We start from the raw sequence: 115,343 nt of genomic DNA, 5'->3' as shown, positions 1-115,343 counted from the left end.
CACGTTGGTTGGTAGTTGAAATTCCAGATCAGTTGTCCCGTTTAAGGATGATAAATCAAAAGTTTGTATCCCAGTAATAGAAGAGTCCAGACTACTCGCTTTTAGTATTGATGTTATCCTTGACTTCGTTTTCATTTTATAGTAGGTATTAGTGTAGTTTGTTTCACAAAGAGATAAAAAGGAAACGGAGAAACTTGCAGTTTTTTAAAAGATACAAGTTTTTTGCTTTTTATATCGTTTTAATAAGAGAAGACCATATAAGATTTTTGTTTCACAAAGATACATAGAGCAAATTCAGAGATTTGCTAAAAAACACAAAAAGAATTTCTTCAAACTTCGTCATTGTGAGTAACCAAGTAATTATGCTTAGAACATTTTGCATAAACGTATCAAATTATATGCTAAAGTAGGACCTGGCACAAATTCAGAAGGGACTAGAATAGCTACATTAATTCAGTACAAATAGCTATTCCATTTTTCTTGGTCTTGCTCGTTTGAATTAAAAGCTAAAAAGTAAAGAAGCCAAGATATAAAAGTAATTAAAGGTTTGTTAAATTAATAATAACACAAGTTAGCAAGAAGTAAAATGTATTTATATTTGTTATACTATCGCCATATAAATGTAGATAGTGTACTAAAGCAATGGAGCTATTTATTAATACAAATTAAATAATTATGACTATAAATTTTGAGATCATCGAGAAAGAAAAGATAGAAACTTTAAAATTTCCACATACTGAAGTCTTAGAAGACGATATGGCTATTAGCCAAAGAAAAAATGAATTAGAACGCGCTCTTTCCTTAGGGAATTTAGAACATTCAAAAATTCAAATTTTCTTTGAAGATGATTTGTCACAAAAAATGGTCGAAACCACAGTTTGGGCATTAACGGATGAAAGTGTTGTGTTAAAAAAAGGAGTAGGAATCCCAATTAATAGAATTTTAAAAATCGCCTAAAATTGAATCTCCTGCAAAGATGCCTCTGTAAAGGTTTTCTGCAACGTTTGTCATTTAGACAAAGCAGAAATCTTCGCATAAACGATATAGGAGTTCTTGTATCAAAAAGATAAACAGAGGCTGCATCGAGATGAGCTAAGAATTACAAAGAATTATTGCAAGGATTGAAGCAATAAAACTAAGAGTATTTTTTACAAACGTATCTAATTATATTCTAGAATAGGAGAGATTACAGAGTCAGGAGTTATTTATGAAGCTGGTAAAGCATCTATACAAGAACCTTACTAAAGGATTCTTGCATAGTGAATGATCTAATTTTTCTGCTTACTCATTTTTTCAATTTCAGGTAAATCTTTTTTATACTGATCTATGTCCCAAACAATATTCCAAAATTTAACATAATCAGACAAAGGATCTAGACCAACTTCTGCTCTTCTTTTATCTACATTGTCAGGATCTTCTAAAGGAAGTACATATTGAGTTTTTGTTACAGGATTTGTTCCTACTTGACTACCGTAAATTTGTTTTCTACCTTCTCTTAATGCAACTCTATCTTCTAACAATGCTAACGAATCAGAATTTGCATTTCCTTTTTTCACGGCTTCTCTCATCATTGGTAAATACCTTTGTTGGATTTTTAAATTTGAATGCTGAATTACAAGAAATACTGTTTGGTTTGCTTGTTGACCAACGACATCTTTCCCAGCCCAACCTTTTTCATCCAATATTTTTACGATTCTCTTTAAGTTCAAACTGTCTTTTAGAACCATAATTTTTCCTAAGCTATCCATTTCTTTCCCTTGGTAGCCGTATTTTTTTTGTGCAGAAAAATACTGATTTCTTATTTCTTGGTCTTCTTTTAATATCTCAAGTAATTCCTTTTGTAATGGCTTATCGTATTTTGCTTCCACTAATTCTGTCTTTTTTTGAAGATCTGAAATAATTTTGTTGAATTTTTTCTCATTTCGGACATTATCTAAATCAGAATCTGTGTTGATATGATTTAAATTATCGAATCCATTATTTATTGCGATTTCCAACCATTTTAATGAATTCTTTTTGTCATTTGCTAGCGATGCAGCGCAAGCTGCATTGTAAAAATTTTCTTTTAACTCAGGTTTAGTCTTAAATGCTTTTTCAAAAAAGGCTGTTGAGATTGTATAATTTTTCACTTCATATGAAGAATCTGCTTTTTTTATTAAATCGCCGTATTTCTGTCCGTAAGAAGTTAAAATCGTTGCAAATAATGCTAAAAAAGTTATTTTTTTCATGTTTTCTATTTGTTTTAAGACCGTAGTACGCAACTTGCATATAACATCAAATATATAATTCTTTTTTTATCTTTTTTTTTTCTTATTAATTACTCTTTTTGGTATTGAAGTGCAATTCACCTTATATGTAGCCCTGATAGCAACGGTATCCTTTATGTCCTCGTTCTTAAAACGAGGGTATAAAGATAAGGATAGCAGGAGGGATGGTGTTTTTAAAAGGACTACTTCTGCTCCTTAAAATCAGCATAAAAAAACACCAGCCTTTCGACTGGTGTTTTATACTACAAAAAAATATAACAAATAATAAATTATTCTACTAGCTCCGTTTGGTTTCTAAAAACCAATTCTCCGTTGAAAGCATCGAGCAGTATGATACTGTCCGTAGCGATTTTTCCAGCTAGAATTTCTTTAGAGAGGCTGTTTAATACGTCTCTTTGAATCACACGTTTCACTGGTCTGGCACCAAATTGCGGATCATAACCTTTCTCGGCTAGATACGCAATAGCATCAGGAGTAGCATCCATAGTGATTCCTTGCAGTGCAAGCATTTTAGTCACACTTTTAAGTTGCAAGCTAACAATTTTAGTGATATTAGCACTAGTCAATGGCGTAAACATCACGATTTCATCGATACGATTAATAAATTCTGGACGAACGGTTTGTTTCAATAAAACCAGAACTTCCGTTTTTGCGACCTCTGTGGCTTCTTCCATGCTGCCTTTTAAATTTTCAAATTTTTCCTGAATGATCTGGCTTCCCATATTAGAAGTCATGATGATAATGGTGTTTTTAAAATCGGCTAGACGTCCTTTATTGTCGGTTAATCGACCTTCATCTAGTACTTGTAACAAGATGTTAAACGTATCGGGATGTGCTTTTTCTATTTCATCTAATAATATTACAGAGTAGGGTTTTCTACGTACCGCCTCCGTTAACTGACCGCCTTCGTCATAGCCTACATATCCTGGAGGTGCACCCACTAAACGGCTCACACTATGGCGTTCCTGGTATTCACTCATATCGATACGGGTCATGGCATTTTCATCATCAAACAGGTATTCTGCTAATGCTTTTGCCAATTCGGTTTTACCAACACCAGTTGTTCCAAGGAATAAAAAGGTACCCACGGGTTTTTTCATGTCTTGTAATCCGGCACGGCTTCTACGTACGGCATCACTTACGGCTTCAATCGCTTCTTCCTGACCTACGACACGCTGGTGTAATTCTTGTTCCAGATGCAAGAGCTTTTCACGTTCTCCTTGTAGCATTTTCATCACTGGAATTCCAGTCCATTTAGCCACCACTTCGGCAATATCTTCGCGCGTCACTTCTTCTTTTATTAGAGAGCTTCCACCGGCCTGGTTTTCGACTAGTTCTTTTTGTAAAACATCGAGACGCTCTTGTGCTTCTTTAATTTTACCGTAACGAATTTCGGCTACTTTACCATAATCTCCTTCGCGCTCTGCTCTTTCGGCCTCGTATTTATAATCTTCAATTTCTGTTTTTATCGCTTGAATACTATCGACAACATCTTTCTCTGATTTCCATTTGGCATAAATTTCATTTCGCTCTTCTTTTAGATTGGCTAAATCCATTCCTAAAATCTTGAGTTTACTTTCGTCTTTTTCTCTCTTAATGGCTTCAATTTCGATTTCGAGCTGCATTACTTTTCTATCCAAAACATCTAGTTCTTCTGGTTTTGAATTGATTTCCATACGTATTTTTGAAGCGGCTTCATCCATTAAGTCAATGGCTTTGTCTGGAAGAAAACGGTTCGTAATGTAGCGTTGCGATAATTCGACAGCAGCGATAATTGCCTCATCTTTTATCTGTACTTTATGGTGTGTTTCATATTTCTCCTTGATACCACGCAGGATTGAAATCGCACTTTCAGTATCTGGTTCTTCGATAATTATTTTCTGGAAACGTCTTTCGAGCGCTTTGTCTTTTTCAAAATATTTTTGGTATTCATCCAATGTGGTTGCACCAATAGCGCGGAGTTCTCCACGTGCTAATGCTGGTTTTAAAATATTTGCCGCATCCATCGCACCTTCGCCACCTCCAGCGCCTACGAGTGTATGAATCTCGTCAATGAATAAAACAATATCTCCTTCGGCAGCGGTTACTTCTTTTACGACTGCTTTTAAACGTTCTTCAAATTCTCCCTTGTATTTAGCTCCTGCAATTAAGGCCCCCATATCTAGTGAGAATACGATTTTGTCTTTCAGGTTGTCTGGAACATCACCATCCACAATTCTATGTGCTAAACCTTCGGCAATAGCGGTTTTACCTACGCCGGGCTCTCCCACAAGCATCGGGTTGTTTTTAGTACGCCGGGTTAATATTTGCAATACTCTTCTAATCTCTTCGTCACGACCAATTACTGGATCTAATTTCCCTGCTTTGGCTAGTTCGTTAAGATTTTTAGCGTATTTATTTAATGAATTATACGTTTCTTCGGCAGAAGCCGAAGTCACTCTTTCTCCTTTTCGCAGTTCGTCAATCGCTGCTTTCAATCCTTTTTCGGTTACGCCTTGGTCTTTTAATATTTGGGCAACCTTACTTTTAGAATTAAAAATCGCAAGAATTAAATGTTCGATTGAAACGAATTCATCGTTCATTTTCTTGGCAATGCTCTCTGCTTCATTCAAAGAAGAATTTGCTGTTCTAGATAACATTACTTCGCCTCCTGTTACCTTAGGGAAACTCTGAATCGTGCTGTCTAAAATTTGGATAAATAGCGGCACATTTACATTTAACTTTTTCAAAATAAAAGGTGTCACATTTTCGTCCACTTCAAGCATGGATTTGAATAAATGTTCATTTTCTATTTGTTGTTGACCAAAGCCTTCAGCTAGCTGTTGTGAATGCTGGATAGCCTCCTGTGATTTAATAGTAAATTTATTTATGTTCATGGTTTTATATTTTTGGAGTTATTTTGGTAACTTTACAACTTGATAGTCAATTTATATTCCATTACAATAGTACAGACAAAATGGCGTTAAAAACATGATTTTTATCATATAACCAAGTCAAAATGACTTAATTACAGACAAAATATGAGTTTTTTTAAAAATATCTTTAGTAGTTCCTCAGAGGAACAAAATGATTCTAGACCTAAAATGAACTGGAATGCTTTAACTGATTTGGAGCAGCTTAATGAGATTATTTCTCTTTCTAATGAAAAGCCAGTCGTTATTTTCAAACACAGCACACGCTGTAGTATTAGTAGGATGGCTTTGAAGCAATTTGAAAATGAGTTTGATCTCTCAGATAAAGTTACACCTTATTTTTTAGATTTAATAGCATACCGCGATATTTCTAATGGAATAGCAAGTCGTTTTGGTGTTATGCATCAATCGCCTCAATTGCTTTTGATTAAGAACGGAAAATCAGTTTATGATGTTTCTCATAGCGATATTGATGCTGAAGCTTTAAAGGGTAAAGTATAGTTCTTAAAAAGAATAGAAAGTAAGCCGCGAATTCATTCCTTATTAATTTAAGTAGTGAATTCGTGGCTTTTTATTTTAAATACTTCTAAGAGTACACAAAGTAGAATTGAAAACCAATAAAAAAGCTCGCTTGAAATTTTCGAATATGTAGTTTGCTAGATTAAAACCGCAATGAATTACATCTGTTTTTTAATTTTAAAAACCCCTTTTTACAAGGTTTTCTTGTGGTTAGAGGTATTCCTCTGCTTCAATATGTTTTACTGCTATTTGTAATTGACTTTAAAAGACTGATTAAATCTTTAGAAGCAATAAATTATTCAAACGCATTAGTCTTCATTGTTTATTATACTAAAATTGGTGGTTACAAAAATCGTAAAAACAAGTTTTGCTAGTTTTTACACCGTTGGCAATTCTGGGTTCGATATAGTAATTTTATAAAAGATACCTTTTCAAATGAAATTTTAAGAAAAGTTATTTCCGTATCTTACATGCTGTTTAATTAATATAGAATCAAATACTTTATGATTGATCGTTTTTTAAAAGTTAGAGAAAATTCAGAACAGCTGTGTAAACCTTTGATTACCGAAGATTATTCGGTTCAAGCGAGTGAATTTGTATCTCCTCCAAAGTGGCATTTAGCACATACTACTTGGTTTTGGGAAGAATTTGTATTGACAAAATATGCTACAGCTTACACTGTATACGATGAGGATTTTTCGTTTTTGTTCAACAGTTACTATAATAATGTGGGTACGCGTGTTTTACGTCCTTCGAGAGGTTTGATGACGAGGCCCTCTGTTAACGAAGTTTATAAGTATAGAAAATATGTCACTGATGCTATGGTAGCATTTTTAAATACAAACCTAAATGAGGAAATCTTAGCTATTATTGAAATAGGTCTTAATCATGAGGAGCAGCATCAAGAATTATTAGTCTACGACATTAAATATATCTTAGGGAATCAACCCACATTTCCTGTATATGAAAATAGTTTTAAAACTAAAGCAGAAACGCAAGAAGAGAATTTCATCAAAATTAAAGCGGGACTCTACGAAATAGGACATCAAGAAAGTACTTTTTGTTTTGATAATGAATTAGGAAAACACAAAGTATATGTAGGTGATTTTGAAATTAGCAATAAACTAGTTGCAAATAGAGACTATTTAGAATTTGTTATGACTGGAGGATATCAAGATTTTAATTTTTGGCATGATGAAGGATGGAGCTGGGTAAACACAAATAAAATTGAAGCACCATTATATTGGTACAAAATAGATAATGAGTGGTGGAATTATACCTTGAACGGTTTAGATAAAGTGGCTCTTGATTTACCCGTAATGCATATTAGTTTCTATGAAGCGTTTGCATATAGCCAATGGAAAGGCTGCCGCTTGCCTACTGAATTTGAGTGGGAAATAGCGAGTGATCAATTGCAATGGGGACAACTCTGGGAATGGACAAATAGTGCCTACCTTGCTTATCCGGGGTTTAATAAATCTCCTGGAGCGTTAGGAGAATACAACGGCAAGTTCATGATTAATCAAATGATTCTTAGAGGTGGCTCAGTTGCAACTCCAGAAGGACACAGCCGAAAAACGTACCGTAATTTTTTTCACCCGAATATGCGTTGGCAATTCAACGGAATCAGATTAGCGAAATAATTTAAAACAAATAGTATGAAAGCAATATTTAATAAAACAGTTGTTGCTCAAAGTGACAACACAATAGTTGTAGAAGGAAATCATTATTTTCCTTTAGAAAGTATTCATAGGGATTACTTTACTGAAACGACTCATCATACCACTTGTCCATGGAAGGGAGAGGCTTCTTATTATACGCTGAAAGTAAATGATGAAATTAGTGAAAACGCAGCTTGGTTTTATAACAATCCAAAAGACGCGGCTAAGGAAATAAAGAATTACGTAGCATTTTGGAAAAATGTTTCGGTTGAAGAATAAGTTTCTAATTTAAAAATGCAGTTATGAAAAAGTTTGATTTTATAATAATTGGTAGTGGACAAGCAGGAATACCTTTGGCATTTAGCCTATCTAAAAAAGGTAAAGTAGCACTTATTGAAAAAAGTTTAGTAGGTGGAACTTGCGTTAATAATGGTTGTGTTCCTACAAAAGCTTATGTGGCTAGCGCACGCAGAATGTGGGATAGTATGCATGGTGAAGAAATGGGAATCGAAATCCCTGCTGGTGCAAAAGCTAATATTGAAAAAATTAAAGCCAGAAAAGATAATTTAGTAAATGGTTCCCGCGAAGGCATTGAAAAAAGTATTGCCGAAAACGATAATATCACACTTTATAGAGGTGAAGCACATTTTTTATCCAATTATGAAATTGCAGTTAACGAGGATAAAATCACAGCGAAACAAATTTTTATAAATGTAGGAGCAAGGGCAGCTATTCCTGAAGAATATGCGCATGTTGATTATTTAACCAACATTAATATTTTAGGTTTAACCAAATTACCGGAGCATTTATTGATTATTGGCGGAAGCTACATTGGGCTAGAATTCGGTCAAATGTTTAAGCGTTTTGGTAGTAAAGTAACCATCATTGAACGCGGCGATCGACTGATTAGTAGAGAAGATAAGAATGTAAGTGAAACGGTTGCCGAAATTATGCAATCTGAGGAGATTGAAATTAAATTTAATGCTAAAGAAATAAATTTATCTCAAGATACTAATGGAATTTCGGTGAAAATAAACGGAGAGGAAAAGGAAATTAAAGGCTCTCATGTTTTACTAGCGATTGGGCGTTCGCCAAATACAGATACGTTGCATTTAGAAAATACGACAATAGAATTTGATAAAAAGAAAGGTTATATTACTGTAGATGATTATTGCAAGACAAACGTAGAAGGTGTTTTTGCGGTAGGGGATTGCAACGGAAATGGCGGATTTACACATACTTCGTATAATGATTTCCAAATTGTAGAGAACTATATTCTAGGAGATAAAAAAAGAAAAATTAGTGATAGAATTACTACTTACGGATTGTTTATTGATCCGCCTTTAGGAAGAGTAGGAATGACAAAAGCTGAAGCTAAGAAGAAAGGTTTTGATATTTTAATTGCGCACAGACCAATGGATAAAGTAGCTCGTGCTAAAGAAAAAGGAGAAATAAAGGGATTTATGGAAGCGATCATTGATGCTAAAACAAATCAGTTTCTAGGAGCTTGCATTTTAGGTGTTGGAGGTGATGAAATTATAAGTGGAATCACCAATTTAATGTATGCAAAACAACCTTACACGGTTTTTAGAGATGCAGTTCACATTCATCCTACTGTGAGTGAATTAATTCCTACTATGTTAGAAAATTTAAAACCAATAACTAAAGAATAGCATTTTGATTACAAAACTATACGGTCATGTAAGGTCAAATAGCTTATTGTTTTATGGAGCATTGTTTGGCGTATTTTTCTTTTTTACTGGTTTACTAGCTCCTGAATTATTAAAGCAAGGACTAAATGAAGTAAACCAGAATTTATTATCGGTTTTTAGTACTTATTATTTATGGGTAGGCTTAATAACAGTGATTGCCGCTTTAGTTATTTTAGTTTTACCTTTACGAAAACAACGTTTAGGAAATGAAAAACCTGCCTATTCGTATTTTAGTTGGGTAGCCTTATTGTATAGCACGGGAATGGGTTCTGGACTATTATTGCGTGCAGTTCAAGAGCCTGTTTATTATTTTAGCAATGCTCCCATTGCAACCACTAATAATAAAATAACGGCTTTGCAATATACTTTTTTTCATTGGGGATTTACACCTTGGGCAATGTATAGCCTGTTTGGTTTAATTGTCGCTTATAATCTTTATGTGAAGAAAACTAACAATTTACTAGATGCCATTGTACCTTATACTAAAAGTAGAGGCAAAAAATATATAGCTACACTATTTATTGTTTTAATTACCATTACAGGTGTAATTGCTTCATTAGGATTAGGAACTGCGCAAGTGGTAAACGGCATCAATTATGCTTTTAAAGTTGATTATGGCAACAATTTTCTATTAGCGATGGTTATTCTTATTGGATCTATAGCTACCTATTCAGCGCTTACGGGTTTGAATAAAGCGATTAAATTCTTAGCCGACTTAGATTTTACTTTTTCAATACTTCTTATGTTGTTTATTGCTTTATTCTTAAATTTTAATACCTTTTTTTACCATACTGCGATAGCTTTTTATAATTATGTAATTCATTTTTTTGAAATGAGTTTGTCTATAGGAAATTACAAAACTTCCGAAAATTTCACGAAAGACTGGACAGTTTTTTATTGGGCTTTCTGGTTGGCTTGGGTTCCTTTTACTGGAATATTTATTGCTAGAATATCTAAAGGAAGAACAATAAAAGAGTTTTTAATTACAACAATTTTAATTCCGACATTAGCTACTGTTATTTGGTTTTCAGTCTTTGCTAATTCAGCTTTTGACATTGTTACCACTATAGATAAGGCGCAATTTAATAATGTTTTTACTTCATTATTTGTTTTTCTAGAATATTTTCCACTGCACAGTCTTACCTTTTTTATTGCGGGAATATTAGTGCTTATTTCAATTATAAACTCTGTTGATTCAGCCATTTTCGTGTTGGGAATGATTAGTGATAAAGGAAATGAAAACCCCTCAAAGAAACATAAACTAGTATGGGGATTTATAATTACAGGAACTGCACTTGGACTTACCGCCATTGGAACTAGTGAATTATTGAACGGAATAAGTAATTTATTAGTAATTATGGCCTTACCTTTTAGTTTTTTATATGGTTACATTATTTTTTTATTTTTTAAAGATATAATTGCAAAAAAACAAGTGCCTATTACATAAACAAGCCTTAAGTTAATGCTTAAGCATTTTGAATTTTAAACAATTTATATCCTAACAAGATGAAAGAGACAAAAACTTTTAAAAAAATAGACTCAGCTAATAGTATGATTAACCAACTTAAAAAAGATATTGATGAAGGATTAAGTAATTTAGAAAAATCATTGCCTTCAAAGTATTTTTATGATAAAACAGGAGATGCGCTCTTTGTAAAAATCATGCATTTACCGGAGTATTATGTCACAAGGTCAGAGCATGAAATTTTTAAAGAACAGAGTAATAAAATTATAACAGCTTTGCAGCTAAAACCGGATACCTACTTTGAGTTAATTGAGCTTGGTGCTGGAGATGGTTTAAAAACTAAAGAGCTTTTGAAAGAATTGAACCGCGAAAAATACAAGTTTGATTACATGCCAGTAGATATTTCACAAAATGCACTAGATAGTCTTGAAGCTGATTTAAATAACCAATTACCAAGCTTATCAATTACGAAAAAGCAGGGTGATTATTGTGAGGTATTAGAATCATTGAAAGAAAATCAACACCCAAAAGTGATTCTGTTTTTAGGATCTAATATAGGAAATATGTCTGACAAGGTTGCCACTGATTTTATTTCTAAGTTAAGCAATAATTTACAAGAAGGTGATAAATTGTTCTTAGGTGTCGATTTGATAAAACCAGCGTCAGTTGTACTTCCTGCTTACAACGATAATCAAGGGGTTACAGCTGCTTTTAATCTAAACTTACTGCATAGAATAAATAGGGAATTAGGAGCTGAATTTAAAGTGGATGCTTTTAAACATCTGCCAGAATACGATGAGAAGGACGGAATTGCCAAAAGTTATTTGGTTAGTCTCAAAGCGCAACAAGTTTACATAGCTGAACTTAATAAAACTTTTCATTTTAAAGAAGGAGAAAAGATATTGATGGAGATTTCCAGAAAGTATAATGATGAAATTCTAGACAAAATTTTGAGCAAAACCGACTTTGAAATTAAAGACAGAATTACTGATAGCAAGAATTATTTTGCGAATTATATTTTAGAGCGAAAATAAATAAAACAAATAACGCGTTGTAGTTAGCAATCTAGCAAATATAAAAAGATGTCTTTTTTATGGTTTTCCGTAAAGAAGGCATCTTTTTTAAGTTTAGTTTTGCTCTGATTTTAATTTTTATAAGTTAAATTTGTTTACTTGACGAAATAAATGAACAACCCTTTTTTTGAGCTTACCGCGGTCAAAAATCACCTGAGAAACTTACTGTTTTTCTGAAGTTCTAAATAACAAAAGCCATAAATTATGAGCATAAAGATTTTGCATACTGCTGATTGGCACATTGGAAAACAATTATTAAAAATCGATTTTGCAAAAGACATGGATCTTTTTTTTGATTGGTTAATTAATTGTATCCAAGAAAATGATATCAATGTTTTATTGATGTCGGGAGATTTATTTGATCAAGCAAATCCGTCACAAACCGCTATGACACAATATTATGGGTTTTTAAAACGATTGTTACCACTTAAATGCAAAGTAATCTTGACGGGTGGTAATCATGATTCCCCGCACGTTATTAATGCTCCTAAAGAGTTATTAGAAATTCTCGAGATAAAAGTAGTAGGAGGTATTCCTGAAAACATAGCCGATTTATTCGTAGAAGTTACTTTAGGTAATGAAAAAATGGTGGTGGCTGCTGTTCCTTTTTTACGGGATAAAGACATTAGGAATGCCGTACCAGGTGAATCATACACGGATAAAATAGAATTGATAAAAGACGGAATTGCAAATTACTTTGCTAATGTGAACCAACATTATAAAGCAAATTATGATAACGCTCCTTTTATTGTTATGGCTCATTTGTTTGCGCAAGGCGCTTCGGTTTCTGATAGTGAACGCGAAATACAAATAGGAAATCAGGCTGGAGTTGCATCAGCCGTTTTTGGAGAGGAACCACATTATGTTGCTTTAGGACACATACACAGACCACAAATGGTAGGTAAACCAAATATTCGCTACAGCGGCTCTCCAGTTGCATTGAGCTTTAGTGAAAAAAAAGACATTAAAGAAGTCGTTATACTGACTTTGGAAGACAATAAATTTACTATAAAATCACTACCAATTCCTAAATTTAGAAAGCTTTTAAGTATTAAAGGAACAGTTGAAGAAGTTATCAAAAAAATAGCTGATTATCAGTCAGATTCCATATTAACAGATCTCGCTGAAGTTAGTATTGAAGAAGACAATGAAAACATTGCGCACATTAAAGCATTAGAGGATTTGTTAACAGCAGAACCAGAAAACGGATTGCAAATTTTAAAAGGAAGTATCAAGTTTAAAACGGAAGTTGCAGGTACTTCAAAATTGCTTTCTAAAGGAGAAGATATAAAGGATTTTTCTGCGGTTCAATTATTCGAAAAAAGATTAGAACAAGACGATTCATTAGAAAATACAGATGAATTAATTAATGCTTTTAGAGAAATATTAGAGGGATTACAAACTTCTGAAATAACAGAATAATAGCTCACAACGACTACTTTACTATGAAAATTTGCAAGATAAAATTTAAGAACATACACGCTTTAAAAGGCGAACATACTATTGATTTTGAAAATGGTATTCTGGGAGAAGCAGGACTTTTTGTGATTACAGGCGCTACTGGTACTGGAAAATCAACTTTACTGGATGTGATCACTTTAGCATTGTATAATAAGATTCCAAGAATTGATAAAGCTATTTCAGAAAAAGTGATTGAGGACGAAGGGGTGATTTTAACCAAAAATGCTTTAGATTGTTATGCCGAAGTAGAATATGAAGTGAAAGGAGAGCGGTACTTGTCGTCATGGTCGATTCGTAGAACGAGAACTGGCTCTTTAGATAAACGAAAACAAGAATTAATAAACGGATCCACGGGTGCCATTTTAGTTTCTGGAGTACAAGAAGTAGTTAGTGAGAATGAACGTATTATTGGTCTGAATTACAATCAGTTTGTACAATCAATGATATTAGCTCAAGGGCAGTTTTCGAAATTACTTTTAGCAAAAAAAGACGACCGAAATGCATTGTTAGAAGAGATTACGGGTTCTTCTATTTATCGAAAAATTGGAAGGTCAGTTTTTCAAAGATTTCGTGGAGTGGAAGATGCTGTGAAGACGCAAAACATTAAAATGGGTGAAACGGTTTTGTTAACTGCCGAAGTGGTTAAAGAAATTCAAGAAGATATTTTAGTGCAAAAACCGTTGCTAGCAGTTAATGTAATCAAACAAGAAACCCTTGGAAAGAAAAAAGTAGTTAAGGAAAGTATTCTTAAAAATAGCAAATTAAAAGAAACGAATGAAATAGAATGGACTGCTTTTACAAAAGATAAAGCGACATTTTTACCTCAGGAAAACCAACTGAAAACGCATGATAGCGTCGTTATTTTTAAAGAGCAAATGCTTGCTGTGGCCGATGCCGAAAAAAAATTAGCTGAGTTATTAGAGCGAATTGCCGTAGGTACTACTAAACTTTCCGAACAAGAAAAAGGAAAAAGTGAGTTGGTTTTGTTAGCTAGTACATTAGTAAAAAAAGAAGTTAATGCTGAAAAATTTGAAGACGAAATAACGGACTTTAGAAATCGTGTTTTAGCATTACAAGAAGCCGAAAAAAACAGCTTATCTCAAGCCAAACAACAGTCGCAACGCATAGAAGATAAACGTAATGAACTTAATGGATACGGAATATCATTAACCATAAACGATACGTTATCAGATCAAATACAGTCCGAGTTAACTATAATTAATACCGAAATTACTCGAAAAGGAATTACTTCTGTTGATGCAGTTAGATCAAAAAAAGATGATTTGACACGACTGATGTTACCAGCGAATCAGTTAATTGGAGACAGAAAATTATTTGACGAAAAAAGTAAAGGAATAGGGGAGTTGCAACTTAAAATCAAGAAGCAACAAGAGGAAATAGAGGTGTTAATTGCTTCAGGGAAATTACAAAGTGAAACATTAGAAAGTTTGTTGCCAAAGTTCGAAAAGGCAAAAAAAGAACTTGATGACTGGAAACAACGCAAAAGTTTAGACGAACACCGCCATGAATTAAAAGACGGAAAAGCTTGTCCGTTGTGTGGTTCTGAAACACATCCATATGCGCAGGAGCTATCAGAAACTTTGGTGAATTCATTGGAAGAAAATTTTCAATCATTGACAAAGCAATTAGAAGATTTGAAAAAAGCATTGCTTGAAAATGAAGTAAAGCGTCGAAGTTTGCAGAAGATAACTGCAACTGAGACTGAAGCGATAGAAAATAGGATCGCGGAATTCAAAACTTTAGAAAACAAGATAACCGAATTGTGCAATCAGTTAAAATGGACTACCAAAGACAGTCTTGAAAAATGGCAGCAAGATGCGACTGATTTCCAACAAGAGTTAAAAGAGCTTGATAAACTTGAAAATTACATTAAAGCCAAGATTGTTTTTAATGAAATGCAACAATTATATAGTGATTATTCGGTTTTAAAACAGGGGTATAGTGAGGCTAGACAAGCGTTATTATTAGTTTATGACCGAAAAGACATCACTACAGAGGTTAGTAAAGTAAGCAACGATTTTAGCTCTTGTACTTCTACGATAAAGAGTTTGAAAGAGCAGTTAACCGACTTCCAAAAAAGTAAAACAGAAACAATAACTGAAAAAGAACGGTTGCTAGTAAGTCTTTTACCTGAACTTCAACAAAGAGGAATTGCTTCTTTAGAAGAATTAAAAGCAAAAATACTAGACGAAAGTACGGCTAGTCAGCTTCGTAAAAGTTTGCAGCTGTTAGTGGAGAATGAAATTCGTTTAGAGACCAATAAAAAAGCTATTGACAAATCATTAGAAGAAGAGAAAAAATTAGATGATGCGTCAATTACATTAGAAGAAATAACTATTTCGCTACCAAAAATAGTAGCCGAAATAGCGGTATTGAATAAACATATTTGGGATCAAGAAAACAAAATTGAAATTGATATTCAAAATAAAGAAAAGCTTAAAGAAAGTCAGAAAATATTAGATGGTTTACAAAAAGACTTGGCGCTTTGGAGTAAAATGAACTTATTAATTGGTGATGCTACGGGTAAGAAATTCTCAAATTTTGTTCAAGATTTAACCTTAAAGCAGTTATTAGAATATGGGAACCAGCGTTTAATAGGTTTTTCAGATCGTTATTTATTAGACACCACAAACGACTCTGATGGATTAAAAGTTATTGACACCTATATGGGAAACACAAAACGTTCTGTTAGCTCTTTGTCTGGTGGTGAAACGTTTAAATTGAGTTTAGCTCTCGCTTTTGGTTTATCTGATTTAGCAGCTCGTAATGTCTCAATTGAATCGCTATTTATAGATGAAGGTTTTGGCTCTTTAGACCCAGAATCTTTAGATCAAGCTATTAGCATTCTTGAAAATATGCAAAACGAGTCTAATAAATCCATCGGGATTATTTCTCACGTAGGAGAATTAAAAGACCGTATTGGAACCAAAATTAAGCTGGTTCGCACGGGAGCTGGCTATAGTACCATTGAAATTGAATAACTTTAGTGCTGTGAATGTTTTTTTGCAAAGACTCACAGAGTAAACACACGTTTTTACCAAGCATAAAAAAATAGTAGCAATCGCAAATTGAGTAGAAAGCACAAACGTTAAGCCGCTAATCATTAATTTTAGTACTGAATTCTTTGTTTTATATTTAAAAACTGTCACCAGAACCGCCACCGCTAAAACCACCGCCGCCAAACTCCATATTTGATTCGGTTGTAGTTTCCGGTTTTAAGCCCAGTTGTGAAGAAATTAATATTTCGGCATTCAAAAAAGCATTTGTTTTTGTAAAACGGTTAGGCTTAAAAGTGACTCCAGTTTCTTTGTTTTTTAGTTTTTTTATAGCAAAATAAGTAAATGCAAAAAGAAGTAATCCGCCAGTGGTTAAGACAATTTCAATAGGTAAAACAGCATAGTAAAAACGAATGGTATAAATAGAGAAACCAAAGGTTAAGAATCCAATCCATAGCATTATTCTTTCTTTTTTTAATAGAGAATAAACTAAATAGAACACGGGTACGACAAAGGTAAAACCATAAAAGAATAGTGCGAACGGAATATCACTATTTGGAGCAATGGCTGCACCAAGTAGTACAACTGAAAGTTCTCTTACTACAAGATAGTTTCCAGAAAGATAAAAGAGTATCAGGCTGAAACTATTCGCTAAAGAAATTCCTTTGTGATAAAAAGGGTTTGCTAATTTTGGTACTGTTGTTTTGGTTAAAAAATAGAGTGCTACAGCAAATAACATCATTATAAAAGGCAAAACCGTTTTTCCTGTATTACCCAATTCAAACATAGCGTATGTTAGCGTAGCGGTTAATGCGAAACAAAATAGTAGTGCCATGGAGAGATGCAAATAACGGAGATAACTCATTAAAGCGGTTAACGTTATAAATGAAGCAATTACTATTTCGTTTCCATCTGTGAAAAGCCCTATGGCTATTGCCAAAGTCAATTGGGATCCTAATATAAACGCATCATCTAAGCCATGACCGTAAAATTTTTGGCGGGTTAAAACTTCTGCCCCTACAAAACCAATAATAGCGGACAGAAATACAATAATTTTAAAATTTTCATCTAGTGCTTCAGCACTAATTAAAGTTAAGAAACCACAAATAGAAGAATATAAAAAAACACCTAATAAGAAAAACGCCGCTCTAATGAGTAGGTTATTATAACTTTTAGGGATTACTAGTTCTTTTTTGATGGCGTCATATTGGTTACTATCTACGAAGCCTGCTTCTTTTAAAGAATGTGCTTCTTCCACTAGAGCTAAGTTTTCTAATTCTACTTTATCGTATACTATCATCGGTGCTGTCTTTATTGAATTTTTTAATAAGGCGAATAAATAGAATTATAGAAATTATGAAATAAAAGGGTACAAAAAAGAAGAAAGAAATTAAAAACTCATCAATATTTAGAAGTGCTATGGCTTTGAATAAAATAATATTAACCCCAATATATGCATATACGATAGTGAAAACAAAAAGAGAAACAGATTTGACTTTATAGCTGGATGTGTAAAAATAATACAAGGCAGCAGCTAAAAACAGAAAGAATACAAACCAGTAGGGTTTAAATAAATTATTGATGCAGGAAATACTAATAAGGTGTAACCCAAAAGTCAAATACACTACGGTGAAATGTTTTTTTAATGCAATTTGGTTACTGTAAATGGACCAAAGAACAAGTATGATTCCCAAGGCAATCGCCGAATAACTTAGTGTATTCGTTTCGTAAAAATCATTATTAAGCAGTGATTGTGGACTAACCGATAAACCGACGTATGCAGCAAGACCAGTGATTGCTATGGATAAGATGCTTTTGTTATCAAAATAATAGGCACAAAAGAGTCCGATTACTGTGGGAATTAAAGTTGCTAACCCATAATGGGTGCCAAAAGCTGTGTATTGAAATTGCAAATAGCCTATAAAAATACAAGTCAAAAGAATAGCAGCAAGAATGAGGTAGTCAAAGATTGGGTTTTCAAAATTAGTTTCTCCTTTTTGAAATCCAGTGCTATTTTTAAAACTGAAGTAATAACAAATAACCGTTACTACTAATAATAAAGATAAAATAGCAATATGACCTATAGTATCAATATTTTGATAAATCAGAATCCCAATTCCTGTAGTAAAGGATAAAACGGACAGATATAGAAACAATTTTAACTCGGCATTTAGAGAAAAAATTTCCAAACTTCGATATGCTTTAACTTGCTTGAATTGAGTATCCGATATTAATTTTTTCTCAAAAAGGCCTTGGGTTGCTTTTTCTTCTGTGGGTATCATACTTCTAATTTAAAATGGCTACTATTCAAATATATGTATAATGTATTAGTTTCTTGTACTTACTTTAGTTTGTTCGAAAATAATTTAAAAGTTTTGTAAAAAAAAAATCCATTCTTAAAGAATGAATTTTTAAAATAGTTGTGAGACTAGTAGTTGTACTATTTTTAATATGCTTTGTTCATTTTATCCTTAATCTCTGCTAAACATAAATTATTTATGCTTCCTTCATGAGTATGTTTGGTCTCTTTTGGAGATTCATAAGTACCATTTTCTAACTGTTCGGCTACGGCTTTATAAGCATCTCTAAAAGGCATTCCAGCAACAACCATTTCGTTTAAAGTATCTACGGTAAACAAGTAATTGTATTTTTTATCAGACAAAATATTGTCTTTTACTTTGATATCTTTTATAGAGAAAATGGCAATATCCAAGCAGGCTTTCAGGTTTTGGATTGCTGGAAACAATCCTTCTTTCAATAACTGTAGATCTCTATGGTAGCCACTGGGAAGATTATTAGTAATTAAAGTGATTTCGTATGGCAAGGCTTGAATCTTGTTGCATTTTCCTCGAATTAATTCGAAAACATCAGGGTTTTTCTTGTGTGGCATAATGCTAGAACCTGTGGTAAGATGCGCTGGCAATGTAATGAAATCAAAATTCTGACTCATATATAAACACACATCCATAGAAAATTTAGATAGGGTAGCGGCAACACTACTCATGGCAAAAGCTAAAATTTTCTCTGATTTTCCACGGCTCATTTGGGCAGCTACTGCATTGTATTTCAAGGTTTCAAAACCTAATTCTTTTGTAGTAAACGTTCTGTCTATTGGGAACGAACTTCCGTAACCAGCAGCAGAACCCAGCGGATTTTGATCTACAATTTTTAATGCCGCATTCAACATTGTAATATCGTCAATTAAACTCTCGGCATAAGCAGAAAACCACATTCCGAAAGAAGATGGCATTGCGATTTGTAAATGCGTATATCCAGGTAACAATACGTTTTGGTACTTATCTGCTGATTCCATCATTAAATCAAACAAGGTTCTTACTTGTTCTTTTAAGACTTTAATTTCGTCTTTTAAATACAAATGCACGTCTACTAATACTTGATCGTTACGGGAACGGGCAGTATGAATTTTTTTACCGGCATCACCTAGTTTTACCGTTAACATATATTCGATTTTAGAATGCACGTCTTCAAAACTATCTTCGATTACAAAATTCCCTTTTTCTACATCAATAATAATTTTTTCCAAAGCCGTTACCAATGATTCGGTTTCCGCGTTTGTCAGTAAACCAATTTGGCCCAGCATTTTTGCATGAGCAATAGAGCCCAAAGCATCATATTTAGCTAGAACCAAATCCAAATCTCTGTCGTTACCAACAGTGAATTGTTCTATTTGTTTATCAGTAGGTATTCCTTTTTCCCAAAGTTTCATAGTATTGTTTTTTTGTTTCGTAGGGACAAGTCGCAACTTGTCTGTACTTATTATTTGTAGCCCCGATAGAAATGAAAATCCTTTTTATTTTGTCTTTAAAAATAAAAAGATTGCAATGAATAGCGGGAAATTGCTCCTAATCATTCTATTGTTTTAAAAAATCTCCCAGTATTTTAATATATAGTTTGATTCCTTCTTCGATTTCATTCACATATATAAATTCATCTGCGGAGTGGGACCGCAGCGTATCTCCAGGTCCTAATTTTAATGATTTACAGCTCAGAACGGATTGGTCAGAAAGGGTAGGAGAGCCATATGTTGTGCGTCCTAAAGCAATTCCGGCCTGCACTAATCCGTGCGATTCTGGAATAGAAGAGGAACTTAAATTCATAGAGCGTGGGCTAATCTCTGCGTTTACATTGTCTTTTACGATTTGTAAAATTTCGTGATTAGTATAGCAATCGTTGACACGAATATCGATAACCAAATCACATTCTGACGGTACCACGTTGTGTTGTTTTCCAGCACTGATCTGGGTAACGGTCATCTTTACAGGGCCTAATTGCTCTGATATTTTTTCGAATGTATAGTTTTTAAACCATTCCATCACTGGAATCGATTTGTAAATCGCATTATCGTCATTTTGATGTGCAGCGTGACTTGGCGTTCCTTTTACTTTCACATCTAAGACTAATAGACCTTTTTCGGCTATGGCCAATTGCATTAAAGTAGGTTCGCCCACGATAGCACATTCTAGTTCTGGTAAATGTTTCAGTACACTATTTAAGCCTTTTTTTCCGCTGCTTTCTTCTTCGGCAGAGCCAACAATTACAATGTTATAAGGTAAATTTTCCTTAGCATAAAAATGGACAAAGGTAGCGAGCAAAGAAACCAAGCAACCACCTGCATCATTAATGCCTAAACCAAATAATTTACCTTCTTTTACAAAAGCATTAAATGGATCGTTAGTATAGGCTTGATTGGGTCTTACCGTGTCGTGGTGTGAATTTAAAAGTAGGGTAGGTTTAGCGGCATCAAAATGCTTATTGTAGGCCCAAACATTATTGTTTTCTCTTTTGAAAGGGATATCGTTTGAATTGAACCAGTTTTCTAGTAGTATCGCAGTCTTATCTTCTTCACTTGAAAAGGAAGGAGTTTCGATTAGTGCTTCTAAAAGTGAAATGGCTTCTTGTGTAAGGATTTCGATGTTTTTCATTTATTGTGAATTTTTAACTCAGATTAAACAAATTAGCACAGATTAATTTGTGCTAATCTGCGAAATTTATGCTTAACATTTTATAGTTCTATTGTTGTGCAAATAGCATCATTGTTTTGCAACATGCTATGGTGACCAATTCGTATTTTTTGAACTCCTTTAGACAAGCTATTGAAGCAATTATCCAGTTTTGGAATCATCCCAGAATGAATGGCTTTTTCTTCTTTTAATTTCGAATATAAATCGGAATTCATATTTGCTATTACTGATGAATCATCTTCAGAATCGAATAAAACACCTGGTTTTTCAAAACAGTAATTCAAAGTAACGTCAAAGACTTCTGATAGGGCAATAGCTAGTTCACTAGCAATCGTATCAGCATTTGTATTTAATAACTGCCCATTTTTATCATGGGTAATCGCACAAAAAACAGGAACGATTCCGCTAGAAAGTAAAGTTTCTAATAGCGAAGTATTTACTGATGTTACATCGCCTACGAATCCGTAATCGATGGTGGGATGGTTTCTTTTATCAGATTGGATTAAATTTCCATCCGCTCCAGAAAAACCCATAGCATTAGTATTATGAGCTTGTAATTGTGCTACAATGTTTTTATTGATTTGACCAGCATAAATCATCACTACAACATCAAGCATGGGCGCGTCTGTAATGCGTCGTCCGTCAATCATTTGTGGAACTAAACCAATACTTTTTGCCATTTTAGTAGCTGATTTTCCGCCACCATGAACAAGTACTTTATAGCCTTCAATGTTTGAGAAATCAGTTAGAAACTGTTGTAGCTCTTTTGGATCATCAATTATGTTTCCTCCAATTTTGATTACGGTAACGGATTTTTTATTGTCCATTTTTTAATATTTTTTGCAATACTAATTGTGCTGCATAGGTTCTATTATTAGCCTGTTCAATAACAATTGAATTTTCACTATCTAACACTTCATCTGTAACAATCACATTACGTCTCACAGGTAAACAGTGCATGAACTTGGCATTATTAGTTAGTTTCATTTTATCTGCTGTTACTGTCCAATTTGGATCAGAATTAGTGATTTTTCCATAGTCACTATAACTGCTCCAGTTTTTAGTATAGATAAAATCGGCATTTTCAAATGCTTTATTCTGATCGTATTCAATCTTAGATCCTTTAGTGATTTCTGGATTTAGTTCGTAGCCTTCAGGGTGTGTGATGACAAATTCTGCATCTTGTAACTGCATCATTTCCACAAAGGAATTGGCTACAGCCTGAGGTAAAGCTTTAGGATGTGGAGCCCAAGATAAAACTACCTTTGGTCTGTGTTCTGTTTTAAACTCTTCCATGGTAATTGCATCAGCAAGGGATTGCAAAGGATGTCCTGTTGCACCTTCCATGTTCACTATAGGCACGGTAGCATATTTTAAAAATCCGGCCATTACAGTTTCGGCATTGTCTTTTTCTTTGTCTACCAATCCAGCAAAGGCTCTTATAGCGATGATGTCGCAATACTGAGACACCACTTCTGCAGCTTCCTTAATATGCTCTGAAGCGCCCTGATTCATGATAGCTCCATCTTCGAATTCTAGTGTCCAACCTTCATTGGTAAAATTCATAACCATGACATTCATTCCTAAATTTAAAGCAGCCTTTTGCGTACTCAAACGGGTTCTTAAACTTGGATTAAAAAACAACATTCCTAAAGTTTTGTTCTTTCCTAATTTTTTATTTTTAAGCGGCTTGTTCTTAATTTTAATTGCCGATTTCACCCATTCTGATAGGGAGTCTATGTTTTGTATTGATACGTAATTCATCTTTATGTAATTTTAGTAAATGGAATCTTATTTTGTATGGCATTCAAAATGAAATTATCATATAAACCATTCACAACCCAAGTCTCGATATTAGCTGCTTTTGCAATTGCTGCCGCTTCAATTTTAGATTGCATTCCACCCGTTCCTTGTGATGATTTAGTGTCACCTATTTCTTTGTCAAGCGATTGTAGGTCTGTAACTAAAGTAATAGTCTCAGGTTCTATATCATGGATAGATGATTTAGTGTAAATTCCATTTGTATTGGTTGCAATGATTAATATATCTACTTTTAATAGAACAGCTGCTAGTGCCGCTAATTTATCATTGTCACCAAATCGGATTTCATCGGTTGCAACGGTATCATTTTCATTAATAATAGGAATGTAATTATTCTCAACTAATATATTGATTGTATTGACAATATTTACTTTTGATTGGTCTTTTTCGAAATCAGAGTAGGATAGTAGGCACTGTGAAGTAAGTAATCCTAAATCACTAAAGTTTTCGTGAAAAATCCGCATTAAATGCGGTTGCCCAATAGAAGCCAATGCTTGTTTAACCACTATTTCCTTCCCTTTACTCTCTAGTTTTACAAACTGTTTTGCAGCAGCGATAGCGCCTGAACTCACAATGATAAACTCATATTCCTCGTTTAAAGCAGCTATTTGCATTCCGATATCTTCGATCTTTCCTCTCGAAATATGATTGGTTTCTCGGGTTAATGTATTTGTACCTATTTTTAGTAATATTCTTTTTTTAGCCATTGTATTTAACCACAAAGGGTTTTTTATGTGTTTACTTTTAACCGCAAAGGGCACAAAGAATTTTCCTTTTTTATCTATAAAAATATAAAGTTCGCAAAGCCGTATGTTTGTTATTCGTATTTAAAGTGTAATTTCTATTTTCTCAAACTAAATACTGAACACTGATTAACGCGAACTACCTAATTTGTCCTTCTCCGTAAATATACCATTTATTAGTAACTAGGTGTTGCAAACCTATTGGTCCTCTTTGGTGTAATTTATCTGTGCTAATGGCGAGTTCACCACCAAGACCCAATTGACCTCCATCAGTAAACCGTGTTGATGCATTTTGATACACTGCTGCTGTATCCACATTTTCCATGAATTCTTGTGCAACAGTATCATTTTTAGTGATTATTGAAGCCGAATGCCCGCCACAATATTTATTTATTTTTTCAATTGCTTCTTTATCAGAATTGGTTGTTCCAATTACGATTTTATAATCTAAGAATTCTTCGTGCCAAATCAAATCTGACTCAATTTGCGGAACATTAGTCGCTTTTGCAATACTTTCGTCTCCCAAAACTAAAACGTTTCTTTGTTGTAATTCGGTTATTACTTTTTGGGCGAAAGCCTCCCAGTTTTCCAGATTAGTGTCAATTAGAACTTTATCTAAGGCATTACAAACTGAAATGTTTGAGGTTTTCCCATTAATGATAATCGATAAAGCTTTATCTAAATCGGCTTCCTTGTTTACATATACAAAATTATTCCCTCTACCGCTTACAATTACTGGACAAGTAGCGTGTTTCTTAACGAAGTTAATCAGGTTTTCACCACCACGCGGAACTATTAAATCAACTTTCTGTGTTGGTTTTTCAAGAAAAGCTTGCGTTTCAGTACGGTCATAATTCAAATATTCGACCCAAGAAGTAGCAACTTCACTATCTGTTAAGGCTTGATGCCAAAGACTTACAATTTTTAAATTAGAAAGTAAAGACTCTTTTCCACCTTTCAGCAAAATTCTATTTCCTGATTTGAAAGCAATTCCGCCCGCTTCAACAGTAACATCCGGTCTGGATTCATAAATGATTAAAATTGTACCAAAGGCAGCTGTTTTATTGCTGATTTTTAATCCGTTATCATGTGTAAAATTAAAACGAACTTGCCCAACAGGATCGTCTTGACTTGTCAATTGTTGCAACGATAAAATCATTGCGTCAATCTTATTATCGTCAACAAGTAGACGTTTCTCCATAGCCAGATCATCACCAGAATAGTTAGCAAGATCTTGCTGGTTTGTGGTTTTTATAGTTGCTCTTTCTTGTTCAAGAAGGACAGCCATTCGACTTAAAACGGCATTTCTTTTTTCTATTGGTAATAAAGTTTTCATCGTTTTAAATTTCTTTTTGGATAAAAATGAAACATATAAGTCATATAAGTTTAAGAAGCTTAAATGACTTATTTGTTAAAAATATTATTTCAATTCTGCCAATGACTCTTTTAATGCAACGATAAATGTATCTATTGCTTCAGTTGTAATTGTCAGTGGAGGAAGAATTCTCAATAAATTTTTATTGTTGGCACCGCCAGTAAAGATGTGTTTCTCGATAATCATCTTTTTTCTCAATGCGCTAACATCAAAATCAAATTCGACTCCTAACATCAATCCTCTTCCTTTTACTTTGATGATTTCCGGTACTTGCTTGATGGCTTCAAAAAAGTAATTAGCAACGGTATTTGTATTATCTATTAATTTTTGATTTTCAATTACATCCAAAACTGCGATTCCGGCGGCACAGGCCAAGTGGCTTCCGCCAAAAGTTGTTCCTAATAGTCCGTAGCTTGCAGTAAATTTTGGAGAAATTAGTACACCACCAATAGGGAAACCGTTCCCCATACCTTTGGCAGTAGTAACAATATCAGGATTGATTCCGTGATGTTGAAAAGCGAAGAATTTCCCGCTTCTTCCGTATCCAGATTGTACTTCGTCTAAGATTAGAATAACATCGTGAGCTTTACATGCCTTTTCCAAAGCTTGAAAAAACGCAGTCGTTCCTTCGTCAAGTCCACCAACACCTTGAATTCCTTCGATGATTACGCAACAAATATCTCCTTTTTGTAATTCGGTTTCTACCAAATCAATATTGTTCAATGGTAAAAAAGTTACAGCTTGTTGTGCATTTAATGGAGCAACAATTTTCTTGTTATCTGTTGCTGCAACAGCTGCTGATGTTCTTCCGTGGAAAGAATTATTAAAAGCAATAACTCTAGATTTATTACTATGAAAAGAAGCTAGTTTTAAAGCATTTTCATTGGCTTCAGCCCCAGAGCTACATAAAAATAAGCTATAATCAGTCAAGCCAGAAGCTTTTCCTAGTTTATCAGCTAGCTCCACTTGCAGTGGATTCTGAATTGCATTCGAATAAAAGCTGATTTTATCTAATTGTGCTTTAACTTTAGCAACATAATCCGGTTGTGTATGTCCAATAGAAATTACTCCGTGACCAGAGTATAAGTCTAAATATTCAATTCCGTTGTCGTCTGTAATTGTGCAATCTAATGCTTTTACAGGAGTAATATTATATAATGGGTAAACGTCAAATAAGTTCATTTTGATTTTTTGTTTAATTGTTTAATCGCTTATTCGGTTAATCTATTAAACGATTCACCGATTAAACTTTTTTAGAATCCAGATGGTTTCAAATGCAATCCAGTCGTTTCATCAAGTCCAAACATTAAATTCATGTTTTGAACGGCTTGACCAGATGCACCTTTTACTAAATTATCAATTACTGAAGTTATAAGTATCCGGTTTCCTTTTTTCATTAAACTAATAATACATTTGTTCGTTTGTACTACTTGTTTCATATTGATATCAGTAGTGGTTACGGTTACAAACGGCTGATCTTTATAAAAAGCTTGATATTTGGCAAGCAAATCTTCTAAACTTTCTTCTACAGTAGTGTAAAGAGTTGCAAAAATTCCTCTGGAAAAATCTCCTCTGTTTGGTACGAAAATCAATTCGTTTGTATAATTAGCTTGCAGTTGGTTTACACTTTGGTTAATCTCACCTAAATGCTGATGGTCGAATGCTTTGTAATGTGACATATTATTCGATCTCCAGCTGAAATGTGTTGTTGCTGATGGGCTGACTCCTGCGCCTGTACTTCCCGTTGTAGCGTTGATGTGTACATCACTATTTAATAAGCCCTCAGCTGCAAGAGGTAATAAAGCCAATTGTATTGCAGTAGCAAAACAGCCTGGATTTGCGATATATTGTGCGTTTTTAATATTGGATTTATTCAATTCAGGCAAACCGTAAACAAAAGATTTCCCTTCAAATTGATTGTCTTTTGTCAATCTGAAATCATTCCCTAAATCGATGATTTTAGTATGGCTTGCAAATTGATTGTTTTCTAAAAAAGAAATCGATTTACCGTGGCCTAAACATAGAAAAACTACGTTAACATTAGGATTAACAGTATCTGTAAAGTTCATTTCGATATCGCCCATCAAATCATGGTGCGCTACTGATAATGGTTTTCCAGCATTGGTAGTGCTGTAAACAAAATCAAGCTTTGCATGAGGATGAAACATCAGAATTCTAATTAATTCTCCTGCTGTATATCCTGAACCGCCTATTATTCCAATATTAATCATAATCTTTTATTTTTTTATTAAACTAAAATCAATCTGTTTTAGTTTTATTAATCATTCTACAATAATGAATTCAACAGATACTAATTTTATTGAATTTATAGTTCCTAATGCTGGATTAAAAGCCGATTCAACATTAAAAACCTCTGTAAAGTTAGAATTTGCAGCAATTTCAATATAAGGGGGAACTCTTTTGATAGGAGTTAAAATTTGCCCATCATAATCCGAAGTTATTCTAGAAAAACCTTTCACAGCCATATTGTTAGGGTTACTATACTTTATTTCGTAATGAAAACGAGACGAATTATTACCTGTGTCAGGCGTAAATTCATATAATAATACTTCATAAGTAACATTTTTCAATGTTTCTTTTTCAGCGGTTTTGTCATCGTCACTAGTACATCCAAAAAACAGTAAAAACAATGGAAGCAATAAAAAAAACTTTATTTTCATAACTTTAATTTAAATTTTTAAATTCAATAAAATAAATCAACTTATAATTAGTCGTAAGTTTCATTGTTTACAGATGAAAATATGTTTTGGGCATTTCCAAGTATTTTGATAAATCCTTTTGCATCGTCTGATGTCCAAGCATTGTTCATTTCTCCATATTGACCAAAACCTGTATTCATTAAATCATTATCTGATTCAATTCCGTCAAGCGTAAAGTGATACGGTTTTAAAGAAACGATAACTTTTCCGTTTACTGTTTTCTGAGTATCTTCAAGGAAAGCTTCGATATTTCTCATTACAGGATCAAGAAATTGACCTTCATGAAACAACATTCCGTACCAGTTTCCTAGTTGCTCTTTCCAGTATTGTTGCCATTTACCAAGTGTGTGTTTCTCTAATAAATGATGTGCTTTTATAATAATTAGCGGAGCAGCAGCTTCAAAACCGACTCTTCCTTTAATTCCAATAATCGTATCACCCACATGTGTATCTCTACCAATAGCAAATGCGTTTGCTAATTTTTCAAGAATTACAATATTATCGATTGGTGATTTTTTGATATTATTAATCTCCACCAATTCTCCTTTTTCAAAGGTTAATGTCACTTTTTCTTCTCCTTCTTTTTGCAATTGTGAAGGATAAGCTTCGTTAGGAAGTGCTTGATTAGATGTTAAAGTTTCTTTTCCTCCAACGCTTGTTCCCCAAAGTCCTTTGTTGATAGAATATTGTGCTTTTTCCCAAGAATAGTGTACTCCATTTTTTGATAAATAATCTACTTCTTCTTGTCTTGATAATTTCAAGTCTCTGATAGGAGTGATGATTTCAATTTCGGGAGCAATAGTTTGGAAAATTAAATCAAAACGAATTTGGTCATTTCCAGCACCTGTACTTCCATGAGCGATAGCTTCTGCACCTACAGATTTTGCGTATTTAATTGCTTCAATAGCTTGAAAAACACGCTCGGCACTTACAGATAATGGGTACGTATTATTTTTTAAGACGTTTCCAAAAATTAAATACTTAACTGCTTTCTCATAATATCTGTCTACAATCGTTAGGTTAGCGTGTTTTGCGCTTCCTAATTCGTAGGCTCTTTCTTCAATCGCTTTTAATTCGGCATCATCAAAACCTCCAGTATTGATCAATATGGTGTGAACTTCATATCCTTTTTCGTTTTTTAAATACTTAAGGCAATATGAGGTATCTAAACCTCCACTATATGCTAATACAACTTTTTTCATTTTTTTGAGCTATTATGGGCTATTGGCTTAAGGCCTTTAGCAGATTATGTTTTTATTTTTATTCTAAATTAGTCTTCTAAGAAAAGGGCTTGTTTAATTTTTTTCAATCGATTCCAAATCCGGACATTGAATAGATGTTTCGGCGGAACTTTAGCTTTTTCTTTAGGGTCATAAAGCATCCCAGTACACAAACACATTTTATTCTCTTTACTCTTTAGGATTTCATAATTAGTGCAAGTTTGACATCCTTTCCAAAAACTTGGATCAGTTGTCAGTTCAGAAAAAGGTACAGGTTTGTACCCTAGTTCAGAATTGATTTTCATTACCGCAAGACCTGTTGTGATTCCGAATACTTTTGCGTTCGGATATTTTTTCAAAGAATAATCAAATACCTTCGATTTAATTTTTTTGGCCAAACCTAAATTTCTGTAATCGGGATGCACGATTAACCCGGAATGAGCAACATAGTTGCTGTCTTGCCAACTTTCGATATAACAAAAGCCTGCAAAAGTACCATTGTCTAAAGCGATAACGGCATCCTTATTTTCCATTTTTTTTAGGATATATTCAGGAGTTCTTTTTGCAATTCCCGTTCCTCTCAATAAGGCGGATGATTCTATAGTATCGCAAATTACTTGTGCGTACTTATAATGCTCTTCCTGGGCTATAATAATAGAGATATTCATTACAAGAGTTGAATTTTTGAGTTAAAAAATGATTTGTAAGTTGGTTTTAAAATACATTCTTTGTTTCCTTGAATAAAAAAACGAAAATACGAATTTATAGTCCAATTAGTTGAGCAACAATAGAATAATTTAAAGGGTATAATGAATTTGGAAGATATTACTCCAATGAAAAATAAATGTGATTTCAAAATGGTAAAATAATAAATGAATAGAAATATTTACAAAACAACTTTGGAAACTATACTAATAGCATCCGTACTTCGGGTGAAGTAGTAGGTTTGATTGTCCGAGAGATCGGATTAATATTTAAAATTGTATTATTCATTACTGCAAAAGTACACTATTTTCTATTACGTAAAACTAATTTTATGCTTTCTAACAAAATTTTAATGCTTTGTTGTATTTCAAAAAAAAACTCCTTGAGGAATTGGTCGCTAAAGGAGTTTGTAAATCGATTAATTTCTAAATGGATTTCTGCTAATTATGTTTTTAATTTTAGTTTTTAAATCTTCAGCAGTATCATAAATCATTTGCTCATTGGTTGGGAAAAGCAACCTGCTATTGTCAAAATACGAATAGTAATTATCATCTGAGGCACGTTTGTCTCCTTTGTATTTAGAGTAAATGTTTTCAAAGACATTTTCAGCGGTCAAAGGAAATGATTGTAAAAGGCGGTTGTCTTGGTAGCTAACATAATCAACTATGGCCGTAATTTGGCAAGATTTAAACTGTCTGAATTCATAAATGCGTACGGTCACATTTCTAAAGTTGTCGACCATGATTACTTTACCATCCTTGTCTAGTACTTCTTTTCCATTGTTGTCAAGTAGTTTCTTTGAACCGTCTTTTATTTTTCGCTCTTTTACAAATTCTTTCTGATTGATTTGTTCCGGTGAAATGTATATTTGATTGAAACGAATGAGCATTCCATAATCATAATTAATGCCTTTTTGTTTGTAGCTATGGTAAACTGTCCATTTGTCGTTTAATCCATAGGTGCTAAAGTCCAACAAATCATTTTGCAAACGAGCAGGGATGACCATATTGGTTTGGTTTATTGTTTCCACCATTACATAATCGGAGCCTTTAAAGAGTGCATCGTCCATTAGGCTCAAAACGTCTTTGTAATTAGGGTTTATCTGATTTAAATATCCTAAATCATCATGGGCTTTACGGAAATTCATTTTATTGTTTGTTAGTAACAACTTTTTTGAATTAGCATACAAATAGGCCGAAAGAGCATTTTTACTGTCTATAATTTGGTCATTATAATTTTCAAAAGGAAATATAGCATTTCTACCTTCTCTAATTAATCGTAAAGGGAGTATTGGTTTTATTTTCTCCTGACGATCGTTGAGTTGTAAATACGTATTGTACATTTTTTCCAATTGAATAGGATTTGCGTCTTTGGCTAATAAATTTATAGCATTCAAGTCGCGCTCCTTAGCTTTAGCGAAAGCTTCTTCGAGTAAATAGATGTAATCTTGTTTTCCTTTTTTGTCTTTATTGGTACGTAAGTTTGAAACCGCTTTATTTATAGCTGCATCATAATTCCCAGAACTTAATAAATTTCGCGTGCTCTTCACACCACAGGCAGCAAGTACAATAGTAAGAGAAAGTAGGAGTAAAGCTTTTTTCATATTTAGTAATTTTAAACAAATGTATTTTATATAAGTTATGATTTCAAAATTGATGTCATAAAAAAACCATCAAAGTAAGTTTGATGGTTTTATTAATGTGAATTAAAAGTAATTTATATTAAGGTCATTTGTTGCTGAAAACGAAATTAATGTCCGCCACCTTCGCTTTCAATGTGAGTAATACCTTGTTTTTTTAGTATTTTAGGACAATAAAAACCATAAAAGCCTAAATATGCAAAACCTAAAAGTGGTACAATGTAAGAGAAATGCGTCCATGAAATACCAAATATTCCGTTTGGACTTGTAAGATCGATATCGCAAATACTTCCTTGAATCAAAGGAATAACTCCTCCTCCAAGAATCATCATAATTAAGAAAGAAGATGCTTTTCCAGTATTTTTTCCTAATCCTGCGATAGCTAAATCGAAAATAGAAGGCCACATAATAGATAAGAATAATCCTCCAGAGATAAAGAAAAATTTAGCAATTTCAGTATCTGTACAAACGAGTCCTGCAAACATCATTACTAAACCAGAAATACCAAAAAGCATTAAAGTTTTCCCAGCATTTTTACCACCTACAAAACTTACGGCAATAAATAGCAATATCCAGATTGGGTAAATGTAAAATGAAGAAACGTCGTGTTGAGCAAAAAGATTAGCACCGATAATGACTCCAAATGCTAATGCGGGTACGATGAACTTAAGTGCTGTATTTACAAGGTTTGAAGTATTAAATACATTCACACCACCGTTCCAGCGACCAATCATTAAACTACCCCAATATAAAGCAATAAAAGGAGATATAGCATCCTCTAAGATTCGGCCAAACTCTGCAGTATGTAATAAGGCGGGTAAGTTACTAATTATAGTTACCTCTGTTCCAACGTAAATAAAAATAGCTAACATTCCTAAATATAATTGTGGGTAATCTAGGATTCTAAATGTATCAGTAGATTCTGCGATAATTGATTTTTCAATTTTTGCAGGATTTTCTATTTTAGAAAAATTCATAAAAATAGCTACCACAATAAAAGCAATACCTAAAATTATGAAAGGCAATTTTATATCTTCAAGAGAAAGAGTCGTTTTTTTATCGTTTCCCATTCCAAATAATGCAATTCCTAATAAAATAGCACCAATGGTAGTTCCAAATGAATTGATACCACCTGCCAAAGTCAAACGGTGTGCTCCAGTTGCTGGGCTACCCATTTTAATAGCTAAGGGATTAGCAACAATTTGCTGAATAGAAAAACCAAGTCCTACTGTAAATAAGGCGGTAAGAAAGAAAGGGAAACTTTCCATCGTTGCCGCAGGAATAAATAAAAACGAACCAAATGCTGATAGTAGTAAACCGGCAGAAAGTGTTTTTTTATATCCAAATTTTTGTAAAACATCAACTTTTACTGATATCAGGAAGAAAATTATTGATCCTACAAAGTATGCTACATAAAATGCCCAAGCTACTAGTTGAGATTCAACTTGTGATAATGTAAAAACCTTTTTGAAAACAGGGATTAATATGTCATTGGCAGAACCAACAAAACCCCAAAAGAAGAAGACGATTATTAATGAAATAAATTGCCCCCATTTAGTTTGTAAATTTTCTGAACTCATAATTTAAGGTTAGTTTTTTTAGATTATATCTTGTAGAACGGCAGTAAATATATTTGTTACGTTATCTAAAAAAAAACAATTTCGAATATTTCTTGTTAAAATTGTAGAATAATCACTTTTTGTTATAAAAGGATGATTTTTTTTTAATTTTTTGTCATTTTCACATCACATTGAATCAAGTTGTTTTTTAGAAAACAACTCAAATTAAGCGTTCATTAATTTAAAATCACGATATAATGATGTAAGTATAGATTTATCGGGGTTTAATTTTTTAATACCTTTATAAATCTGGAAAACGGAACAAAATTAGGATAGACTTAGAAATAGAATATTTGATTTTATAGTGATTTTGGTCTTGCGTTAAAATAGCTGTTGCTCCTTTAACGCTAGTAAATGGTTAAAAAAACGAAATTTTCAACTGATAAAAAGAATCTATGAAATATAGTATAATAGTATTGCTGGCTGTTTTTGTATCGAATGCCCAAATGAAAAAAGAACAGTTAGACCTTATGCCATGGCCACAGAATATAAATTTGACTGCAGGCACTTATACTTTAACAAAAAAGTTTAGAGTCAATATTACAGGAAACCCAGATTCTAGACTATTTACAGGAGCTACTAACTTTTTAAGACGATTAGATAGTAGAACTGGATTGTTTTTAGAACAAGCGTATGTCAATAAGAGGAATGAGTTTCCAGAAGCAGAATTACAGATACACTGCGACCGAAATGGAAAAGTAGGATTAAATGAGGAGGAAAGTTACCAGCTTTCTGTAACATCAAACAAGATTGCAATTAATGCGACAACTGATTTGGGTGCATTACATGGTCTAGAAACCTTGTTGCAATTAATGCAAAATAATGGGAGCTCATTTTACTTTCCCGCGACTGAGATTACAGATTCGCCACGGTTTACCTGGAGAGGATTGATGATAGATGCAGCAAGACATTTTCAACCTGTTGATGTTATAAAGAGAAATCTTGACGCGATGGCTTCGATGAAAATGAATGTATTTCATTGGCATTTAGCCGATGATCAAGGTTGGAGAATTGAAATAAAAAAACATCCAAAGTTGACTGAATTAGCTTCAGATGGGGATTATTATACCCAAGAAGAAATTAAAGATATTGTCAAATATGCTGATGAACGTGGCATAATGGTGGTACCTGAGATAGATATTCCTGGTCATGCCTCCGCTTTGCTTTCTGTTTACCCTGAAATCGGTAGCAAAAAAAGCGGAAGTATCCCTTATGCTGTTGGACGAAGATCTGGAATTTACGATTCGGCACTTGATCCTACAAATCCTAAAACATATCAATTGCTTGGTGAAATTTTTGATGAAGTATGTCCGCTGTTTACTAGCAATTATTTTCATATTGGTGGAGACGAAAACAATGGTAAAGAATGGAATGTAAATCCTGTTATTCAGGAATTTAAGAATAAAAATAAAATAGCAAACAATCACGAGTTGCAAACGTATTTTAATATGAGATTGATCCCCATGCTAAAGAAGCATAATAAACGACTGATGGGTTGGGAGGAGATCATGACAAAAGAGATGTCCAAAGACGCTATTATTCATGCTTGGAGAGGAGGTAACGAAGGAGTTACTCCCGGTGGCGCCCTAATTACTGCTGCAAAGAATGGATACAATACCGTTTTGTCCAATGGATATTATATTGATTTGATGCTTAGTGTTGATGGTCATTATCTCAATGATCCATTACCAAAAGATATTATCCTCTCCCCAGAAGAAAAGTCCCGAATACTGGGAGGAGAGGCGGCGATGTGGAGTGAGTTGGTTACCCCATTGAATATAGATTCTAGAATTTGGCCAAGAACTGCGGCAATAGCTGAGAGATTATGGTCAAACGATACTATTACGGATTTAAAAAGCATGCACAAAAGATTAAAAGTAATTTCTTCAAGGCTTGAAGAGGTAGGAATAACGCACATTAGAAACAAAGAAGTGATTTTGAGAAACATTGCTAATTATCAAAACACAGAGGCGTTAAATGATTTTACTAATATTTGCGAACCATTAAAAAATTACAAGCGAAATGGTGGTGGAAAAAAGTATATGATGTATTCTCCGTTAACTCTTTTTGCTGATGCATGTTCTGCAGATGCTTCAGACGCCTATGATTTTAATAAGGCAGTAAATCAATATTTAGAAAATAAAACTGCTGACAATCAAAAAATAGTTACTGATTATTTGAAAAAATGGATAAAAATGAATTCAGATTTAAATGTGTTAAGCGCTAAGGCACCTTTAATTCAACCTGTTTTAATTCTATCTAATGATTTAAGTTCAGTTTCAAAACTGCTTTTGTCAGCTATTACAGAAAAAAAGACGGTTAATAAAACAGTTTTAAATGATTTATTTGAGAAAATAAATAAAAGAAATTCAGCAGATATAGAGTTGGCGGTTTATGATAGTTTAAAGAAGCTAATTTAACTATTAAATCAAGTACTAAAAAAGAGGCATTATAAGGTTTTTTACTTTAATATTTTTATATATTAATAACTGCTTCATTAGTTTTGTTCTCTTTAACTATTTTATAATAAGAAGGATAGGATTTAAATCTTAAAAATAAGGGCTCAGGAATATCTTTTTTAGATATTTTGCTGCTTTGGCCAATTGATTTTATAAATATGTTTTTTCAGAGTTAAAAAATCGGTATTTTTTTTGTACTTTTGCACAAAATTTTATAAAAAAACATACATGCTAACAATAAATAATTTATCAGTTCAGTTTGGCAAACGAATTTTGTTTGACGAAGTAAATACCACCTTTACACATGGGAATATTTATGGAGTTATCGGAGCTAACGGAGCTGGGAAATCTACATTTCTTAAAATAATTTCAGGTGAAATGGACCCTACATCAGGACATGTCCATTTAGAGCCAGGGAAACGTATGTCGGTTTTAAGTCAAAACCACAATATGTTTGATGAACATACCGTATTGGAAACCGTGATTATGGGGAACAAGACATTATATGCCATCAAAAAGGAAATGGACGAGCTCTACTTAGATTATAATGATAAAAATGCAGATAGAATAGGAGAATTGCAAGTTCAGTTTGAAGAAATGAGTGGTTGGAATGCCGATTCTGATGCCGCTGCAATGCTGTCAAATTTAGGTATTGGCGAAGAGCACCATTTCACATTGATGGGTGATCTAGAAGGAAAAATTAAAGTTCGTGTCTTATTGGCGCAAGCCTTATTCGGAAACCCGGATTTACTGATAATGGATGAGCCTACCAATGATTTGGATTTTGAAACGATTACTTGGTTAGAGAACTTCTTGGCAAACTATGAAAATACGGTTATCGTTGTATCGCATGACCGTCACTTTTTAGATTCCGTTTGTACTCATATCTCGGATATTGATTATAGTAAAATAAATCATTATTCAGGAAATTATACTTTTTGGTATGAATCAAGCCAATTAGCTGCAAAACAACGTGCGCAACAAAACAAAAAAGCAGAGGAAAAGAAACAAGAATTAGAAGAATTTATTCGTCGTTTTTCTGCGAATGTAGCCAAGTCTAAACAAGCTACTTCCCGTAAAAAAATGATTAGTAAATTAAATATATCAGAGATAAAACCTTCAAGTCGTCGTTACCCAGCAATCATTTTTGACCAAGAGCGTGAAGCAGGAGATCAAATTTTGAACATTCAGGGTTTAAGCGCTTCTATTGATGGTGAGGTTTTGTTCAAAAATGTTGATTTGAATATGGCTAAAGGAGATAAAATTGTTTTATTTTCTAAAGATTCTCGTGCAACGACCGCTTTTTACGAAATATTAAACGGAAACCAAAAAGCAGATTCAGGTACTTTTGATTGGGGTGTAACCACTAATCAAGCGTATTTGCCAGTAGAAAATCATTCTTTTTTTGAAAATGATTTGTCACTTGTGGATTGGTTGCGTCAATGGGTAAAAACAGAAGAAGAACGTGACGAGGTAAATATTCGTAGTTTCCTTGGAAAAATGATTTTCTCAGGAGAAGAAGCATTAAAAACCTGTAGAGTGTTATCAGGAGGAGAAAAAGTTCGTTGTATGATGTCCAGAATGATGATGGAAAGAGCTAACATATTGATGATAGATGAACCTACAAATCACTTGGATTTAGAGTCAATTCAGGCTTTTAACAATTCATTGAAAAACTTTAAAGGATCTGTAATCTTTACTACTCACGATCATGAGTTTGCTCAAACTGTGGGTAATAGGGTAGTGGAACTAACACCAAATGGAGCTATCGACAGTTATATGACATTTGATGATTACTTAGATGATGAAAAAGTTCAAGAATTAAGAACTAAGATGTACACTAAATAAACATTTTATGTATTAAAAATAGTAACTCCTGTAATTTATTTTACAGGAGTTTTTTTATGCTTTTATTTCTTTCCAAATAATTTAGCTACAACAAATATAATTAAGGCCATTATAGCGAGAACAATGAATATTCCCACCCCCATTCCTGCTTTAAATATTCCGCCTACTATTTCGCAACTTGTAAATGAAAATAATACTACAAATAACATTAATAATCTTGTTAATTTATTTTTCATGATTTTGATTTTAATTGTTAATTTTAAGATAATAAAATTACAATGTTAGCCCGAAGCACTACTTACACAATTATATAAAAGAGTTGTGATATTATGGGGTGCATTTTCTAATACTTTAATTTCGAAATGATAAATTTGAATTTGTATATTTGCCTAACCAAACTCAACACTTTACTATGACTCAAAAAGTATTGCTCAATTCCAAGGAAGTCAATATCATTCTACACCGTTTGGCTTGTCAGCTAATTGAAAAACACCTCGACTTTGCAGATACGATTCTAATAGGGATTCAGCCTAGAGGAACTTTTCTTGCTGAGCGACTTAAAAATATTTTGCAAAATGAATATAATACGCCTGAAATAAAATTAGGGCTGTTGGATATTACATTCTTTAGAGATGATTTTCGAAGAACCGAAAAACCGTTGGAAGCAAACGAAACTAAAATAAACTTTATTGTAGAGAACAAGAAAGTAATCTTTATAGATGATGTCTTGTTTACCGGCAGAAGCATTCGATCAGCCTTGACCGCTATTCAATCTTTTGGAAGGCCATCAGAAATAGAATTACTTGTATTAATCGATAGACGTTTCAGTCGTAATTTACCTATACAACCCGATTATAGAGGAAGACAGGTAGATGCCATTAATAATGAGAAAGTAAAGGTAGAATGGAGCGAGAATAATGGTGAAGACGCAGTGTATTTAGTGACTAATTAGAGAACTTAGTGTAATCTAATTTTATAAAAACAATAATAATCGTAAAAGAATGAAAGAATTAAGCGTAGATCATTTATTAGGTATAAAATATATTAATAAGAGTGATATTGACCTTATTTTTGAAACAGCCGATCATTTTAAAGAAGTCATTAATCGTCCTATTAAGAAAGTACCTTCTTTACGAGATATTACCATTGCCAATATATTTTTCGAAAATAGTACCCGAACAAAACTGTCTTTTGAACTGGCACAAAAACGATTATCTGCAGATGTTATTAGTTTTTCGGCAGCACAGTCTTCTGTAAAAAAGGGAGAAACTCTAATCGATACGGTCAACAATATTCTTTCTATGAAAGTGGATATGGTGGTCATGCGTCATTCTAATCCAGGAGCAGCTTACTTTTTATCTAAAAATGTAAAAGCAAGCATCATAAATGCCGGTGACGGTGCACATGAACATCCTACCCAAGGACTATTGGACAGTTACTCAATTAGAGAAAAACTGGGAGAAGTAGGAGGTAAGAAGGTGGTTATAGTTGGTGATGTATTGCATTCGAGAGTAGCATTGTCAAATATTTACGCTTTGCAAATGCAAGGAGCAGAGGTCAAGGTTTGCGGACCCAAAACTCTAATTCCAAAACACATAGAATCACTGGGAGTGACTGTAGAACCTAATTTACGTAAAGCACTAGAATGGTGTGATGTTGCCAATATGTTACGTGTGCAAAACGAACGTATGGATATAAATTATTTTCCATCAACCAGAGAATATGCACAACAATATGGGGTTGATAAAACTTTATTAGATTCCTTAAGTAAGGAAATTGTAATTATGCATCCAGGACCGATAAACAGAGGAGTAGAGATTACTTCTGAAGTGGCAGATTCTCACCAATCGGTTATTTTAAATCAAGTTGAAAATGGTGTAGCAATAAGGATGGCGGTAATCTATCTTTTGGCTTCAAAAATTCAGTAATATAAAAAAGTAATATAAAAAAGGTAGTAACTTAGCTAGATAGTAATTCTGAAAACCCAGAACAATGAAAGTAGATCAAAAAGGCCACACAATCACAATTAAAGATACGCAAGATGATTTTACTTCTTTTTTAATGAAAGTAACGCATCAATATAAAACCTACGAAAAACATAATATCATAATCGACCTTTCGCATGACAAAGACTTAACGGTAAATGATATTAAATTATTTTTGCCGTTGTCGAAACAACATAAAAAAGCAAAAAAATCTTTTATAATAGTTGTCTCCGATTTGGATTATAATGCTGTTTCTGATAAACTAGCTGTTGTGCCCTCTTTACTAGAAGCACATGATATTATTGAAATGGAAGAGATTGAAAGAGATTTGGGTTTTTAAGCATATTTATTTCTTAATGGATAACTTATCCTAATGTTTTTAATTGAAACCCATAATTTTGAAAATAACAATATTAGGCTGTTATGCAGCCACTCCCCGCACATTTACTAATCCTACTTCGCAAATATTAGATATTAAGAACCGACTGTTTCTAATTGATTGTGGAGAAGGTACGCAAGTACAATTGCGTAAAAATAAAATTAGGTTTTCAAAAATAAACCATATTTTTATTTCGCATTTACATGGAGATCATTTTTTTGGATTGATAGGTTTAGTATCGACATTTACATTACTGAATCGAAATACAGATTTACATATCTATGGACCAAAAGGAATCAAGGAAATTATAAAATTACAACTACGATTAGCCAATTCATGGACTAATTATGGCTTGCATTTTCATGAACTAGAATTAAATGAAAGCGAAATCATTTTCGAAGATGATAAAGTGTTAGTACGAACAATTCCTCTGAAACATCGCATTTATACCAATGGTTTTCTATTTGAGGAAAAAATTGATAAAAGAAAGCTGAATACGGATGCCGTTCAAAATTATGAAATTGACAAATGTTATTTTCAAAATATTAAAAACGGGAAAGACATTACTTTAGATGATGGAAGGATTATTGAAAATGCTCAATTGACATTCGATCCAATACCTCCAAAGAGTTATGCTTTTTGTTCAGATACAGCCTATAATGAGGCTATAATTCCAATAATAAGTGGGGTAGATGTGTTGTATCACGAATCAACATTCTTAGAATCAGAGGAAACGCTTGCAGCAAAAACAATGCATTCCACGGCAAAGGAAGCGGCAAAAATTGCTTTGAAAGCGAAAGTGAAGCATTTAATTTTAGGCCATTATTCTACCCGTTATGAAAATATCAATCTTTTTAAAGAAGAAGCGGAAACTATTTTTCCTGAAGTCCTATTAGCTGACGACGGACAAAGTTTTGATTTTTAAAGGAGGCTCCTCCGTTTTATAAATTAACATGAACACCCTTATTTTAAATTTTTACAACCGCATAATTTAACAATAAGATAATCTTAAAATAATAAGAAATGCAAGATTTAAGTAATTATAGAAAGTCGTATGAAAAGAGCGAGTTATTAGAGTCGTCTATTCCAGAAGATCCAATAAACCTTTTCAACAGATGGTTTCACGAAACAGAGGATTTTGGAGGAAGTGAAGAAGTAAATGCAATGACTGTCGCTACGGTAGGTTTGGATGGATTTCCAAAATCTCGGGTGGTGTTATTAAAAAAATTCACGGAGGAGGGTTTTATATTTTATACCAATTATAATTCAGAGAAAGGAAAAGCTATTAAAGCGAATCCTAAAATATGTCTTTCTTTTTTCTGGCATAGTATGGAGCGTCAGGTTATAATAAAAGGGACAGCGCAGAAAACTGCAGAGAATATTTCAGATAATTACTTTGATTCAAGACCTGAAGGAAGCAAGTTGGGGGCCATAGTCTCTAATCAAAGCGAGGTTATCCCTTCGCGCGCTTATCTTGAAGAAAATTTAAAACAATTAGAAGCAGATTTTGACAGCATGGTAATTCCAAGACCTAAACATTGGGGTGGTTTTTTAGTGATTCCCACTGAAGTTGAATTTTGGCAAGGAAGAGCTAATCGCCTGCATGATAGAATACGATATACTAGCCAGGAGGATTTCTCTTGGAAAATAGAAAGACTATCTCCTTAATGCAAGAAAAAGATAGAACCAAAATGTAATGAAGATTTAGTTTGCAAAGCTACTGTTGATGGGATTATATCCACCTAAAGCGCTGCTGATTGAACAAATTAGTTTAATCTTAATAATTCCTTTTAATATAACATAATGCTGCCTCTGTAGAAGAGGTGGCATTTTTTATGTTTTAGAAACAATCTTATTTTATAGTTGTGTAGTTTACATCAAAAATATTTTAATTTTTACGTTAGTAAAGAAGTAACTTTTGGAAAGAGTATTAATTTATAGTCCCCAAAATTTTATCCTAAAAGTAAGAAAAATAACAATAATTAAATATTAATATGTAGTTCGTCGGAGTTTATGTGTTTTTAAACTGATTTATATGTATGTTTGAAAAAGAATTAGAACACAAATTAAATACAATATTAAAGAAGTTTGCCCCACAATCTACTTTAAACTTAAACTACTGAATTATGAAAAGAAATTTACTAAGAACAATATTGTTAACAGCAGTTATATTCACTTTAAATTCTTGTTCATCTGATTCTTCTGAATCAGCGACAGTAGAAGCAAAATCAGAAGTAGTAGTTAGTTATACCTACAGTGCTAGTGAATTAGAAACAATGAAATTAATAAATGACTATAGAGTTAGCGTTGGTTTAAGTGCATTAGAAAAAATTAATTTCATCTCTGTTAAATCAGAAGGACATGATAATTATATGATCTCTAATAATGTAGTTAACCACGATGGTTTTGTAGATCGTTCAGAAAACATTATAAAAACATTAGGTGCTAAAACAGTAGGAGAGAATATAGCATATAATTATAGTACACCTCAAGCAGCATTAACTGCTTGGTTGAATAGTGCAAGTCACAAAGAAAATATAGTTGGTAATTTTACTCACTTTGGAATTTCAATTAGAGAAAATCCTGAAACAGGTAAAAAATATTATACTAACATATTCGCAAAAATATAATTGGTTTAGTTTTTAAACTAGAGGCTGTCTTCCCCCAAGTCACAGCCTCTTTTTTTTGTTTTAGAAATTAACATTTCATTACATTTTATCTGCTATTTATGTAATCCAATCGAAGTTTAGCTTTTAAACTAATCTGTTCTTAGGTTTAATCAATTATTTCTCAAATATAGAATGCTATAGTCGGTTTGTAAAAACGATTGTATTGGACCTTAGCTTGTTATAGATATTTGCTATTCTATTTGTGCTAAAATGGGCTGTTTTTGTTAAAGGTTTCGCTTTTGTAATTCATTTATTTTTTGGGTTTTAATTATCATAAAAGTAAGTTAAATAAGATGTTTTAAATCGAAATATGTATTTCATCTATTTTATTGTGTATTTTAACGTAATTGTGTGTATGTTTGAGAAGAATTGAATCACAAATTAAATACAACATTAAAGAAGTTTGCCCCACAATCTACTTTAAACTTAAACTACTGAATTATGAAAAGAAATTTACTTAGAACAATATTGTTAACAGCAGTTATATTCACTTTAAATTCTTGTTCTTCTGATTCTTCTGAAACAGCTTCAGTAGAAGCAAAAAAAGATGTGGTAGTTAGTTATACTTACAGTGCTAGTGAATTAGAAACAATGAAATTAATAAATGACTATAGAGTAAGTGTTGGTTTAAGTGCATTAGAAAAAATTAATTTTATCTCTGTTAAGTCTGAAGGACACGATAATTATATGATCTCAAATAATGTCGTTAATCATGATGGTTTTGTAGATCGTTCTGAAAATATTATCAAAACGTTGGGAGCAAAAACAGTAGGCGAAAATATAGCATACAACTATAATACACCTCAAGCAGCATTAACAGCTTGGTTGAATAGTCCAGGTCACAAAGAAAATATAGTTGGTAATTTTACTCACTTTGGAATTTCAATTAGAGAAAACCCTGAAACAGGTAAAAAATATTATACTAACATATTTGCAAAAATATAATTAGTTTATTTTTTGAAATTAGAGGCTGTCTTCCCCCAAGTCACAGTCTCTTTTTTTATTTTAGGAGGTGAGAAAATATTGTTTTAATCCTATTCCACATCTTATTTGATTATTGCTTCTGCTAAGCAGGAAACTTCAATTTCAAAGGGTCATATCTTCTTATTTTCTTCAGCCTATCAGAGAGTAAATTAGCCTTAATTTACTTATAATTAATCCTTCTACATTTTAATTTTTACGAATGCTTAGAGCTTTTTGTGCTCTAGCGAAAGGATACTAGAATCGAACTGAAATTTTATATTGGATTGAAGATTCTATTTTGACTTTTTATGTTAGATTCGCTAATCATTTGATGTTGCATAATTAAAGATTACTCTATGATTTCTTCGTTACTTTTTTAGTTTTTGCAGATACATTTATTTCATTTATGAAATAAGATATTGTATAATTCGATATAAAGACAATATCTTTGGAAGATTCAAAATAAATATAAAATGACAACCCATCTCGCACTGCTTCGTGGCATCAATGTTTCCGGTCACAACATGATAAAAATGGACGCACTAAAAACAACTTTAGAAAACATTGGTTTTACAGAGGTTCAAACGTATATCCAGTCAGGAAATGTTTTTGTAACCACAGAAGAAGAAAATGCCGCCAAAGTGGGTTTTATTATCAAGCAAGAAATTTTTAAAGTTTTTGGAGGTGATGTGCCGGTGATTATTCTCAATGTAGGAGATCTTAAGGCCTGTTTCTCTAACAATCCATTTTTGAAGGAAAAAGAAGTAGACACTAAGAAATTATATGTTGCTTTTGTTTCTAAAGAGCTTCGTTCTGAGAATATCAATGATTTGAAAATTAGCCAATTTAAACCTGATGAAGCGCATCTGGATGGCAATAGGATTTTTATTAAATATGCTGTAGGAGCTGGAAAAACCAGGCTTGATCAAAAATATATAGAAAAGAAATTAAATCTTACAGCAACAATTAGAAACTGGAATACGGTGACGCAGTTGTTGAAAATGTATGAGGAAATAGCTTAGGTTAAAAAGAGTTTTTAGATATCAACAAACTGCTAATTCGCAAATACTATTCTTGTATTTTGTGGATCAGCAGTTTTTTTGTAATAGACAATCTTAAAAAAAAGAGACATTAGTATTCGATATCTTATAATAATATTTGAGTTATTGTGGATTTTTTGTTTTAAATTTATATTCAAATGGTTTAATATTTTATTGTGTAAAATGGGTATATCTAGACTATTAAATTTTATATTGATTATTAATAGCCAATTCATTAAAGCGAAATATACTGAATGGTACACATTGGAAAAAATCTAATAATGAAAATTTAATTGCTTTGTTAGGCGGTTGTAGTTTGATAGTTATTGATAAGTCAAAATTTATGCAACTAATGTATTTTTTTTGGTATACAATGCATATTTAACTTTCAGGAAAAGAAGAAGAGAAATCTAAATAACAATAGTATGGAATCAAGTACGAAAACAATTATTTCAGTAGAAGCTATAATTGATGCGCCAATCGAAACGGTTTGGAAAAACTGGATTTCGCCTCAGAATATTGTTATGTGGAACGCATCTTCCAAGGATTGGCACACCACTTGTGCAGAGAATGATTTGCGCCTGGGTGGGGAATTCTGTTATCGAATGGAAGCCAAAGACGGTAGTGCGAGTTTTGATTTTAAAGGAAAATATGAGTACGTTCATACGCATGAACAAATTTCTTATACTGCAGATGATGGCAGAAAAGTAAAAATAATGTTTACAAAAGAGAAGTGTAAAACCAAAGTCGTGCAATTATTCGAAGCAGAAAATGAAAATCCTATTGAATTTCAGAGAGAAGGATGGCAGGCCATCTTGAACAGTTTTAAAAATTATGTAGAAATGCATCTTCGAGAAATAAGTTTTTCAAAATGGAAATTCTAAAAACAATTTTGTGTTGAGAGTCCTATTTTTCGACAACAAAAAAAAGAGCACCTTAAAATAGTAGGGATTAACTCATTTAGATAAAAAACACAAGTAATTCAAAGCTTCTTAAACTTAGCAGTTTTATTATGGCTGTTCATCTAAAAGATCACAATACCAAAATCCGTAATCAAACACATCAGTTGCATCGGTATCACAAGCGGTGTTTGAAGAGCTTTCTTTTGGTTTTTCATATTTTCGATACACGATTTCACCAACTTCAAAAGCAATGGGTTTTGAAAAAATTGGGCCGTCAAAAGTGAAGGTATGAAACTCGCCATTTTCACCACAAACATCTACATTTTTTGGTAAATCATTGATGAAGTCCTGATCAATCACTCTTCCTACAAAAGTTTTGTCGAGAAAACGTTCATTGACACAAACGACAATGGTTTTAAAGCCTAACCCTATGAATTCCTGTATCAAATCATGTGTTGGTACTTTCCATAGTGGAAAAACGCCTTCAAATCCCATAGTGGCTAATTTGTCCTCCCTATATTTACGCAGGTCTTCTAGGAAGATATCGCCAAAAATAGAATGAGTTATGCTTTTATTTTTTAATTTTTCCAGTGTTTCGTGCATCACATTTTCGTACACTTCCATAGTTGGCATTTCTGGGATTTGCATGATTTCCAGAGGTAAACCAATACTTTTAGCTTGTTGTTCTAATAATTCTATACGAACACCATGCATGGAAACACGTTGAAATTGTTGGTTGACGCTAGTTAGCAAACAACTGATTTCATATTCAGAATTTTGTAGCGTTTTATAAAGGGCTAAAGCAGAGTCTTTTCCGCTACTCCAGTTAAATAAGGCTTTCTTTTTCAATGTGATTTTATTCTAAATTTCTTTTGGCAAACTTACAAAATTAGTTCTGTTTTATCCTGAATCCTTTGTGATACAGTATATGTTTATAAAATATAGGCGAAAAAAATCGGACTATTTTAAAACGATACCGGCAGTATACTAGTCCCGATAACTATCGGGAAAATTAAATAATAAATATAATTAGTATAACTTTGGCTTTTACTTATTAAATTTCATTCAATGAAATACCTGTTTCTTTTACTCTCTACATTGGCTTTCGCCCAACAGACAAAATTTGTTGATTTTAAGTCGGTCTCTGCTCAATTAACTTTAGATACAAAAGACAAAGCTGTTGCGGGTTCCGTTAATTATTGGTTTGATGTACTAAAACCAATCGACACCATAAAAATTGATGCCCAAAACATGAGTTTTACAGTCGTGAAATTGAATAATAAAATTGTTCCATTTATAAACACAACACAACAATTACAGATTATTTTTCCGTTTAAAAATGGTAAAAACGAAATTAGTTTTGAATATACCGCCACACCAAAACAGGCTTTGTATTTCGTAGGTTCTTCAACGTCAGATGATTTGCAAATTTGGACGCAAGGACAAGGGAGATATACTAGCAATTGGTTTCCGAGTTTTGACGATGTAAATGAAAAAGTCATTTTTAATATAGAGTTGGCTTTTGATAAAGACTATCAGGCAATTTCAAACGGAATATTGAGCGATAAAATAACGAGCAACAACACTACTTTATGGCAATACAAGATGGAAAAACCCATGAGTTCTTATTTGTTGATGCTTGCCATTGGTAAATTTGATAAGTACACAGAAAAAACAAAATGCGGAACTAACTTAGAATTATACTTGGAGCATAAGGATGCAGATAGGTATGAAACTGCTTACCGCTATTCCGTTAAAATATTTGATTTTCTAGAGAAGGAAATAGGGGTGAAGTATCCTTGGAAAGTATATAAACAAATTCCGGTTCGTGATTTTCTATATGCCGGAATGGAAAATACTTCGGCAACACTATTTTCAAATAGGTATGTGGTTGACTCGACTGGCTTTGAAGATCGCAATTACATTAATGTCAACGCACATGAACTAGCGCATCAGTGGTTTGGGGATTTAATCACTGCCGAAAGCGGAAAGCACCATTGGTTGCAGGAAGGATTTGCGACTTACTATGCTTCACTAGCAGAACGAGATATCTATGGAGATGACTATTTTTATTCTAAATTATATGAAACGGCGCAGCAAATTAAATATGCGTCCAGAACAGATACAATTCCGGTTCTAAATGAAAAAGCTAGTTCCTTAAGTTTTTATCAAAAAGGGGCTTGGGCTTTGTTCGTTTTACATGAAGCAATTGGCGATAAAGTATTTAAGAAAGTAGTACGCAACTACTTAGAAAAACATTCTTTTCAAAATGTAAAAACGCAGGATTTCTTTGATGAAGTGAATAAATTTTCTGATTTTGATACAGATAATTTTAGTAAAGTATGGCTTGAATCTACGGTTTTTAATGAAAAGGAAATCAACGAGTTGTTAAGTAAAAATAAAACCGCAAAATTACTATTAGAATTGGATAAATTAAAGAAAACTCCATTGTCAGGGAAAGTAGGGTTTATGGCAGAAATCCTTCAGTCTGACGCTTATTATACAGTGAAAGAAGCAGTCGTTAATCAGCTTAGAAATGAAACATTTAAGGCTAAAAAGCAGTTGTTGGAGTTGGCTCTAGCGACTAATAATGTGCAGGTTCGCCAGGCAGTTGCCGCTACAAATTCAACGATTCCTGAAGATTTTAGAATACAATATCAAAGCTTATTAAGCGACAAATCATATCAGACGCAAGAGATAGCTTTGTTTTATTTATGGAATAATTTTCCAGAACAACGCTCCGCTTATGTGGAACAATCCAAAGACTGGGTTGGCTTTAGCGATCATAACTTAAAAACATTATGGCTGTCACTTGCATTGTCTACTCCGGAATATGAGGCAGATAAAACAGCTCTAATTGCAGAATTGATTAATTATTCATCATCCAATTACGAAGCAATCACACGTCAAAAAGCTTTGGAAAAACTAATTGGCTTTCAACTTATTAATGATGCTGTTTTAAAGAATTTAGTAAATGCTACCACACATCATATGTGGCAGTTTTCTAAATTTGGAAGAGACAACATCAGAAAGTTGTTAAAAGATAAAGAGATGGTACTTTCATTTGAAAGAATTTTGCCTGAATTAGATGAAAAAGAACGGTTTCAGTTGAGTCGGTTGCTAAATTAATAGTACTTTTAGTTAATGAATGGTGCGCAAGGACTATAAAAAAGCTTGTGTCAATTTTCATGTTATATTTAAAAACAAATTCTATGAGGGCATTGGTGATTTCTGGAGGAGGGAGCAAAGGGGCGTTTGCTGGAGGTGTCGCACAATATCTTTTAGAAATAAATAAAAATAAATATGATATTTTTATTGGTACTTCAACTGGAAGTTTACTTATTCCGCATCTCGCCCTAAATAAAACAGAAAAAATAAAAGAGATATTTACTTCTGTAAATCAAAGAAGTATTTTTAATAGGCTACCTTTTTTTGTAAAGTATGTGAATGGCGGATTTCATGTTTCGATTAGTCATGTCAATGTTTTATTGAATCTCATTCGAGGAAGTAAAACATTTGGCGAAAGTTATAATTTGAGAAAATTAATTCGAAAATCCATAACCGTTGAAGAGTTTGAAGAATTAAAATCTGGAAACAAGGAAATTATTATTACGGTATCCAATTTAAGTAAAAATGCAGTAGAATATAAGTCGTTAAAAGACTTTGATTATGCTGAGTTTTGCGATTGGATTTGGATTTCATGTAACTACCTTCCTTTTATGAGTTTAGTAAAAAAAAACGACTGTGATTATGGCGATGGTGGCTTTACCAATCTGGTTCCAATTAGAGAGGCCATCGTCCGTGGTGCAACAGTAATTGATGTCATTATCTTGAATACAGAAGTAAACATTCAAAAAAAAATCATCAGTAGTAATCCCTTTTCATTATTGATTAATTTATTTGGGACTGTCTTGGAACAGGTTAAAAAAAAGGATATTGCCCTAGGAATCTTAGCTTCAAAACATAAAGATGTAACTTTAAATTTATTTTACACACCGACCCATCTTACTGATAACGCACTGTTCTTCAATAAGGAGGAAATGCATAAATGGTGGCAGGAAGGCTATGATTATGCGCTGAATAAAAGTGGGATCATGAGTGATTTAAAATAATCTTACCACAATTCACCCACTTCATTCTTGATAAAAGCCAATGCAGCACTACTGGGAGATGGTTTCTCCAGTAAATCACTGATAACAGCTTCTCGCAAACCATCTGCATTCATTACCTTTTCGTTTTTTGCAGCCAAACGGATCATTTGGATGGTGGCATTTTTGGCAGTAACGATAATGGACCAGCATTTTTCTGAAATATAGATTTGTTGGGCTAAATTATGTTCAAACTCTTGCTCTATTTGTGCAATTACAAAATTGCGGTATTCATCTTTGTCTTGTGAAAGTGGAGAGATTCTAACCATCAATTGTGAAGGGTTAATACGCTCCATCAACAAAGTCATGCGTTCATAAGCCTGTAAACGAAGTGGTAACATTGCTGATTGATTGTCTTTTTGCAACATCCAGCGTCTGTTATTTTGCTGATCTTTGAAATGAGCATCAAATAAATAGTAGGCAACAGCACCAGTAATTAATGATGGGATAGTATATGCGATTATTTCTGTGATAGATGTTGTGTCCATTTATATTTTATTTAGAAAAACAAAAATATACTTTTTGATTTAATTAGTCCATATTTATAGTGCAATTTAGGAATGGTAGGGCTATTTTTGCAAAAAAAATATAGGTTTGATTTTTGACCTATTGAATTATATTTATAGATGGAAACTTACATCATTGTTCTACTTTGCGTAGCTGCTTTTGCGGCAGGTTTTATTGATGCTATTGTTGGAGGCGGAGGATTGGTTCAAACTCCAGTAGGTTTGATTTTATTACCTAATTTACCTGTTTCAACCGTTATTGGAACCTTAAAAATACCAGCTTTTAGCGGAACTTCTTTTGCGGCCTATCAATACCTAAAAAAGGTAACAATGAACTGGCGTTTGTTATTGATTATGGTTGCTGTAGCCATGCCTTCGGCTTTTGCAGGTTCAACTTTACTGACGTATATGAGTAACGATTTTATGAAGCCATTGTTGTTGTTTATTCTGTCGCTACTAGCTATTTATACTTATGCAAAGAAGAATTTTGGCCAGCATGTTGCTAAAGATCTATCTGAGCGAACGCAAATTTTAAATGCTATTTTGATTAGTTTTATTGTTGGTTTTTATGATGGATTCATTGGTCCGGGAACTGGAAGTTTTTTTGTTGTAGCCTTTATTGCTTTAATGGGTTTTGATTTCCTTCACGCTTCCGCGAATGCGAAAATGGTGAATCTAGCGACTAATTTTGGTTCTATTTGCCTATTTATGTTGAAAGGGAAGATAATTTGGGCAATTGCCATACCAATGGCAGCCAGTAACGCAGTTGGTGGATGGTTAGGTGCAAAAGTTGCAATTACAAAAGGAAATGGCTTTATCAGAATATTCTTTCTAGTAATTGTTGTGGGTACGTTAATTCGGTTTGCTTACGATGTGTTTTGGAAATAATTTAAGCTTTTTTCACTATCGGTAGTGATTCTTTTTTTTAATTCAGAATAATAGTCTGTTTTGACTACATAGAATTTATAGGATGAGTTGGGAATAAATTGGCGATAGTAAATTGAACTCTTTAAGCCAACACTGTTTAAAAAGGTATTTTTTTACTACATGATTGCTTCAAAGTAAAATATAGTGGGTCGTTTCTTTTTCTAGAATGTAATCTAGGAATGGTTGTTATGTTGATGAATAATTAAGAATAAAATGAAAGTTAAAAAAGAAGTTAAATTATTAGGCGAAAAAAATAAATCAATTGCGACTATTCTGGCTTTCGCATTAGTGCCGCTTTCAGGTTTGGCTACTGATGTTTACTTACCGTCTATGCCTCAAATGGGGATTTCGTTACACACAAGCGCGAGTAATATACAGCTTACATTAATGCTATTTTTGGTTAGTTACGGTTTGACTCAAATTGTAGCGGGTAGTTTATTAGATATTTATGGTAGATATCGCATGTCTATACAGGCCTTGTTCGTATTTGTTATAGCAAGTTTAGTAATAGCTACTACTGATAGTATTTGGGTAATTTACATCATGCGGATTCTACATGGAATTTCTGTTGCCTTTATAGTTGTTGCCAAACGCACTTTTTTTGTCGATGTTTATGAAGGAGATAAACAAAAAAACTATCTCAGTATCATTACCATTGTTTGGTCTGTAGCCCCTATTATTGCTCCTTTCATAGGAGGATATTTGCAACATGGATTTGGATGGCGTTCAAATTTTTATCTTTTGGCAATCTTTGGTTTTTTGATGCTAATTTTAGAACTTATTTTTTCCGGTGAAACCTTAAAAATTAGAAAAAAAATACAATTGACAGAAATAAAGAACAGTTATTCTGAAATGTTACAAAAAAAGGATTTCAGGTATGGCTTAATGATGTTAGGTGTCTCATATGGTACGGTTATGTTTTATGGACTTACAGGACCTTTTATTTTGGAACATGAACTGGGCTACTCTGCAATTGTAACGGGTTACGTTTCATTAGGACTGGGACTTGCATGGATGTCAGGTGGATTTATAAGTAAGGCATTAAATAAAAAAGCGCTATTACCTAAACTAAGAGTGGCTAATTATATACAATTTGCTGTTGTTTTGATAATGATCGTTACAGCTCCATTTCTTAGTAATATATTTACTTTAACTATTTTTGCCTTTTTAATTCATATTGCGGCAGGTTTTACTTTTAGTGTTTATTTCCCGTACTGTTTGAGTAGTTTTCCTAAGTATGCTGCTACAGCAGGAGGCCTGACAGGAGGTGTAACCTATGTTTTTACTTCTTTTTTTAGTTATGGGGTCGCTTATCTTGTTCATGCAAAAACACAAATAGAATTAGGGACGGGGTATTTGTTATTGGTTTTTGTAGGCTTTTTTATTTTAATGGTTATTGGAAAGAATTTTAAAATAGAAAAAAAGACACAAGAAAGATTAAATTCTTTAAAATTAGAAAACTAACTAAAAGATATTGATTTAGGAGAATTGAATTTGGCAAGGAATCCAAAATTAACAGAAATTAATCGATATGAATTTATGACTTTTTAGTTTAAAATTTTAGGTAACGGAATTCATCCATAACTCTACTTTTAGACTTAATGCTTTTTTATTTGGAATTTTAATAGAATAAGTACTCCTGAGTTTGATTTAAAACTCCTTTTTAATTCTTAAATTCTTATTTTTGCATAAATAGAAAATTTTCATGCAAAAATACATTTCCCAACTTAACGAAGCACAACGCGAACCAGTATTGCAAAAAGACGGCCCCATGATTATTATCGCCGGTGCAGGTTCAGGTAAAACGCGTGTTTTGACGATACGTATTGCTTATTTAATGCATCAGGGAGTGGATGCATTCAATATTTTATCGTTGACTTTTACAAACAAGGCAGCACGTGAAATGAAAAAACGTATTTCTGATATTGTAGGTTCTAGCGAAGCTAAGAATCTTTGGATGGGAACGTTTCACTCTGTGTTTGCTAGAATTTTGCGTTCGGAAGCGCACTTATTAGGATACCCGTCAAATTTTACGATATATGATTCCCAAGATTCGCTACGAGCTATTTCTGGAATTATAAAAGAAATGCAACTAGACAGGGACGTTTACAAACCCAAACAAGTTCTAAGTAGGATTTCCAACTTTAAAAATAGTTTGATCACTGTAAAAGCCTATTTCAATGACCGTGACTTGCAAGAAGCGGATGCGATGTCTAAAAAACCTCGTATGGGTGAATTGTACCAAAACTATGTAGATAAATGTTTCAAGTCGGGAGCGATGGATTTTGATGATTTATTATTAAAAACCAATGAACTATTAACACGTTTTCCAGAAGTTCTAGCGAAATACCAAAACCGTTTCCGTTATATTCTTGTAGATGAGTACCAAGATACAAATCACTCTCAATATTTAATTGTTAGAGCATTATCAGATAAATTCCAAAATATATGTGTGGTAGGTGATGATGCGCAAAGTATTTATGCGTTTCGTGGTGCTAACATCAATAATATCTTGAATTTTCAGAAGGATTACGAAGGCGTTAAAACCTTTCGTCTGGAACAAAATTACCGTTCGACAAAAAATATTGTGGAGGCGGCAAATACAATCATCGATAAGAATAAAACTAAACTGGATAAAATCGTTTGGACAGCCAATGATTTTGGCCCTAAAATAAAAGTACACCGCAGCATGACAGATGCGGAAGAAGGTCGTTTTGTTGCTGGAACGATTTTCGAACAAAAGATGCAAAACCAAATGAACAATGGTGATTTTGCTATTTTATACCGTACCAATGCACAATCGCGTGCGATGGAGGATGCACTTAGAAAAAGAGATATTCCGTATAGAATTTATGGAGGTTTGTCTTTTTACCAAAGAAAAGAAATAAAAGATGTGCTGTGTTATTTGCGATTGGTAATCAATCCGAAGGACGAAGAAGCATTAATGCGCGTGATTAATTATCCGGCACGAGGCATAGGAAATACCACGATTGAAAAATTATTGGTAGCAGCTAATCACTACAAAAGATCCATTTTTGAAGTGATGCAAAACATTGACAAAATTGACTTGAAACTGAACTCGGGAACTAAACAAAAACTACTTGATTTTGTTACGATGATTCAAAGTTTTCAGGTGATAAATGAAAACCAAGATGCTTTCTATTTAACGGATCATGTTTCTAAAAAAACAGGATTGGTTCAAGAATTAAAGAAAGATGCCACGCCGGAAGGAATGGCAAAAATACAAAATATAGAAGAGTTATTAAACGGAATCAAAGACTTTACCGAAGGACAAAAAGAAATTGATGGTGCCCGTGGTGCCTTATCTGAATTCATGGAAGATGTGGCTCTGGCGACTGATTTAGATAAAGACACCAGCGATGAAGACCGTGTGGCATTGATGACAATACATTTGGCAAAAGGACTGGAATTCCCACATGTTTTTGTTGTGGGAATGGAAGAAGATCTGTTTCCAAGTGCGATGAGTATGAGTACTAGAAGTGAACTAGAGGAAGAACGTCGTTTATTCTACGTGGCGCTAACGCGTGCAGAGCATCAGGCTTACTTAACCTATGCACAATCACGCTACCGTTGGGGTAAATTGACAGATAGTGAGCCTTCCCGTTTTATTGAAGAAATAGACGGACAATATTTAGAGTATCTTACCCCGGCCGAAAATAATTACCGTTATAAACCCATGATTGACAGCGATATTTTTGGGGATGTGGATAAATCCAAATTGCGTTTGGCTAAGCCAGCTAATGGAACACCTCCAGTACAAGTTAAGGACAGTGATCCTAAATCTGAAATAAATATTCGTAAATTAAAGCCTGTTGCCGGAAAATCTGCATCAGGAGGCGCTAATTTGTTTGACAATAAATTAGTTGCTGGAAATATTGTAATGCACGAACGTTTTGGAAAAGGGGAAGTATTAAACTTAGATGGAGTGGGAGCTGATAAAAAAGCGGAGATCAAATTTGATGTTGGCGGTATAAAAAAATTATTATTGCGTTTTGCAAAATTGGATATAATCGGATAATTTTTTTTTAAAAGTTTATAGTTGTTGATATAACGAACTTTAGACTTTACATTTTAAAACTTTAAACAAAAAAAATGGCACAATTTATAAAAATATACCCAGATAAACCGAACGAAGCGGCTATTGCCAAAGTAGTTAAGGTTTTAAAAGATGGTGGTTTAGTTATTTATCCAACTGATACGGTGTATGGGTTGGGATGTGACATTACCAATACGAAAGCTTTAGAACGCATCGCTAAGATAAAAGGAATCAAGTTAGAAAAAGCTAATTTTTCATTCATTTGTCATGATCTAAGCAATATTTCTGATTATGTTAGGCAAATAGATACGGCAACTTTTAAACTCTTAAAAAGAGCGTTGCCTGGACCGTATACTTTTATTTTACCGGGAAATAATAACTTACCTAAAGAGTTCAAGAAGAAAACAACAGTTGGAATTCGTGTGCCTGATAATTCTATAGCTTTGGAAATTGTTCGCCAATTAGGGAATCCTATTGTTTCTACATCCATTCGAGATGACGATGATGTAATTGAATATACTACAGATCCTGAGCTCATTTTTGAAAAATGGCAAAATCTAGTTGATATGGTAATTGACGGTGGTTATGGTGATAATGTGGGTTCTACGATAATTGATTTATCAGGTGATGAACCAGAGGTAATTCGCGAAGGAAAAGGAAGTCTGAATATTCTATAAGATAGCGATTATTTAGATAATATTTGAACATATTATATTAATTTTTATCTTTGCTTAAAATTGCAACTAAAAAATAAAGAGATGTTATTCTTAATTAATATTTAATTGGTTATTAAAAAAGTATTAGGGATACATAAAAGCAGGCCAATTGGCCTGCTTTTTCTTTTTAAATATATAGCAAAAAAAAAAACGTTCCGAATTTCGGAACGTTTTTCTGTTTCTGTAATTTGAATACTCAAACTACATTATGAAATTTAAAACTATTGTTTTTGGCTTTTCATTTCTTTTTCAATCATTTCGTAGAATTGATCAATTTTTGGCAATACAACGATACGAGTTCTTCTGTTACGAGCTCTGTTTTCAGCAGAATCATTTGCTACTAACGGAATGTAAGAACTTCTACCTGCAGCGATTAATTGTGCTGGGTTAACTCCTAACTCATTCGTTAGTACACGAATAATTGAAGTAGAACGTTTCACACTTAAATCCCAGTTGTCAAGTAATATGTTGTTACCAATGTAAGGTACGCTATCAGTATGACCTTCAACCATACATTCGAAATCTGGTTTGTCATTTACTACTTTAGCAACTTTAGCTAAAACTCCTTTTGCTTTATCAGTTACAGTATAGCTACCGCTTTTAAATAACAATTTATCAGCAATAGAGATAAATACAACTCCTTTTTCAACATTAATTTCAATATCTGGATCATTAAATCCAACTGATCTTTTTAGACTTGTAACTAAAGCAAGTGTAACACTGTCTTTTTTAGTTAACGCATCTTGCATTCTAGTTATTTTTAAATCTTTTTCTTTAATAGACTCTAATGCTTTTTCAATGTTTTCAGCACCTTTAGTAGTCAATACAGTCATATCTTTTGAAGTACTGATTAACGTCTGGTTATGTTCTTTTAAACCTGCAACTGTAGCTGTAAGACCCGCTTTGTCTTCTAAGCAAGAATTTAATTTTACGGTACAAGTGTTTAATAAATCTTGAGTTTCCTTGTTTCTCGCCTCTAGATCAGTATATTTCTTCTTAGAAACACAAGAGGTTAAAAGGGCTAAAACGGATAAGGCAATTACAATTTTTTTCATAAATTTAATGTTTAGTGAATTACAAATTTAGTTTTAATAAAGTTAATAAAATATACAATTTAATGTTAAAGTCAATTAACAAAGACCTTGCCACTATTTGCGTAGTATTGGAAAACGATACTTTTGATGTTATAGTATTTTTTTGTGTGAAAATCACCTCTTTTTTTGTAAGTTATTGAAAATAAAGTGTAAAAAGAATAATGAGCTTTTAAAATAGCTAAAAAATGTGAAAATTTTCCTTTGAAAATAAATTGAATTCCTGCGATTCCATCTAAAATCATTCGACTAAATAAAACACCATATAAGTTTTCCTTAGGTACGTTTTTGGTTAACATTAGTAATGAATTTCTGAAGTTCAAATAGGTTTTCTTAGGGTTGCCCTGTTGTAAGGTGGCTCCGCCTACATGATACACTAACGATTTGTAATTATACTTTATGTTGTATCCCTTATTGATAGCGCGCCAGCACAGATCGATTTCCTCTTGATGGGCAAAAAAATCATTGTCAAACCCGTGAAGTTCTTTGTAAACATAACTTCTGATGAAAAAACATGCTCCTGAAGCCCAAAATATCTCTCTTTCATCATCGTATTGTCCTTTGTCTTCTTCAATAGTTTCAAAAAGGCGCCCGCGGCAATATGGATATCCATATTTATCAATGAAACCACCTGCAGCTCCAGCATATTCAAAGTACTTTTTATTCTTAAAATCTAATATCTTAGGTTGTACAATAACGGTTTGTGGTTCGTTTTTAAAAGTATCGATTATGGGTGATAACCAGTTTTGTGTAACTTCTATGTCAGAGTTTACCAATGCATATATTTCGGCATCAATATGTTTCAGTGCTTCATTATATCCTTGAGCAAAACCATAATTATCAACATTTTTTACAATTTTTACACTAGGGTAGTGCTGTTCCACAAAAGAGATGGACTCATCCGTAGAAGCATTATCTGCCACATAAATCGTGGCTTCAGGGGAAAATGCTATTATCGAAGGTAAAAATTGCTCTAATAATTGTACACCATTCCAATTAAGGATAACGACTGCTATATTCATTTTGATTATTTAGATAGTATATTCTGGAAGTTCAGGTAAAAATTGGTATTTCTCATTTTCGAAATCCATTTGGCAAAAGTAATGATTCATTCCGTTGGTTAACATCAAATATTCCGCGTTCATAGTCATATTGTAACGGGCAATTTGGTCAAACGTAGTTTGGGCAATTTTTATTTCAGGAGCTTTGCATTCGATTAAGATGCATATTGAGCCATCAGAGTTAAATACTACTACGTCATATCTTTTTCGTAATCCGTTGACTTTAAGTACTTTTTCTACATTAATCAGGGATTTAGGATATTTTTTTTCTTCCAATAAAAACCGAACAACGTGCTGACGAACCCATTCCTCTGGAGTGAGAACGATAAATTTTTTCCTGATGTCGTCAAAAATAGACACTTTATTTTCGCTATTTTTGAAGCGCCAAGTATAAGAAGAAAAATTCAATTGCTGCATCAGGCAAAAATAATTAAAATGTTTAAAGTTTACCGTTTAAAGTTCTTGTTATTTGTAACATTGTGACTGAATACGTTAACTGAACACTGAAGACTGAAAAAATGGACGAGGTTATAAAAATTCTGAATGATATTAAAAGCGGGAACATCAAACCTATTTATTTTTTAATGGGTGAAGAACCGTACTACATTGATATCGTATCAGACTATATTGAAAAAAATGTCTTGTCTGAGGAAGAGAAAGGATTCAATCAAACTGTTTTGTATGGTAGAGACGTTTCTGTTGAAGATATTGTTTCGACAGCTAAGCGTTACCCAATGATGGCGGAACGCCAGGTGGTGATTGTAAAAGAAGCGCAAGATTTGAGTCGGACTATTGACAAGCTAGAAAGCTATGCTGATAATCCGATGCCTTCGACCGTTTTAGTGATTTGCTACAAATACAAAACACTCGATAAACGTAAAAAAGTAACTAAGGTACTAGGGAAAAACGGTTTGGTTTACGAAAGTAAAAAACTATATGAGAACCAAGTTGGAGATTGGATAAAGCGCATCCTAGCCAGTAAAAAATATACCATTGAACCCAAAGCCAGCGCGATGCTTGTGGAATTTTTGGGAACAAACTTAGGAAAAATAAACAATGAACTTGAGAAGTTACAAATAATATTACCCAAAGGAAGTGTAATTGCTCCTAAAGATATAGAAGAAAATATCGGATTCAGTAAAGACTTTAATGTATTTGAACTTCGCAAAGCAATAGGAGAAAGAAACCAGCTTAAAGCCTACACAATCGCAGCAAATTTTGCGAATAATCCAAAAGAGAACCCAATGGTGGTTACGACAAGTCTGGTTTTTGGTTTTTTTATCCAATTATTGAAATACCACGGACTCAAAGACAGAAACCCAAAAAATGTCGCAGCAGTTATTGGAGTCAATCCTTTTTTTCTAAAAGAATATGATGTGGCGCTTAAAAATTATCCCATGAAAAAGGTAAGTCAAATTGTAGCTTCCTTGCGAGATATCGATGTAAAAAGCAAAGGAGTAGGGGCAAGTTCGATGTCAAATTCCGACTTGTTAAGAGAAATGCTGTATAATATATTCAATTAGCACTTAAATTCACGATATTTGCACTTTAAAAAACAGGCTTTAGTTATGGGAATGAATAAAAATACCGTCTTAGGATGGGCTACTTTTATAATGATAGTAATGGGTTTTCTCTTAATAGGTCTTGGCGCTTTTAGATACAGTGACGTTTCCGGATGGGGATTTGCAGCTGTTGGCGTTGGGTTCTTAGCGAATGCATGGGTTTTTAGCTCACTCAAAGGGAGACTTTAGAAAAATGTTTTAAATATTGAATTTTAAATTAAAAATAATAAAAAATGGCAGACGATAAGAAAGTAATATTCTCAATGTCAAAATTGAGTAAAACCTATCAAGGAGCAGATAAACCCGTTCTTAAAAATATCTATTTGAGTTTCTTTTATGGAGCAAAAATTGGTATTTTAGGTCTTAATGGATCTGGAAAATCTTCTTTATTAAAAATTATTGCTGGTACGGATAAAAACTATCAGGGAGATGTTGTTTTTGCACCAGGTTATACCGTCGGGTACTTAGAGCAAGAGCCAATCCTTGATGACAGTAAAACTGTTATCGAAATTGTTCGTGAAGGTGTTGCTGAAACAATGGCAGTATTAGAGGAATTTAACCAAATTAATGATAGTTTTGGTCTTCCAGAAGTGTATGAAGATGCAGATAAAATGGAGAAACTAATGGATCGTCAAGCTTTGTTGCAGGACAAAATAGATGCATTAGGTGCTTGGGAAATTGATACAAAATTAGAAATTGCAATGGATGCTTTACGTACTCCAGATGCAGATACACCTATAAAGAACCTTTCTGGAGGAGAACGTCGTCGTGTGGCTTTATGTCGTTTGTTATTGCAACAACCAGATGTATTACTTCTTGATGAGCCTACCAATCACTTAGACGCAGAAAGTGTATTATGGTTAGAGCAACATTTAGCACAATATGCAGGAACGGTAATCGCTGTAACGCACGATAGATACTTCTTGGATAATGTGGCAGGTTGGATTTTAGAGTTAGATAGAGGAGAAGGTATTCCATGGAAAGGGAATTACTCTTCTTGGTTAGACCAAAAATCAAGTAGAATGGCACTTGAAGAAAAAGTGGCTTCAAAACGTAGAAAAAACTTAGAACGTGAGTTGGACTGGGTTCGTCAAGGTGCTAAAGGACGTCAAACGAAACAAAAAGCACGTTTACAGAACTACGATAAAATGCTTAATGAAGATCAGAAAGAATTAGATGAAAAATTAGAGATTTATATTCCTAATGGACCACGTCTAGGTACTAATGTAATTGAAGCCAAAGGCGTTTCTAAAGCATATGGTGATAAATTATTATATGATAATTTAAATTTCACCTTACCACAAGCTGGAATCGTTGGAATTATCGGACCTAACGGTGCTGGTAAATCTACTATTTTTAGAATGATAATGGGAGAAGAAAAACCAGATGCAGGGGAATTTGAAATTGGTGATACGGTTAAGATCGCGTACGTCGATCAAGCACACTCTAATATAAATCCTGATAAATCTATTTGGGAAAACTTCTGCGATGGTCAAGAATTAATTATGATGGGCGGTCGCCAAGTGAATTCTCGTGCTTATTTAAGCCGTTTCAACTTTGGAGGAAGTGATCAAAACAAAAAAGTTTCAACACTTTCTGGTGGAGAGCGTAACCGTTTACACCTTGCCATGACTTTGAAAGAAGAAGGTAACGTTTTGTTACTGGATGAGCCTACCAATGATTTGGATATTAATACACTACGTGCTTTAGAAGAAGGACTTGATAATTTTGCCGGTTGTGCAGTGGTAATTTCTCACGACAGATGGTTCTTAGACAGAATTTGTACGCACATTCTAGCCTTTGAAGGAAATTCTGATGTGTATTATTTTGAAGGTGGTTTCTCTGAATATGAAGAAAATAAGAAAAAACGATTAGGTGGGGATTTAACTCCAAAACGTTTGAAATACAGAAAACTAATCAGAAGTTAATTTTAGTTTTTGATACAAAAACAAAAAGGATGTCAATTATGGCATCCTTTTTTTTATACCTATTGATTTTAAAGTATCTTGCTATTCAATCGCTGTTTGATCTCTTTTTTTGTCATTTCCTTTGTTAGGATGGACTCGTTAAAATCAGTGATATAGCTACTTTTAGCGACTATTTTTATTACGCCCTCTGCAGTATAAAAATAAGGAGTTAAATAAATATAAGGACTATTTGACTTTTTTATTAATTTACTACTGTCAAACATTGCTTTGTTATCAAAATAATATATGCCAAAGTGTAAAATGTAATTTTCATTATTGAATTTATTCAACGTGCCTAACATTGTATTCGGATATACTATATCTCCTAATTTTACCTTAAAGCTATCTTTTTTGAATCCCTTGTAAATAGCATAAGTCCCATCTTCATGCTCTATCACAATATTGTTGGTCTTACTAGTGTATACCATTTTAGTTAAAGTATCGTTTTGAAATTCATTTTTGAAATTAACAACTATACCTTTTCGCATGGAAAAAACAGAATCAGCCGTTTTGCTATTTGTAGAATATGATTTCCAGCTTTCTGGTTTTTCTGCACCAAAATACTTTTCATTTACATTCCCACTTTCATAAATAGTGATCTTTGCACCTTTTTTAAATGGAAATAAATATTGAAATAAGCTATCCACTTTTGGTCTTGAGTTCCCAAAAGCATATGAGGTTTTATAGCCGTAGCTAATTCCTAAATCTTTATTTGTGGGCCTAAGAGTCAATAATTTCCCAAAATTTCCTTCAATGACTTGTTCGTAATGATCTGCTGCGCTAGTGTTTGTTAATCCATTAAACTCTATTTTAATGGTGTAGCTTCCAGGCATATTTTTTTTATAAAAGAAATCAACACTTTTATTTTCATTCCTTATAGCAGTTACTTCTATAACACGATCCTGAGCTTGTAGTTTTGTCGAACAACTTATAATTATTAGACATAAAGCGATCTTTAATTGAAAATAATTTTTCATTACATTTTTTTTAGGTTAATATAAATACGAACTTGTTTAGAAATTCTGTAGTTATTATTTTATTTTAATACTTTTTTTTTTAGAACTTAAATTACAACAGCAGAGTGAATGATTTTGTGTTCACACCTTGTGGAATAGAACTATATCAAGTAAATTTAGAAATTTATTCCAATTTAAAGTAAGAAAATATGTTCTTTTTATTTTGTGAAATTCATTATTTGGAGCGTGTTTCTTTGAATATGAAGAAAACAAAAAAACGATTAGGTGGATGCTAATATGTAAAAACGATTAAAATAGAAAAACCTAATCAGAAGTTAATTTTAGTTTTTTCAGAACAGCAAAAAGGATATCCGATTACGACATCCTTTTTTATTTATAGTTGAAGCATTTTGGTTTTAAGAGAGCTAACTTTCGTTAGCCATTCTATTTTGAAAAAAGAAGAGAATTGCTGAGGCTAATTAAAAACAAAAGAACACAACAAGAGTGAATACAAGTATAGACGCTTGAATAGCGACTGCTTATATATTCTTAAATAAGTCAAAGACGCATCTGATTTTATTTTTTTTTCTTATCGTTGTTCATTAACAGTAATACAGTAGCTACTAAAGCAAGTACCACAAATCCAAAGACGAAAACAATAATTATCGAACCGCTATCCCAAGTAATAAGTGCCATATTTTTCATGTTTTTTTAATTTTAAAAATCAAAAATATAAATTTTGTCAGCAAAACAATATGATAAAAATCATTAAATGCTATTTTAGGGTAAAAATTTTGATTTCAATTCTGTTGTAGGAATCATGCAGCTCTCTTTTTTACCAAACCATTTGTATCTGTTCTTGGCAATCCAATCGTATAAAAAATTACTGAATTTTAATGGTAAAATTTTAAAAATGGTTAACAAACTATAAAAAGAACCAAGTTGGGAGGCAATTGCTAAAGCGGCTTCCGATTTGTAGTAATAAGCAATTCCAGGCTCGTAGAGTATGATGCTATCGATACTTTTTTGGTCTACACCAATATGTTTACAGATTTCGCCGCCCAAATCAGATTGCAATGCTACAAATCGGAAAACGTCTTTTTTATCGTGTTTTATGATAAATTGTACCGCCGAATTGCACAAATTGCAAACGCCGTCGAACAGGATAATCTTTTTGTCTTTAGATAGGCTTTCCATTTTTTTGTAGTTGTGAGGCTATAATAGCGTTTAAAATCAACTAACCGCTGATTATTGAACACTCGAACTGATTATTTCTTTTTCATCGCTTCCACCAATTCCAGTTCATCTAAACTGACTTTTGACGTAAACATACCGTAATTTACCGTTGCTTTATTCTTTTCTATAGTATCAATGCTTCCCACTGCTTTCCCATCAAGCATGCGTACACGATCGCCTACTCTTAAAATAGCCTTCACTTTTTCGATTATCGGTTTCAGTTTCTTTTCCTTCTTTTCTTTTCTGATTTCTTCCACATGTACCGTAACTTCCGCAATGACTTCTTTCTTCTTGGCTACGATAGCTTTAGCTTCTTTCGGAGTCGCTTTCTTGCGTTTTGAATTTTCAATTTCGATAATTTTCAAAAAATCACCGATAAGGTCTTTTTTACTTTTATTATTGAAATATTTCTCGGCAATATCTTCAATTTTTTGTCCTATGTAAATGGTCTTTTGGTTACTGTCATATAATTCCTGATAGCTTTCCAACTTTTGCTTGATTTTTACATTGATTGTTTCCATTTTCTTTCCTTCCTCGCGCGCTTTGGTTTCTTCTTCCTTAAGCGTTTGCGAAGTTTTTTCCATTTTCGAGCGTTCCTTCTGTAGTGTAGCAATAGTTTTGTCAAAACGTACTTTACCAACTTCAATTTTCTTTTTGGCACGATTGATTAAACTGAACGGAATTCCGTTTTTCAGCGCAACTTCAAAAGTAAAGGAACTACCCGCTTGGCCCAGTGCTAATTTATAGATGGGTTCCAATGATTTTTCATCAAACATCATATTAGCATTAGTTGCAAAAGGCAACTCATTAGCTAGAATTTTTAAATTCGAATAATGGGTAGTTATAATCCCAAAAGCTTCGCGATGGTAGAATTCTTCGAGAAAAATTTCAGCTAAAGCACCACCCAATTCAGGGTCGGAGCCAGTACCAAATTCATCAATCAGGAACATCGTTTTCTTATTGCACTTCTTTAAGAAGTAGTTCATGTTCTTTAGTCGGTAACTGTATGTACTTAGATGATTTTCAATAGATTGATTGTCTCCAATATCGGTAAGGATTCTATCGAATAAAAAAGTTTCTGATCGTTCGTGAACCGGAATCAACATTCCCGACTGCAACATCAATTGTAGCAATCCAACCGTTTTTAAAGAGATTGTTTTACCACCTGCATTAGGCCCGGAAATCACAATAATTCTATTCTCCTGCTTCAGTTCAATAGTTTGCGGATGTGTAATTTCCTTTTTCTGTTTGTTGTTCAAATACAGAATTGGATGATAGGCATCTCTAAAATAAAGTCGGCGATTGTCCGTAATTTGAGGCATGATACCGTTAATTCGGTTGGCATATTTTGCTTTTGCAGCAATAACATCAATATCGCTCAGGAAATCCTGGTATTGAATCAGCAGCGGTAAAAAAGGACGGATATCATTCGACAATTGTTTTAAAATACGAGTAATTTCTTCACTCTCCTCATATTCTAAATTACTTAATTCACGAGAATATTTTAATGTAGTCTCTGGTTCTATATAAGCGATGCTTCCTGTTTTTGAACTTCCTAATATAGATCCTTTGACTTTACGGCGGTACATCGCTAAAACAGCCAAAACTCTGCGGTTTTGCACAAAACTTTCTTTGATGTCATCCAAATAGCCTAAGCTATTGTATTGTGTCAATGCCACACCAAAACTTTGGTTAACTTTACCGCGAACCGAATTGATGTCTCTGCGAATATTCAATAGTACTGGCGACGCATTATCCTTAATTTCACCATACTTATCAACGATTTGGTCAACGGCTGTGATGATTTCTTTGGTTAACTCAACTTCGTTTGCTCTAGTGTTTAAATGAGGGTAATAGTCATCAAATTTTTTGAAGTAATTCAATAAAAAATTAACCGTTGAAGATAGGGTTGCTATTTTTCTAAAACTACCTACTTCCAGAAAACTATCCTCGATTGCCAGAAATTTAATTTCGTGGCTTATGGCATCAAAACCATGATTAGGAATTGCATTGTTATTTTGAAACGAAGAGACGTACTCAGAAGTTTGTAGCAAAGCTTGCATCAAAGTTTCTTTGTCTCTAAACGGTGTGATTTCTAACGCTTTTTGTTTCCCAATGTCTGTATTACATATGGTTGAAATAGTTTCGAGTACAGTTGGAAATTGTAAGTCTTGTAATGTCTTTTCGGTAATGGATATCATTGTTTTTTCTAAATTGCAATGAAGCAAAGTTACAAAGATTCCATGTTAAAATAGACTATCTAATACTGTACTTTACGATATATGTATAGATGAATTCTATTTTGCTGCAATTGGAGATAAAAAATCGCAAAGATTAAGAAACGATTAGAGTCTTGTTTATGATAATTAGGTCGATGAGTTAGTAATCTTACTGTATATTTGCGCTACATCTTTATATTATGAAAATCAATCTTGAGCCGGGATGGCAGGCTATTTTAGCAGACGAAATTCAGAAACCTTATTTTAATGAATTAATAGAAAGTGTAGACGAAGAATACAAGCTTAATACTTGTTATCCACCGAAGGATTTGATTTTTGCTGCTTTTAATTATTGCAGTTTCGAAGAGGTAAAAGTGGTGATTATAGGTCAGGATCCCTATCACGGGAAAGGGGAGGCTAATGGCTTGGCTTTTTCGGTAAACGACGGTGTGCGGATTCCGCCTTCACTTCGAAATATTTTTAGGGAAATTAGTGATGATTTAGGAACTATTTTTTTACCCGCATCAGGTAATTTAAATCCGTGGGCAAAGCAAAGTGTTTTACTTTTGAACGCTTCTTTAACGGTACGTGAAGATACGCCAAACAGCCACAAACATTTAAAGTGGAACCTTTTTACGGATGCCGTAATTCAAAAGATCTCTGATGGTAAGGAAAAAGTTGTTTTTTTACTTTGGGGTAATTTTGCGCATAAAAAAGGGCTTAAAATTGACCGAAGCAAACATCTAGTTTTAGAATCGGGACATCCATCGCCAATGAGTGCAAACCAGGGAAAATGGTTTGGAAACAAACATTTTAGTAAAACAAATTCCTATTTGAAGGCAAATGGCGAAAAGGAGATCGATTGGATTTTTAATAACGGAAGCCTTTTTTAATAGCGTGAGTTATTTTTTAACATATACAAGCATAGATTTTTTGTTTCTAAAAAAAGAAAAATCCGCTGTTAAAAAGAATATTAATAGGTGTTAGGCTTTATGATCTTTCCTACATTGATATGACAAAAAAACGGAAATTCATTGACAACTCTCCTATAAAACTAGGATTCCGCGTGAGGGATTGAAGCTAGCTACCAAAGTAGCGCGTAAAGCCCGACAGCAGATAAAAAAAGGGCTTATTACCGCAAAGTAATAAGCCCTTTTTTTCTATGGTGGCACGCCCAAATAATGAAAGTGCCTTTTGTTTTATTTCTTTATGATTTCTTCCAGTATAGCCTTATTCTCGTGATTGCTTACTTTTAATATAATTTTCTGATTTTTAGTAGTTTTGCCTTCAATAACATATACTTTTGCTTTGTGAAACTCAGTATTACTATTGTCAAAATCAACATCTCCAAACTCTAATGTGTTTTTGATGTCGATAGTATCAATCCATTTTTCAGCTAATACTTGGGATGCTTTTTCAGAATATTCGAAAGGTTTGTTTCTTAAATCATTTAAAACTCTGGCATTTGGAAAATAATTACAGCGGGTATCTTTTCCACTAAATATAAGAGAAACAAAAAATATACCTATAACTAATCCCACTAAATAGTAGGCAAAACGATGGAAAAACTTCATGAATTATTTTTTTTGCAAAGGTAGCGGAAAGTTTATTTAAAACACAATTAAATTGATGTCGTTATTAGGTAAATCGAACCAATCGCCAATGACTTTATTCGTCAGAATACCATGATAAAAGTACACTCCGTGTTTTAACCCTACATCACACCGAATAGCACTTTCAAGTCCGCCATCCTCAGCAATCTGCATTAAAAAGGGAGAAATTATATTACTGATACCCAGTGAAGCTGTTTTTGAATAACGCGAAGCAATATTAGGAACGCAATAGTGCACTACATTGCTTTTAATAAAGGTTGGCTTTTCATGCGAGGTAACTTCTGATGTTTCAAAACATCCTCCGGTATCAATGCTTACATCGACAATTACGGCACCTCTTTTCATATGTTCTACCATGGTTTCAGTAACTACTACCGGACAACGTTGTAATCCAGTCATTGCTCCAATGGCAACATCACAACGCCTTAATGCTTTCAATAAAGATTTAGATTGTATGGTGGAAGTAAAAATCCGTTGGTTCAGGTTGTTTTGTAGTCTACGTAGTTTAGTGATCGAATTATCAAAAACTTTTACGCTGGCTCCTAATCCTATTGCGGTTTTAGCAGCAAATTCTCCAACTGTTCCAGCGCCTAAAATAACTACATCTGTAGGAGGAACTCCAGTTATGTTTCCAAATAATAGTCCTTTTCCAAATTCATTAGTAATCATGAGTTCAGCCGCAATTAATATCGAGGCGGTTCCTGCAATTTCACTCGAAGATCGTACAGCAGGGTAGCTACCATCCTCATCTTTTATGTATTCAAATGCTAAAGCGGTTATCTTTTTTTTGCTTAATGCTTCAAAGTAACTTTTTTGCATCGTTTTTAATTGAATCGACGAGATTAGAATAGTCTGGTTGTTCATCATCGCGATCTCCGCAAGAGTAGGAGGTCCTACCTTCAAAATCATCGGACAGCCAAATACCTTGGCAGTATCTTTTGTCACTTCGGCACCTGCATCACTATATTCTTTGTCGGAGTAACTTGAGCTTTCTCCTGCTCCTGACTCTATCATTACGCGGTGTCCATTGAAAGACAAAGAGTTAACAGCGTCTGGAGTAAGGCAGATACGGCGCTCTTGATAACTGGTTTCTTTAGGGATACCAATAAAAAGATCGCTTTTTCTTCGGCTTACCTCGAGTTTTTCTTCCTGTGGTAATAACTGTTGTTTAGTGAAAGGAGTTATTGCTATTGACATTGATAAAGTTAATTAGTAAAGGTAAAAATACGTAAAAAGATTAAAAAATAAGGCTTTCAACAGAGATAAATATTCGAAAAAGATTGATTTATAACCCTAAAATTAATTTTTCCATTTTAATATCGGCTCTTTCATAAATGCCATGTTCTAAAGGAATTTCTTTAAAACCATATTTTTCATAGAGGCCAATTGCAGGAATTAGTTTTCTGTTAGAGTAAATAATAATTTTTTCAATATCATTTTCTTCAGCGGTTTTTATACAGTGTTCCATTAGTTTCTTTCCAATTCCCAACCCTTGAATACCATCCTTAACAGCCATTTTACTCAGTTCAAATTCTGTATCATTCATTTTTATCAAAGACACTGTACCTACGATAGTTTCATTGTACTTTGCATAAAATATCATCCCCCCTTTATCTATGATTTCCTCCTGTGGATTAGAAAGCACAAGTTCATCTTTGGGTTCTATCTTAAAATATTTGATAAGCCATTCAATGTTCAATGTTTTTATTGGCTCCTTTAAATCGGAAGAAAAAGGGATTATTGTAACTGTATTCTCTGCGTTCATGGTAGGTAATTATTTAGCTTAACTCTAATAAACGTTTTCCGCCGTTTAGTTCCTTAATCGTAATAACAGAATGGGAATCTGGAATTAGGTTTGGGATATTTTCTGCCCATTCAATAAAGCACCAGTTTCCAGAATATAAATATTCATCTACTCCCATGTCTAATGCTTCAGTTTCGTTTTGCAATCTATAGAAATCAAAATGGTAAACAATTTGATTGTCAATAGTATGATATTCATTAACTAAAGAAAAGGTTGGACTACTTGTTGCTTCCATAACACCTAGTTCTTTAGCAAGCTGTTTGATAAAAGTGGTTTTTCCAGCACCCATATCTCCATGAAAAAGGATTACTTTTTTTGGTTGATCAGCGACAATTCTACGTGCTGTATTTTCGATTTCATCTAATGAAAAAGTGATTTCCATTTTAAAAATTTGTTTAAAGTTTAAGGTCTTAAGTTTTATTGACTAGACTATTTCGGATTAAAAATCAAAAACGGAATAATCATCTCCTCCAATGAAATTCCACCGTGCTGATAGGTATTTCTGTAATAACTGACATAATGATTAAAATTATTTACATAGGCTAGAAATAAATCATTTTTTGCAAAAATATAAGAACTACTCATATTAATGGCAGGTAAGCCTATTTTTTTTGGTTCTTTTACCGCATAAACATCTTTGTACTCATACGTAAGGCTGCGTCCTGTTTTGTAACGCAAATTTAGACTAGTATTTTTATCACCTACTACTTTCGACGGATTTTTCACATTTATCGTTCCGTGATCTGTGGTTAATATCAATTTGAATCCTAGTTTTTGTGCTTGCTGAATGATTTCGAGCAGGGGAGAGTTCTTGAACCAACTCAAGGTCAATGAGCGGTATGCTTTATCGTCAGAAGCAAGTTCTTTAACCACGTCCATCTCCGTTTTTGCGTGCGATAACATATCTACAAAATTATAAACTACAGTAACCAGGTCGTTGTCTTTTAAACCTTTAAAATTCTCAACGAGTTTTTTACCGGCTGCCAAATTTGTGATTTTAAAATAGTCCTCTTTGATGTTTAGCCCTAATCGTTTCAACTGTGCCGATAAAAACTCAGCTTCATAAAGGTTTTTACCACCTTCTTCGGGATCATTTTTCCAATATTGCGGAAACTGTTTTTCCATTTCTAACGGCGTCAAACCGGAGAAAATAGCGTTTCGTGCATATTGAGTTGCCGTAGGCAGAATAGCGAAGTACGGCACTTCTTTTTCCAGTTTATAATAGTTAGACACTTCGCTTTCAAAGGTCTTCCATTGATCGTACCGCAAATTATCGATAACGACAAAAAGAATAGGTTTGTCTTTTTTTACAATTTCAGGAACGACTAATTCTTTAAACAAAGTATGTGATTGCACGGGTTTATCTGCTTTTGGTAAGAACCAATCCTCATAATTGCGTTCGATGAATTTTCCAAACTGCGAATTAGCCTCGGCTTTTTGGGATTCCAAAATTTCGATCATTCCATGATCGTTGATATTCTCCAAATTAAGCTCCCAAAAAATTAATTTCTTGTATAGCTCCACCCAGTCTTCATAGGAATTTACCATCGCCATTTCCATAGAAATTTTTCGGAATTCTTTTTGGTAGTCCAAAGTAGTTTTCTGTGAAATAAGGCGAGAGTGATCTAGGTTCTTTTTTAAACTCAATAAAATCTGATTTGGATTCACCGGTTTAATTAGGTAATCTGCAATTTTTGAGCCTATCGCTTCCTCCATGATATATTCTTCTTCGCTTTTGGTGATCATGATCATGGGAACAGCCGATTTTTTCTCTTTCATTTCAGAGAGCGTTTCGAGTCCGCTCATTCCAGGCATGTTTTCATCTAGGAAAACAATATCAAAATTCTCGTTTTCAAATATATCAATTGCATCGCGACCGTTGTTGCAGGTCGTTACACTGTAGTTTTTCTTTTCCAGGAACAATATGTGAGGTTTCAAATAATCGATTTCATCATCTACCCAAAGTATTTTTATCTTATCCATATATATTATAAATAGTATTCTAAATTTCTAATTTATTGTGCCAATTTACAGCTTTTTGAAGCGCTTATTTCCTAATATTATGATAAAATTTATTGATAGAAGATTGATTTGTGTGTGGTTTTTAATGGAGCAACAGGATTGAATAAAGCAGTAATATAAAAAAAGGTTTAGACAGACCTATTCTTGTGAGGATATAGCACCAACATATAATTACTAGTACCAGTCTCGCAACCATAGCTATTCCAACGTTAAACTCATAATAATCAGATTAAGCGAAATATAGAAGATTTTTCATTTTATTAGAGCAAAGTAATTTCTAACTAAATTCTAACATCAAATTGGGGAATCATGCATAACATAAAACGATCTATTTTAACTGTAAATGAAATATTAAATAGGAAGGGAAATCTTTTTTTATAGAAAATTCATTCAATTTAATCCTATACTAAAACGCTGTTTTTGTTCTAGGTTTTTTGTTGAAATGGAAAATGAAGTAGGAACACACAAATAATTGATAATATGAATATAGACGCTTAAAAGGAGTTGAAAAAGTACCGTGCAATCTTTTTGATATAATGAGACAACTGTTAAAACAATATTAATCTTTGGTAAGTAAATTGTGTACAATTTAATTGTGCACTATATTTGTAGAATCAAATAAGAAACATGAAAGACCAATTACATATAAGTGAACAAGTTTGTTTTCCAGTTTACGTTTTGGCGAAGGAAATTATTAATCACTATCGTCCTTTGCTTGAAGAGTTACAGCTAACTTATCCGCAATATTTGGTCATGCTTGTGTTGTGGGAATATAAAGAACAAACCGTAAATCAACTGGGAGAAAAATTAAGACTAGACAGCGGGACACTAACTCCTTTACTTAAAAGAATGGAGCAAAAAGAGTTTGTTTATAGAATACGAAGTACAGTTGATGAGCGGTTAGTCAATATTTCGTTAACGGAGAAAGGGAAAGCATTAAAAGAAAAAGCATCTTGTATTCCAGCTCAGTTAATGGAATCGATGAACATCTCAGCCGAAGATTTGTTAGTTTTAAAAAACATAATTACCAAAATATCAAAAAAATAGAAATGAAAACATTGTATACCACAAAAGCTACCGCAACCGGAGGTAGAAACGGACAAGTAAAAAGTGAAAATGGAATTCTGGATGTAGAAGTAAGACATCCAAAGGCTTTGGGTGGAGGAAATGATGATTTTGCCAACCCAGAAATGCTTTTTGCAGCAGGATATTCAGCTTGCTTTGATAGCGCGCTTAACTTGGTTATTAAAAAAGAAAATATCGAAACCGGAGAAACAACAGTTTCGGCTAAAGTAAGTATTGGTCAAAATGAAAGTGGAGGTTTCGGACTAGAAGCTGAGTTGCATGCTAATATTCCCGGGGTAACCATCGAGGAAGCACAAACTTTAATTGAGAAAGCACATCAAGTTTGTCCTTACTCTAATGCTACAAGAGGGAATATGCCAGTAAAATTGACAGTTTCAAACAATTAAATAGAATTATATACCTTAGACATAAATAAAAATAAAATGACTTTAATAGAAAATTTAAACTGGAGACATGCTGTAAAAGCATATGATTCTACGAAGAAAGTAAGCCAAGAAAATATTGATAAAATTATAGAAGCAGCTCGTTTAGCACCAGCTTCATCTGGATTACAACCGTTCAACGTAATTGTAGTTGAAAGCCAAGAATTAAAAGAAAAATTAGTAAAAGGGGCTTTAAATCCAGAATGTATGAGAGATTGTTCTCATGTTATTATATTTGCTGGATGGGATCGTTACACTGTAGAACGAATTGATAAAATGTACAATTATACTACAGATGAGCGTGGATTACCAAGAGGACGTTTTGATAGTTATACGGATATGTTGAAAAAAATATATCTTGACCAACCAGCAGAGGAGAACTTTGCACACATTGCGAGACAAACATATATTGCACTTGGACTTTCATTGGCGCAAGCCGCTGAATTAAGAATAGATAGTACTCCAGTTGAAGGTTTTGATAATAGTGTGGTGGATGAAATCTTAGAATTAGATAAACGCGGATTAAAAAGTGTCTCTTTAATGTATGTAGGTTATGCTGATACGCCAAAGGATTGGATCGCTACTATGAAAAAAGTAAGAACACCGAAGGAAGAATTTGTAATTGAATACAAATAATTAATAATACTATAGTGTGGATTTTCTTTTAAAATTTATACCATGTTAAATAGAAAAAGCCTAGATCAAGACGACGTTTTGATCTAGGCTTTTTTGGTTTAAATAATTGAGTACTATTTTACTGCTGTTTTAGTTTGTTTCATAATTAAATTAAATTTTTTAAAATATTGGTTCCCAATGATTTTATTCTAATTTTATGCTTTGTACTACCAATTCAATTTAGGTTGTTATGAATATGTATACAATCCATTTATTTTTTTATATTAGTACAAAATTAGTGCTAATTTTTAAGCTGTGTCATTAGAATCAAAGACTAATAGCCCAAGATAATTGGTTATATCCGCGCTAATATTTAATTTACAAAAGGATAATTTAAATAATAGAAATAGTATAATAAAGAGTTTATTACAACAAACACTAGAAACCAATAATACCTAACCAATTTTTATGAAAATATCTAAAACGATATATTTAGTATTAGCAATACTATTTTTAATTTCTTTCATCTACTCCTTGTTTGATACCGCAGCAACACACAAACTATTTTTTTGGGAGGTTAATATATGGGTGTACCGATCCTTTAGATTAGCAATAGCTGTGCTATTTATGAAATCGTATTTAGATATGAAAAATGCTGAAAAGAGAACAAGGCAATAAAATCTATAACGTACTTGTTCTACAAACTGAGAACTAGTTCAGATTTACAATCTTTGCCCACACAGTGAAACAGTATATAGAAATTATAAGCGTAGATTTTCCTTTGTTCGAAAGGACAAGCAGAAGTATCAATACTTTTATTTATATCAATAACATAATAGTCAAAACGCTGTTGCAAAATTGAATTTTATGCAGAACCCTATTTCGATTAAAATAATTTTTAGTTAATCACTACTCAAACCATTACAAATTAATTCAAAATAAAAAATATTCTTGTCTTTTTAATAGTACTATTCTCGGTACCTAGCTTTGCTCAAAACTTCAATAAAGCCAAAATTGATAGTCTGTTTCAGGTTCTACAAGCTAAAGATAAATACATGGGAAGCGTAGCCGTATCTGAGAATGGAAAAATAATTTACAGCAATGCGATAGGGAAGGAAGATATTGCAACTAATAAAATAGCAACTGTTTCTACCAAATATAGAATTGGTTCCATCTCTAAAATGTTTACTTCGGTTTTAGTTTTTAAAGCCATCGAAGAAAAGAAATTAAGTTTGACTCAAACTATTGAAAGCTATTTCCCTTCGGTTGAAAACGCATCAAAAATTACGATTAGCAATTTATTGAACCATCGCAGTGGAATTTATAATTTTACCAGCGCTCCAGAGTACAATAGCTATAGCGCGCAACCTAAAACTGCAAAAGAAATGGTTGCTATTATTGCTAATGGCAAAAGTGTTTTTGAACCTAACAGCAAAGGTGAATACAGCAATTCTAATTATGTGCTACTGAGTTACATTCTCGAAGAAGTTTACAAGCAACCGTATGCTGCCTTAGTACAAACAAAAGTTGTGAAGCCATTAGACTTAAAAAACACCTACTTTGGAGGTAAAATTGATTTGGCTAAAAACGAAGGCTATTCCTATAGCTATACAGATAAGTGGAATAAGGAAACTGAAACAGATATCTCAATCCCAATGGGAGCAGGAGGAATGGTATCAACACCAACTGATTTGACCCAGTTTATTCAGGCATTATTTGACGGTAAACTAATCTCGGTAACGTCATTAGAACAAATGAAAACAATTCAGGAAAAATACGGAATGGGGATTTTTCAGATTCCGTTTTATGATAAAACAGGATATGGACATACTGGCGGAATCGATGGATTTGGTTCGGCTTTGTCTTATTGGCCAGAGAGCAAACTAAGTATTGCGATCACTTCAAATGGTATAAATTATGGAAATAATGATATTGTGGTTGCTATATTATCTAGCTATTACAATAGAAAATTTGAAGTCCCTACGTTTACTACTTTAGCTCTAAAAACAGAAGATTTAGACCAATATTTAGGAGAATATGGAAGTCCTACATTTCCTCTTGCCATTGCTGTAACAAAGGATAAGACTAAATTAGTGGCTCAAGCAACAGGACAAGGTGCTTTTCCACTAGAAGCTATTAAGAAAGATACATTTGAATTTAAAGCAGCAGGAATAACGTTGGAATTTAATCCAACATCAAATCAAATGACTATAATTCAGGGTGGAATGAAAAATGTATTGACTAAGAAGTAATCTTTTTTAGTTTTATCATTAAGAATGGGAATAGCTCAGCTATAATTTAGACTATAATATCTTGAAAAACCGGGTAAAAGTACGCATCTTTTTAAAGGGTAAGTTGATTACTTTTACCTTTTAAAATTTCGAGGAAATAGGTTTGGAATTTTTAGATAAAAACACACAATGTGAATTTAATAATAAACGAATTGAAAACATTTGAAACAGAGCGACTCTTTCTAACACCCACCAATAAAGCCGATGCCGAATTCATTTTAGCACTTTTCAGCACACCAAAATGGATTGAATTTATAGGAGATCGAAATTTAAAAAACGTTCAAGATGCCGAAGAATATATCGCGAATAAAATAACACCCCAAATTAAAAAACATGGTTTTGGAAACTATACAGTCACTCGAAAATTTGATCGTGCAAAAATTGGCTCCTGCGGACTTTACGATCGAGAAGGTTTGGACGGTATTGACATTGGATTTGCTTTTCTTCCCGAATATGAAAAAAAAGGCTATGGATTTGAAAGTAGCAATAAGCTAAAAGAAGTCGCTTTCAGTGAATTTAATTTAATGGAAATTAAAGGAATTACTTCAGAAAAAAATATCGGCTCTCAGAAATTATTGATAAAACTAGGTCTCCAATTCGAAAAAAACATTAAATTGACAGAAGATACCGAAGAGGTGTTGCTTTATAAATTAGCGTTTTAGAACAAAAAGTATCAGTTTTGAATTCTTAAATACTAATTAAAATTACCCGATAATGGTTCCAAGAATAGTAATATTTCCCGAAACAAAAGTGATAGGAATGCGAATGACGATGTCCTATAGTGACTATAAAGCGAAGGAAGTATGGAAGCGTTTTATGCCGAGAAGAAAAGAAATTTTAAATACTATAGATACGGATTATTACTCGATGCAATTGTTCAGCCCTACTTATTATGATAATTTTGATCCCACCGTACCGTTTGACTATTGGACAGCTGTAGCAGCCAGTGATTTTAAAATAATTCCTGAAGGAATGGATTCTTTTACAATCAGTAGCGGTCTTTATGCTGTTTTTAATTACAAAGGAGGTCCTAGTGGTTCACCTGCTGCGTTTGAATATATTTTTGCTACTTGGTTGCCAGGATCAGAATATGTTTTAGATCACAGACCTCATTTTGAAATATTGGGTGATAAATACAAAAATGACCATCCTAATTCTGAAGAAGAAATTTGGATTCCCGTGAAACTGAAAAAACGGTAACTTTGCCGACTGAAATTTACTAATAAACGAGCGATCGTAATGAATGAAAAGCAAAAGTTAAAAGAAGTGGCCGCACTTTTTTTAAAGTTAGGAATTATAGGTTTTGGAGGTCCCGCCGCACACATTTCTATGATGCGAGAAGAGGTAGTGGTAAAAAAAAAGTGGCTTGAAGAACAACATTTTTTAGATTTAATAGGCGCCACTAATTTGATTCCAGGCCCCAACAGTACAGAAATGGCAATCCATATCGGTCACGAAAGAGCAGGATGGAAGGGGCTTATTGTTGCGGGATTATGTTTTATAATCCCAGCCGTTATTATAACAGGAATCTTTGCCTGGCTTTATAAAGATTACGGGCAATTACCGGAAATCCAACCCTTTTTATACGGTATAAAACCCGCTATAATTGCCATTATTCTAGGTGCTATTTTTCCTTTGGCTAAAAAATCATTGAAAACGGTTCGATTAGGAATTATCGGCGTTATTGTTTTGGTGCTTTCGCTATTGCAGTTTAACGAAATTGCACTTCTTTTTGGCGCTGGATTTTTGGCCTTATTTTGGAATTCAATCACTAACTATGACTCCAATATAAAAGCCAACAGCTGGATTTCGCTAACGCTGTTTCCTGTTTCTAAAACGGCTCTGCTGGCACCAACGAATTTTAATTTATTTCTTATTTTCTTAAAAGTAGGGGCAATCCTATATGGAAGCGGCTATGTTCTATTTGCTTTTCTGGATGCCGAATTGGTCGCCAAAGGCTTGCTGACACGAACCCAACTAATTGATGCCATAGCGGTAGGACAATTCACGCCGGGTCCCGTTTTCTCCTCAGTTACTTTTGTGGGTTATCAAATCAATGGAGTATCAGGCGCATTGATAGCAACGCTGGCTATATTTTTGCCCTCGTTTTTATTTGTAGCCCTATTGAATCCTTTGGTTAAAAAAATGAGAAATTCTAAACCTTTTGCTGTATTTCTGGATGCCGTAAATGTGGCTTCCATCTCAATAATTATATCCATTTGCTACGAATTGGGAAAAGAAACCATCATAGATTGGCGCACCATTTTAATAGCAATAGTGAGTATGGTAATTGTTTTTAATTATAAAAAAATAAACAGTGCCTTTATCGTTCTTGGAGGAGCGTTTTTTGGTTATTTATTGATGTTACTATAGTAAAAGGTATTGCTGTTTTCCTGGCGGATCGGTAATAGAAAAAGGCAATATCAAAACACAAAAAAGCCACTAAGTACAATGCTCAGTGGCTTTCTTTGAATTAACAACTATTATATCTTTATTCGCAGTACTTTATTGCCATCCACCACCAAGGGCTTTGTACAATTGAATTACGGCTTTATATTGTTGGAATTTATTGTCTACTAAACTTAGTTCAGCATTTAAGGCATCATTTTTAGATGTTAATACTTCTAAATAATTTGCTAAACCATAGGTTAACAATTCATCTGAATACTTAGCCGCTTTTTTAAGTGCATCTGCTTGTTTTGTGCGAACTGTAATTTTGTACGTTTCGTTATTGTATTGTGCTAATGCATCCGAAACCTCTTTACCTGCAATAAGTAAGGATTGCTCAAATTGTAAATAGGCCTTTTCCTGATTGGCTTTGGCTATTTCAAATTTGGTTTTTACTTGCCTTTGATTGAAAATGGGTTGTGTCAACCCTGTAATAATATTAGCGAAAAGTGAGTTGGCACTAAACCATTCTTTTAAGTCGATACTTTGAAGACCTCCAGTAGCGGTGATTTTTAAACTGGGGTAAAAACCACTTTTTGCAACGTTTGTCATTTCAAAATTGGTAATCAAGTTGTATTCAGCTGCAATCACATCAGGTCTGTTTCGCAATAAATTAGCGGGAACACCTAAAGTAATAATGGGTTGCATGTTTTGAGATTCAAAAGTAGAACGCTCAATTTTTGCCGAAGGCTCATTTAAAAGTGTGCTCAGCGTATTTTCAAGAATAATCACATTGTTTTTTAAATCAGCAATGATTAATTCGGTAGCGTACTTTTGTGCTTCAGTTTGTTTAACCCCGACTTCAGTAACATTACCTGCTTTTTTTAAAGCTAGTATCGTTTCGATACTTTCGTCTCTATTGATCAAAGTTTCTTCGGCTACTTTAATTTGTGCATCAACTGAAAGTAATTGATAGTACGTACTTGCAATATCAGCAATTAATTGTGTTTTTATCGCTTGAGTGACCGCAGTCGTTTGTAGATACGCAGCATTAGTAGCGCGTTTATTGCTTCGTATTTTTCCCCATATATCAGCTTCCCAAGAAAGGTTTCCTGACAGTTGGTATTGATCTGTACTGCGATCTTGCAGGAAAGCTCCAAACTGACTGTTTTTAGATATTATATTGTGCGTCCAGTCTGTTCCCACAGATAGGCTAGGGAAGTAGCCCGCTTTTCCCTGTTTCATGGTAGCCTGTGCAGCCACAATATTTTGCATAGCAATGCGGACATCTAAATTGTTTTGTAAGCCTTTTGAAATATAGCCTTGCAAAAGAGGGTCGGTAAAAATTTTATCCCATGAAACATTTGCTAATGAAGTAGTGTCTGTTGACACTACTTCATTTCGATACAAATCTGCTGTTTTTAACTCGGGTCTTTTATAGTCTTTCGCAACAAAACACGATTGCATTACGGTTGCTGTTAGTCCTAAAAGTGCGACTCTGTATATTTTATTTTTCATTTTCTTCTTCTAAAAGTGCAACATCATTTTCTTTAGTATTTACTGGTTTTCCAGAGATACGTTCTTGTAATCCTTGAAAGATGATAAATAAAATTGGAATAACAAATACTCCAAAAATAGTTCCTACAAGCATTCCTCCAACGGCACCCATTCCGATAGAACGGTTTCCTACAGCACCAACTCCAGAGGCTAGTGCCAATGGCATCAATCCGAAAATGAAAGCTAACGAGGTCATCAATATCGGACGCAAACGTGCTTTTGCACCTTCAATAGCAGATTTTGTCAGATCCATTCCGTTTCGTCGCCTTTGTATGGCAAACTCCACAATCAAAATTGCATTTTTGGCGAGTAATCCTATCAACATAATTAAGGCCACTTGGAAATAGATATTATTTTCTAATCCGGCGAGGTTTACAAAACCAATCGCTCCTGCAATACCTACAGGAAGTGAAAGCAATACAGATAGCGGTACTAAATAACTCTCGTACTGCGCACTTAATAGGAAGTAAACAAAGATTAAACTCAACAAGAATACTCCAATGGCTTGATTACCGGCAAGAATCTCTTCCCGAGTCATTCCTGAGAATTCATAGGTATATGATTTTGGTAAATGTTGCGCGGCTACTTCTTGAACGGCTTTAATGGCATCTCCAGAACTGTACCCAGGATTAGCTTTACCGTTTATATTAACTGCTTTAAGCATGTTAAAACGAGCAACCGCCTCAGGACCATATATTCTTTTAAAATCTACAAACTGACTGATCGCTACTTGTTGACCCGCAGCATTCTTAACATAAATATTGTTTATAGACTCAAGGTTTGCACGATCTTCAGGCTTTGCCTGAATCATTACACGGTATTGTTTTCCAAACTTATTGAAATCAGTCGTATATAATCCACCATAATAGCCTTGCATGGTATTAAATATATCAGGGATAGCTATTCCCGCATCTTTGGCTCTTTCAATATTAACATCCATTTGATATTGTGGAAAATTAGGATTGAAATTAGTGATGGCATACTGAACTTCAGGACGTTTCATCAATTCCCCTAAGAATTCGTTAGTCACTTTACTAACCGTTTGCCAGTCATCGTCTCCTTTGTCTTGTACCTTCAATTCAAAACCATCGGCACTACCAAAACCTTGTACACTTGGAGGTGTAAAGAATAAGGCACGGCCTTCTTTTAATCCAGCAGTTTTAGCAAACAATTGGCCAACGACCGCATCTACAGATTGATTGTCTTCAGTACGTTCACTCCAGGGTTTCAATTTAATCACCGAAAATGCATACGAACCTCCGTTTACTCCGTTTAGCAAACTGTAACCTACAATATTCATTCGAGCTTCAACAATATCCATAGAAGCAATAATGGAGTCCAATTCTCTTACTGTCTTTGTTGTTTTTTCCAAAGTAGTACCAGGAGGAAGTGTTAAATCGGCCATGATGATACCTCTATCCTCATTTGGAATAAATCCAGAAGGAGTAATTTGGAATAATAGCACCGTAATTCCGGAAAACACTAATAAGGCAACAACAGTAATCCATTTTTTTGCAGCTAGGAAACGCAGTGATTTCACATATTTGGCATTCATTCGATCAAAATTAGTATTGAAAGCAATGAAAAAACGGTCTTTAAAATTAGCATCATGATGCTTAGAGTCTGGATGTGGTTTTAATAGTAATGCGCATAATGCAGGACTTAAAGTCAAGGCATTTACCGCCGAAATTAAAATAGCAATTGCCAAAGTAACAGCAAATTGTTGGTAAAATACTCCCGATGGACCACCTAAGAACGATACCGGAATAAATACTGCTGCCATCACTATCGTAATAGAAACAATGGCTCCAGTAATTTCGTTCATCGCAGAAAGTGTTGCTTCTTTAGCCGACGTAGCGCCCTCATCCAGTTTGGCGTGTACCGCCTCCACGACTACGATAGCATCATCGACGACAATACCAATGGCCAGAATCATTGCAAATAGCGTTAACATATTGATGGAGAACCCAAATATTTGCAGAAAGAAAAAGGTACCTACAATAGCAACCGGTACCGCAATAGCAGGAATTAATGTTGACCTAAAGTCTTGTAAGAATAGATAGACAACGAGGAAAACCAGTAAAAAAGCTTCAATTAAAGTAGAAATCACCTTGTCTATAGAAGCATCTAAGAATGTTTTAGTATTAAAAGGAATAATATAATCAACTCCAGGAGGGAAATCGACCTTTGACTCCTCTAGGATAGACATAATCTCTGTGGTAATGTCTTGGGCATTGGATCCGGAAGTTTGAAAAACGCCCATTACAACTCCCTCTTCACCCATAGCAATATTCTTAGTTCCATAATTGAAACCGCCTAACTCAACAGTGGCTACATCTTTAATTCTTAAGAAGTTTCCGTTTCCGGTAGATTTGATAATAATATTCTCATAATCTTTTATTTCCGAAAGTCTTCCTTTGTATTTAATAACGTATTCAAAAACACCATCTGCATTCTCTCCAAATTTTCCTGGAGCTGCTTCAACGTTTTGTTCTTGTAAAGCGGCCTGAATATCCTTTGGAGCCATTCCATAATTAGCCATTTTTTCAGGATCAATCCAAATTCGCATGGAGTAATCTTTCGCCCCAAATACATTTACCTGACCTACACCGCTAACACGTTGTAGTTTAGGTACCAGGTTAATTTTAGCATAATTCTGAATATAAACTTCGTCATAGGCTTTGTTGCTGGAATATAAGGCAAAAAACATCAAAGCACTATTTTGACTCTTTATTGTGGTAACGCCAGTTTGTACTACTGCAGTAGGCAACTTACTAGTGGCACGTGCCACTCTGTTTTGCACGTTTACCGCAGCAATATCCGGGTCAGTTCCTAATGCAAAATAAACAGAAATTTTAGCCGAACCATCATTTGCTGCCGAAGACGTCATATACGTCATTCCTTCTACACCATTTATTTCTTCTTCCAGTGGAATAACTACACTGTTCAGCACCGTTACAGCATTTGCTCCCGTATAATTAGCGGTAACTTGCACTGTTGGCGGTGCTATTTCGGGATATTGTTCTACGGGTAAGGACATCAATCCCAATACACCTAATATGGTGATTAGAATCGATATTACTGTAGAGAGTACAGGTCTTTCTATAAAAGTTTTTAACATCTTTGCAATTATTTTTTAGTGGTAGTTTGTGTAGCATCATTTGCTTCTACTGCATTCTTAATAGGCTCTGGTACAATTTCCATATCATCTTTTAGTTTTGAAGCACCTTCAATAACTACAACATCTCCTTCTGCAAGTCCGGCAGTTACAATGTAATTTAAGTCAGAAGTTCCATTGGTTTCTATAATTCTTGATTTCACTTTGTTTCCTTTTTCAACAGCATATACAATTTGTTTTCCTTGTACTTCAAAAACAGCTTTTTGGGGTATCAGAATAACATTGCTTTGTACAATTGGTAAACGAATGATTCCGCTGCTTCCACTTCTTAAAATCCCTTCAGGGTTTTTAAATTCAGCTCTAAACTCTGTAGTACCCGTAGTTGGATTTACTAATCCGTTCATGGTAGCTATTTTTCCCATTTGGTTGTATTCTGAATCGTCCACTAATATTAGGCTGACAGCAGGTGCTGACTTTAATTTTTCGGCAGTAGTGGATCCTTTAAATGTCTTATTAAAGTACAATACTTGTTTTTCATTCATAGAAAAGTAGGCACGAACAATTTTCGTGTCTGATACTGTTGTCATAGGCATTTCGCTAGTAGGGTTTACTAAACTACCTTCTTTAAAGGGTAAACTTCCGATGACTCCATTTACGGGAGAATAGATGGTTCCGTAACCAATATTTGCAGCAATACTTCCGTAGGCACTTTTCGCTTGGGCTAATTTAGCTTTGGCTGTCGCCAATTGTACGTTACTGATGATATTTCTGTCTACAAGTGGTTTTAAACGATCCACTTCAACTTGCGCCGCTGCAACCATTGCTTTTGCAGCCGAAGCATCTTGATTTAGCATTTGCGTTTCTAATTTGAATAAAAGCTGCCCTTTTCTAACCACTTCACCTTCGTCAATATATATCTTTTGTATAAATCCGCTTACTTTAGGTCTGATTTCAACATTTTGTTGTCCTTCAAGATTAGCCGTAAAGTCCTGGTATACGGTGGCATCTTGCATTACTACCTCTTGTACGGGAAAATTTGCGGGTCCTTGCACTGCAGGTTGTTCTTCTTTCTTGCCACATGAGGAAAGTAGCAGCGAAAAAGCTATTATAGATAATGAAATTTTTTTCATTTTTGTTTAATTTGATTTATTATTAATTACTATTAATGGATTCTATTATTTTAAATTTGGCTATGGTTTTCATAAGCAACTCTTCCACTTCGCTAATGTGAATTTTATACGCTTTTACATTCTCTAAATTGCATTTTTCTTCAGGACAGGAAATTGTTTTTTCACGATATTGAAGCATTTTATCAATTACAAATTTTTCCGACTCGAGCATTTTTTTGTAATTCAATAGTCGTTCACTCAAAGGAGCTGCTCTAAAATATTTCTTTCGATCACCCGCTACGGTGAAATAGTATATTTTCTCCATTTTTAGTAGTAAATTTAAATTGGTAGATATCGAGCTTTTGCTGGCAGATAATTTTTCGACTATAGACTCAAAGGTCAATCCCGATTTACATCCATCAATAATCAGTAAGCCTAAAATTCTCGCCGCTAAAGGCGATATATTAAATAAAGACTCAAAATGAATACCGGATAGCTCAATGATTTCCTCTCTCTCTTTTTGTATGCTGTCCATATTTTTTTTGCAAAGGTACAATTGGTTCGTAAAATACCGAACCAATCGAACTTAATGTTAAGTTAATTTTATCGAAATTCATTAATTCGTGGAAATCAATTCAAAAAAAAATATTTTCAGCGACAATCAACCATAAGAAAAACACTTTCATAACTAAAATCTATTTTACCTATCTTTGTTGACCTAAAAACAATCTTATAGTGAGTCAAATCAATAAGCTTAAAATATTCAATGATCCTATTTATGGGTTTATCACCATCCCTAATGCTTTAATTTACGATTTAATACAGCATCCTTATTTTCAACGCTTAAGACGTATTTCGCAGATGGGATTATCGTATCTGGTTTATCCAGGTGCTAATCATACTCGATTTCATCATGCTTTAGGTTGTATGCATCTAATGCAAAAGGCAGTTGATGTATTGCGTTTTAAAGACATTGAAATTTCTAAGGAAGAAGAAAATGCACTATATATCGCTATTTTATTACACGATATTGGGCACGGACCTTTTTCTCATGCAATGGAAAGAAGTATTGTTGAAGATGTTCATCACGAGGAAATCTCCTTATTGTTTATGCATCAGTTAAACGCTGAGTTTAATGGGCAACTCGATCTGGCTATAAAGGTCTTTAAAGGAGAATATCATCGTTTGTTTATGTTACAGCTAATTTCCAGTCAACTGGATATGGATCGAATGGATTATCTGAAACGTGATAGTTTTTATTCAGGTGTAGCAGAAGGAAATGTGAATTCAGAGCGACTGATTCAAATGATGAATGTCGTGGATGATGTTTTAGTTATCGAAGAAAAAGGAATTTACTCTGTTGAAAAATTTCTAATGTCCAGAAGACTAATGTATTGGCAAGCATATTTGCATAAAACCAGTTTAGTGGCTGAATTAATTTTGACCAGAATCCTGAAACGTGCAAAAGAATTAACATTAAAAGGAATGATTTTACCTTGCAGCGAACCTTTGCGATATTTTCTAGAGCATAAAGTTACCATGGATACATTTGATGCGCAAACTTTAGATTTATTTTCTCAACTTGATGATTTTGATATTATCAGTGCGTTAAAAGGATGGCAGCGTAATGGTGATTTTATTTTGTCTTCATTGAGTAAAATGATAATCAATAGGGATTTACTAAAGATAAAATTAACCAGTGAAAAAGTAGAGTTGCAAGATTTACAGCCTTTAAAAGAACGCTTTGCATTAGAAAATAATATTACTATACAGGAAACTAATTATTTTATTTTTAAAGGAAAAATAAAAAATCAGGCTTATAGTAAGGAAGCGGAACCGATACGAATATTGAAAAAAGACAAGACGGTGGAGGATGTTATTGAATCTTCTGATCAGTTGAATTTAAAATCATTATCTAAATCAGTAACCAAATATTATATCTGTTTCCCAAAACAACTTGTGGAAATGAACATTTAAAATCTATTTTTTTATATTTTTGTGGCAATGAAATTTACAGCAGAACAAATAGCGGGGATATTAGATGGTGAAGTTGTTGGGAATCCCAATGCTGAAGTGTATGAGCTATCTAAGATTGAAGAAGGAAAGGACGGTTCACTTACTTTTTTATCAAACCCAAAATACAATAACTACATATATAGTACTGAAGCTACAATTACGATTGTAAATAAAAGCTTTACTCCAGAGTCAGACTTAAAGACTACAATGATAAAAGTAGATGATGCTTATATGGCATTTTCTAAATTATTAGAGTTTTATGATCAAGCTAAAGCTAGTAAAAGCGGAATAGAACAACCGTCTGTTATAGCAGAAAATGCTAAATATGGCAGTAATTTATATTTAGGTAGTTTTAGTTATATAGGCGCAAACGTGATTTTAGGTGATAATGTCAAAATTTATCCTAATTGTTTTATAGGTGACAATGTTGTCATTGGAAATAATGTCACTATTTTTGCCGGTACTAAAATTTATGAAAAAACAAGAATAGGAAATAATTGCGCCATACATTCTGGCTCAGTTATAGGGGCAGATGGTTTTGGCTTTGCGCCAAATCCTGACGGCACTTACAAAAAAATTCCTCAAATAGGGAATGTTATTATAGAAGACGATGTAGATATTGGTGCTTGCACCACTATAGACAGAGCTACAATGGGATCAACTATAATAAGAAAAGGAGTGAAACTGGACAATCAAATTCAGATTGGACATAATGTTGAAATAGGTGAGAACACGGTAATCGCCGCTCAAACTGGCGTTGCAGGTTCGACTAAAATTGGTAGAAACGGAATGATTGGTGGTCAGGTTGGTATTTCAGGACATTTATCCATTGGGAATAATGTTAGAATACAAGCGCAATCAGGTGTTGCAAGAAACATAAAGGATGATGAAATCTTGCAAGGAAGTCCAACATTTGGGTATAACGATTACAGTAAATCCTATGTGCACTTTAAAAATTTACCGAAAATCGTTGCAGAATTAGAAGAATTAAAAAAACATATAATAAACCAAAAAAACGGGAATAATGGTTAAACAGAAGACTATAAAGACAGAAATCTCGCTTACAGGAGTCGGATTACACACAGGTAAAGTAGTTACAATGACTTTCAAGCCTGCTCCAGTAAATAATGGTTTTACTTTTGTCAGAGTAGATTTAGAAGGACATCCTGTTGTTGAAGCAGATGCAAATTACGTTGTAAATACACAACGAGGAACCAACTTAGAAAAACTTGGAGTAAAAATACAAACACCAGAACATGTGTTAGCAGCCTTAGTAGGTTGTGATTTAGATAATGTCATTGTAGAATTGAATGCTTCAGAGCTGCCTATAATGGATGGTTCATCTAAATATTTTGTTGAAGCCATTGAAAAGGCAGGAATTGAAGAGCAAAATACAAAACGTAATGTTTATGTAGTGAAAGAAGTTATTTCATTTACGGACGAGGAAAGCGGAAGCGAAATTTTAATTATGCCAAGTGATCATTATTGCGTTACTACCATGGTCGATTTTGGAACTAAAATTTTAGGTACTCAAAATGCCACGATGAAAGGTATTTCTGAATTTAAAAAAGAAATCTCTGAGTCTAGAACATTTAGTTTTCTGCACGAATTGGAATCATTATTAGAAAATGGTTTGATTAAAGGGGGCGATTTAAATAATGCTATTGTATATGTAGATAAAGAAATATCTAAGGCTACAATGGAGAATTTGAAAGTTGCTTTTGGTAAAGAATCAATTAATGTAAAATCAAACGGGATATTAGACAATCTTACATTGCATTATCCTAATGAAGCAGCAAGACATAAACTACTTGACGTAATAGGTGATTTGGCTTTAATTGGTACAAAAATACAAGGTAAAGTTATAGCCAATAAACCAGGGCATTTTGTAAATACACAATTTGCTAAAAAAATGGCTAAAATCATAAAAATCGAACAAAGAAATTATGTTCCTGTTTATGATTTAAACTTAGAGCCGTTGATGGATATACACAAAATCATGGCTGTTCTTCCTCATAGACCTCCATTTTTATTGATTGACAGAATAATTGAAATGTCTGAAAGTCATGTGGTAGGAATGAAAAACGTTACAATGAATGAAAATTTCTTTGTTGGACATTTTCCGGAAGCACCAGTAATGCCAGGGGTATTGATTGTAGAAGCAATGGCACAAACCGGAGGGATACTTGTACTGAGTACAGTTCCAGATCCTGAAAACTACTTGACTTATTTCATGAAAATTGATAACGTTAAGTTCAAACAAAAAGTATTACCGGGAGATACCCTAATTTTTAAGTGTGATTTAATTACACCTATACGAAGAGGAATTTGTCATATGCAAGCAAACGCTTATGCTAATGGTAAGTTAGTTGCAGAAGCTGAGTTAATGGCTCAAATTGCCAAAAAGCAGTAAAATGAAAGTAGGTAAAAAACCTGAGATGAACTATTTCAAGGTTTTTATTTATATATATAAATTATAAAAAAAAAGTAGATGAATCAACCCTTAGCATATGTTCATCCTGGCGCGAAAATCGCCAAAAATGTTGTTATTGAGCCTTTTACAACAATCCATAATGATGTAATTATTGGAGATGGGACTTGGATAGGATCTAATGTTACCATTATGGAAGGTGCAAGAATTGGAAAAAATTGTAATATATTTCCTGGTGCAGTTATATCAGCTGTTCCACAGGATTTAAAATTTGGTGGAGAAGAATCACTAGCAATTATTGGTGATAACTGTACAATCAGAGAATGTGTGACAATCAACAGAGGAACTGTAGCATCGGGACAAACAGTCATTGGTAACAATTGTTTAATAATGGCTGCTGCCCATATTGCACACGATTGCCGTGTTGGTAATAATGCTATTATTGTTAATGGTGTTCTTTTAGGAGGACATGTAACTATTGGAAATCATGCTGTTATTGGAGGATTAGCTGCTATTCATCAATTTATTAGTGTTGGTGATCATGCCATGGTTTCAGGTGGTTCATTAGTAAGAAAAGATGTACCTCCATTTACTAAAGCTGCTAAAGAACCTTTATCGTATGTAGGAATCAATTCAGTTGGATTGAGAAGAAGAGGTTTTACATCTGAAAAAATCAAAGAGATACAAGAGATTTATAGAATTTTATATCAAAAAAATTACAACGTTACTCAAGCTTTAGGAATTATCGAAGCAGAGATGGAAGCAACTCCAGAACGAGATGAAATCATCGATTTTATTAGAAATTCGTCACGTGGTGTAATGAAAGGTTATACAGGAAATTACTAAATAAAGTCAGTACTTAGGTATTTAGATCTTAGACTCAAAAAAAATAATTAATATAAATTGCTAATAGCCGAAAGCTAATAGCCAAAAGAAAATAAAATGGCATCTACATCAGACATCAAGAACGGATTATGTATTAAGTACAATAATGACATATACAAAATTATAGAATTTCTTCACGTTAAACCTGGAAAAGGACCTGCTTTTGTTAGAACTAAATTAAGAAGTTTAACAAATGGAAAAGTATTGGACAATACATTTTCTGCGGGACATAAAATTGAAGAAGTACGAGTAGAAAACCATAAATTTCAATATTTATATCCAGAAGGAGATGATTTTCATTTCATGAATACGGAGACTTTTGAACAAATATCTTTGAACAAGAACATATTAGATTCACCAGATTTACTAAAAGAAGGAGAAAATGTTATGGTAAGTATCAATACAGAAACTGATTTACCTCTTTCTGTAGATATGCCATCATCTGTAATTCTTGAAGTTACTTATGCTGAGCCAGGAATAAAAGGAAATACAGCTACTAATGCTACTAAATCAGCTACAGTTGAAACAGGGGCTACTGTAAATGTACCTTTATTTATAAATGAAGGAGATAAAATTAAAATTGATACAACATCAGGTTCTTACATGGAACGCGTAAAAGAGTAAATAATTTTCTAATTTAAATTATGAAATTTCCAAAAGTTTACGCTCTACAAGAAATTGCCACTATTATAAACTGTGAATATATTGGGGATGCTAATTTTTTAGTATCCGGAATGAATGAAATTCATGTGGTAGAAAAGGGTGATATTGTTTTTGTAGATCATCCTAAATATTATGATAAAGCTTTAAATTCAGCGGCAACTATTATTTTGATTAACAAAAAAGTAGATTGCCCAGAAGGAAAAGCATTATTGATTTCAGAGGATCCATTTAATGATTTCAACAAATTAACTAAATACTTTAAGCCTTTTGAGTCTTCAAGTGTTTCTATTTCTACTACAGCTAAAATAGGGCAGGGAACTGTAATTCAGCCTAATGCGTTTATTGGTAATGATGTTGTAATAGGAGAAAATTGTTTGATTCATGCTAATGTTGCGATTTACGATAACACCGTAATAGGAAATAATGTGATCATCCACGCAGGAACTGTTCTTGGTGCTGATGCATTCTATTACAAAAAACGAGAAGACGGATTCGACCAATTGCTTTCAGGTGGTAGGGTGGTAATAAAAGATAATGTGGGCATTGGAGCACTTTGTACAATAGACAAAGGGGTTACAGGTGATACCATCATTGGCGAAGGAACAAAAATTGACAATCAGGTTCATGTAGGTCATGACACTGTAATTGGCGAAAAATGTTTAATTGCATCACAAACTGGAATAGCAGGTTGCGTTATTATTGAAGATGAAGTCACGATCTGGGGACAGGTAGGAACTACTAGCGGAATTACGATAGGTAAAAAAGCGGTGATTATGGGCCAAACAGGTGTTACTAAATCTGTTGAAGGCGGAAAATCCTATTTTGGCACCCCCATAGAAGAGTCTAGAGAAAAATTAAAACAACTGGCCAATATTAAAAAAATACCAGATATTTTAAATAAATTAAAATAATATGACAGCAAAGGAACTCGTTCAAGATTTTTACAAATCAGATGCTCTAATTAACAGTACCACTATGAAAGAATATTTGCACTCTGATGTTACGTTGGATTGGAATAGTAGTAAGGGTTTTGTCCAATTGGATTATGACTCTTTAGTAGATCTTTCCGAAGAGTTGGGTAGAGCTTATGTTCGCTCAAAGATCAGGATTAGTCATATTATTGCCGAAAATGATATGATTAGTGTACGCTATTCTCATTTTGTAAAAACAATTGAAAATCCGAGAGAGGAGATGTTATTGGCGCATTTTATAGCAATTTGGGAAATAAAAGACAATAAATTATATAGAGGTTATCAAATGAGTCAATTATCATAATATATTTTGATAAGAAAAGGCCACAAAATAATTTCAAAACCTTACTTTTGCAACACAACTTATAAAAATCACATAAAATATATATCATGAGTGTTTTAGTTAATAAAGATTCCAAAATAATTGTTCAAGGATTTACAGGAAGTGAAGGAACTTTCCATGCTTCTCAAATGATCGAGTACGGAACAAACGTTGTAGGTGGTGTAACTCCAGGAAAAGGGGGAACAACTCATTTAGATCGTCCTGTTTTTAATACTGTACAAGATGCAGTAGAACAAGCAGGTGCTGATACTACTATTATTTTTGTACCACCCGCTTTTGCTGCTGATGCAATAATGGAAGCTGCTGATGCAGGAATAAAAGTTATTATCGCTATTACGGAAGGAATTCCTGTAGCTGATATGATCAAAGCAAACGCTTATGTTAAAGAAAGAAATGCTAGGCTAATAGGACCTAACTGTCCAGGAGTTATTACTCCGGGTGAAGCTAAAGTTGGTATCATGCCAGGTTTTGTTTTCAAAAAAGGAACTGTAGGTATTGTTTCTAAATCAGGAACATTAACGTATGAAGCAGCTGACCAAGTAGTAAAACAAGGTTTAGGTATTACTACTGCAATTGGTATTGGAGGAGATCCTATCATTGGAACTACTACGAAAGAAGCAGTTGAGTTGTTAATGAATGATCCAGAAACAGAATGTATTGTAATGATAGGTGAAATAGGTGGACAACTAGAAGCAGATGCTGCTCACTGGATTAAAGCCGATGGTAACCGTAAACCAGTTGTAGGATTCATTGCAGGAGTTACCGCTCCAGCAGGTCGTACAATGGGTCATGCAGGTGCTATTGTAGGTGGAACTGATGATACAGCAGAAGCTAAAAAACAAATCATGAGAGAATGTGGAATACACGTAGTGGATTCTCCAGCTGAAATTGGTAAAAAAGTAAAAGAAGTTTTAGGATAGTCATCTATTTTAAAACTAAAATATAAAAAGCCTCACATTTGTGAGGCTTTTTTATTATAAAATAGAATTAAAGAAATACCTTTGCACTTTATTAAAAACAGCTATTTTACCGCTTTAACTTTAATAATAATAAATAGGAACGAATGGTTTAGATAATCCTCACGATTTTGTGGGGTATTTTTTTGAGGAAGCCAATTCAAATAAAAATAAAACAATATGTATAAGGAATTAAAAAAATTTAAAGTTAGCGACAAATTTTCATTTGCTGCAGATGACAGTTTAGAACAAGTTTGTAATGCTTCAGAAGGAAGTGGCGTGTTTTTAGTGTATGCAGTAGCAGAAGAAAAAGAGTTGATCATGGTAGGTTCTACAGGAACAGTACAAAATGACGGAACTTTGAAAATTAAAAATGGTGGTCTAAAAGAAAAGATTGTTGAAGGGCACCAGTTTGCAAAAACAGGAAGAAAATATTCTTGGCCTGCGCAAATGAAAAAAGAAGACATCAGCTTGTTAGAAGTTGTTTGGTGTGAAACATTCAATGATGATACTAAAGGTATTCCTACTGCTGTAGAAGGACAAGTTTTACAAATTTTCTTAGATGAAAATGGTAGATTACCAAGATGGAATGTAGCTTTCTAGTCAATTTCATAAATCATATATTTTATAAAAAAAGCTTTACTTCGGTAAGGCTTTTTTTGTAGGAAAATAATTTATTACTAATTGATTTCTATATATTTGATTACTTTAATTTATGAAATGAAAAAACTTTACTTTTTACTTATTGGATTTTGTTTTTTTGGAAGTGTTAATGCTCAGGTTATTGATATACCAGATGTCAATTTTAAGAAAAAATTACTAGAAGCAAGTGTAGACAGTTATATTGCAACCAATGTTGATGGTAAAGGAATTAAAATTGATAGCAATAATGATAATGAAATTCAAAGAGACGAAGCTTTAGCAGTACAAGGACTTAGACTCGATGGTGCCGGTATTTCTAATTTTGATGGTTTAGAATATTTTATAAATATTGAAATTTTAGAATTCAATTTTAATAAAATGACAAGCTTTGATGCCAGTAAATTTACCTTTCTAAAAGAGCTCAATTGCTTTGGAAATGAATTAAATAATTTGAATTTGAAAGGTTTGAAAGATCTTGAGACTTTGAATTGTTACGGAAATAAATTAGAAACATTAGACCTATCTGGATTAACTAATTTAAAATTTTTAGATTGTAATAACAATAATATTACGCATTTGGAATTTACAGACAATTCTAATATTGGATATATTAATTGTTCTGTAAATCCGATTAAATCTTTAGATGTATCAGGACATACCAAATTAATTTCTTTGTTATGTATTATGAATAATTTAAGTGCAATTAACTTATCAAACTGTACCTATTTGTCTCAGTTAGATTGTTCTGATAATAAAATTACCACACTTGATCTTTCAAGTTGTTATAATTTATCTCAACTTAACTGCAACTTTAATCTTCTCGAATCCTTATATATTAAAAATAATTTTACATCAAACTACAATTATTATATTAGTTTCAATCCAACATTAAAATATATATGTGCAGATGATAGTGAAGTACTCGATTTTCAATATAGGGCTAATAATTTAGGTTATAACTGCACTGTAAACTCCTATTGTTCTTTTACACCGGGCGGAGTTTCTTATACAATTAAAGGAAAATCTAAAGTAGATACAGATAATAATGGTTGTACTATAAATGATGCTGTTTATAAAAATTTGAAGTTTAAAATAACTGACGGGACCAATACAGGAAATTTTATTTCAGATTCCTCTGGAAATTATTCCATTCCTATTCAAGCAGGAAGTCATACAGTCACTCCAATTATTGAAAACTCCAATTATTTCAACATTTCGCCAAATGCTGTAAATGTTACTTTTCCAGCAGAAACGAGTCCATATTCTCAAGATTTTTGTGTTACTCCAAATGGTGTTCATAACGATTTAGAAGTGACGATTATACCACTTATTCCAGCAAGACCAGGATTTGACGCAACTTATAAAATCATATATAAAAATAAAGGAACAACGATGCAATCCGGTTCGGTGGTTTTAACCTTTAATGACGAAGTATTAGATTACGTTTCTGCGACACCAAATTTTGATAATCAAATTACCAACAAACTAACTTGGAATTATTCTGACTTACAATCTTTTGAAACTAGAGAAATCAATATTACGTTAAACGTAAATTCACCTATGGAAACCCCTGCAGTGAATAATGGAGACCGATTGAGTTTTAATGCCTTAATTACTCCTATAACTGGGGATGAAAAACCAGTAGATAATTCATTTGCTTTACGCCAAACTGTGGTGGGGTCATTTGATCCTAATGATAAAACCTGTCTGGAAGGAGATGTGATCACTCCTGAATTGATAGGGGGGTATGTACACTATTTAATCCGTTTTGAAAACACAGGAACCTATCCTGCTGAAAACATTGTAGTGAAAGATTTAATTGATTTATCTAAGTTTGATATTTCAACTTTAGTACCAACAAAAGCCAGCCATGAGTTTGTGACTAAAGTATCCGATGGAAATAAAGTGGAATTCATTTTCGAGAACATTAATCTTCCTTTTGACGACGCTACAAATGATGGTTATATAGCTTTCAAGATTAAAACATTGCCAACGCTGGTTACTGGGGATTCTTTTACCAATGAAGCCAGTATTTATTTTGATTATAATTTCCCGATCCTGACTAATAAAGCAACATCTACTTTTAAAACGCTAGGAACTCAAGATTTTGAGTTTTCAGATTATTTTAGCGTATATCCAAATCCAGTAACTGACATTTTAAATATTGGAACAAAAAATACTATTCAACTAAAGACCATGGCGATTTATGATATGTTAGGACAATTAGTTATTGCCGTTCCAAATGCTCTGAATAGTTCAAGAATAGATGTTTCAAAATTATCTAAAGGTAATTATTTCTTGAAAATGAATACTGATAAGGGAACATCCAACTTTAAATTTATTAAAAAATAAAAATCCAATTTATGAAGCAAATCTACTTTTCGGTTTTCTTATTATTCATATTTACTTCCATTCAGGCTCAGATTGTTACTATTCCAGATGTTAATTTTAAAAATAAATTACTTTCATCAAATAGCACAAATTCGGTTGCATACGATAGTAATTTTAATTTATTAAAAATAGATGCTAATAATAATGGCGAAATTGAAGTCGAAGAAGCATTAAAAGTAAATAGGCTGCAAATTGATAATTCAAATATTTTTGATTTTTCAGGAATTGAGAAATTTACTAATTTGAAGTATTTATACTGTTCAAATAATAAGGCAACAACTTTAAATGTTTCAGGTTTAAAAAATTTATATTTATTGGATTGTGAAAACAATATGTTGTCACAGTTAATTACTTCAAATTGTTCCAATCTATTTGATCTTAAGTTAGGAAATAATCCACTAACATCATTAAATTTATCAGGTTGTAGTTCAATAGTAGCATTAAACTATTTTGGTTCAAAATTAGAAGATTTAAATGTTACAGATTGTGTTGGGTTATTTACGTTAAATATTGGAAATAATTTATTAAAGACACTTGATTTGAGGACATTATCTTCCCTTACAAATCTAAATGTAAAAAATAATAAATTAGAAAATATTCTTTTTAATGAAACCGAGAGTGTCCTGACTTATATAAGTTGCTCGGGAAATTTGCTTGCAGATATTAGAATTTCAAATATGCCATATTTGACTGAAATAGATTGCTCCTTTAATAAAATCACTGCAATAACTTTGAGGAATTTGCCAAAGTTTACTACTATAAATTGCGTAAATAATCAATTAGTAACTTTAAATATTGAGAACACAAAAATTTTGGAGAATATATATTGTAGTAATAATCTACTTGAAACTATTGATTTGACTTCATTCTCAATGTTAAGACGATTATATTGTGACAATAATCAATTAAAAACAATTAATGCCAATAATCTAAGTCGTTTAGAAGTTTTTCATTGTAGTAATAATAATATTGGTTCATTATTTTTAAAAAATGGAAGTTATGAATATGATACCGATTTTAGTAACAACCTAAATTTGGAATACATATGTACAGATGAAGGTTTGGAAGCTTCTGCCTTTCAAAGATTAATTGATACCTATGGTTATAAAAATTGTGAAATTAATTCGTATTGTAATTTTAATCCAGGAGGAATTTTCTTTGAGATGCAAGGAAAAATTATTTTAGACAGCAATAAGGACGGATGTAATGCTTCGGATTTTGGGTATTCAAATTTAAAGTTTTCCGTTTCAGATGGAAATGGGGTGGGTAATGTTATTACGAATGCATTAGGTAAATATTACATTCCTGTGCAGAAGGGAAATTACACGATCACTCCAATCCTTCAAAACTCAAATTATTTTACAATTTCACCAACTTCAATGTCTATTGCTTTTCCATTGCAAACCAGTCCTTATAATCAAGATTTTTGTGTCACTCCAAATGGTGTTCATAATGACTTGGAAGTAAGTATTTTACCACTGATTCCAGCAAGGCCAGGATTTGATGCTACTTATAAAATCATCTATAAAAATAAAGGAACAACGATGCAATCCGGTTCGGTGGTTTTAACCTTTAATGACGAAGTATTAGATTACGTTTCTGCGACACCAAATTTTGATAATCAAATTACCAACAAACTAACTTGGAATTATTCGGACTTACGATCTTTTGAAACTAGAGAAATCAACATTACGCTAAATGTAAATTCTCCTATGGAAACTCCTGCAGTGAATAATGGAGATCGTTTGAGTTTTAATGCTTTGATTAATCCTGTAACCGCTGATGAAAAACCAGTGGACAATTCATTTGCTTTACGCCAAAGTGTGCTGGGGTCTTTTGATCCTAATGACAAAACTTGTTTAGAGGGAGATGTTATCACTCCAGAATTGATAGGGGAGTATGTACATTATTTAATTCGATTTGAAAATACAGGAACCTATCCTGCTAAAAACATTGTAGTGAAAGATTTAATTGATTTAAGCAAATTTGACATTTCAACTTTAGTACCAACAAAAGCCAGTCACGAATTTGTGACTAAAATATCCGATGGTAATAAAGTGGAATTCATTTTCGAAAACATTAATCTTCCTTTTGACGACGCTACAAATGATGGTTATATCGCTTTCAAGATTAAAACATTGCCAACACTGGTAACTGGAGATTCATTTACTAATGAAGCTAATATTTATTTTGACTATAATTTCCCAATCCTGACTAATAAAGCGACATCTACTTTTAAAACGCTAGGAACTCAAGATTTTGAGTTTTCAAATTATTTTAGTGTGTATCCAAATCCGGTAACTGACATTTTAAATATTGGAACAAAAAATACTATTGAATTAAAATCAATTTCGATTTATGATGTTTTAGGACAAATAGTTATTGCAGTTCCAAACGCTCAGAATATTTCAAAAGTGGATGTTTCAAAATTAGAGACTGGAAAGTATTTCTTAAAAATGAAAACAGATAAGGGAACATCCAACTTTAAATTTATTAAACAGTAAAAATTATTCAGATGAAAAAACTATACTTTCTACTATTGTGTTTTTTGTTTTTCACTATTGCAAAAGCACAAATTATTGCTTTAGCTGATGTGACTTTTAAAGAGAAATTAGTCTTATCTGGAAATGGTCAAAATTTATATGTTGCTAAAAATTTAAATGGCGTTTATTTTGAAGTTGACGCAAATAAAGATGGCGAAATTCAAACTAGTGAGGCTTTACAAGTCAGTTATTTGAATGTTGTTGGTTCTACAATAACAGATTTAACAGGTATTCTGAGTTTTAAAAATCTTGAAACTTTGTATTGTAATAATAATAAAATTACATCATTAGACGTCAGGGGCTTAATCGGTATGAAAGATATAATTTGCAGTAACAATCAGCTAATATCATTAAATATTAATGGATTGATTAATTTGGCACATATTGATTGTTCTTATAATCAACTTAGCGCGTTGAATTTGGAAAATTTACCAAGTATGACTGAGTTAAATTGTGGTAAAAATAATATTACGACACTAAATACAAGCGATTTAATAAATCTATGGGGATTAAACTGTTGGGGAAACCAACTAGAGTCTTTGTTTTTGAAGAATGGGAAAGAACAAGGAAGTGTTAACTTTAATGAAAACCCAAATCTTGAATTTATTTGTGCAGATGAATCAGAATTAGGGTGGTTACAAAAAAATGTCATTGCTATGGGATACGAGCATTGTGTGGTAAACTCCTATTGTTCATTTAATCCAGGCGGTACTTTTTATACTATTAAGGGCAATAGTAAATTTGATCTCTTAGGTGACGGTTGTGATGAGACAGATAAAAACTATCCCAATTTAAACTTTTCCGTTTTTAACGGGGCAAACAAAGGGAATATAATATCCAATAAATTGGGTTTATATACTATTCCAGTACAAGTAGGGAATTATACAATTACTCCAATTTTAGAAAATTCGTCTTATTTCACTATTTCACCTGCTTCTTTGAATGTGAATTTCCCAACACAAACGAGTCCTTATACTCAGAATTTTTGTATTGCCCCAAACGGTATTCATAAAGATCTTGAAGTGACAATTTTATCAACTGTTCCTGCAAGACCAGGATTTGATGCTACCTATAAAATCATATATAAAAATAAGGGAACAAATACACAATCTGGTTCCGTTTCTTTGACCTTTAATGATGCTGTTTTAGATTTTGTTTCGGCTGTGCCAAATGTGAATAGTCAAATCACAGACAAGCTGAGCTGGGATTATAGTAGTTTTTTACCTTTTGAAACTCGTGAAATTACAGTAACCCTTAATGTAAATTCTCCTATGGAAACTCCTGCAGTGAATATTGCAGATCGTTTGAGTTTTAATGCCTTAATCACTCCTGTAATAAGCGATGAAAAACCGGTAGACAATTCATTTGCTTTGCGCCAAATTGTAGTTGGTTCATTTGATCCTAATGACAAAACCTGTTTAGAAGGCGATGTTATTACTCCGGAATTGATTGGTGAATATGTGCATTATTTGATTCGGTTTGAAAACACGGGAACTTATCCTGCTGAAAACATTGTGGTAAAGGATCTAATTGATTTATCCAAATTTGATCTTTCAACACTGGTGGTAACTAAAGCGAGTCATGAGTTTATAACCAATATTTCAAATGGAAATAAAGTGGAATTCATATTTGAAAACATCAACTTGCCTTTTGACGACGCTACAAATGACGGTTATATCGCTTTCAAGATTAAAACATTGCCAACGCTTGTAACGGGGGATTCTTTTACTAATGAAGCTAATATTTATTTCGATTATAATTTCCCAATTATTACCAATAAAGCGACATCTACTTTTAAAACCTTAGGAACTCAAGATTTTACATTTACTAATTATTTTAGTATTTATCCAAATCCAGTAAACGATATGCTGAATATTATCAACAAAGAATCTATTGAAGTACAATCAATTTTGATTTATGATGTGTTAGGACAAGTAGTTATTGCAGTTCCTAATGCTCAGAATATTTCAAAAGTGGATGTTTCTAAATTAGCGATTGGAAAGTATTTCTTGAAAATAAATACTGATAAAGGAACATCAAATATGAAGTTTATAAAAAACTAAAAACTTTAATTTTTAAATAGCTAAACTGCTTGGTTAATTCAAGCAGTTTTTTTGTGTTTTGAAATTAAAAAGCCATCTCTAGCCCTGATTGAAGCAAGTATCCTTTTGTGGCGTTTTTCTGCACAAAAGATACTGTGGAAAGCAGGAGGGAAGTGGATCTATAGTAAATTGTTGTGCTCCTAAAAAAATAACTGCTATCTCTTTAAAGAAAAATGAGATTTGAATTCTTTATTGATTCCATCCTCGAGATAGAGTACTCTAAACCAGTAATCAGTGGCTGGCATGGGATGACCATTATAGGTTCCGTCCCAACCGAAATCAACTGAATTAATTTGTTTTATTAATTTTCCGTAACGGTCAAAAATGGTGATTGACGGATTGTATTGACTGTTGAAGCCAATGATTTTCCAAGTATCATTGTGACCATCTCCGTTTGGTGTGAAGAATTTTGGATAGCCTATTACGACGATTTGGTAACTTAAATCGGTGCAGCCGTTGGAGTCAATAATTCTTAAATTATGTGTTCCTGAGCTTACTTCAGCAAAAACATTTGACAATTGAAAAGGACTTTGGTCCAGCTGATACTCATAGTTTGCAGTCCCTTCAACAACTGAAATAGTTAGGGTTGCATCATCACTAAAGGCATTCATTTGTGTTATTTTAAATGTTGTAGTGTTAGATAAGGTTTCAGTAACTATTGCTTCAACGACTGTTGAACTGCAATTCGTAGATTGATTTGTAGCCACAACAGAATAGATTCCTTTTTGGGTAGCTTCATATGTGCTTTGCGTTGCATTAAATATTGTAATCCCATTTAAAAACCATTCAAAATTATGAGTTGCATTATTGAGTTTGGTATCTAAAAGATAAGACTGGATTACGGCATTTGAGTTTTTATCGACGCATATTTTACCATCTCTCACAAGCGGAATTGGTTTTGGAAATACTGAAATTGTCAGTTTAGTTTCATTAGCACATTCTCCTGCATTTGGAGAAAATGTATATTCAGCAGTTGTACTATTGTTTAGAGCAGGCGACCAAGTTCCAGAAATGTTGTTGTTTGATTGTAATGGAAGTGCAACAAGTGTTTCACCTGAACAGATAGCAGCAACTGCTGTAAATATTGGAGTTGTTTTTTGATTTACAACAATCGTTAATTTGGCCGTATTAGTACATTGTTCTGCATTTGGAGTAAATGTATATTCAGTAGTTGTGGTGTTGTTTAATGCAGGCGACCAAGTTCCAGAAATGTTGTTGTTTGATTGTAATGGAATTGCAGCAAGTGCTTCGCCAGAACAGATAGCAGCAACTGCTGTAAATGTTGGCGTTGTTTTTTGATTTACGGTAATCGTTAATTGGGTTGGGGTCGCACATTCTCCGGTGTTTGGGGTAAATGTATATTCTGTTGTTGTAGTATTGTTTAAAGCAGGCGACCAAGTTCCAGAAATGTTGTTGTTTGATTGTAATGGAAGTGCAACAAGTGTTTCGCCTGAACAGATAGCAGCAACGGCTGTAAATGTCGGAGTTGTTTTTTGATTTACGGTTATCGTTAATTTGGCAGTAGTAGCACATTCTCCGGTGTTTGGGGTAAATGTATATTCTGTTGTTGTAGTATTGTTTAAAGCAGGCGACCAAGTTCCAGAAATGTTGTTGTTTGATTGTAATGGAAGTGCAACAAGTGTTTCGCCTGAACAGATAGCAGCAACGGCTGTAAATGTCGGAGTTGTTTTTTGATTTACGGTTATCGTTAATTTGGCAGTAGTAGCACATTGTCCCGCATTTGGAGTAAATGTATATTCAGTAGAAGCAGTATTATTTAAAGCAGGCGACCAAGTTCCATTGATATTGTTGTTTGATTGTAATGGAAGTGCAACAAGTGTTTCGCCTTCACAAATAGGATCAACGGCTGTAAATGTAGGAGTTGTCTTTTGATTTACGGTTATCGTTAATTTGGCTGAGTTTGCACATTGTCCCGCGTTTGGTGTAAATGTATATTCTGTTGTTATAGAATTGTTTAAAGCAGGAGACCACGTTCCTGTAATGCTGTTATTGGATTGTAATGGAAGTGCAGCAAGCGTTCCTCCGGCGCAAATAGGAGCAACAGCTGTAAATGTTGGAATCGTTCCTGGATTTACAGTAATGAATCCATTTAAAGTTGCATTTGGAGAACATCCTCCTGATGTAGTTATTGTATAATTATAGGTTCCCGAAACGGTTGGCGTACCATCAATTTTAAATTGAGTTCCAACTAAACTTGTCGTTACGCCATTAGGCAAACTTCCAGAAGTTATAGATGCAGTGGTTGCTCCACCACCAATTGTGTAAACAACATTCGAAATAACTTCGTTCTCACATATTTGCTGAGAACTAGGACCTTGAGTGAGACTTAATGTTGGACTAACTAAGCAACTATCAAGTGCACAGGTTATTGAATTGGGGCCAAAACATTCTGCTGGTGTTCCAATTGGAGTTACTGTTATTACAACAGTTTCACCCGGAGGAATATTTGGAACAGTATAGGAATAGATTTTACCAACGAATCCAACGTCAACAGCTGTACTACTTCCTATTTTATACACAACAGAAAACTCCGCGTCTCCTAAAGCGAGCCAATCAAAAGTGATAGAATTAGAAGTTTTTGTTCCACAATAAAGATAGGGAGCTGCAAGCATACTGAACTGAATTTCTATCTCATCATTTACAGGGCAAGTCGCCCCAAAAGGAAAAGCCTGAACGGAATACAAACCCGATTTATCTATGGTGATTTGTGGTCCAATCTCTCCTGGAATTATAGTTCCATTATAACGCCATTCATGAATTTCACTGGCACTTAATCCCGAATTTAATACATGGTTTGAGGCACTGCATATCTTCAAGTCAGGTCCTAAATTAATTGACGGGGAACTAAAACTGGCACCTTCTATAAATACAGCCGAATCATAATAATTATCAGCACCAGCATTACCTATCGCTAACTTAATATGATAGGTTTGGCCGCAAACAACATCAGCATTGGCCGATAAGACTTTAGTAAATCCGTCATATTGAATAGTAGTTCCCGCTGTGTTATCAACGTAATATTCACAATATTCACAAGGTCCCACATTTGATTTTCCGTTGTTTAAATTATTAATAGAAACAGGTAGAGTTGTAGTAGGGATTAATGCAATATTTTTAGAACTACCTGAAAAAGGACCTGTAATTCCCGGTCCACTCAAGAAAAAACCAAAATTATCATTATAGGTATCATTTACATATTCAGGATATTCCTCTGAGGCAAAAACAAAATTAAAACTCAATTTATTTCCTGTAGGTATAAAGTCAAATTCAAGAATGGCTACATTCTGAATTGTTTGATTATTGGATAAAATAGATAAGTCAGGATCTCCTATAAATGGATTTGTAGTTTCTAAAGTTCCAGATGGATTATCATTTACACCTTTTGCAATTATAGCATTTCCAGTGCTTAAAATAATTCCGGTATTTAAGCCGATGTTTGTTGTCAGCCCATTAGAGAAAAGGCCTACTTGATCACTAACTAAATCTGCATTGGCGGCAGTACCATTAAATTTAATATTGGAAACGTTAATTCCTTGTCCTACGACTACGTTTTGCACTAATTGTTTAGGCGTTTGAGACGTATTATCGACCACTAATTGCGCATTAGCAACTATACTAAAAAGAATATAAAATAAGAAAAATATTTTTTTCATTTACAAATTTGGGAAATTGACTTTTCTCTTTCTTATTTTAAATAAAAGGGATAATGCTAAATTGACTACTGACAAATATACTTAAGAAGAATGTAATCCTTTTCTCTTTTTTACAAAATGTTACTATAATCCTGTTCTTTTTTCTATAGAAATCTGTTGTGAGTTATTCATTTTATGGACATTATTTTTTGTAGTACAAATTTTGTTATATTTACTTGCTTTAAAAATTATATATGAGAAAATTCTACTTTTTATTACTTGCTCTTTTTATATTTTCTGGAGTTAATGCTCAAATAATTAATTTTCCTGATGCTAATTTTAAAACTAAATTACTGTCAACAAACATAGGGAATAATGATGCTATAGGTTTATATGGGAATAGTATAAAAATAGACTCTAATAACAATGGTGAAATAGAAGTAAGTGAAGCATTAGAGGTTTACCAATTGTATGTAAGTGAATCAAATATATCTGACTTAACGGGGATAAATAATTTTTCAAACTTAAGAGCGTTATCTGTGATAGGAAATAATTTAAGCACTTTAGATTTGTCAGGATTAAAAAACTTAGAGCAATTACAATGTCAAAGAAATTCCTTGACAAGTTTAAATATTGATAACTTAAATAAGTTGAATATTCTTTATTGTAATGAAAACAAACTGACTACACTCGATTTTTCCAGTAATAAAGGACTAGTTAGTCTCTATTGTTCAGACAATCAACTTACAGATTTAAAGGTGTCAGGATGCCCTAATTTACATGAAATTATTTGTGAAAATAATCTATTGACTATGTTAGATTTAAGTAATTTAAATAAGTTAACATCAGTATTATTAAATAATAATTTATTAGAGCAGATAACTTTTAAAGGATGTAGTAATTTACAGTCTGTTACTTGCAGAAATAATAAATTTTTAAGTCTTGATTTATCAGAATGCAACCAAATCTATTTGGATTGTCAAAACAACAATTTGGTTAATTTAAATTTAAAAAATGGTTTGCCCTTAATTGATTTATTATTACAGAATAATCCTAATTTAACCTTTATTTGTACTGATGATTTTAATGTTAATAACGCAAAGTTTATTCTGACTTTACAGGGTATTACGAATTGTGAAATAAACTCCTATTGTTCATTTTCTCCAGGAGGTAATTTCTACACCATTCGAGGAAAGGCTATTTTAGATACAAATGGAAATGGTTGTGACTCATCAGATATAAGTTATTCTAATTTAAATTTTTCTATTACTAATGGTGTGAATAAGGGGAATTTAATCTCCAATAATTCGGGGAACTATAGTCTTCCTGTTGGAGAAGGAATGCATACTATTACTCCAATTTTAGAAAATCCAAATTATTTTAGTGTTTCACCTAGTTCAATCGATGCGAGTTTTCCATCGCAAAATAGTCCATTCACTCAAGATTTTTGTGTTACTCCAAATGGTGTTCATCCCGATTTAGAAGTAACTTTATTACCAATAATTCCAGCTAGGCCAGGATTTGACGCTACTTATAAAATCATATATAAAAACAAAGGAACTACTATACAATCAGGTGCAGTAAGTCTAAGTTTTAATGATGCCGTTTTAGATTATATATCAGCAAATCCAGCTGTAAATAGTCAAGTGACAGACAGACTTAGTTGGGATTATATCAATTTACAACCATTTGAAACGCGTGAGATTGCAGTTACCTTGAATGTGAATTCGCCAATGGAAACTCCTGCTGTAAATATTGGAGACCGTTTGAGTTTTAACGCAGTAATTAATCCTATAACAGGAGATGAAAAACCTATTGATAATTCGTTTGCTTTACGCCAAAGTGTTGTTGGTTCTTATGACCCAAATGATAAAACCTGCTTAGAAGGAAATGTCATTACTCCAAGTTTGATTGGGGAATATGTACATTATATGATTCGGTTTGAAAATACAGGAACTTATCGCGCTCAAAATATTGTAGTAAAAGATCTAATCGATTTAACCAAATTTAATATTTCAAGCTTGGTTCCAACGAAAGGAAGTCATGAATTTGTAAGCAAAATTTCTGAGGAAAACAAGGTGGAATTTATATTCGAAAACATCAATTTGCCTTTTGATGATGCTAATAATGATGGTTATATAGCTTTTAAGATTAAAACATTACCAACATTAGTAGTTGGCGATACATTCCAAAATGAAGCTAATATTTATTTTGATTATAACTTTCCAATTCTGACAAACAAAGCGACATCTACCTTTAAAACCTTAGCAACTTCAGATTTTGAATTTTCAAATTACTTTAGTGTGTTTCCAAATCCAGTAAATGAGATTCTAAATATTAATTATAAAAATTCGATAGAAGTACAATCAATAGCAATTTATGATATTCTTGGACAAATGGTCATTGCTGTTCCGAATGCGACTTCAGTAACAAAGGTTGATGTTTCTAAACTGGCTTCCGGAAAGTATTTCTTGAAAATGAATACAGATAAAGGAAGTTCGAATATGAAATTTATAAAAAACTAAATTAGTTATAAAAAAGCTTTACTTCGGTAAGGCTTTTTTTTGTAAAATATTTTTTCTGGTCGAAGGTGACGATTTCAAAAAATAATAATTACTTTTGCAGCCGTTATCACGAATCTCAAAAAGAGATAGCAACCTGCAACAACGAGCAAGGTGCTAAAACGATAAGCCAAATCCTTTGGAAAAAATGTTGTTTTACATTCCCATTTTTTTAGCTATTGTTTTTCGTCATATTTATATCATTATAAAACTGATTTATGACTCATTTATTGAAAAAAAAAGGAAATGCATTTGCTCTAATTCCCTTATTAATTTTTATTTTTATTTTTTTAGGAGCCGGTATATGGCTTGATGATTTCTATGCTTTACCTGCGCCAATTGCTGTTGTGATAGGAATTATTTCTGCTTTTTTACTATTCAAAAGTTCGTCTGATGAGAAAGTAGCCACTTTGATTGCTGGTTGTGGAGAGAGTAAAATTATGACCATGTGTCTCATTTATCTTCTCGCGGGAGCATTTGCTGTTGTTAGTAAAGCAACGGGAGGTGTGGATGCAGTTGTAAGCCTTGGAATTAATACAATTGATGTCGCTTATTTTCCGTTAGGGATCTTTTTAATAGCGGCCTTTTTATCAACAGCTACTGGAACTTCTGTAGGTGCTATTGTAGCTATTGGACCTATAGCTGTTAGTCTGGCTAATTCAAGTGGAGCTTCATTACAATTGATTGCTGGCGCTTTGTTAGGTGGTTCGATGCTTGGAGATAATCTATCGATGATTTCAGATACTACAATTGCTGCTACGCAATCATTAGGATGTAAACTGAAAGATAAATTCAAAATAAATTTATTCATTGCTTTTCCCGCAGCCATTATAACCGTTCTAGTTTTCTTTTATTTGGGACTGAACTCTGATATTACTGCAGTGGCGATTCCTAAGACCAATTTTGAATGGATAACTATTGTTCCTTACGTTCTAGTAATTGTATTAGCATTAGTTGGCATAAACGTTTTTTCAACACTGATTATTGGAACTTTATTAGCTGGATTGATTGGGTATTTTGGAAATCATTTTACGTTGATGGAATTTGCCCAAAAGATATATGAGGGCTTCACTAGTATGACTGAAATATTTTTATTGTCTATGCTTACTGGTGGTTTAGCAGCAATGGTTGATAAAGCTGGAGGAATTGCTTATTTATTGTACCAAATCAAAAAGCGCATTAAAAGTAAAAAATCGGCGCAGGCTGGAATTGGTGCTTTGGTAGGTTTTACGAATGTGGCTATTGCCAATAATACAGTTTCCATTGTTATAACAGGTGGAATTGCTAAGGAAATTAGTGATGAATACGATTTGAGTCCCAAGAAAACAGCAGCAATTCTTGATATATTTTCTTGTGTAGTGCAAGGGATCTTGCCTTATGGGGCACAAGTATTGCTGATTTTAAGTTTTGCAAATGGCAAACTTGATTTTATGGATTTACTAACAAATGCTTGGTATCATTTATTTTTGTTTATTTTTACTTTGGTTGCGATTTATAGCTCTTTTTGGGACAAATTGGTAAAACGATTTCTGGATCTTTAAAATCGGTTCGATTTCGAATGTTATTGATTTTTAAATTTTTTTAAAAAAGGAATTATTCTATATTTGACAACTGTAAGATAGCCCTGATAGTAGTGGAAATCCTTTTATGAAAGCGCTAGCGGTCATAAAAGATTGAAGCGGATAGCAGGAATAGCTACAAATAAAAATTAAAATAATTTTTGAATATGAAATTACTAGAAGGAAAAGTGGCCATTATAACAGGCGCGAGTCGCGGAATTGGAAAAGGAATTGCAGAAGTTTTTGCAAAACATGGAGCAAATGTTGCTTTTACATACAGTTCATCTGTGGAATCGGCTTTAGCATTAGAAAATGAATTGAACGCTCTTGGAATAAAAGCAAAAGGATACCAATCAAATGCAGCTGATTTTAATGAAGCACAAGCTATGGTTGATGCTGTAATTGCTGAATTTGGAACTGTTGATATTTTGATTAATAATGCTGGAATTACTAAAGACAACTTGCTAATGCGTATGTCTGAAGAGGATTTTGACAAAGTTATTGATGTGAACTTGAAATCAGTTTTCAATATGACCAAAGCAATTCAAAGAACTTTCTTGAAAAAACGCGCCGGATCAATTATCAATATGAGTAGTGTAGTAGGAGTGAAGGGTAATGCGGGCCAAACGAATTATGCCGCTTCAAAAGCAGGTGTTATTGGATTTACAAAATCGGTTGCACTTGAATTAGGTTCGCGTAACATTCGCTGTAATGCTATTGCTCCAGGATTTATTGAAACTGAAATGACAGCAAAATTAAATGATGATGTCGTTCAAGCATGGAGAGACGGGATTCCGTTGAAACGCGGAGGAACTACTGAGGATGTTGCTAATGCTTGCCTTTTCTTAGCGTCTGACATGAGTGCGTATATCACTGGTCAAGTCTTAAATGTTGATGGAGGAATGCTAACATAAGAAATTATAAATTTTAGATGATGAATTTTAAAATACTGAATTCTTTCCATTTAAAATTCATCATTTAAAATAAATAGAATGACAACAAACACGGTCCTACTAATTCTACTATCAATAGTAATTGCCGGTGGTTTATCATTTTACCAATATTTTTATAAAGCCAAAAGCAAATCAAAACTAAATTTGTTTTTGGCTTTATTGCGTTTTCTATCCTTGTTCGGGATTCTATTATTGTTGATTAATCCCATAATCACCAGAAATACGCTGGAGATTATCAAACCGCCTTTGGCAGTTGTTGTAGATAATTCAAGTTCGATAACGGCCTTAAACGCTAACAAAAAAGCTTTAGAAATATATGCTTTAATAACAGCAAACTCAGCCTTAAATGAAAAGTTTAATTTGCAGTCGTATCGATTTGACACGGCATTTGAACCCTCAGAAAAATTTGACTTTAAAGGGACACAAACTAATCTAGGCGGAATTTCAAAAGAGTTAAGAAGTACTAATAGAAATAGTATATTCCCAACAATTCTCTTAACAGACGGAAATCAGACTTCAGGTAATGATTATGTTTATAGTTTTGATGCTGCCAATAAAGTTTTTCCAATAATTTTGGGAGATACAACCAAGGTAATCGACTTAAAGATTAGCCAAATCAATGTCAATAAATATGCATTCTACAAAAATAAATTTCCTGTAGAAGTTTTCCTGAACTATTCTAGAGACAAAAATGTGTCTGCAGATTTTATGATTTCACAAGGGAATTCAGTTGTTACAAAACAAAGTGTTTCCTTTTCATCCTCTAAAAGAACTGCCATTTTAAATGTTCTTTTACCGGCAAATAAAATAGGTTCGCAAACTTTTAAAGCAACATTATCCAGTCTTGAAAAAGAGAAAAACACTTATAATAATTCAAAAAACTTTGCGGTAGAAGTAATTGATCAGAAAACAAATATTGCACTTATAACGGCAATAAATCATCCGGATGTAGGTGCTTTAAAACGCAGTATTGAATTTAATGCACAACGCAAAGTAACCGTTATTAAACCTAACGCTGTCAATTCATTAAAAGATTACAATGTTCTGGTTTTATATCAACCGACGATAGCCTTTAAGTCTATCTTTGAAGATAATAAAAAGGCAGGAATATCTACTTTTATTATTACCGGAACAAGTACTGATTTCTCCTTTTTAAATAAGGAGCAAAGTAGTTTAGCATTTAAAATGAGTAATCAAAAAGAGAATTATTTAGCGAGTTTTAATCCCCAATTTAATTTATTTGCCACAGATAATATTGGTTTCGAAAATTTTCCTCCATTAGAAAATGCCTTTGGAGGTATTACCGTTAAGGGCAACGCTTCTGTTTTACTTTCTTCTAAAATTAGAACTATAGATACAAATTCCCCATTATTAGTATATGCCGAAAATCAAGGAAATCGTAGCGCATTTCTATTGGGTGAAAATATCTGGAAATGGAGATTGCAAAGTCATGTTGACACTCAGTCCTTTGCTAAATTTGATGTTTTTATAGATAAAACAATTCAGTATCTAGCCTCTAGTAGTTCTAAAAAAGCATTAGTGGTTAATCATGAAAGTTTTTATAACTCAGGTGACGCTATCGAAATAACGGCTCAATATTTCAATAAAAACTATGAATTTGACGATAAAGCGCGTTTGACAATTATTGTAACAAATACAGCAACAAAACAAACTAAGAACTACGATTTATTGAAAGGAAACGCATTTTACAAAGTAAATTTAGACGGACTTGCAGCGGGAACTTATAATTTCTCTGTAAAAGAACTGAATTCAAATACAAGTTATTCAAGTCATTTTGAAATTTTAGATTTCGACAAAGAAAAGCAATTTGTCAATCCCGACGTGGAAAAATTAAAACAATTGGCCACGCAAACGCAAGGAGCGGTTTATTTTCCAAATCAGGTGAACACACTAATCAAATCACTTTTAGAAGATGACAATTATAAAGCAATAGAAAAAAATACGGTAACCCGCTCTCCTTTGATTGATTGGACTTTACTGCTAATTTTAATTGTTTCATTGCTTTCCACCGAATGGTTTGTAAGGAAGTACAATGGATTGTTGTAAATTCCATTTGGTTTAACCCATACAATGCAATTATGGATTTTAGATTAAAAGTGTTTTTCACCGTGGCTACCCGATTAAGTTTTACTAAAGCAGCAACTGAATTATTCATTACACAGCCAGCAGTATCTAAGCACATACAAGAACTGGAAGAAGAATATAAAGTGAAGCTTTTTGACCGAAATGGCTCAAAGATTTCGCTGACGCATGCGGGAGAACAGTTAGTCAAACATGCCAAGAACATTTTTGAAATCTACCGTGAAATTGATTTTGAAATGAGCTCACTTATAAAAGAGCAGCACGGTATGCTTCGCCTAGGAGCCAGCACAACTATTTCTCAATATATAATTCCGCCACTATTAGCTCGCTTTCATCAGGAAATGCAGGGTGTCAAAGTTATTTTGCGTAATGGTAACACAGAACAAATAGAAAACGCCTTACTGAATAAAGAAATCGAAATCGGCATTGTTGAAGGACAGTCTAAAAACAAAGCTATTAAATATACTCCGTTTTTAAAAGACGAATTAGTACTGGTTTGTAATAGAGCTAATCCATTGGTAGACAAAGGAGAAATTACAAAGGAAGACCTCGTGCAATTGCGATTTTTAATGCGGGAACAAGGGTCAGGAACATTAGAAGTAATCGAACACGCTTTGAAACCTTTAAAAATTAAGATGGCTGAGTTGATTGTGGAGATGCAATTAGGGAGTACTGAAAGTATCAAGTCGTATCTTATGAATTCAAATTGCGTGGCTTTTATTTCGATACATGCTATTGAAAAAGAATTGAAAAACAATGAGTTAGTCATTCTTGATGTAGATAACCTTATTATAGAACGTTATTTTTATATCATTGGTTTACAAGGAAAAACAAACGCTCTTTCAGATTTGTTTATCAAAAATATTACGAAACACTATAATTTAAAGTTATAATAGATTGTTTATTATGATTGGTGAATACCGATTTATCCCCGCATCTTTGTTGGGTACTAATTCAATATATTCACCGTGGAAAATCAGTCTAAAATCATCTCAAAGAACAGTTCTCCTTTTTTTAATACGAATACTATAACACAGCAAGTTATTTTTGTCCTATTGCTGGTAATTTGTATTTCCGGATTAATTTCGCCACCTATCGCTTTAGTTCTTGGTTTAGTTGCTGCCAATATTTCTGGTAATCCATTTTTGCGCTTTAATGCAAAAGCAATTAATATATTACTTCAGCTCTCTGTTATCGGTTTGGGTTTTGGAATGAATGTAAACTCTGCGATTTCTGCTGGGAAAACGGGTTTTTTGTTTACTGTCGCATCTATCTTTAGTACTTTACTCTTAGGTTTGTTAATAGGTAAATGGTTAAAAATTGACAAAAAAACGTCTCATTTAATCTCATGTGGTACTGCTATTTGTGGAGGTAGTGCTATTGCCGCGATAGCCCCAGTCATTAAATCTGACGAAAAACAGACTTCTGTAGCCCTAGGCGTGATTTTTATCCTTAATTCAATTGCTCTCTTTTTATTTCCTGCTATCGGACATTGGTTGCACTTAAGCCAACAGGAATTTGGTTTATGGTGCGCTATTGCGATTCATGATACGAGTTCAGTAGTAGGTGCAGCTAATAAATATGGTCCTGAGGCATTGCAGATTGCAACAACTGTAAAACTGGCTCGTGCTTTATGGATTATTCCGGTTGCTTTGATTACTGCACTGGTTTTTAAGAACAAATCGAGCAAAATAAAAATTCCTTATTTTATTGGAGTGTTTATTTTGGCGATGGTACTTAATACATACGTTCCACAAACAGCTCTGGTAGCACCGTATATGGTTGCTTTAGCAAAAACAGGACTTACTATTACCTTGTTTTTAATTGGCGCAGGCTTAAGTCATACTGTATTGCAGTCTTTGGGGGTTAAACCATTGGTACAAGGAGTTCTACTTTGGGCATGTATTGCCATATCAGCCTTACTTTCCATTCTGTATTTTATCTAGTAACACGACTGAATCTTTTCCTTTTTATTACATAGAACTGTAGTCGGACATAATCATACATCAGTGCTATTAAAAGAAAAAAAGCAGCGACAAAAAGAGTCTTCATCTCTAGAAAAGTATAGAGAAAACCTCCTGAGGTACAACCGATGAAAAAGAAGACAATAATTGATAACCTTAAGTAAATACTTGTATTTAGTCTTTTTTTTTCATTTGGTTTTTTGTAAAAAAACAGCTGTGATAATTCAATTCCTAAGTCGGTAAAGAGTCCTGTTAAATGGGTTGTCCTTACAACAGAATTTGATATTTGGGTTACCAAAGAATTTTGTATTCCCATGGCAAAAAGCATCGCAAAGGCGATCCATTTTCCCGATAAACTTGAGAGATCTCCTTGTACACCAAAGACACCAACCAAAAGCAAAATCGCTATTTCTAATGAAATTGGTATTACATGTGATAGATCCGGATGTTTTATTGCCACAGATTCGGCTAAAAAATTCGACGTAAAGGCCCCAAATAAAAAGAAAAGTGTAAAAACAAAAAATGTAATTGCCGCCGAATAATTTTGTTTAATAACTTCCTCAGCAAAGAAGGCGAAATGCCCCGTTACATTAGTTGTTAGAGTCTTTACTGCTAATACACCTGTAATATTTACGGTTCCTGCAACGAATGAAAGCAAAGTCGCTAAACGTAAATTATGAATAAAAGTTCTATTTTTTCCTTGGTGGCGAAACATGATAATGGATAAGTTACTTTCTAATTTATATAATGTTAAACTAGATATTTTTAAATTGTCTGAAAAACAAATACATTTGTAGTTCAAAAAAATAAAAGTAATGATAAATATCAAATTTAAGCCTACAATGTTGGTGCTAACTGCAATATTCATTGGATTTCTAACATTGTCATGGGGAATTGTGGGGCACGAAAGAATTAATAAAGCAGCTGTAATGGCTTTGCCAAAACCGTTACAGGTTTTCTTTTACAACCATATTGATTTTATAACGCAAGAATCGACTGTTCCCGATATGAGAAAGTATGTTTTACAGGACAAGGCAGAAGGCCCAAGACACTATTTTGACATGGAGAATTTTGGAGATGTAGATGATTTTCCACAGTCTATGGCAGAAGCTAAAAAGAAGTATGATGATAAATTTTTGTCTAAAAACGGAACACTGCCTTGGCATATCCAAGATATGATGGCAAAATTAACGCAGGCGTTTAAGGACAAACGCAAATCAGAAATCTTATTTATTGCTGCTGATTTAGGACATTATATCGCTGATGCACATATGCCTTTGCATACCTCAGACAATCATGATGGTCAACTGACAGACCAAAAAGGAATCCATTCCTTATGGGAAAGCAGATTGCCTGAGCTGTTTGTTAAAAATTATAAATTTACTGTAGCACCAGCGCACTATTATGAGGACGTAAACAAAGCAACTTGGGATATGATTATGGACACCCACAGTTTAGTGGAGCCATTATTAGCAGCAGATAAAGGATTGAGAACAACATTAGCTGTAAATCAAATATTTGTAACTGACGCAGAAGGAAATGTGGTGAAAAACAAATACAACGGCGTGAAATATTCAAATGAATACGCTGCTAAATTTCACAGTGCTTTAAATGGGATGGTAGAAAGCCAAATGAAAAAAGCGGTTACTGCAACAGCAAGTTTCTGGTATACGGCATGGGTAAATGCAGGAAAACCAGATCTAAGCAAGCTAGATGCTGAAGTACTTACAAAACGCAACCGAAAAGCATTAAAAAAGGATACGAAGTTATTTAAAAAAGGAGATCTTTTTGGTATTGAAAGTGATAATGACGCCGAATAAAAGCAATCTTATTGCATAAGAAAAAAGCCTGTGAAACGATTTTTACAGGCTTTTTTATTTGTTTAATTTTTTTGGTATTTCTTTTTCTTCAACATATCCGAAGCAGTTTGATAGAATGAGATCGTTTCGTTTACTAAATCTTCCCTTTCGTTCGCTAAAGGTTTCTGATCATAATACAATTGGAAATCATCTTCAATTCCTTCTTTAGGCAATACTGTCAATTGAAATTGTTTTACTTGTTGTTTAGGAGAAATGATGGTCAAGATATTATCCTTAATCATCCCTAAATCCTGATATGTTGCAATTAAAGCTCTAGGTTTATATTCTGCTTTTAAAACATCTTGCCCAAAAAATTTGCTTTGGTAATTGAAGTTCAACAGCCCAAAAACAGTTGGCATAATGTCAATTTGAGAAACAAGATTAGTATAGCGTTGTGGTTGTATAAAACCGGGGCTATAAATCATAGCAGGAATCCTGTATTTATCAACTGGAAGTTCTGTTTTACCAGCACTTGATGCACAATGATCCGCCAAGATGACAAAAACAGTATTGGCAAACCAAGGTTGTTTTTTGGCCATTTCAAAGAATTTTTTCATGGCATAGTCCGTATATTTCACACCACCATCTCTGGATTTTGCATCTCCAGGAATATCAATTTTATTATTAGGGTAGGTAAATGGCCTATGATTACTAACCGTCATTATGTGATTGAAAAATGGCTTGTTTTCCTTAGCCTCTTCATTCATTACCTTGATAGCTTTATTATACATATCTTCATCACATACACCCCAAATATTGTCGAAAGTGATTTCGTCAGGGGAGAACGTTTTTTTGTCCACAATGTCATAACCATTACCAGAAAAGAAATCTTCCATATTATCAAAGAAAGCATCACCTCCATACAGGTATTTTACATTGTAGCCTTTTTGTTTGAATACATTTCCTGTTGAGAATTTGTCCTTGTTATCTTTTCTTTTTACTACGCTTTCACCGGCAGTAGGAGGCAAACACAAGGTTACAGCTTCCAGACCACGTACCGTTCTATTCCCTGAGGCATAAAAATTAGTAAACAATAAACTTTCTGAAGCTAAACTATCCAAAAATGGGGTTAGATTTTTATCGCTACCATATATTTTCATGAAATCAGCACTATAACTTTC

At 33.3% G+C, this 115,343-nt stretch carries 96 protein-coding genes and 1 riboswitch (2 of these 97 cut by a window edge); of the genes, 56 read left to right on the top strand and 40 right to left on the bottom strand.

Features of this window, described 5'->3' with window-relative positions; genetic code table 11:
- A protein-coding gene (locus tag QO182_RS07620; RefSeq protein ID WP_371560813.1) for a DUF1853 family protein crosses the window boundary here: on the bottom strand, positions 1-135 show its 5' end (the start). It extends 663 nt beyond the left edge of the window; the window shows 135 of its 798 coding nt (coding positions 1-135); its start codon is at positions 133-135; its stop codon lies off the left edge, out of view.
- A gap of 540 nt (positions 136-675) precedes the next feature.
- Between QO182_RS07620 and QO182_RS07615 the strand changes: the two genes are divergently transcribed.
- On the top strand, positions 676-957 hold the full coding sequence (locus QO182_RS07615) for a hypothetical protein (protein ID WP_371543446.1): 282 nt from the start codon (positions 676-678) through the stop codon (positions 955-957).
- Between the two features lie 311 nt (positions 958-1,268).
- On the opposite strand, the gene QO182_RS07610 is transcribed toward QO182_RS07615, so the two are convergent.
- Positions 1,269-2,228, bottom strand: a complete 960-nt coding sequence (locus tag QO182_RS07610) for a DUF6624 domain-containing protein (protein ID WP_371560811.1) — start codon at positions 2,226-2,228, stop codon at positions 1,269-1,271.
- A gap of 308 nt (positions 2,229-2,536) precedes the next feature.
- Positions 2,537-5,143 (bottom strand): ATP-dependent chaperone ClpB, encoded by a 2,607-nt coding sequence (clpB, locus tag QO182_RS07605; protein ID WP_371560809.1) that lies wholly within the window; start codon positions 5,141-5,143, stop codon positions 2,537-2,539.
- Positions 5,144-5,287: 144 nt separating this feature from the next.
- Between clpB and ytxJ the strand changes: the two genes are divergently transcribed.
- The 8 genes from ytxJ (at position 5,288) to QO182_RS07565 (ending at position 16,072) form a co-directional block, all read left to right on the top strand.
- The gene (gene ytxJ / locus QO182_RS07600) at positions 5,288-5,680 is read left to right on the top strand and encodes a bacillithiol system redox-active protein YtxJ (RefSeq protein WP_371540659.1); all 393 of its coding nucleotides are present in this window, start codon (positions 5,288-5,290) and stop codon (positions 5,678-5,680) included.
- A gap of 521 nt (positions 5,681-6,201) precedes the next feature.
- Complete coding sequence (gene egtB / locus QO182_RS07595; RefSeq protein WP_371560807.1) at positions 6,202-7,341, top strand: ergothioneine biosynthesis protein EgtB; 1,140 nt, start codon at positions 6,202-6,204, stop codon at positions 7,339-7,341.
- Positions 7,342-7,356: 15 nt separating this feature from the next.
- Entirely contained in the window at positions 7,357-7,638 is a 282-nt protein-coding gene (locus QO182_RS07590; RefSeq protein ID WP_371540655.1) for a DUF427 domain-containing protein, read from the top strand.
- Between the two features lie 23 nt (positions 7,639-7,661).
- Positions 7,662-9,032, top strand: a complete 1,371-nt coding sequence (locus QO182_RS07585; protein WP_371560805.1) for a mercuric reductase — start codon at positions 7,662-7,664, stop codon at positions 9,030-9,032.
- Between the two features lie 4 nt (positions 9,033-9,036).
- Positions 9,037-10,518 (top strand): BCCT family transporter, encoded by a 1,482-nt coding sequence (locus QO182_RS07580; RefSeq protein WP_371560803.1) that lies wholly within the window; start codon positions 9,037-9,039, stop codon positions 10,516-10,518.
- A 59-nt stretch (positions 10,519-10,577) separates the two neighbouring features.
- Complete coding sequence (gene egtD / locus QO182_RS07575) at positions 10,578-11,570, top strand: L-histidine N(alpha)-methyltransferase (RefSeq protein ID WP_371560801.1); 993 nt, start codon at positions 10,578-10,580, stop codon at positions 11,568-11,570.
- A 243-nt stretch (positions 11,571-11,813) separates the two neighbouring features.
- Positions 11,814-13,031: an exonuclease subunit SbcD gene (gene sbcD / locus QO182_RS07570; RefSeq protein ID WP_371560800.1), complete on the top strand. Its 1,218-nt coding sequence runs from the start codon at positions 11,814-11,816 to the stop codon at positions 13,029-13,031.
- A gap of 23 nt (positions 13,032-13,054) precedes the next feature.
- Positions 13,055-16,072, top strand: a complete 3,018-nt coding sequence (locus tag QO182_RS07565; protein ID WP_371560799.1) for an AAA family ATPase — start codon at positions 13,055-13,057, stop codon at positions 16,070-16,072.
- Positions 16,073-16,226: 154 nt separating this feature from the next.
- Here the strand turns inward: QO182_RS07565 and QO182_RS07560 are convergent, their stop codons facing one another.
- The 15 genes from QO182_RS07560 to QO182_RS07490 all read right to left on the bottom strand — a co-directional run bounded on the left by QO182_RS07560 (position 16,227) and on the right by QO182_RS07490 (position 32,872).
- Positions 16,227-17,387, bottom strand: coding sequence for a hypothetical protein (locus QO182_RS07560; protein WP_371560798.1), 1,161 nt, complete (start codon positions 17,385-17,387; stop codon positions 16,227-16,229).
- A complete protein-coding gene (locus QO182_RS07555) occupies positions 17,371-18,369 on the bottom strand; it encodes a DUF2157 domain-containing protein (RefSeq protein WP_371560797.1) in 999 nt (332 codons plus the stop codon). Before QO182_RS07555 ends, QO182_RS07560 begins: the two co-directional genes overlap by 17 nt.
- 164 nt (positions 18,370-18,533) lie before the next feature.
- Complete coding sequence (gene argH / locus QO182_RS07550; RefSeq protein ID WP_371560796.1) at positions 18,534-19,814, bottom strand: argininosuccinate lyase; 1,281 nt, start codon at positions 19,812-19,814, stop codon at positions 18,534-18,536.
- Between the two features lie 145 nt (positions 19,815-19,959).
- The gene (locus tag QO182_RS07545) at positions 19,960-21,030 is read right to left on the bottom strand and encodes a M20 family metallo-hydrolase (RefSeq protein WP_371560795.1); all 1,071 of its coding nucleotides are present in this window, start codon (positions 21,028-21,030) and stop codon (positions 19,960-19,962) included.
- An 80-nt stretch (positions 21,031-21,110) separates the two neighbouring features.
- Positions 21,111-21,896: an acetylglutamate kinase gene (gene argB / locus QO182_RS07540; protein ID WP_371560794.1), complete on the bottom strand. Its 786-nt coding sequence runs from the start codon at positions 21,894-21,896 to the stop codon at positions 21,111-21,113.
- Positions 21,886-22,833 carry an N-acetylornithine carbamoyltransferase gene (locus QO182_RS07535; RefSeq protein WP_371560793.1) on the bottom strand — a complete coding sequence of 316 codons (948 nt, stop codon included), beginning with the start codon at positions 22,831-22,833 and terminating at the stop codon, positions 21,886-21,888. The genes argB and QO182_RS07535 overlap by 11 nt, the downstream gene beginning before the upstream one ends.
- Before the next feature lie 2 nt (positions 22,834-22,835).
- Positions 22,836-23,597, bottom strand: a complete 762-nt coding sequence (gene proB / locus QO182_RS07530; protein WP_371560792.1) for a glutamate 5-kinase — start codon at positions 23,595-23,597, stop codon at positions 22,836-22,838.
- 175 nt (positions 23,598-23,772) lie between these two features.
- The gene (locus tag QO182_RS07525) at positions 23,773-24,969 is read right to left on the bottom strand and encodes a glutamate-5-semialdehyde dehydrogenase (RefSeq protein WP_371540630.1); all 1,197 of its coding nucleotides are present in this window, start codon (positions 24,967-24,969) and stop codon (positions 23,773-23,775) included.
- Between the two features lie 84 nt (positions 24,970-25,053).
- Complete coding sequence (locus QO182_RS07520) at positions 25,054-26,190, bottom strand: aspartate aminotransferase family protein (RefSeq protein ID WP_371560791.1); 1,137 nt, start codon at positions 26,188-26,190, stop codon at positions 25,054-25,056.
- 71 nt (positions 26,191-26,261) lie between these two features.
- Positions 26,262-27,239, bottom strand: a complete 978-nt coding sequence (gene argC, locus QO182_RS07515; RefSeq protein ID WP_371560790.1) for an N-acetyl-gamma-glutamyl-phosphate reductase — start codon at positions 27,237-27,239, stop codon at positions 26,262-26,264.
- 51 nt (positions 27,240-27,290) lie between these two features.
- Positions 27,291-27,689, bottom strand: coding sequence for a hypothetical protein (locus QO182_RS07510; protein ID WP_371540624.1), 399 nt, complete (start codon positions 27,687-27,689; stop codon positions 27,291-27,293).
- A gap of 47 nt (positions 27,690-27,736) precedes the next feature.
- The gene (locus QO182_RS07505; RefSeq protein ID WP_371560789.1) at positions 27,737-28,930 is read right to left on the bottom strand and encodes an argininosuccinate synthase; all 1,194 of its coding nucleotides are present in this window, start codon (positions 28,928-28,930) and stop codon (positions 27,737-27,739) included.
- Between the two features lie 68 nt (positions 28,931-28,998).
- Positions 28,999-29,616 carry a GNAT family N-acetyltransferase gene (locus tag QO182_RS07500; RefSeq protein WP_371560787.1) on the bottom strand — a complete coding sequence of 206 codons (618 nt, stop codon included), beginning with the start codon at positions 29,614-29,616 and terminating at the stop codon, positions 28,999-29,001.
- Between the two features lie 455 nt (positions 29,617-30,071).
- On the bottom strand, positions 30,072-31,256 hold the full coding sequence (locus QO182_RS07495) for a hypothetical protein (RefSeq protein ID WP_371560785.1): 1,185 nt from the start codon (positions 31,254-31,256) through the stop codon (positions 30,072-30,074).
- A 146-nt stretch (positions 31,257-31,402) separates the two neighbouring features.
- Positions 31,403-32,872, bottom strand: coding sequence for an MFS transporter (locus QO182_RS07490; protein WP_371540616.1), 1,470 nt, complete (start codon positions 32,870-32,872; stop codon positions 31,403-31,405).
- Between the two features lie 434 nt (positions 32,873-33,306).
- Between QO182_RS07490 and QO182_RS07485 the strand changes: the two genes are divergently transcribed.
- Together QO182_RS07485 and QO182_RS07480 are read left to right on the top strand one after the other, a co-directional pair.
- Positions 33,307-35,331: a beta-N-acetylhexosaminidase gene (locus QO182_RS07485; RefSeq protein WP_371560783.1), complete on the top strand. Its 2,025-nt coding sequence runs from the start codon at positions 33,307-33,309 to the stop codon at positions 35,329-35,331.
- Positions 35,332-35,598: 267 nt separating this feature from the next.
- Complete coding sequence (locus tag QO182_RS07480) at positions 35,599-37,218, top strand: ABC-F family ATP-binding cassette domain-containing protein (RefSeq protein WP_371540611.1); 1,620 nt, start codon at positions 35,599-35,601, stop codon at positions 37,216-37,218.
- Positions 37,219-37,280: 62 nt separating this feature from the next.
- On the opposite strand, the gene QO182_RS07475 is transcribed toward QO182_RS07480, so the two are convergent.
- Positions 37,281-37,454 carry a hypothetical protein gene (locus QO182_RS07475; protein ID WP_371540609.1) on the bottom strand — a complete coding sequence of 58 codons (174 nt, stop codon included), beginning with the start codon at positions 37,452-37,454 and terminating at the stop codon, positions 37,281-37,283.
- 176 nt (positions 37,455-37,630) lie between these two features.
- Here QO182_RS07475 and pyrR point away from each other — a divergent pair, with 176 nt between their 5' ends.
- The 9 genes from pyrR (at position 37,631) to QO182_RS07430 (ending at position 45,138) form a co-directional block, all read left to right on the top strand.
- Entirely contained in the window at positions 37,631-38,170 is a 540-nt protein-coding gene (gene pyrR, locus QO182_RS07470; protein WP_371540607.1) for a bifunctional pyr operon transcriptional regulator/uracil phosphoribosyltransferase PyrR, read from the top strand.
- Positions 38,171-38,219: 49 nt separating this feature from the next.
- Positions 38,220-39,146, top strand: a complete 927-nt coding sequence (locus QO182_RS07465; RefSeq protein ID WP_371560781.1) for an aspartate carbamoyltransferase catalytic subunit — start codon at positions 38,220-38,222, stop codon at positions 39,144-39,146.
- A gap of 64 nt (positions 39,147-39,210) precedes the next feature.
- Positions 39,211-39,543 carry a ribonuclease Z gene (locus QO182_RS07460; protein WP_371540603.1) on the top strand — a complete coding sequence of 111 codons (333 nt, stop codon included), beginning with the start codon at positions 39,211-39,213 and terminating at the stop codon, positions 39,541-39,543.
- Between the two features lie 58 nt (positions 39,544-39,601).
- A complete protein-coding gene (locus QO182_RS07455) occupies positions 39,602-40,507 on the top strand; it encodes a ribonuclease Z (RefSeq protein WP_371560779.1) in 906 nt (301 codons plus the stop codon).
- Between the two features lie 98 nt (positions 40,508-40,605).
- On the top strand, positions 40,606-41,250 hold the full coding sequence (gene pdxH / locus QO182_RS07450; protein ID WP_371540599.1) for a pyridoxamine 5'-phosphate oxidase: 645 nt from the start codon (positions 40,606-40,608) through the stop codon (positions 41,248-41,250).
- A gap of 458 nt (positions 41,251-41,708) precedes the next feature.
- Entirely contained in the window at positions 41,709-42,212 is a 504-nt protein-coding gene (locus tag QO182_RS07445; protein ID WP_371540598.1) for a CAP domain-containing protein, read from the top strand.
- A gap of 480 nt (positions 42,213-42,692) precedes the next feature.
- The gene (locus QO182_RS07440; protein ID WP_371540596.1) at positions 42,693-43,196 is read left to right on the top strand and encodes a CAP domain-containing protein; all 504 of its coding nucleotides are present in this window, start codon (positions 42,693-42,695) and stop codon (positions 43,194-43,196) included.
- Between the two features lie 491 nt (positions 43,197-43,687).
- Positions 43,688-44,236, top strand: coding sequence for a DUF1697 domain-containing protein (locus QO182_RS07435; protein ID WP_371540594.1), 549 nt, complete (start codon positions 43,688-43,690; stop codon positions 44,234-44,236).
- Between the two features lie 443 nt (positions 44,237-44,679).
- Positions 44,680-45,138 (top strand): SRPBCC domain-containing protein, encoded by a 459-nt coding sequence (locus QO182_RS07430; protein WP_371540592.1) that lies wholly within the window; start codon positions 44,680-44,682, stop codon positions 45,136-45,138.
- A gap of 126 nt (positions 45,139-45,264) precedes the next feature.
- On the opposite strand, the gene QO182_RS07425 is transcribed toward QO182_RS07430, so the two are convergent.
- Entirely contained in the window at positions 45,265-46,005 is a 741-nt protein-coding gene (locus QO182_RS07425; protein WP_371540591.1) for a diphthine--ammonia ligase, read from the bottom strand.
- A gap of 219 nt (positions 46,006-46,224) precedes the next feature.
- On the opposite strand from QO182_RS07425, the gene QO182_RS07420 reads away from it, so the two are divergent.
- Positions 46,225-48,285: a M1 family metallopeptidase gene (locus tag QO182_RS07420; protein WP_371560777.1), complete on the top strand. Its 2,061-nt coding sequence runs from the start codon at positions 46,225-46,227 to the stop codon at positions 48,283-48,285.
- Between the two features lie 83 nt (positions 48,286-48,368).
- Positions 48,369-49,268, top strand: coding sequence for a patatin family protein (locus tag QO182_RS07415; RefSeq protein ID WP_371540588.1), 900 nt, complete (start codon positions 48,369-48,371; stop codon positions 49,266-49,268).
- Between the two features lie 2 nt (positions 49,269-49,270).
- Here the strand turns inward: QO182_RS07415 and QO182_RS07410 are convergent, their stop codons facing one another.
- Entirely contained in the window at positions 49,271-49,792 is a 522-nt protein-coding gene (locus QO182_RS07410) for a hypothetical protein (protein ID WP_371540586.1), read from the bottom strand.
- Between the two features lie 138 nt (positions 49,793-49,930).
- On the opposite strand from QO182_RS07410, the gene QO182_RS07405 reads away from it, so the two are divergent.
- From QO182_RS07405 to QO182_RS07390, 4 genes are all read left to right on the top strand, one after another.
- A complete protein-coding gene (locus QO182_RS07405) occupies positions 49,931-50,698 on the top strand; it encodes a sulfite exporter TauE/SafE family protein (RefSeq protein ID WP_371540583.1) in 768 nt (255 codons plus the stop codon).
- Positions 50,699-50,950: 252 nt separating this feature from the next.
- On the top strand, positions 50,951-52,201 hold the full coding sequence (locus QO182_RS07400; RefSeq protein WP_371540581.1) for an MFS transporter: 1,251 nt from the start codon (positions 50,951-50,953) through the stop codon (positions 52,199-52,201).
- A 241-nt stretch (positions 52,202-52,442) separates the two neighbouring features.
- Positions 52,443-54,776, top strand: a complete 2,334-nt coding sequence (locus QO182_RS07395; protein WP_371540578.1) for an ATP-dependent helicase — start codon at positions 52,443-52,445, stop codon at positions 54,774-54,776.
- Between the two features lie 74 nt (positions 54,777-54,850).
- Positions 54,851-55,471 carry an L-threonylcarbamoyladenylate synthase gene (locus QO182_RS07390; protein WP_371540575.1) on the top strand — a complete coding sequence of 207 codons (621 nt, stop codon included), beginning with the start codon at positions 54,851-54,853 and terminating at the stop codon, positions 55,469-55,471.
- Between the two features lie 260 nt (positions 55,472-55,731).
- Here the strand turns inward: QO182_RS07390 and QO182_RS07385 are convergent, their stop codons facing one another.
- From QO182_RS07385 to QO182_RS07375, 3 genes are all read right to left on the bottom strand, one after another.
- Complete coding sequence (locus QO182_RS07385) at positions 55,732-56,565, bottom strand: flagellar motor protein MotB (protein WP_371540573.1); 834 nt, start codon at positions 56,563-56,565, stop codon at positions 55,732-55,734.
- A gap of 71 nt (positions 56,566-56,636) precedes the next feature.
- A complete protein-coding gene (locus QO182_RS07380) occupies positions 56,637-57,623 on the bottom strand; it encodes a glycosyltransferase family 2 protein (protein ID WP_371540570.1) in 987 nt (328 codons plus the stop codon).
- Between the two features lie 9 nt (positions 57,624-57,632).
- Positions 57,633-58,079 carry a type I restriction enzyme HsdR N-terminal domain-containing protein gene (locus QO182_RS07375; RefSeq protein ID WP_371540568.1) on the bottom strand — a complete coding sequence of 149 codons (447 nt, stop codon included), beginning with the start codon at positions 58,077-58,079 and terminating at the stop codon, positions 57,633-57,635.
- A gap of 101 nt (positions 58,080-58,180) precedes the next feature.
- Between QO182_RS07375 and holA the strand changes: the two genes are divergently transcribed.
- Genes holA through ettA form a run of 3 tightly spaced genes read left to right on the top strand, consistent with a single transcriptional unit; the run spans position 58,181 to position 61,152 of the window.
- Entirely contained in the window at positions 58,181-59,185 is a 1,005-nt protein-coding gene (gene holA, locus QO182_RS07370) for a DNA polymerase III subunit delta (protein WP_371540565.1), read from the top strand.
- A gap of 45 nt (positions 59,186-59,230) precedes the next feature.
- Complete coding sequence (locus tag QO182_RS07365) at positions 59,231-59,413, top strand: CAL67264 family membrane protein (protein WP_371540668.1); 183 nt, start codon at positions 59,231-59,233, stop codon at positions 59,411-59,413.
- Between the two features lie 44 nt (positions 59,414-59,457).
- The gene (gene ettA / locus QO182_RS07360) at positions 59,458-61,152 is read left to right on the top strand and encodes an energy-dependent translational throttle protein EttA (RefSeq protein WP_371560775.1); all 1,695 of its coding nucleotides are present in this window, start codon (positions 59,458-59,460) and stop codon (positions 61,150-61,152) included.
- Positions 61,153-61,220: 68 nt separating this feature from the next.
- Here the strand turns inward: ettA and QO182_RS07355 are convergent, their stop codons facing one another.
- The 4 genes from QO182_RS07355 to QO182_RS07340 form a co-directional block, all read right to left on the bottom strand.
- Entirely contained in the window at positions 61,221-62,168 is a 948-nt protein-coding gene (locus QO182_RS07355) for a hypothetical protein (protein WP_371560773.1), read from the bottom strand.
- Positions 62,169-62,723: 555 nt separating this feature from the next.
- The gene (locus QO182_RS07350) at positions 62,724-62,852 is read right to left on the bottom strand and encodes a hypothetical protein (protein WP_371540554.1); all 129 of its coding nucleotides are present in this window, start codon (positions 62,850-62,852) and stop codon (positions 62,724-62,726) included.
- A 75-nt stretch (positions 62,853-62,927) separates the two neighbouring features.
- Positions 62,928-63,344 (bottom strand): thiol-disulfide oxidoreductase DCC family protein, encoded by a 417-nt coding sequence (locus tag QO182_RS07345; protein ID WP_371560771.1) that lies wholly within the window; start codon positions 63,342-63,344, stop codon positions 62,928-62,930.
- A 71-nt stretch (positions 63,345-63,415) separates the two neighbouring features.
- Complete coding sequence (locus QO182_RS07340; RefSeq protein ID WP_371560769.1) at positions 63,416-65,584, bottom strand: DNA mismatch repair protein MutS; 2,169 nt, start codon at positions 65,582-65,584, stop codon at positions 63,416-63,418.
- Positions 65,585-65,802: 218 nt separating this feature from the next.
- On the opposite strand from QO182_RS07340, the gene QO182_RS07335 reads away from it, so the two are divergent.
- Positions 65,803-66,495, top strand: coding sequence for a uracil-DNA glycosylase (locus QO182_RS07335; RefSeq protein ID WP_371560767.1), 693 nt, complete (start codon positions 65,803-65,805; stop codon positions 66,493-66,495).
- Between the two features lie 306 nt (positions 66,496-66,801).
- Here QO182_RS07335 and QO182_RS07330 read toward each other — a convergent pair whose 3' ends face one another.
- The 5 genes from QO182_RS07330 to QO182_RS07310 all read right to left on the bottom strand — a co-directional run bounded on the left by QO182_RS07330 (position 66,802) and on the right by QO182_RS07310 (position 71,002).
- Positions 66,802-67,176, bottom strand: coding sequence for a DUF4258 domain-containing protein (locus QO182_RS07330; RefSeq protein ID WP_371540543.1), 375 nt, complete (start codon positions 67,174-67,176; stop codon positions 66,802-66,804).
- Between the two features lie 36 nt (positions 67,177-67,212).
- Entirely contained in the window at positions 67,213-68,412 is a 1,200-nt protein-coding gene (locus tag QO182_RS07325) for an alanine dehydrogenase (RefSeq protein ID WP_371540541.1), read from the bottom strand.
- 88 nt (positions 68,413-68,500) lie between these two features.
- Positions 68,501-68,980, bottom strand: coding sequence for a GNAT family N-acetyltransferase (locus QO182_RS07320; RefSeq protein ID WP_371540538.1), 480 nt, complete (start codon positions 68,978-68,980; stop codon positions 68,501-68,503).
- 13 nt (positions 68,981-68,993) lie between these two features.
- Positions 68,994-69,401 carry a tRNA (adenosine(37)-N6)-threonylcarbamoyltransferase complex ATPase subunit type 1 TsaE gene (gene tsaE, locus QO182_RS07315; protein WP_371540535.1) on the bottom strand — a complete coding sequence of 136 codons (408 nt, stop codon included), beginning with the start codon at positions 69,399-69,401 and terminating at the stop codon, positions 68,994-68,996.
- Positions 69,402-69,448: 47 nt separating this feature from the next.
- A complete protein-coding gene (locus QO182_RS07310; RefSeq protein ID WP_371540532.1) occupies positions 69,449-71,002 on the bottom strand; it encodes a PglZ domain-containing protein in 1,554 nt (517 codons plus the stop codon).
- A gap of 666 nt (positions 71,003-71,668) precedes the next feature.
- Here QO182_RS07310 and QO182_RS07305 point away from each other — a divergent pair.
- The 7 genes from QO182_RS07305 (at position 71,669) to chrA (ending at position 77,828) form a co-directional block, all read left to right on the top strand.
- Complete coding sequence (locus QO182_RS07305) at positions 71,669-72,088, top strand: MarR family winged helix-turn-helix transcriptional regulator (protein WP_371540530.1); 420 nt, start codon at positions 71,669-71,671, stop codon at positions 72,086-72,088.
- 2 nt (positions 72,089-72,090) lie between these two features.
- Entirely contained in the window at positions 72,091-72,513 is a 423-nt protein-coding gene (locus QO182_RS07300; protein ID WP_371540527.1) for an organic hydroperoxide resistance protein, read from the top strand.
- Positions 72,514-72,549: 36 nt separating this feature from the next.
- Positions 72,550-73,185 (top strand): NAD(P)H-dependent oxidoreductase, encoded by a 636-nt coding sequence (locus QO182_RS07295; RefSeq protein ID WP_371540525.1) that lies wholly within the window; start codon positions 72,550-72,552, stop codon positions 73,183-73,185.
- A gap of 1,034 nt (positions 73,186-74,219) precedes the next feature.
- Positions 74,220-75,416 (top strand): serine hydrolase domain-containing protein, encoded by a 1,197-nt coding sequence (locus tag QO182_RS07290; RefSeq protein ID WP_371560765.1) that lies wholly within the window; start codon positions 74,220-74,222, stop codon positions 75,414-75,416.
- Positions 75,417-75,586: 170 nt separating this feature from the next.
- Positions 75,587-76,117: a GNAT family N-acetyltransferase gene (locus QO182_RS07285; RefSeq protein WP_371540519.1), complete on the top strand. Its 531-nt coding sequence runs from the start codon at positions 75,587-75,589 to the stop codon at positions 76,115-76,117.
- Between the two features lie 52 nt (positions 76,118-76,169).
- On the top strand, positions 76,170-76,655 hold the full coding sequence (locus QO182_RS07280) for a GyrI-like domain-containing protein (RefSeq protein WP_371540516.1): 486 nt from the start codon (positions 76,170-76,172) through the stop codon (positions 76,653-76,655).
- 39 nt (positions 76,656-76,694) lie between these two features.
- Positions 76,695-77,828 carry a chromate efflux transporter gene (chrA, locus tag QO182_RS07275; protein ID WP_371540513.1) on the top strand — a complete coding sequence of 378 codons (1,134 nt, stop codon included), beginning with the start codon at positions 76,695-76,697 and terminating at the stop codon, positions 77,826-77,828.
- Between the two features lie 132 nt (positions 77,829-77,960).
- Here chrA and QO182_RS07270 read toward each other — a convergent pair whose 3' ends face one another.
- Genes QO182_RS07270 through QO182_RS07255 form a run of 4 tightly spaced genes read right to left on the bottom strand, consistent with a single transcriptional unit; the run spans position 77,961 to position 84,162 of the window.
- Positions 77,961-79,361 (bottom strand): efflux transporter outer membrane subunit, encoded by a 1,401-nt coding sequence (locus QO182_RS07270; protein WP_371560763.1) that lies wholly within the window; start codon positions 79,359-79,361, stop codon positions 77,961-77,963.
- Positions 79,351-82,521 (bottom strand): efflux RND transporter permease subunit, encoded by a 3,171-nt coding sequence (locus QO182_RS07265; protein ID WP_371560761.1) that lies wholly within the window; start codon positions 82,519-82,521, stop codon positions 79,351-79,353. The genes QO182_RS07270 and QO182_RS07265 overlap by 11 nt, the downstream gene beginning before the upstream one ends.
- Positions 82,522-82,529: 8 nt before the next feature.
- Positions 82,530-83,648: an efflux RND transporter periplasmic adaptor subunit gene (locus QO182_RS07260; RefSeq protein ID WP_371540505.1), complete on the bottom strand. Its 1,119-nt coding sequence runs from the start codon at positions 83,646-83,648 to the stop codon at positions 82,530-82,532.
- A gap of 22 nt (positions 83,649-83,670) precedes the next feature.
- Entirely contained in the window at positions 83,671-84,162 is a 492-nt protein-coding gene (locus QO182_RS07255; RefSeq protein ID WP_371540502.1) for a GbsR/MarR family transcriptional regulator, read from the bottom strand.
- A gap of 200 nt (positions 84,163-84,362) precedes the next feature.
- On the opposite strand from QO182_RS07255, the gene QO182_RS07250 reads away from it, so the two are divergent.
- The 12 genes from QO182_RS07250 (at position 84,363) to QO182_RS07195 (ending at position 99,531) form a co-directional block, all read left to right on the top strand.
- On the top strand, positions 84,363-85,604 hold the full coding sequence (locus QO182_RS07250) for an HD domain-containing protein (protein ID WP_371540499.1): 1,242 nt from the start codon (positions 84,363-84,365) through the stop codon (positions 85,602-85,604).
- Positions 85,605-85,631: 27 nt separating this feature from the next.
- Positions 85,632-86,675 carry a UDP-3-O-(3-hydroxymyristoyl)glucosamine N-acyltransferase gene (gene lpxD / locus QO182_RS07245; protein ID WP_371540496.1) on the top strand — a complete coding sequence of 348 codons (1,044 nt, stop codon included), beginning with the start codon at positions 85,632-85,634 and terminating at the stop codon, positions 86,673-86,675.
- Positions 86,668-88,056 carry a bifunctional UDP-3-O-[3-hydroxymyristoyl] N-acetylglucosamine deacetylase/3-hydroxyacyl-ACP dehydratase gene (locus QO182_RS07240; protein ID WP_371540493.1) on the top strand — a complete coding sequence of 463 codons (1,389 nt, stop codon included), beginning with the start codon at positions 86,668-86,670 and terminating at the stop codon, positions 88,054-88,056. Before lpxD ends, QO182_RS07240 begins: the two co-directional genes overlap by 8 nt.
- 78 nt (positions 88,057-88,134) lie before the next feature.
- A complete protein-coding gene (lpxA, locus tag QO182_RS07235; RefSeq protein ID WP_371540490.1) occupies positions 88,135-88,920 on the top strand; it encodes an acyl-ACP--UDP-N-acetylglucosamine O-acyltransferase in 786 nt (261 codons plus the stop codon).
- A 96-nt stretch (positions 88,921-89,016) separates the two neighbouring features.
- Entirely contained in the window at positions 89,017-89,583 is a 567-nt protein-coding gene (gene efp / locus QO182_RS07230; RefSeq protein ID WP_371540488.1) for an elongation factor P, read from the top strand.
- Positions 89,584-89,603: 20 nt separating this feature from the next.
- Positions 89,604-90,533 carry a UDP-3-O-(3-hydroxymyristoyl)glucosamine N-acyltransferase gene (locus tag QO182_RS07225; protein ID WP_371560759.1) on the top strand — a complete coding sequence of 310 codons (930 nt, stop codon included), beginning with the start codon at positions 89,604-89,606 and terminating at the stop codon, positions 90,531-90,533.
- Position 90,534: 1 nt separating this feature from the next.
- The gene (locus tag QO182_RS07220; protein WP_371540483.1) at positions 90,535-90,897 is read left to right on the top strand and encodes a nuclear transport factor 2 family protein; all 363 of its coding nucleotides are present in this window, start codon (positions 90,535-90,537) and stop codon (positions 90,895-90,897) included.
- 86 nt (positions 90,898-90,983) lie between these two features.
- Positions 90,984-91,856 (top strand): succinate--CoA ligase subunit alpha, encoded by an 873-nt coding sequence (gene sucD, locus QO182_RS07215; RefSeq protein ID WP_371540481.1) that lies wholly within the window; start codon positions 90,984-90,986, stop codon positions 91,854-91,856.
- Between the two features lie 216 nt (positions 91,857-92,072).
- Positions 92,073-92,495: a hypothetical protein gene (locus QO182_RS07210; protein WP_371560757.1), complete on the top strand. Its 423-nt coding sequence runs from the start codon at positions 92,073-92,075 to the stop codon at positions 92,493-92,495.
- 117 nt (positions 92,496-92,612) lie between these two features.
- Positions 92,613-94,886 carry a T9SS type A sorting domain-containing protein gene (locus tag QO182_RS07205; RefSeq protein ID WP_371560755.1) on the top strand — a complete coding sequence of 758 codons (2,274 nt, stop codon included), beginning with the start codon at positions 92,613-92,615 and terminating at the stop codon, positions 94,884-94,886.
- 11 nt (positions 94,887-94,897) lie between these two features.
- Positions 94,898-97,429, top strand: a complete 2,532-nt coding sequence (locus tag QO182_RS07200) for a T9SS type A sorting domain-containing protein (RefSeq protein WP_371560753.1) — start codon at positions 94,898-94,900, stop codon at positions 97,427-97,429.
- A gap of 11 nt (positions 97,430-97,440) precedes the next feature.
- Positions 97,441-99,531 (top strand): T9SS type A sorting domain-containing protein, encoded by a 2,091-nt coding sequence (locus QO182_RS07195; protein WP_371560751.1) that lies wholly within the window; start codon positions 97,441-97,443, stop codon positions 99,529-99,531.
- A 194-nt stretch (positions 99,532-99,725) separates the two neighbouring features.
- Here the strand turns inward: QO182_RS07195 and QO182_RS07190 are convergent, their stop codons facing one another.
- Positions 99,726-103,244 carry a choice-of-anchor L domain-containing protein gene (locus tag QO182_RS07190; protein WP_371560749.1) on the bottom strand — a complete coding sequence of 1,173 codons (3,519 nt, stop codon included), beginning with the start codon at positions 103,242-103,244 and terminating at the stop codon, positions 99,726-99,728.
- Between the two features lie 233 nt (positions 103,245-103,477).
- On the opposite strand from QO182_RS07190, the gene QO182_RS07185 reads away from it, so the two are divergent.
- The 6 genes from QO182_RS07185 to QO182_RS07160 all read left to right on the top strand — a co-directional run bounded on the left by QO182_RS07185 (position 103,478) and on the right by QO182_RS07160 (position 112,345).
- Complete coding sequence (locus QO182_RS07185) at positions 103,478-105,748, top strand: T9SS type A sorting domain-containing protein (RefSeq protein WP_371560747.1); 2,271 nt, start codon at positions 103,478-103,480, stop codon at positions 105,746-105,748.
- 98 nt (positions 105,749-105,846) lie between these two features.
- Positions 105,847-105,943, top strand: a riboswitch (SAM-I-IV-variant riboswitch).
- 59 nt (positions 105,944-106,002) lie between these two features.
- Positions 106,003-107,325 (top strand): Na+/H+ antiporter NhaC family protein, encoded by a 1,323-nt coding sequence (locus QO182_RS07180; RefSeq protein ID WP_371560745.1) that lies wholly within the window; start codon positions 106,003-106,005, stop codon positions 107,323-107,325.
- A gap of 185 nt (positions 107,326-107,510) precedes the next feature.
- A complete protein-coding gene (fabG, locus tag QO182_RS07175) occupies positions 107,511-108,257 on the top strand; it encodes a 3-oxoacyl-[acyl-carrier-protein] reductase (RefSeq protein ID WP_371560743.1) in 747 nt (248 codons plus the stop codon).
- Positions 108,258-108,335: 78 nt separating this feature from the next.
- Positions 108,336-110,363 (top strand): hypothetical protein, encoded by a 2,028-nt coding sequence (locus QO182_RS07170; RefSeq protein ID WP_371560742.1) that lies wholly within the window; start codon positions 108,336-108,338, stop codon positions 110,361-110,363.
- A gap of 32 nt (positions 110,364-110,395) precedes the next feature.
- Entirely contained in the window at positions 110,396-111,292 is an 897-nt protein-coding gene (locus tag QO182_RS07165) for a LysR family transcriptional regulator (protein WP_371560741.1), read from the top strand.
- Between the two features lie 75 nt (positions 111,293-111,367).
- On the top strand, positions 111,368-112,345 hold the full coding sequence (locus tag QO182_RS07160) for a YeiH family protein (RefSeq protein WP_371560739.1): 978 nt from the start codon (positions 111,368-111,370) through the stop codon (positions 112,343-112,345).
- Here the strand turns inward: QO182_RS07160 and QO182_RS07155 are convergent.
- Entirely contained in the window at positions 112,338-113,078 is a 741-nt protein-coding gene (locus tag QO182_RS07155) for a YoaK family protein (RefSeq protein ID WP_371540460.1), read from the bottom strand. The two genes, QO182_RS07160 and QO182_RS07155, sit on opposite strands and share 8 nt — an antisense overlap.
- A gap of 100 nt (positions 113,079-113,178) precedes the next feature.
- On the opposite strand from QO182_RS07155, the gene QO182_RS07150 reads away from it, so the two are divergent.
- The gene (locus QO182_RS07150) at positions 113,179-114,183 is read left to right on the top strand and encodes a zinc dependent phospholipase C family protein (RefSeq protein ID WP_371560737.1); all 1,005 of its coding nucleotides are present in this window, start codon (positions 113,179-113,181) and stop codon (positions 114,181-114,183) included.
- A 62-nt stretch (positions 114,184-114,245) separates the two neighbouring features.
- On the opposite strand, the gene QO182_RS07145 is transcribed toward QO182_RS07150, so the two are convergent.
- Positions 114,246-115,343, bottom strand: partial view of an LTA synthase family protein gene (locus QO182_RS07145; protein ID WP_371560735.1) — the 3' portion only. It continues 999 nt past the right edge of the window; the window shows 1,098 of its 2,097 coding nt (coding positions 1,000-2,097); its start codon lies beyond the right edge, outside the window; its stop codon occupies positions 114,246-114,248.

The organism is Flavobacterium sp. Arc2, from assembly GCF_041431385.1.
Taxonomy (GTDB): domain Bacteria; phylum Bacteroidota; class Bacteroidia; order Flavobacteriales; family Flavobacteriaceae; genus Flavobacterium.
Note: the sequence above shows the minus strand (reverse complement) of the source record. Positions and strands in the feature narration are given on the sequence as shown.

Bases quoted from the DNA above. Each gene is read 5' to 3' on its own strand.
- QO182_RS07615 (WP_371543446.1), top strand. From the start codon at position 676: ATGACTATAAATTTTGAGATCATCGAGAAAGAAAAGATAGAAACTTTA.
- QO182_RS07610 (WP_371560811.1), bottom strand. From the start codon at position 2,228: ATGAAAAAAATAACTTTTTTAGCATTATTTGCAACGATTTTAACTTCT.
- clpB (WP_371560809.1), bottom strand. From the start codon at position 5,143: ATGAACATAAATAAATTTACTATTAAATCACAGGAGGCTATCCAGCAT.
- ytxJ (WP_371540659.1), top strand. From the start codon at position 5,288: ATGAGTTTTTTTAAAAATATCTTTAGTAGTTCCTCAGAGGAACAAAAT.
- egtB (WP_371560807.1), top strand. From the start codon at position 6,202: ATGATTGATCGTTTTTTAAAAGTTAGAGAAAATTCAGAACAGCTGTGT.
- QO182_RS07590 (WP_371540655.1), top strand. From the start codon at position 7,357: ATGAAAGCAATATTTAATAAAACAGTTGTTGCTCAAAGTGACAACACA.
- QO182_RS07585 (WP_371560805.1), top strand. From the start codon at position 7,662: ATGAAAAAGTTTGATTTTATAATAATTGGTAGTGGACAAGCAGGAATA.
- egtD (WP_371560801.1), top strand. From the start codon at position 10,578: ATGAAAGAGACAAAAACTTTTAAAAAAATAGACTCAGCTAATAGTATG.
- sbcD (WP_371560800.1), top strand. From the start codon at position 11,814: ATGAGCATAAAGATTTTGCATACTGCTGATTGGCACATTGGAAAACAA.
- QO182_RS07565 (WP_371560799.1), top strand. From the start codon at position 13,055: ATGAAAATTTGCAAGATAAAATTTAAGAACATACACGCTTTAAAAGGC.
- QO182_RS07560 (WP_371560798.1), bottom strand. From the start codon at position 17,387: ATGATAGTATACGATAAAGTAGAATTAGAAAACTTAGCTCTAGTGGAA.
- QO182_RS07555 (WP_371560797.1), bottom strand. From the start codon at position 18,369: ATGATACCCACAGAAGAAAAAGCAACCCAAGGCCTTTTTGAGAAAAAA.
- argH (WP_371560796.1), bottom strand. From the start codon at position 19,814: ATGAAACTTTGGGAAAAAGGAATACCTACTGATAAACAAATAGAACAA.
- QO182_RS07545 (WP_371560795.1), bottom strand. From the start codon at position 21,030: ATGAAAAACATCGAAATCCTTACACAAGAAGCCATTTCACTTTTAGAA.
- argB (WP_371560794.1), bottom strand. From the start codon at position 21,896: ATGGACAATAAAAAATCCGTTACCGTAATCAAAATTGGAGGAAACATA.
- QO182_RS07535 (WP_371560793.1), bottom strand. From the start codon at position 22,833: ATGAATTACGTATCAATACAAAACATAGACTCCCTATCAGAATGGGTG.
- proB (WP_371560792.1), bottom strand. From the start codon at position 23,597: ATGGCTAAAAAAAGAATATTACTAAAAATAGGTACAAATACATTAACC.
- QO182_RS07525 (WP_371540630.1), bottom strand. From the start codon at position 24,969: ATGAAAACTTTATTACCAATAGAAAAAAGAAATGCCGTTTTAAGTCGA.
- QO182_RS07520 (WP_371560791.1), bottom strand. From the start codon at position 26,190: ATGAACTTATTTGACGTTTACCCATTATATAATATTACTCCTGTAAAA.
- argC (WP_371560790.1), bottom strand. From the start codon at position 27,239: ATGATTAATATTGGAATAATAGGCGGTTCAGGATATACAGCAGGAGAA.
- QO182_RS07510 (WP_371540624.1), bottom strand. From the start codon at position 27,689: ATGAAAATAAAGTTTTTTTTATTGCTTCCATTGTTTTTACTGTTTTTT.
- QO182_RS07505 (WP_371560789.1), bottom strand. From the start codon at position 28,930: ATGAAAAAAGTTGTATTAGCATATAGTGGAGGTTTAGATACCTCATAT.
- QO182_RS07500 (WP_371560787.1), bottom strand. From the start codon at position 29,616: ATGAATATCTCTATTATTATAGCCCAGGAAGAGCATTATAAGTACGCA.
- QO182_RS07495 (WP_371560785.1), bottom strand. From the start codon at position 31,256: ATGAAAAAAGCTTTACTCCTACTTTCTCTTACTATTGTACTTGCTGCC.
- QO182_RS07490 (WP_371540616.1), bottom strand. From the start codon at position 32,872: ATGAGTTCAGAAAATTTACAAACTAAATGGGGGCAATTTATTTCATTA.
- QO182_RS07485 (WP_371560783.1), top strand. From the start codon at position 33,307: ATGAAATATAGTATAATAGTATTGCTGGCTGTTTTTGTATCGAATGCC.
- QO182_RS07480 (WP_371540611.1), top strand. From the start codon at position 35,599: ATGCTAACAATAAATAATTTATCAGTTCAGTTTGGCAAACGAATTTTG.
- QO182_RS07475 (WP_371540609.1), bottom strand. From the start codon at position 37,454: ATGAAAAATAAATTAACAAGATTATTAATGTTATTTGTAGTATTATTT.
- pyrR (WP_371540607.1), top strand. From the start codon at position 37,631: ATGACTCAAAAAGTATTGCTCAATTCCAAGGAAGTCAATATCATTCTA.
- QO182_RS07465 (WP_371560781.1), top strand. From the start codon at position 38,220: ATGAAAGAATTAAGCGTAGATCATTTATTAGGTATAAAATATATTAAT.
- QO182_RS07460 (WP_371540603.1), top strand. From the start codon at position 39,211: ATGAAAGTAGATCAAAAAGGCCACACAATCACAATTAAAGATACGCAA.
- pdxH (WP_371540599.1), top strand. From the start codon at position 40,606: ATGCAAGATTTAAGTAATTATAGAAAGTCGTATGAAAAGAGCGAGTTA.
- QO182_RS07445 (WP_371540598.1), top strand. From the start codon at position 41,709: ATGAAAAGAAATTTACTAAGAACAATATTGTTAACAGCAGTTATATTC.
- QO182_RS07440 (WP_371540596.1), top strand. From the start codon at position 42,693: ATGAAAAGAAATTTACTTAGAACAATATTGTTAACAGCAGTTATATTC.
- QO182_RS07435 (WP_371540594.1), top strand. From the start codon at position 43,688: ATGACAACCCATCTCGCACTGCTTCGTGGCATCAATGTTTCCGGTCAC.
- QO182_RS07430 (WP_371540592.1), top strand. From the start codon at position 44,680: ATGGAATCAAGTACGAAAACAATTATTTCAGTAGAAGCTATAATTGAT.
- QO182_RS07420 (WP_371560777.1), top strand. From the start codon at position 46,225: ATGAAATACCTGTTTCTTTTACTCTCTACATTGGCTTTCGCCCAACAG.
- QO182_RS07415 (WP_371540588.1), top strand. From the start codon at position 48,369: ATGAGGGCATTGGTGATTTCTGGAGGAGGGAGCAAAGGGGCGTTTGCT.
- QO182_RS07410 (WP_371540586.1), bottom strand. From the start codon at position 49,792: ATGGACACAACATCTATCACAGAAATAATCGCATATACTATCCCATCA.
- QO182_RS07405 (WP_371540583.1), top strand. From the start codon at position 49,931: ATGGAAACTTACATCATTGTTCTACTTTGCGTAGCTGCTTTTGCGGCA.
- QO182_RS07400 (WP_371540581.1), top strand. From the start codon at position 50,951: ATGAAAGTTAAAAAAGAAGTTAAATTATTAGGCGAAAAAAATAAATCA.
- QO182_RS07395 (WP_371540578.1), top strand. From the start codon at position 52,443: ATGCAAAAATACATTTCCCAACTTAACGAAGCACAACGCGAACCAGTA.
- QO182_RS07390 (WP_371540575.1), top strand. From the start codon at position 54,851: ATGGCACAATTTATAAAAATATACCCAGATAAACCGAACGAAGCGGCT.
- QO182_RS07385 (WP_371540573.1), bottom strand. From the start codon at position 56,565: ATGAAAAAAATTGTAATTGCCTTATCCGTTTTAGCCCTTTTAACCTCT.
- QO182_RS07380 (WP_371540570.1), bottom strand. From the start codon at position 57,623: ATGAATATAGCAGTCGTTATCCTTAATTGGAATGGTGTACAATTATTA.
- QO182_RS07375 (WP_371540568.1), bottom strand. From the start codon at position 58,079: ATGCAGCAATTGAATTTTTCTTCTTATACTTGGCGCTTCAAAAATAGC.
- holA (WP_371540565.1), top strand. From the start codon at position 58,181: ATGGACGAGGTTATAAAAATTCTGAATGATATTAAAAGCGGGAACATC.
- QO182_RS07365 (WP_371540668.1), top strand. From the start codon at position 59,231: ATGGGAATGAATAAAAATACCGTCTTAGGATGGGCTACTTTTATAATG.
- ettA (WP_371560775.1), top strand. From the start codon at position 59,458: ATGGCAGACGATAAGAAAGTAATATTCTCAATGTCAAAATTGAGTAAA.
- QO182_RS07355 (WP_371560773.1), bottom strand. From the start codon at position 62,168: ATGAAAAATTATTTTCAATTAAAGATCGCTTTATGTCTAATAATTATA.
- QO182_RS07350 (WP_371540554.1), bottom strand. From the start codon at position 62,852: ATGAAAAATATGGCACTTATTACTTGGGATAGCGGTTCGATAATTATT.
- QO182_RS07345 (WP_371560771.1), bottom strand. From the start codon at position 63,344: ATGGAAAGCCTATCTAAAGACAAAAAGATTATCCTGTTCGACGGCGTT.
- QO182_RS07340 (WP_371560769.1), bottom strand. From the start codon at position 65,584: ATGATATCCATTACCGAAAAGACATTACAAGACTTACAATTTCCAACT.
- QO182_RS07335 (WP_371560767.1), top strand. From the start codon at position 65,803: ATGAAAATCAATCTTGAGCCGGGATGGCAGGCTATTTTAGCAGACGAA.
- QO182_RS07330 (WP_371540543.1), bottom strand. From the start codon at position 67,176: ATGAAGTTTTTCCATCGTTTTGCCTACTATTTAGTGGGATTAGTTATA.
- QO182_RS07325 (WP_371540541.1), bottom strand. From the start codon at position 68,412: ATGTCAATAGCAATAACTCCTTTCACTAAACAACAGTTATTACCACAG.
- QO182_RS07320 (WP_371540538.1), bottom strand. From the start codon at position 68,980: ATGAACGCAGAGAATACAGTTACAATAATCCCTTTTTCTTCCGATTTA.
- tsaE (WP_371540535.1), bottom strand. From the start codon at position 69,401: ATGGAAATCACTTTTTCATTAGATGAAATCGAAAATACAGCACGTAGA.
- QO182_RS07310 (WP_371540532.1), bottom strand. From the start codon at position 71,002: ATGGATAAGATAAAAATACTTTGGGTAGATGATGAAATCGATTATTTG.
- QO182_RS07305 (WP_371540530.1), top strand. From the start codon at position 71,669: ATGAAAGACCAATTACATATAAGTGAACAAGTTTGTTTTCCAGTTTAC.
- QO182_RS07300 (WP_371540527.1), top strand. From the start codon at position 72,091: ATGAAAACATTGTATACCACAAAAGCTACCGCAACCGGAGGTAGAAAC.
- QO182_RS07295 (WP_371540525.1), top strand. From the start codon at position 72,550: ATGACTTTAATAGAAAATTTAAACTGGAGACATGCTGTAAAAGCATAT.
- QO182_RS07290 (WP_371560765.1), top strand. From the start codon at position 74,220: ATGGGAAGCGTAGCCGTATCTGAGAATGGAAAAATAATTTACAGCAAT.
- QO182_RS07280 (WP_371540516.1), top strand. From the start codon at position 76,170: ATGGTTCCAAGAATAGTAATATTTCCCGAAACAAAAGTGATAGGAATG.
- chrA (WP_371540513.1), top strand. From the start codon at position 76,695: ATGAATGAAAAGCAAAAGTTAAAAGAAGTGGCCGCACTTTTTTTAAAG.
- QO182_RS07270 (WP_371560763.1), bottom strand. From the start codon at position 79,361: ATGAAAAATAAAATATACAGAGTCGCACTTTTAGGACTAACAGCAACC.
- QO182_RS07265 (WP_371560761.1), bottom strand. From the start codon at position 82,521: ATGTTAAAAACTTTTATAGAAAGACCTGTACTCTCTACAGTAATATCG.
- QO182_RS07260 (WP_371540505.1), bottom strand. From the start codon at position 83,648: ATGAAAAAAATTTCATTATCTATAATAGCTTTTTCGCTGCTACTTTCC.
- QO182_RS07255 (WP_371540502.1), bottom strand. From the start codon at position 84,162: ATGGACAGCATACAAAAAGAGAGAGAGGAAATCATTGAGCTATCCGGT.
- lpxD (WP_371540496.1), top strand. From the start codon at position 85,632: ATGAAATTTACAGCAGAACAAATAGCGGGGATATTAGATGGTGAAGTT.
- QO182_RS07240 (WP_371540493.1), top strand. From the start codon at position 86,668: ATGGTTAAACAGAAGACTATAAAGACAGAAATCTCGCTTACAGGAGTC.
- lpxA (WP_371540490.1), top strand. From the start codon at position 88,135: ATGAATCAACCCTTAGCATATGTTCATCCTGGCGCGAAAATCGCCAAA.
- efp (WP_371540488.1), top strand. From the start codon at position 89,017: ATGGCATCTACATCAGACATCAAGAACGGATTATGTATTAAGTACAAT.
- QO182_RS07225 (WP_371560759.1), top strand. From the start codon at position 89,604: ATGAAATTTCCAAAAGTTTACGCTCTACAAGAAATTGCCACTATTATA.
- QO182_RS07220 (WP_371540483.1), top strand. From the start codon at position 90,535: ATGACAGCAAAGGAACTCGTTCAAGATTTTTACAAATCAGATGCTCTA.
- sucD (WP_371540481.1), top strand. From the start codon at position 90,984: ATGAGTGTTTTAGTTAATAAAGATTCCAAAATAATTGTTCAAGGATTT.
- QO182_RS07210 (WP_371560757.1), top strand. From the start codon at position 92,073: ATGTATAAGGAATTAAAAAAATTTAAAGTTAGCGACAAATTTTCATTT.
- QO182_RS07205 (WP_371560755.1), top strand. From the start codon at position 92,613: ATGAAAAAACTTTACTTTTTACTTATTGGATTTTGTTTTTTTGGAAGT.
- QO182_RS07200 (WP_371560753.1), top strand. From the start codon at position 94,898: ATGAAGCAAATCTACTTTTCGGTTTTCTTATTATTCATATTTACTTCC.
- QO182_RS07195 (WP_371560751.1), top strand. From the start codon at position 97,441: ATGAAAAAACTATACTTTCTACTATTGTGTTTTTTGTTTTTCACTATT.
- QO182_RS07190 (WP_371560749.1), bottom strand. From the start codon at position 103,244: ATGAAAAAAATATTTTTCTTATTTTATATTCTTTTTAGTATAGTTGCT.
- QO182_RS07185 (WP_371560747.1), top strand. From the start codon at position 103,478: ATGAGAAAATTCTACTTTTTATTACTTGCTCTTTTTATATTTTCTGGA.
- QO182_RS07180 (WP_371560745.1), top strand. From the start codon at position 106,003: ATGACTCATTTATTGAAAAAAAAAGGAAATGCATTTGCTCTAATTCCC.
- fabG (WP_371560743.1), top strand. From the start codon at position 107,511: ATGAAATTACTAGAAGGAAAAGTGGCCATTATAACAGGCGCGAGTCGC.
- QO182_RS07170 (WP_371560742.1), top strand. From the start codon at position 108,336: ATGACAACAAACACGGTCCTACTAATTCTACTATCAATAGTAATTGCC.
- QO182_RS07165 (WP_371560741.1), top strand. From the start codon at position 110,396: ATGGATTTTAGATTAAAAGTGTTTTTCACCGTGGCTACCCGATTAAGT.
- QO182_RS07155 (WP_371540460.1), bottom strand. From the start codon at position 113,078: ATGTTTCGCCACCAAGGAAAAAATAGAACTTTTATTCATAATTTACGT.
- QO182_RS07150 (WP_371560737.1), top strand. From the start codon at position 113,179: ATGATAAATATCAAATTTAAGCCTACAATGTTGGTGCTAACTGCAATA.